The organism is Amnibacterium flavum, from assembly GCF_003097495.1.
In the GTDB taxonomy this organism is placed as follows: Bacteria; Actinomycetota; Actinomycetes; order Actinomycetales; family Microbacteriaceae; genus Naasia; species Naasia flava.
Genome location: NZ_QEOP01000001.1, coordinates 737,764 through 848,960 on the forward strand (window position 1 = coordinate 737,764; position 111,197 = coordinate 848,960).

A 111,197-nucleotide genomic window follows, 5' to 3' on the forward strand; every position below is an offset into this window, starting at 1 on the left:
TGAAGCCGATCGCGATGATCGTGAGCAGCATCGGGGTGACGAAGCGCTTGCCGTTCTTCACCACCGTGAGCTTGTCCGAGTTGTACTCGTCGCTCACCGGCAGCACCCGGCGCACGAATCGCATGAATCGACCGTCGGCGGGGTTCGAGTCGTGGCTTCCGAACGCCTGCCGGTAGGCCAGTACGAGCAGGAGGCCGCCGAAGATGTAGAAGATCCAGGAGTAGCTCTCGATGAGGCCGGCGCCGATGGCGATGAAACCGCCGCGCAGGATCAGGGCGATGATGATGCCGATCATCAGCACCTTCTGCTGGTAGATCTTCGGCACCGCGAAGCCCGCCATCACGATGAGGAAGACGAAGAGGTTGTCGATCGACAGCGCCTTCTCGGTCAGGTAGCCGGCGAAGTACTCCCCTCCGAATCTCCAGTCGGTGAAGACACCGATGCCGACGCCGAAGAGGAGAGCGAGTCCGATGTAGAACGCCGACCAACGAGCGGACTCGCCGATCGTCGGTTCGTGCGGTTTGCGCACGTGTGCGAAGAACTCGTAGGCGAAGAAGGCGATCGTGACGGCGATCGTGATGAGCCAGGTCAGGGTTGTTACCTGCACAGGGGTACTCCAAAGGGGATTGGCGTGGACTGATGACGCCAAGGTCTCCTCCGCTCCGTCAGAGCGACGGAACCGGCGGCCCGGGATGCTTCGATGCATCCGTATTGACGGGCCGACCGCAGACGGGAGTACTCCCCTTGATGTTTAGGAAACTAACGCACCGGCTTACGGGACCGCCAACTCACCAATGGAATTCATATGGTCCGTTCAGGCTTTCCGCACGCTCGGCACGCCATGGTGGGGGCCTGCAATCGTCCTGTACCCTCGGTCTCTTCCGGGCTCGTCCGATGTGACTCGCGTGCGGCCTGCGATCGATGCGTTCGCCCCGATCGCAGCCTTGCGAGATCGACCGCGTGCCCTGGCGGCGCCGTGGCCGCCATGACATAGCCTGAAATCGCCGTTCCGCGGAACAGCAGGCCGAAAACGACCGAGAACAGATGAGCGGAAGGATGCCGATGAGCGAGCCCACGCGGCGTTCGGCCCGAACCGCGGCGGTGCCCACCGTGGCGCGTCACGGCCGGCTCAAGCGGTCGAGCGTCACCCTCGCGATCCTCAAGATCATCGGTCTCGTCACCGCGGTCGCCGTCGCCAGCGTCGCCTCCATCACGGGCATCGTCGTCTGGGATTTGAGCCGTCAGGTGAAGACGGTCTCGCTCGGCGACCCCGATGCGCCCGCTGCCCCGATCCCCGAGATCGGCGCCATCCAGGGCGGTGTCAACATGCTGCTGGTGGGCAGCGACAGCCGCGCGAACTCGGTCTACTCCTACGGCGAGGACCCCGAAAGCGAGCTCAACGACGTCAACATCCTGCTGCACATCTCGCAGGACCACACGAGTGCGGTCGCAGTCAGCTTCCCCCGTGACACGTTCGTCCCGATACCCGAGTGCGACGACGGCGATGGCGGGACCAACGGCCCCGCGTCCGCGCAGAAGATCAACACGGCTCTCATGTACGGCGGAGGAGGCGCGAAAGCCGGTCTCGCCTGCGCGGTCAAGACCGTCGAGAACCTCACCGGCTTGACCATCCCCTTCGCCGCGATCATCACGTTCGACGGTGTGATCGAGATGTCCAATGCCGTGGGTGGTGTCTCGGTCTGCGTCGCGGAGCCGATCGAGGACGAGAACACCGAGCTGTATCTCGACGCCGGAACACACAACCTCCAGGGCGTCGACGCGCTCAAGTTCCTGCGCACCCGCTACGGGGTCGGCGACGGCAGCGACGTGACCCGCATCAGCTCGCAGCAGAACTTTCTCTCCTCGCTGATTCGTCAGGTGAAGAGCTCCGACACCCTCGGCGATGTGGGCAAGCTCTACGGCCTCGCCGGCGCGGCGGTGCGCAACATGGTCTTCTCCGACTCGCTGCGCAATATCGACACGCTCGTCCAGATCGCCCGCGCCCTGCAGCCGATCGACCTCGACAAGATCGCCTTCGTGCAGTACCCGACCTATGAGACCGACGGCGGACTGGAGCCGAACTACGATTCGGCCGAAGTGCTGTTCGCCGCGATCACCTCGGATCAGGCGGTCCAGGTTCAGGCGCCGCCCGAGGGGGAGCGCACCGGAACCGTCGCAGATCCGAATGCGCCGGCTCCCGACCCGAATGCTGCTCCGGCGCCTGAGAGCACCGATCCGGCGGCGCCCCCGGCGACGGAGGTGCCTGTCACGGTGCTGCCATCGGACGTGCTGGGCCAGTCGGCTGCCGAATCACGCTGCACGGTCGGACGCACACTCGAGGACCAGTAGGTCCACTCGAGGACCAGGAGGTCGCCGCCGACGACTCGCCTGGAGCTCGATCGGATGAGGCTCAGCGCGCGTCGTCCGCGAGGGTGGGCAGCTGCACATCGTCGATCGGATCGACAGTCGACGGCGTCGTGAGCCGAGCCTGGACCGGTGCCGCGTCGGCGTTGTGCGACTGAGTCGCGAGGAGGGCCCCTCCGAGCAGGGAGGCCGTCACTGCTGCGGCGGCGAGCAGGTGTGCCGAGAAGCGCACGAGCGGGCGGGGAGCGATGAGGCTGAACACGGTCTCGGTCTATTCGTTCGGCGGAGCGGGGCGATGGGGTTCATGTCATGTCCTCACTTCTGCGGACACGTCCTCACTATGGCGGACATCTTGTACCCCGAAAAGTCCCCCTTGTGCGTGACACCCGAACAAGGGGCGCGCGCGAGACGATGTCGCTGGGGCCGGTCGGCGGGTTTCGATTAGAGCTCATCACCTCTGGCGGCTATGCTGTCTGATGCGTCAGGAGACGTCGCATAGTCCGGTCGAGTGCACCACCCTGCTAAGGTGGAGAACCCGCAAGGGTTCCGAGGGTTCAAATCCCTCCGTCTCCGCAGGGCGTCTCGGGCTTAGTCTCGATGGCGTGTGATTTGCGCCCGTAGCTCAGCGGATAGAGCAATTGACTACGGATCAATAGGTCGGGGGTTCAAATCCCTCCGGGCGCACAAAAGGAGAAGGCCCCGCCGTTCACGGCGGGGCCTTCTCCTTTTCCGGGTCCGGAAGTACGCGAAGCCCTTCAGGGTGGGCCCCCGCTGGCGAGGGGCCCCGAGCGCGGCGAACCCGCTCGCGAGGTCAGCTCACGTGGACGTCGGGGCGGCGCGACCTGGACGCCTCGGCCCGTCGCAGCACCTCGCGGGTGACCGGCGCGACCTCACCGGTACCCGTGATCAGGTAGCGGAACATGTTCGAGATCGGGTTGCCCTCGGTCCACTCGAAGTAGATCTCGGGCACCACTCCGGTGACGTCCCGGATCTCGAGCAGGATCGTCGCCAGGGTGTTCGGGATATTCCCGCTCTTCACCTGGAGGATTCGGAAGCCGTGACGGATGACCCCGCCTACTTGGAGGTCCTCCTCGAAGTTCGAGGAGTCGGCCGGATAGACCTCGAGGAAGAGCACGGGTGCGCGCCCCGGGATGCCGCTGTCGCGACGCTCCTCGCTGAGCTTCTTCCGGTACTCATCGGCGCTCCCCGTGTTCGGCTCGTGCGAGATGATGCGGATCGCTCCGTAGTCGTCGGCGTCCGACTCGACGAAGTCGCGGGCCTGTGCGTCGAGCGTCACGGACGTCGCGCGGAGCTGGAACGATCGCTGCACACGCGAGATCAGCGAGACGACGATGATCCCGACGATGAACACCGCGGCGATGCGGACCCCGTCGGGGCGTTCGATCACGTTGACGATCGTCGTGTAAACGAAGACCGCCGCGATGGCAGCGAACCCCACGGTGCGCCGGCGCTGCTTCTTGTGCAGCGCCGAGAGCGTCACGGCGATCGAGGCCGAGGTGATGAGGACGAGAACGCCGGTGGCGTAGGCGCCGCCCTGCGCATCGACGTTCGCGTCGAACAGGATCGTGATCAGGAAGGCGATGGCCGTGAACACGAGAACGAGGGGACGGACCGCTGCCGCCCACTGCGGCGCCATGCCGTAGCGGGGCAGGTAGCGCGGGACGATGTTGAGCAGCCCCGCCATCGCCGACGCCCCGGCGAACCAGAGGATGCAGATCGTGCTGATGTCGTAGGCGGTGCCGAAGATGTCGCCGAGGAACTCGTGAGCCAGGTAGGCGAGGGCGCGTCCGTTCGCCTCGCCGCCCGCCTGGAACTGCTCCTGCGGGATGAGCAGGGTCGTCACGATGCTGGAGGTGATGAGGAACGTCGACATGATGAGCGCCGCGGTCAGCAGCAGCCGCTTCGCGCCGCGGATGCGTCCGACGGGGTTGGCGGCCGTGTCACCCGGTGCGCCGGTGATCTGCGGCATCACGGCGACACCCGTCTCGAAGCCGGAGAGGCCGAGGGCGAGCTTCGGGAACACGATGAGGGCGATTCCCACCATCACGAACGGATTGCCGTGCTGGGCGGTGAGCGCAGCCCACCAGTCGGTCACGACGACGGGGTTGTCGAAGACGTGCCCGATGGACACGACGATGACCACGGCGTTGAGTGCGAGGAACACGGCGACGAGGACGACCGCGATGTTGATCGCCTCCTTGAATCCCTTCAGGAACACGATGCCCAGCAGGGCGACGAGTCCGAGGGTGAGGGGGACCTCCGCGCCGTCGAACCAGGCGGGTGCGAACGGATTCTCGACCGCGTGGGCGGTCGCGTCGGCGGCGGACAGGGTGATCGTGATCATGAAGTCGGTCGCCGCGAATCCCAGCAGGACGAGCACGAACAGCTTTCCGCCCCACCAGGGCAGCAGGCGTTCGAGCATCGCGATCGACCCCTCTCCCCGGAAGCTCTCGCGTGCGACGCGACGGTAGACGGGGAGCGCGCCGAGCAGGGTGAGCAGCACGAGGACGATGGTCGCCATCGGGGAGAGCAGCCCTGCGGCCACCGCGGCGATCGCCGGCTGGTAGCCGAGTGTCGAGAAGTAGTCGACACCGGTGAGGCACATGACCCGCCACCAGGAGTGCGTCTTCTCGACGGTCTCGGCGTGCGGTCCGGGGTGGGAGCCGGAGTTGCTCTTCAGTCCGTACAGCAGCCAGGACCGGAGCCGATCGCTGCGCAGGTGCGGCAGCGGCGAGGGCTCGAGCGCGTCGGCGTCGGCGGGTTGGGCTCGAGTGGTCACCAGCCGTTTCTACACGGTGAGGGGGCGTCGATCCGGCCGCCCGAGCCGATCGCCCGTGAGGATTTCGTTAGGATTCCGCGCCGAGTGCGTGGACGGCGGCCGTGAAGGTCGTCCTCCGCGGCGAGGGCGGCTCCGCGCGGGGTGATGATGGAGCCATGCGATTCGGTATCCACTTCATGGACTTCAACATCCCCGGCGGTTCCGCCGCTCTGGCCCCCGCGCTCGGCGGCACGGCGGAAGCGGCTGAGGAGGTGGGGGCGTCCTGGCTCACCGTCATGGACCACTTCTTCCAGATGGAGCAGTTCCGGACGGCGCACGACCCGATGCTCGAGGGATACACGACGCTCGGCTACCTCGCGGCGAAGACGAGCACGGTGAAGCTCGGCACCGTGGTCACCGGTGTGACCTACCGTCATCCCGGTCTGCTCGCCAAGATCGCGACGACGCTCGACGTGCTCTCCGAGGGCCGCGCGTTCCTGGGCATCGGCGCCGCCTGGTACGAGCGCGAGCATCTCGCACTCGGTGTCCCGTACCCGCCGCTCGCCGAGCGCTTCGGGCGCCTCGAAGAGGCCATCCGGATCGCCCTGCAGATGTGGAGCGACGACGACGGTCCGTTCGCCGGCGAGTACTACCAGCTCGCCGAGACGATCAACGTTCCCGCTTCCGTGCAGAAGCCGCACCCGCCGATCGTGATCGGCGGCTCCGGCGAGCAGAAGACCCTCCGCCTCGTGGCCCGCTATGCCGACGCCACCAACCTCATCGTGCCCGACGCGGCGGCGGCGAAGCACAAGCTCGAGGTGCTCGCCCGTCACTGCGAGACGGAGGGACGCGATTACGCGAGCATCGAGAAGACGGCCATGGCGGGCATGGTCGACCCCGTCGCCGACCCGGATACCGCACTGCGCCAGGCGGAGGAGTTCGCCGCGGTCGGCATCGAGCACCTGCACTACCGTGCCGTCACGCCCGACCCTGCGGGCTGGGCCCGTCGCCTCGGCGACGACTTCGCACCGCGGATGGCGCAGATCGGCTGATCACACGCGGCGGGTGCGCCGCAGCCGTGGTTCCGCCGCCGCGCGCGTCATGATGAGCGCGTGGGTGACTTCTTGTATCAGTGGCCGATCTGGCTGTCGCTGCCGATCTTCGTCGCGGGCTTCCTGCTCGTGTCGTGGGGTGTGCTCCTCGTACTGCGCGGTCCCGTTCGTCGCGCGGCGGTCGACTCCCTCGAGTGGGACCGGGTGCTCGGGTATGCCATCACCGCGTACGGCGTCTTCTACGGCATCCTGCTCGCCCTGGTCGCGGTGTCGGTCTACGAGAACTTCATGCGGGTCGACGAGGCCGTCCTCGCGGAGACGTCGGCCATCGCGACCCTCTTCCGTGATGTCAGCGGATACCCCGACCCCATCGCCGGTCAGCTGATGGATGCGCTCCGCAGCTACACGGAAGGCGTGGTGACCATCGACTTCCCCGCCCAGGCACTCGGGCGGGTGCCGACCGAGGACGACATGCGGGTCCTCGGGCTGCAGGATCTGCTGCTGTCGTTCGAACCCACCACCCCGGGTATGCAGGTGCTCCACAACAACACCATCGCGGCGTTCAACGACCTGATCCTCGCGCGGCGGACGCGGGTCGATATGACCCACCTCGCGCTGCCGTCGCTGTTCTGGGTCGTCATCGGCATCGGCGCGCTGCTCAATGCGGTCCTCCTCGGGCTCATCGAGGTGAAGCGTGTCCGAGTGCACCTGTTCATGTCCGGCGTGATCGCGGTCTTCGTGGGGCTGCTGATCTTCGTGACGGCTGACATGGACCACCCCTACTCCGGAGAGGTGGCCGTCACGTCCGAGGACTACCAGGACCTGCTCGACGACCTGCTGGACTGACACCGCGAGTCGTATTGCACTATGAGACCCATAGTGCAATCATGCACTCTATGAGCGATAGTGCAGTTATGAGCGTGCGCGACCGGCGCATGGAGCAGACCCGTCGCTCGATCACGAACGTCACCCGCGCCATGACAGCGGAGCACGGCCTTCACGGCTTCACCGTCGATCAGGTCTGCGACGAGGTCGGCGTCTCGCGCCGCACCTTCTTCAACTACTTCCGCACCAAAGAGGACGCGATCGTCGGTGCCGACAATGCCGCGGTCGAGATCGAGGAGGCCGTCGCCTTCCTCGATGCCCGTGACGCGGAGCGGGGCGCGACGAGTCCCGTCGACTACCTCGCCGAACTGGCCATCCATCAGGTCTCGGCGATCGGCCTCACCCCTCAGCAGGCCGCCGGGTTCATCGCGGCGCTCGAGAAGGAGCCGCAGCTGCTCGAACGACTCATGAAGTCGGGGAGCGAGCGCGAGCGCGAACTCACCGGGCTGGTGGCCGCGCGCGAGGGGTTCGAGCCCGCCGACGTCCGGGCGCAGGCTGCCGTCGCGATAGCCAACTCGGTGATCCGCATCGCGATGGGCAGATTCGTCGCCCCCGGCAACACCCGATCCTTCGATTCACTCCTGGGCGACGCGCTGGTCGCCGCCCGGGCCGTCTTCCCGCCGGCCGCACCGTCGTCCGCGAACAACCCTGGAGCCTGAACCGTGTCTTCCACCGCACCGACCGCCCGCCCTGCGGACGCCCCGCTGCTTCTCACCAAGCGGCGGATCTGGATCATCTTCGCCGCGCTCATCGCCGGCATGCTGCTCTCCAGCCTCGACCAGACCATCGTCTCGACTGCCATGCCGACGATCGTCGGGCAGCTCGGCGGCGTCGAGCACCAGGTCTGGATCACCACCGCGTACCTGCTGGCCACGACCATCGTGATGCCGATCTACGGCAAGTTCGGTGACGTCCTCGGCCGCCGACGACTCTTCCTCATCGCGATCGCGCTGTTCACCCTGGCCTCCGTCGGGTGCGCCTTCGCGGGCGACTTCTGGTCCTTCGTGGTGTTCCGGGCGATCCAGGGCCTCGGCGGCGGCGGTCTGATGATCCTCTCGCAGGCGATCATCGCCGACATCGTCCCCGCCTCCGAGCGCGGCAAGTACCTCGGCCCCCTCGGCGGCATCTTCGGTCTCTCGGCCGTCGGCGGTCCGCTCCTCGGCGGCTACTTCGTCGACCACCTCACCTGGCAGTGGGCGTTCTACATCAACATCCCGGTCGGCATCGCCGCGTTCGCCATCGCCTGGTTCACGCTCACCCTGCCGAACAAGAAGGCGACTCAGAAGATCGACGTGCTCGGACTCGTCCTCCTCTCGGCGGCGACGACCCTGCTCATCTTCTTCACCGACTTGGGCGGGGACAAGGACTTCGGCTGGGCGGCGCCCGAGACCTGGATGCTCGGCGCCGGCATGGTCATCGCGGCGGCGCTGTTCATCTGGGTCGAATCCAAGGCTGCCGACCCGATCATCCCGCTCGCGCTCTTCCGCAACCCGATCTTCGTCAACGCGACCGCCATCGGCTTCACTCTGGGCCTCGGCATGTTCGCCGCGATCGGCTTCGTGCCCACCTTCCTCCAGATGTCGTCCGGCACGTCCGCCGCGGTCTCCGGGCTGCTGCTTCTGCCGATGATGGTCGGCCTCATCGGCACCTCGATCGTCTCGGGCATCGCGATCTCGAGGACCGGCCACTACCGGATCTTCCCGATCGTCGGCACTCTGCTCACGGGCGCCGCCATGGGTGCCATGACGACCCTGACCGCGGACACCCCGATCTGGCTGATCTGCGTCTACCTGTTCGTGTTCGGCGCCGGCCTGGGGCTCATCATGCAGGTCGTCGTCCTCGTCGTGCAGAACGCGGTCAGCCCCGGAATGATCGGAACCGCGACCTCGACGAACAACTACTTCCGCGAGGTTGGAGCGTCGCTGGGAGTCGCGATCTTCGGGGCGCTCTTCACGACGCGCCTCACCGAGAACCTGACGGGTGTCTTCACCGCCGCGGGTGCGACTCCCGAGGCGGCGGCGGGATCGACCGCGACGCTCGACCCGGCGACGCTGAGCCAGCTTCCCGACGCGGTCCGCGACGGGGTCGTCAACGCCTATGCCGACGCCCTCGCCCCGGTCTTCTGGTACCTCATCCCCTTCATCGGCATCGCGTTCATCCTGTCGCTGTTCCTCAAGGAGATCCCGCTCTCCGACGTGGCCGGTCTGGTCGCGCGCGGCGAGGCGATCGGAGGCGACGAGGCGGAGGCTCTCGAAGCCGCGCACCGGAACGGAGCTCCTGCGGGCTCGACGACCGCAGAGCCTGCTGCGGCCGCGGACTCGGCGTCGGACGACGTCGACGCGGGCGCACCGCCCCGCGCGCGGTGAGCCCGCGGGGCCACCGGATGTCAGGATCATGAGATGACCCAGACTCGCGGCCGCCCCGCGTTCCTGCCCGCCATCCTGTGCGCGACCGCCCTGATCGCCGGAATATTCGTGCTCGGCAGCGACGGCTACCTGATCGTCCGCTTCGCCGTCGCCATCCTGGCGCTCATCGTGGCGGTCATCGCCATGCAGAACACGGCCTGGCCGTGGGCGCTGCCGGCTGTCGCGGTGGCGATCATCTGGAACCCGATCTACCCCTTCGACTTCTCCGGCACGCTATGGGCTGGCGCTCATGTCCTGGCCGCCGCCGCGCTGCTGGCCATCGCCCTGCTGTTCCGGGCCCCCGTCGACAGTGCGCCGGCGGTGAGGCGTCGGCGCTGAGCCCTGCGCCGCGCCTGTCGGCCGTGCCGGCGGGAGCGTTCATCGCGTCGGCGAGCCGTTGTTCCGTTCGCTGTCGCTGAGGCGCGCGGTGACCTCTTCGCGGGCGAGGGTCAGCACCCACGCGAGTGGTTCGCCCGCCCGCGGGTCGTAGCGGCCGGCATTCCGCCAGACCTCGAGGAAGACCGCCTCGGCGATGGACTCGCAGTGCCGGTCGTCGGCGAGGGATCCCCGCACGAGCGCGAGCACTCGCGGTGCCGTTCGGTCGTAGAACTGCGAGAGGGCCGCCCGGTTGCCGTCCGCGATGAGAACGACCAGCTGGTCCAGCGGTTGATGGGGGAGGACCCGGCCGGGGACTGGGGCCACTCGCCTCAAGCTAACGCGGATCACTGCTTGCCGATGGGACTACTCGGAGAACTCGGGTGAAAACCCTCAGCATTCTCCCCGGGAAAGGCCGCAGCTCGAGTCGACCATTTGCGGTTATCAGCCCAGGGCCGGATCTGCCGATCCGTCCTATCACCCCCACTCCGGGGGACAAGACGGGGCTCCCATGAGGGGATCTCTTTTCAGCTGTCCTCAAGGAGGGGGACAATTCTGACCGGTGGTCCACCATTTGGGGGACATTTGCTGGCGAGGTGGTGACGCGCCCTATATGTTGAAGTCCGAGGTCGGAGCGCATTGCGAGGACTTCACCACCGTCGGACCGAAAGCTACCCGATGCATCGACATTCCCCCAATGTCGTGCAGGCAGTCGGTCGACCTCGTGGCCAACGTTGAGGCACGCGGGACTACCCACCCCGCACGGACCCGCTCACGCGGACGGATCTCAGTTGACTGTCGCCGGTGGCGGGCCAAGCCCGCCATCGGCAGAGTCGCGCCGCGAAGCCCTCGAGCCGTGACCGGCCTTCGTCAGGCGCCGTTCCTGAGCTTGATGCTCAGGCGTTCGAGTTCCGCGAGCTCCTGCGCGTCGAGCGACTCCGAGAGGCGCTGGCGGATCGACTTCGCGTGCTCGACCGCCACCTGCCGGTAGATCTCGAAGCCTTCGGGCGTCAGCTGCACGAACGTGCCGCGACCGTCGTTCTCATCCGGCGTCTTCTCGACGAGGCCTCGCGCCGCCAGTCGATCGACGAGTCGACTGATGCTCGGCTGGGTCAGGAGCACGAGCTGGGTCAGGTCGCGTAGGCGGCAGCGCTGTCCGGGTGCGCGCGAGAGATTGAACAGCACGTCGTACTCGTTGAGCGAGAGCGTCTTCGGGAATTCCGCCGCCAGTTGGCGCATAACGGCCACCTGTGCTCTGAAGAGCGCTTCCCACGCCGTCACTGCGGTCGACTTCGCCATGTTCCTCCTCGGCCGGTGGGCTCAAGAATAGGGCCGACCGGGGGGATGGCGGGAATGCGCTGACGCTGCGGCTCGTGGCATGATTGAGGGCCGGCCGCAGAGGCTGGCGGCCGGCCCTCTCCCTTGCACCAAGAGTGTCCTGCAATCACATTCCGCGTTAGCTGCCACAGCAAACAACTAACGCTCTTGAAAGATATAACGGTTTGGTAACGCGCGCCAGTCTTTGGGCGCGATTCTTCCCTGGGAATTCTCCGTGACCGATGCTCGTGGGGCAGCCCGGCCGCTGCGGCTCGCGACTGTCGCGCGTGCCGGGGCCTCGCTCGCGCTAGCCGTCGCCTGGGGAGGGCTCGTCGCGGGGTGCGCGCAGAGCTCCGCGGTGCTGCCTGGGGACCTACGGGTCGAGGTCCTGCAGAACCGCACCGACTATGCCGCTGGTCGCATGCAGGTACGTGTCATCAACGCATCCGACGAGGACGTCGTCGTGTCCGAGGTCGCTTACAACGATCCGCGCTTCGAGTCGGATGCTGTCTGGACCGGCGACAGCGAGGTCCGCGGCGGGATCACGCGCGACCTCCCGGTTCAGATCCCTGTCGCGATCTGCCCGCCCGGTGTCGGGTCCGGCACAGCACGGCTGACGTTCGCAGTGGCGGACCGGGACGGGGTCGCGACGGTCGAGGTGACCGATCCGCTCGAGATGGTGGGTCGGGTGACGGAGGAGCAGTGTTCCGCTGCGGCCGTCGCATCGGCGGCGGAGGTGGCCTTCGGCGCGAGCGTCGAATTCAGCGGCTCAGGGGCCGACGAGGTGGCGCTCGTGCCATTGACCGTTTCCACGATCAGCGATGTCGACGTCACGGTCGACAGTGTCGGGAGCACCGTGCTGCTGCAACCCGAGGGCGGAGCGGACTCCTGGCCGCTCGATCAGAGGATCCCGGGGGAGTCGACGTCGACGATCGTGCTGCCCGTCGTGCCGGCCCGGTGCGATCCGCACGCCGTCGCGGAGGACAAGGTGGGTACGCGCTTCCCGCTCACGATGACCGTGGGAGATCAGACGTCCGAGATCACGCTCGTCATGCCGTCCGAGGTGCGCGCCCTGGTCTTCGAGTACATCGGCCGTCGTTGCGGATCGGCGTGACGGCGACCGCGGGGATCAGAAGCGGTCGGGGCTCGGAGCTCCGTGCGAGTGGCGCACGATGACGTCGGCATGGCGGTCGAACCGGTAACCGGCTCCACGGACCGTGCGAACGATCGCCTGGTACGAACCCAGCTTCGAGCGCAGGCGGCGCACGTGCACGTCGATCGTGCGCGAATTCGGTGCCTCCTCGTCGCCGGCGCCCCAGAGCGCGGAGATAATCTCGGAGCGGTCGATGGTGCGCCCTTCGCGAAGCACCAGGTACTGGAGGAGTTCGAACTCCTTGAAGGTGAGAGGGGCCACCTCGCCGCCGAGTGTCACGTGCTTGCGCGAGATATCGATGACGACGCCCTCGGCCGAGCCGGCCAGAACCTCCTCTTCGGCGCCCCGCCGCCCGGCGAGAGCGGCGGGCTCCTGGAGCGCGAGCCGGACGACCTCGACATCCCGACCACCCGAGCGTGCGCGGGCGAGGGCGACGGCGGCATGCGTCTCGGCTGAGGGGACGAGTTCGGCGGTCAGTGCGCGGAGCGCGCGGACGAGGGTGGGGAGGTCGATGCCGGCAGCGGCCGCCTTCGCCTCGTCGACGCCGACGTAGAGAGCGAAGCCGCGGGCCTCGGTGCCCTCGGGAACCGCGTGCAGCTTGGCGGGAGCGTCCGCCGTCGTCACGGGACGGAGAGGGGCGACGGGCCGGTCGACCTGACGGTCGGCGAGGGTGGGACGGCGAGTGGTGGTGGCGAGATCGAGCTGGAGAAGCGACATTGTCGGAGAAGACCTTCGATGAGGGTGCTCAAAGATGAGCGGCACGGCCAGCCGTGCGAGAAGCGAATGCGGGAGCGCGTCGATCAGAGGATCGACGGGGAGTCCTGCCGACCAGTCGGCTTCGAGGGGTACGACCTCGGCGCTGGTGGAGCTGTGGACTCGGCGGGTAGAAGGCTCAGCGGCACATTCGACACGACATCGCGCAGCCGGCCATCATGCCGGCGGATCCGGAGGCCTCGAGGGAGGTCAGGATGCGCGAATAGTGAGACATGGGGTCGATTTTGTCCTACGAAAGTGAGACATGTCAACATTTCCGTTCGATCAGAACGGCGAGTCGCCCGATTCGGGCAGTGTTCGACCGCGAGAACTGCCCGAAACGGGCAGCTCGTGGATCAGGAGACGGTGCCGTAAAGGCGGTCGCCCGCGTCGCCCAGTCCCGGGACGATGTAGCCGTGCTCGTTGAGGCGCTCGTCGAGTGCTCCGAGCACGATCGACACGTTCCGGCCGTCGATGGCGCGCTCGATGGCGGCGACACCCTCGGGAGCGGCGAGCAGGCAGATGGCGGTCACGTCCACCGCGCCGCGATCGAACAGGTACTCGATCGCCGCGAGCAGGGATCCGCCCGTCGCCAGCATCGGGTCGAGTACGAAGCACTGCCGGTTCGACAGGTCGTCGGGCAGGCGTTCCGCGTAGACCGACGGTTCGAGTGTCGTCTCGTCGCGGACCATGCCCAGGAAGCCGACCTCTGCGCTCGGCAGGAGCTTGACCATTCCGTCGAGCATGCCGAGTCCGGCGCGGAGAATGGGCACCACCAGCGGTTTGGGATCGCTGATCGCGAGGCCGGTCGTCACCGCGACGGGGGTCTCTATCTCGACGGTGTTGGTGCGAACCCCCCGCGTGGCCTCGTAGGCGAGCAGCGTGACGAGCTCCTCCGTGAGGTTGCGGAACGTCGCCGAGGGCGTCGTCTTGTCACGCAGGACCGTGAGCTTGTGGGTGATCAGGGGATGGTCGGCCACATGCACTCGCATAGGGTCAATCTAATGGTCTCGAGCCGACGAGGAGCACCGAGGGCGTGAGCGAGCAGACGAACGTGCGGTCCTGGATGGCCGAGGCGCTGGCTGAGGCCCGCGCTGCGCTGGCGACCGGCGATGTCCCGGTCGGGGCGGTCGTCGTCGACGAGAGCGGCGTCGTGATCGCGCGAGGACGCAATGAGCGCGAGGCGACGGGAGATCCGACGGCTCATGCCGAGGTCGTGGCGCTCAGGGCGGCCGCGGCTCTGCGAGGCGATTGGAATCTCGCCTCCTGCATCCTCGTCGTCACCCTCGAACCGTGCGCGATGTGCGCGGGCGCGGCGCTCGCGTCACGCGTGGGTCGCGTCGTCTACGGGGCATGGGACGACAAGGCCGGCGCGGTCGGGTCGGTCTACGACCTGCTGCGGGATCGGCGGCTGCCGCACCGGGTCGAGGTGGTCGCCGGTGTCGACGCCGACCTGAGCTCGGCGATGCTGCGGCAGTTCTTCGACGACCGGAGGTAGCCCGACCGCCTGCCCGGGTCAGTCGAGGGCGCGGATGACGATGGTCTCGGTGGGGGTCGCCGAGTCCGCGGCGATGTCGGGCTCGACGAAGACCGCTTCGACACGGCTGTCGGCCTTGCGGACCGCGTGGTCCACTTCGCCGATGGTGAGGACGACCTCGGTGAGCCGCAGGAGCGGCGAGAGGCCGACGCGTGCGACGACGACGAGCCCGCCGTCCGCCCGCTCGAGTGCGTGGAGCGCCGACACCCCCTTCACGAGTCCGACCGCGTGGATTGCGGCGTCGATTGCGCTGAGATCTGGCGAGTGAGTGGACATCGAGGGAGCTCCGAACGACTGGTGGCCCAATCCTAAGATGGGCGCGTGCAAGATTCCCCGGACGTTTCGCTGCCCCACGTGGCCATTCTCGGAGCCGGCTCGATGGGGGGAGCGATCCTCGCAGGGCTCACCGCCCCCGGCGTCTCGGTGGATTCCGGCATCGCCGTCACGACTCGCTCGCGCTCATCAGCGGAGCGCGTCACGGCCGACGGCGTGACGGTTCTGACCACAGACGATGATGCCGACGCCAACCGCGCTGCGGTGCGTGGTGCGAAAGTCGTCGTGCTCGCCGTCAAGCCCGTCGGCATCGCAGCCCTGGCCTCCGAGATCGCAGACGCCCTCGACTCGGATGCGATCGTCGTGAGCGTCGCCGCCGGTATCCCCACCTCCCGCATCGAGGCCGAGCTCCCCGCCGGAACCGCTGTCGTTCGCGCGATGCCGAACACTCCGGCGACGATCGGTCTGGGAGTGACGGGCCTGAGCGCCGGCAGTGCGGTCGAACCCGGTGCGCTCGAGCTGGTGGAGCGCGTCTTCTCGACGATGGGTGCCGTCCACGTGATCGACGAGGACCGGCAGGACGCGCTCACCTCTGTGTCGGGTTCGGGCCCGGCCTACGTCTTCTACTTCATCGAGCAGCTGGCCGCGGCCGCTCGGGCGCGGGGGCTCGACCCCGAGCTGGCGGACGCGCTCGCCCGCGAGACCGTGCACGGGGCGGCGGCGCTCGCCGCGTCCTCGGATCTCGATGCCGCGGAGTTGCGGCGCAGGGTGACCAGCCCGAACGGCACGACCGAGCGCGGGGTCGCGGTCCTCGAGGCGCGGGATCTGGCGTCGACTCTCGACGCCGCGACGGCGGCCGCAGCGGCTCGCTCGGCGGAGATCACCGCCTCCCTGTCCTGACCCGCCGCGGTCCCGACCTGCCCAGCCCTGACCTGAGTCCGCGGGGCGCGGGTCAGATGAGGGAGGCGAAGCGTTCGATGTCCGCTGCGGCGCCCGAGACGATGATGAGGTCGTGGTTCGACACGACTGTGTCGGCCGTGGCGTAGGTGAACGGCTTGCCCGGGGACTTGACGCCGACGACGGTGATCTTGAACTTGCGGCGCACATCCGACTGGGTGAGCGACAGACCGCGGATCGGCTTCGGCGGATACATCTTGACGAGCGCGAAGTCGTCGTCGAACTGGATGTAGTCGAGCATGCGGCCGGACACGAGGTGGGCGACGCGCTCGCCCGCCTCTGCCTCGGGGTAGATCACGTGGTTGGCGCCGATGCGCTCGAGGATCTTGCCGTGCGACTGGGAGATCGCCTTCGCCCAGATCTGGGGGATCTTGAGGTCGACGAGATTGGCGGTGATCAGCACGCTGGCCTCGATAGAGGACCCCACGGCCACCACCGCGACCGAGAAGTCCTCAGCACCGAGCTGGCGAAGCGCATCGATGCTCCGCGCATCGGCCTGAACGGCATGCGTCACACGCTCCGACCACTTCTGCACGAGCAGAGCGCTTTCGTCGATGGCGAGAACCTCGCGGTCGAGGCGATCGAGCTGACCGGCAGTGGCTGCCCCGAACCGACCCAGACCGATGACGAGCACGGGCGCGTTGTGCGGAATCCGGTCAACCAACGATCGGCCTCTCCTCGGCGCGGGTGAACAGCTGTCTACGCTGGCTCGCTGCCAGGGCCGCGGCGAGTGTCACTGTACCAATGCGGCCCATGAACATGGTTCCGGAGAGCACGTACTTGCCGGGGTCCTCGAGCGTCGCGGTGAATCCGCTCGACAGGCCCGAGGTGCCGAAGGCCGAGATGACGTCGAAGAGGACGGCGTCGAGGTTCGCGTCCTTCTGCAGCTGCAGCAGGATGATGCAGCTCAGTGCGACCGTCGTCGCGCCCCACAGCACGACGCTGACCGCGAGTCGCAGCACGTCTCCCGGGATCTTCCGTTCGAACGCCTCCATCGACGCGTTGCCGCGCGCCTCCGCGAACGCCGCGATGAACAGGATGGCGATCGTCGTCACCTTGATGCCGCCGGCGGTCGACGCCGATCCGCCGCCGATGAACATGAGCATGTCCGTGACCAGCATGCTCGAATGGTTGAGATCCCCGGTGTCGAAGGTCGAGAAGCCGCCCGATCGTGTCATGACCGAGAGGAACAGCGACTGGAACGCAAGTTCGCCGACACCCTTGCCGCCGATCGAGCGCTCGTTGCCCGCCTCGAGCGCCATGTACGCCACGGCGCCGAGGATGAAAAGAATCGTCGTAGTCGTGAGGGTGAGCTTGACGTGCAACGACCATCGGCGCGGTCTCGCGAGATTCCGGCTCAGGGCGTAGATCACAGGAAAGCCCAGACCGCCGAGGACCACACCGATCATGAGCAGAGAGAGGAAGTAGACGTCGCCCGCATAAGGAGCGAGGCCCGCTTGCGAAAAGACGAATCCGGTGTTGGTGAATGCCATCGCCGAGTAATAAGCGGAGTCACGAAGCGCGACTCCGAACTCGACGCCCTCGACGAGGAATCGGGGGAGCATCAGGAGCGCGATCACCACTTCGATGACGAGCATGCTGACGGCAACCGTTGCCAGGAGACCGCCCACCTCGCCGAGGCGGGACGCCGGGCTATTGCCCTGACCGCCCCGCTGGAGCGCCATCGGGTTGACGTCGCCGGCCGCCAGGAGCCGCTGTCGCAGGCCGAGGCGACGCGAGACGACGAGTCCCATCACCGATGCGAGGGTGAGGACCCCCACCGCCCCCAATTGCGTCGCAAGGACGATGATCACCTGTCCCAGAGGCGACCAGTAGGTTGCCATGTCCACGGTGACCAGGCCCGTCACGCAGATGGCCGAGGTGGCGGTGAACAACGCGTCGGCGAGGTCGGCGACCCGGCCGGAGGTCGTCATGGCGGGCAGCGACAGCAATGAGGTGAACAGGGCTATCAGACCGACGAAGATGACGATCGCGAAGCGGGCGGGAGTGCGGGAGGCGAGGTAGCTGAAACCGTCGCGCAGGCGTTCGCCGAACGGTCGCGTTTCGACGCGCAGCGCCATGTCTCCTCCTCGCGCTTGACATGCTAGGCGGACGCTTCCCGAAATCGATGCTGTGCGGGGATGGTCCGGCGCCCTAACCTTGCACACATGGCGGACATCTTCGACGTCATTGCCGACGCGACCAGGCGCGATTTGCTGCGCGCGCTCCTCGAGCGCTATCTCGAGGGCCCCGACGCGCCCCACGGGGGTGAGATGAGCGTCGGCGAACTCGTCGTCGCCATGGGCCTCAGCCAGCCGACGGTCTCGAAGCACCTCAAGGTGCTGCGCGACATCCAGCTCGTGACGGTCAGGGATCAGGGGCAGCACCGGTTCTACCGGCTCGACTACTCCCCACTCGAGACGGTGGAGGACTGGCTGCTGCCGTTCCTCAGCGCCGATTACGACGGGATGGGGGCGGACGACGCGCCCCCCGCGGTGCTCGGAGCGGGTCCGCGGCTCGTGGCGTCGCGCATCGGTGCCGCATCCGGTGCCGTCGTCTACGCTGCAGCAGGCTTCGCGTCGCGACTCCGCTCGGGCCGCGGCAGCGACTGACGATCTTTACAGCTGTCACATCAGCACCTAGAGTGACCATGCTGCACAGGGGCGCGGCATCATTTGCCGAGCGCGCAGGATTCGAGATCGGGGAGGTCAGGCATGTCACTCGCAGACGCCCGATTCCTCACCGTCGCCGAGGTCGCCGACATGATGCGCGTGTCGCGCATGACGGTCTATCGTCTCGTTCACTCAGGTGAGCTCCCGGCGATCCGTTTCGGCCGGTCCTTCCGGGTGCCCGAGTCGGCTGTCGAAGCGGCCATCGAGAACCACGTCGCCGAACTCGGCTGACCCGCCGGCTGCGTCAGCTGAGCGCCCGCTCCACCGAACTCGCCAGTCACGGCTCGTGCCGGTAGACTGCGGGGGCACGTTTTCCGAGGTCTGTACTGACCCGGTTGTCCGTACAGATCATCAGTGAGGTTTCCCTATGGGTTCAGTCATCAAGAAGCGCCGCAAGCGCATGGCCAAGAAGAAGCACCGCAAGCTGCTCCGCAAGACGCGCCACCAGCGTCGCAACAAGAAGTAGACGAGCCAGCTCGAGTGCGAGACGCCGGACCATCTGGTCCGGCGTTTTCCATGTCCGCCGCAGTTCGCAGTGGGTGGTCGGGAGCGCGATCTAGGCTGAACGGCGTGACTGCTCTCACTCTGTACGGCAAGGCCGACTGCCACCTCTGCGAGGTCGCCAAGGAGATCGTCGAGACCGTTGTGGCCGACCTGCCCGAAGGGGCGGTCGACGTCACCGAGGTCGACATCCTGACCGATCCCCAGCTGATGGAGCAGTACGGCGAGAAGATCCCGGTCGTCCTGATCGACGGCAATCTGCATGCTTTCTGGCGAGTGGACTCGTCGCGACTGCGGTCAGCTCTCACGGCCGCCAGCGCCGTCTGACGGCTGAGACAGAAGGGCCCCGAGCGCTGCTCGGGGCCCTTCTTCCGTGCTGCGTCCTGCCTGTCAGGCGGTGCGCTTGCGGCGGCGAACCACGCTCACCGTGGTCAGCGCGGCTCCACCGACGAGCAGTGCCCCGGCGATCGCGAGGAATGGCGTCGTGTCGGCTCCCGTCGCCGCCAGGGCCGCGCCGGTGCCCTCGGGCCCGTCGAAGGACAGGTAGAGCAGCGTTCCATTGGCCGCCACAGTGATGTAAGCGACATCCGTGATCGGCGATCCATCGGGGCGGATTCCGGTCAGCGTGATGCTGTGCCGTCCGGGCTCGACGTTGGCGGGGAGCTGCGCGAGCTGGAAGAAGTTGCCGCCGGCGTCGGCGACACCCGTCGCCAGAGTGACGGGCTCGGAACGCATGACCGCGGTCCAGGCCGAGTTCGGCTGGAGCCCGCCACCGGTGAGCTGCACGGTTGCACCCCCGACCGGCTGACCGAGGTCGAGGTCCAGCGCGAGGTCGAGGCCCGTGCCGTTGATCGTCACGGTCGAGCGGATGTTGTCGATCAGGAGTTCAGCGCCCGCGGCCCCACCCCAGCTGTAGTCGTACGATCCCGCGACGAAGACGAACCGGTAGTCGCCCGGGGTCGTGAGATTCACCGAGGCCGTCGTCCAGGCCTGGGACTCGCCGGTCGAGTCGAGGACCTCGGTCTGCTCGCAGGTCGCCACGTTCAGGACGTAGCCGAGCACGTGGTAGTCGTCCGACACCGCTGCGGCCATCCAGTCCAGCGAGATCGTGCGCGCGTTGCTCACCGTGAAGACGTCGCTGTAGACAGCGGGGCCGTGGGCGACGTAGCCGTCCTCGTTGGAATCGAAGTCGCTCGACAGCTTGAGCGCCTTGTTCCCGTTCTCGAGGGGGAGGTACTCGTCAGTGGCGTAGTCGTAGTACTCGTCGGTGATGGTGGTCTCGAACCCAGGGGTGTCATCCCAGAAGTCGGCGTCGTCCGGCCCGGGGACGTTGTCCTGGCGAACGGAGGGGTCGGGCACCGTGGAGAAGAGGGGCTCGACCTCGTCCTCGATGAACTCCTCGATCGCCCACGTGCCGTTGTCGAGCTCGTCGGTCTCCCAGATGGCGTAGTCGCGGTTGCCGTCGTTGAGGTAGAAATCGATGTCGGTCTCGCCATCGCCGTCGGTGAACTCGCCGTAGTGCACGGCCCAGGCGCCGGCGGTGTTCGGGGCGACCATGTCTCCGTTCGCGTCGACCCAGATCTGCACGTTCGTGTCGGGGTGGAGGACCACCTCGTCGACATCGACGGTCACGGTCCCGAGAACTCCCTCCGCCTCCGACTCGTAGTCACGCAGGGTCGTGTAGTCGCTCGTGTCCTGCGCGACGCAACCGGCGATCGTGGTGGCGCCGAGGTCGATCAGCTGGTTCATGCTCGTCCACCCGGTGATCGTCGTCGAGTCGACGTCGTCGACCTGGAAGTCGCCGTTGGCGATCACGCTGGGAGCTGCCGCCGCGCTGAGCGCGGGCAGCAGGACGAGCGCGCCGGTGATGGCACCGACTGCGATGGCACGACGTTTGAACACATATCCCCCTGGTCTGAGCGGCGCGGGCTCTGCGCCGCCGGTCAACCTATTGAGGAGGAATGGTCATACTTTTCGGACACGCCGTGATCGCCCAGATCTACCTGACAGGTGTGCCACTGGGGGCGCGGACTACTACGGGAGAAGGCGGTTCGGTCCCCGGAACAGATATGTGGTCTCGCGGATACTCGGCAGGTGCAGCATCAGCATGAGCACGCGGCCCAGCCCCATTCCGAAGCCGCCGTGCGAGGGCACGCCGTAACGGAAGAAGTCGAGGTAGGTGGCCAGCTCTTCGGTGTCGAGACCTTTGTCGCGGGCCTGCGCCTCGAGCACCTCGACGCGATGTTCGCGCTGCGCTCCCGTCGAGATCTCGGTGCCGTTGTAGATGAGGTCGTAGCTGTTCGTGAGACCCGCGTCGTCGTCATGGCGGCGGTGGTAGAACGGCCGGATGCTCGTCGCGTAGTCGGTGAGGAAGACGAAGTCGGACCCGTAGGTCTCCTTGACGTAGGCCGAGATCTGACGCTCGCCCTCCGGGTCCATGTCGTCGTCCGCGCGAGGGACGACGTAACCGCGGTCGGCGACGATCTGCTTCGCCTCGGCGAGCGGGATGCGAGGGAAGGGGGTCGATGGCACTTCGATGTCGATGTCGAAGAGCGCCTTGATCTCATCCCCGTGCTTCTCCTTGACGGCCGTGAAGCCGGCGACGAGGAGCTCCTCGTGCATCCGCATGACGTCCTCGTGGCTGTCGACCCAGCTGATCTCGGCGTCGACGCTCGTGAACTCCGTCGCGTGACGCGCGGTGAACGACGGGTCGGCGCGGAAGGCGGGGCCGATCTCGAAGATCTTGCCGAAGCCCGAGGCCTGCGCCATCTGCTTGAAGTGCTGGGGACTCTGAGCCAGGTAGGCCGTCGTCTCGAAGTAGGGGACCTGGAACAGTTCGGCGCGCGACTCGGACGGCGAGGCCATGAGCTTGGGCGTGTGGATCTCGACGAAGTCGTGCTCGACCCACCAGGTGCGCAGCGCGTGCTCGAACGTGGTCTGCACCCGGAACACGAGGTTCAGCTCGGGGCGGCGGAGGTCGAGGAAGCGCCAATCGAGGCGCTTGTCGATGCTGCTGTCCTCGGCGATGGGGTTCTCGGGCAGTGCCTTGCCGACGACCTCGAACGTCTCGATCTTGACCTCGATGCCGCCGAGCTTGACGCGCTCGTCGTGCTTCAGCTCGCCGCTCACACGGACGAAGCTGCCGAGGGTCAGCTCGGAGATGGTCGACGAGATCTCGTCGTCGCCCTCCGGCCGCGGACGGACCAGCTGGACCGATCCCGATTCGTCGCGAAGGATGACGAACTGCACCTTCTTCTGATCGCGGATGGTCTCGACCCATCCGGCGACGGTGACCTGGCCGTCGGCCAGGTCGGGGAGCTGCTTGATCAGGGTGCGGGTCACGGCGAACAAGCTTACGCGGCTGGGAGATGAGCCCTTCTACAGTTCGTAGACTTGCCGGGTGTCCGCCAGCGCCATCCACCTCGTCCGCCACGGCGAGGTCTTCAATCCCACGGGTGTGCTCTACGGACGCATCGAGGGTTTCGGCCTGTCCGAGCTCGGCACCCGCATGGCGGCGAAGTCGGCTGAGTCGTTCGCCGGCCGGGATGTCCGCCGCATCGTCGCCTCCCCGCTGCAGCGCACACGCGAGTCGGCGGCGCCGTGGTCGACGGGCTTCGGGCTCGATGTCGACATCGACGAGCGGATCATCGAACCGTGGAACAGGTTCGAGGGCACCAAGGTGCGGTTCGGTCCCGGCGTCCTCGGCAAGCCCGAGGTGTGGCAGTGGGTCCGCAACCCGTTCCTCCCGAGCTGGGGCGAACCGTACGTGGAGATCGCGAACCGCATGATGGCGGCCATCGACGAGGCCTACGAGTCGGTGGACGGCGGCGAGGTCGTGCTCGTGTCGCACCAGCTGCCGATCTGGATGGTGCACCGCCACCTCGCAGCGGAGCGGCTCTACCACGACCCCCGTCGTCGTCGATGCTCGCTCTCGAGCATCACCTCGCTCACCAAGCGCGACGGCACCTTCGTCGAGACCGGCTACAGCAACCCGGCCGCCTCCCTCGCGATCGCCGCCACCGACACGGGTGCCGTATGAGACGTTCAGCCTCCGCCCGCATCGTCGCCGTCGCGGCCGCCCTCCTCCTTCTCGCGGGATGCTCCAGCGATCCGCTCGCCGACCAGTACCGCGAGGGGAGCGGCAAGGACTACATCGCGGGCGATGGCACCGTCGAGACGTACTCCGGGGCCTCGCGCGGCGAGCCCGTGTCCTTCGGCGGCGAGACCGACGACGGCTCGGAGTTCAGTTCCGACGACGCGCTCGGCGAGGTGGTCGTCGTGAACTTCTGGTACGCCCAGTGCCCGCCCTGCCGTGCCGAGGCGGCCGACCTCCAGTCGCTCAGCGACGAGTTCGAGCCCGACGGCGTCCAGTTCGTCGGGGTCAACACCCGCGATGAGGCCGGCACGGCGCAGGCCTTCGCGAAGCAGTTCGGGGTGACCTACCCGTCGGTCCTCGACTACAAGGAGGCCGGGGTGCAGCTCGCGTTCAGCAGCAGCATTCCGCCGAACGCCGTGCCGACGACCCTCGTCCTCGACCGTCAGGGCCGTGTCGCCGCCCGCATCCTCGGCCAGGTGACCGAGCCGACGACCCTCGAGACGATCATCCGCGAGACCGCCGCCGAGACCGACTGATGGGCGGCATCAACGACATCGTCAGCGGCCCGCTCCTCCTCGGCCTCCCCGTCGCACTCCTCGCGGGCCTCGTCTCGTTCGCGTCGCCCTGCGTCCTGCCCCTCGTCCCCGGCTACCTCGCCTACGTGAGCGGTTTCACCGACGGCGTCGCACCCGCCGATCGCCAGGCGCGCGATCGTCGCCGGGTCGTCATCGGCGCCGCCCTCTTCGTTCTGGGCTTCGCCGTCGTCTTCGTCATCTTCGGCATCGCCTTCGGGGCCGCGGGATTCTGGTTGGTCCGCTGGCGCGACCTGATCACCCGGGTCGCCGGCATCGTGGTCATCATCATGGGCATCGTCTTCGCGGGGCGGCTCGGCGTCTTCCAGCGGACGATCAAACCCGGATGGCGTCCGCTCACCGGCCTGATCGGCGCTCCCGTCCTGGGTGCGGTCTTCGCCGTGGGATGGACCCCGTGCATCGGCCCGACCCTCGCGACCATCCTCAGCCTCAGCTTCGGCGGCGGATCGCCGGTCCAGGGCGCCGCGCTCGGCCTCGCCTACGCCGTCGGGTTGGGCCTGCCGTTCGTCGTCGTCGCCCTCGGGCTGGCCTGGGCCGCCGGCGCCGTCGGCTGGCTCCGCCGCCACATGCGCGTCATCAATCTCATCGGGGGACTCCTGCTCATCGTCATCGGCGTTCTGATGGTCGCCGGCGTCTGGAACGCCTGGATGCTGCAGCTCGGGGCGGTGATGGGCTCCTATGTCACGGCGCTCTGACCGGGGGGACGCGACGGACGCCTCCGCCGATCCGCTGCGGCCCGCCGACGCCCTGCCGTCAGGGGCCGATCGCGGGGTCGCGGACTCCGACCTGCGACCAAGCGACCACATCGAGGGCGCCGACGCCGCCATCGGCGGTCCGAAGCTCGGCTTCGTCGGATCGCTGCGCTTCGCCTGGCGGCAGCTGACGAGCATGCGGACCGCGCTGTTCCTCCTCCTCCTGCTCGCGATCGCCGCGGTGCCCGGTTCTCTCGTCCCGCAGCGGTCCTCCGACCCGAACGGCGTCAGTCAGTACGCGCAGAGCAACCCCGACCTCTTCCCGATCATCGACTGGTTCCAGGGCTTCGATGTCTACACGTCGGTGTGGTTCTCGGCGATCTACCTCCTCCTCTTCGTCTCGCTCATCGGCTGCGTCCTGCCCCGCGCGAACCATCACTGGAAGGCGATGCGCGCCAAGCCGCCGCGCACCCCCGGGCGGCTGGAGCGCCTCGAGCACTTCGAGAGCCGCGACACCGACGGCGTCGACGTCGAGGCGACTCTCGCGAGTGCGCAGCGGCTCCTCCGATCGCGGCGCTACCGCACGGCCCGCTACGGCGACTCGATCTCCGCTGAGCGCGGCTATCTGCGCGAGACCGGCAACCTCGTCTTCCACATCTCGCTCGTCGGGATCCTCGCCGCCGTCGCCGTCGGCGGAAGCCTCGGCTACAGCGGCAACAAGGTCGTCGTCGAGGGCGAGCCGTTCGTCAACTACATCGGCGGATACGACTCCTTCAACCGTGGTCGGCTCGTGGGCGACGACTCGCTCGTGCCCTACCGGATCGGCCTCGACGAGCTCGACGTCACCTACGAGACGGAGAACCAGAACGCCGTCGGCGCGCCCCTCGACTACACCGCCGCGGTCACCGTGACCGAACCCGACGGGTCGAGTCGCGACGCGACGATCAAGGTCAACGAGCCGCTGCGCGAGGACGGAACGGACGTCTACCTGCTCGGCAACGGGTACGCCCCTCGCGTCACGGTGCGGGACCCGGACGGGAACACCGTCTTCTCGGGATCCGTGCCGTTCCTGCCGCAGGACTCCTTCCTCACCTCCCTCGGCATCATCAAGGTGCCCGACGGCCTCGCCGAACAGATCGGGATGATCGGGTTCTTCTACCCGACGCCGCGGCAGCTCGACAGCGGGGCGTTCGCGTCGTCGTTCCCCGATCTGAACGACCCGCTCCTCACCTTCAGCGTCTACACCGGGGACCTCGGTCTCGACGAGGGGGTACCGAAGTCGGTCTACGAGCTGAACACCGAGGGTCTCGACGAGGTCGCCGGACCGAACGCGGACGTCGCCGGACTCCAGCTCCGCGAGGGGGACACGGTCGACCTGCCGAACGGGCTCGGAACCGTCAGCTTCGACGGCGTGAGCCGATTCGGTTCGCTCGAGATCCACCACGATCCGGCCCGCACCTGGGTCCTGGTCTTCGCCATCCTCGTGCTCGCCGGTCTGCTGACCTCGCTCTTCATCCCGCGGCGACGACTCTGGGTCAAGGTCGTGCGCCGGGGCGACGGCTCGCTCGAACTGCAGTACGCCGGTCTCGCCAGAAGCGACGATCCACGACTCGGCGAGGCGGTGACCGACCTGGCCGACGCGCATGCCGGTCCCCGCGCGGATCCGGGTGCGGACGCCGGTCAGCACGGCTCGCGCGGCACGACGTAGGCTTACCGCGTGACGCAGGCCCTCGACCAACTCTCGGCAGTCCTTCTCTTCTCGGCGATGGGCGTCTACGCCCTCGCCTTCATCGCGTTCACTCTCGACCTCGCCCGTCGTTCCGCACGGGTCGGCGACACAGTGGTGTCCGGGGCCGAGCGCGTCGCCGCGGCCCGCTCGGGCGCCGCGAACGGCTACGTCACGACCAAAGAGCGCTCGACCGCGACGATCGGCCGCAGCGACGGCGCCACCCGCGAATCGGTGAGCCTGCGCATCGGCGTGGTCCTCGCGATCATCGGCTGGGTACTGCACCTCGTCGCCACCGTCCTCCGCGGTGTCGCCGGCGGCCGCGTGCCGTGGGCCAACATGTACGAGTTCTCGATGACCGGCACCCTGATCATCATGGGCGTCTTCCTCGTCGCTCTCGTCCGCCGCGACCTCCGCTTCCTCGGTGCCATCGTGACCGGGCTCGTCCTCATCATGCTCGGCATCACCACCGTCGGCTTCCGCGTCGACGTGGTGCCGCTGCCGCCCGCTCTCCAGTCCTACTGGCTCGTCATCCACGTGATGGTCGCGATCCTCGGAACCGCGTTCTTCACCCTCGGTGCCGCGATCTCGGTCGTGCAGCTGCTGCAGACCCGACGTGAGGCGGGAGCCGCTCCGGTGAAGTTCCGGCTCCCCGGTGCCATCCCCGGTCCCGTTGCGCTGGAGAACACCGCGTACCGCGTGATCGTCGTCGGCTTCGTCTTCTGGACGTTCACCCTCATCGCCGGTGCCATCTGGGCCGAGCACGCCTGGGGCCGCTACTGGGGCTGGGACACCAAAGAGGTCTGGACCTTCATCATCTGGGTCATCTTCGCCGGCTACATCCACGCTCGGGCGACCAAGGGCTGGCGGGGGTCGCGGTCCGCGTGGCTCGCGATCATCGGATTCGCGGCCGTGATGTTCAACTTCGGCGTCGTCAACGTCTTCTTCAAGGGTCTGCACGCGTACTCGGGCCTGTGATCCGCGGACTCCGAGACCCTGGAGCCAGGCCTCGGTGGAATCAGAGGGTGTAGTACCCCGCCTCGAGGTCCTCGAGCAGGGTCGGATGCGTCGGCGTCCAGCCCAGCAGCTCCCGTGTCGCCGCATTCGACGCGGGTAGGTCGGATCCGAAGAACCGGCCGAGCCAGCCGAAGTGCTCATCGGCCTGCTCCGGCGGAACGCTCACGGCGGGGATTCCCAGCTGACGGCCGATGGCCTCGGCGATCTCCCGCGTCGGAACACCCTCCTCCGCGGTCACATGCAGCACCGAGCCCGCCGGCGCGTTCTCGAAGCCGAGGCGTACCGCGCGGGCCGCGTCCAGTCGGTGGACGGCGGGCCAGCGCCCCGAGCCGTCACCGACGTATCCCGAGACGCCCCTCGAACGCGCGATACCTACCAGCTCGGCCACGAAGCCGTGGTCTCCCTCTCCGTGCACGGTCGGTGCGAACCGCGAGCTGATGGAGCGGACGCCCCGATCGGCGAAGGAGAGCGCAAGACCCTCGCTGCCGCCGCGCGGGCTGTCCGGACCCGATGCCTCGGGACGGTCGGTCTCGATCGCCGGCCGCCTGACGGCGAATCCCGCGAGCCCTGCGGCGATCAGCAGCGGACGATCCGACCCCCGCAAGACCTCGCCGAACGCATCGACGACCGCCCTCTCCGTGCGCCCCGCCCCGGCGTAGTCGGAGAAGTCGTGGTTGAAGCCGAGGTGCACCACGCCGTCGGATTCCTCCGCGCCCGCCCGCAGACCATCGAGGTCGTCGAGACTCCCGCGCCGCACGGACGCGCCGAGCGTGTCGATGATCGAGGCCGCCCTGTCGGATCGGGCGAGGCCGGTGACCGAATGTCCCCGGCCGATGAGTTCTGCGACGACGGCGGAGCCGATCCAACCTGATGCGCCGGTGACGAATACCTGCATTGCACTGCCTTCCGATTACCCGAACGAACGGGTCGCGATCGACGGCATGTCAGTCGCTGACATGCAAGCTAGCACACTCATGTCAGCGTCTGACATCACTACACTCGAGACATGAGCCGCTGGGAGCCCGATGCGCGCGGCCGTCTGACCCAGGCGGCCTTCACGCTGTACGCCGAACGCGGCTACGAGCAGACGACGGTGACCGAGATCGCCGAAAGCGCGGGGGTCACCGAGCGCACGTTCTTCCGCTACTTCGCTGACAAGCGCGAGGTGCTCTTCAACGGCTCGGCCGAGCTGATCGACATGGCCGTCCGGGCCGTCGAGTCCGCGCCGGCGGGCAGCGCGCCGATCGACCTCGTCGGAGCTGCGGTCGAAGCCGCCGCGGCGCTGCTGCAGCTGAGACGCGAGCATGCGCGTGCCCGGCAGGCCCTCATCGACGCCAACCCGAGTCTTCAGGAGCGCGAACTGTTCAAGATGGCCACGCTCAGCGCTGCGGTGGCCGACGCCGTTGCAGCTCGCGGTGTCCCGCCGGTCGCCGCGACGCTGGCGGCGGGAGCCGGGACCTCGGTGTTCAGCGCCGCGTTCGCGCGCTGGATCGCCGACGACGAGACCCGCGATTACCCCGCGGTCGTGCGGGACTCGATGCAGGAGCTCCGCCAGCTGATGGCCGCGAGCTGACTCGCCCGACCGTCAGTCGAGTAATTCGAGGCAGCGCCGAAGGCGTGCGATCCACCAGTCGGTCCGTTCCGGATTCGCCGTCCAGGTGGCGAGCAGCTCGGGGTCGACCTCGACTCGACGGACGTCGATGCCGCCGTCGTGAGGCAGCAGCGGTTCGCGGCTCACATCCGCCGCGAGGAGAGCACCGGTACCCAGCCCGCAGTCGTATGCCAGTTCTGGAATGGCAGCGGCCAGATGCGCTCCCATCGACAGTCCGACCGACGTGTCGAGGGCGCTCGAGACGACGGCGGGAAGGCCGATGCGCTCGATGAGCGACAGCGCATTCCGGATCCCCCCGAGCGGTGCGGCCTTCACGATCACGAGGTCGGCGGAGTCCAGCACCTCGACGGTGTCGAGATCGTCCGACTTGCGGAGCCCCTCGTCCGCCGCGACGGAGATGTCGAGGTAGGCGATCCGCCGACGCAGCTCGGTCAGCTCCTCGACGCTCTCGCACGGCTGCTCCAGATACTCGAGGTCGTACGGCGCGAAAGCGTGCACCGCGTGCTCGGCTTCGTCGAGGTTCCAGACCCCGTTGGCGTCGACGCGGATGCGACCCTCAGGGCCGAGCAGACGTCGAACCTCGGCGACGCGGGCCACATCGTCGTCGATCGAGGTGCCCCCGGCCCCCACCTTGACCTTGGCGGTTCGGACACCAGGGAAGCCCGCGAGGATGCTCTCGACCAGCTCAGCCGGGATCGCCGGGATCGTCGCATTGACCCGGATGAAGTCCCGTCGGATCGGCGGAGTCTCCTGCCAGCCGAACTCGACCGCGGCGCGCAGCCACCGGGACGACTCCTCGTCGTCGTACTCGACGAAGGGCGAGAACTCCGTCCAGCCGAAGGGACCGCGGAACAGCATCGCCTCGCGCGAGACGAGCCCGCGGAACGGCACTCGCAAGGGGAGGTCGACGACATGGGCGTCTTCGAGCACATCATCGATGTCAGGAGTCATGGGTCGATCATGGCCTGGTGGAGGTGACGACGGGCCACGAATCGGCCCGTCGGCCTCTCGGGACCAGCCCCGCGGCCTCACGGCGTCCGCCGGAGCACGGAAGAATAGGCTGACCCCATGGCCGTCTCTGAGCTCTTCGATCCCGCTGCCTGGCAGGAAAGCCCCGGATTCGCGGGCGAGGACATCACGTACCACCGCTCGCTCGACGGCACGATCGTGCGCATCGCGTTCAATCGGCCAGAGGTGCGCAACGCCTTCAGGCCGTCGACCGTCGATGAGCTCTACCGCGCTCTCGACGACGCACGGCAGGATCCGAAGGTCGGCGTCGTCCTGCTCACCGGCAACGGTCCGAGCCCGAAGGACGGAGGCTGGGCCTTCTGCAGCGGCGGCGACCAGCGCATCCGAGGGCGTGACGGCTACCAGTACGAGGGCGGCGGGGCCGCGACCGGGCGGCTGCACATCCTCGAGGTGCAGCGACTCATCCGCTTCATGCCCAAGATCGTGATCGCGGTCGTCCCCGGATGGGCCGCCGGCGGAGGGCACTCGCTCCACGTCGTGTGCGACCTGACGATCGCGAGCGCCGAGCATGCGAGGTTCAAGCAGACCGACGCCGACGTCGGATCGTTCGACGCGGGATACGGCAGCGCCTACTTCGCGCGTCAGGTCGGGCAGAAGTTCGCCCGCGAGGTCTTCTTCCTCGCCCGCGAGTACAGCGCCGAGCGCGCCCTCGAAACGGGAGCGATCAATGCCGTCGTCCCGCACGCCGAACTCGAGCGCGAAGCGATCGACTGGGCTCGCACCATCCTCAGCAAGTCGCCCACTGCGATCCGGATGCTCAAGTTCGCCTTCAACGCGGTGGACGACGGACTCGTCGGTCAGCAGGTCTTCGCCGGCGAGGCCACCCGGCTGGCCTACGGCACGGACGAGGCAGTCGAGGGCCGGGATGCGTTCCTCGAGAAGCGCGACCCCGACTGGTCGCCCTACCCCTGGCACTTCTGACCCGACGATGAGACCGCTCGTCGCGATCCCGGCCGACCCCGTCCGGCTGCTTCCCGCGCTCCGGGCGGCGCTGTCGGGCGACGGTCCCGCGCTGCTCCCGGTCGCGCTCGGCGCCGCTTCGCCGGTGATGCTCCCCTCAGAGGTGCCCAAGAGGGTCGCGGTCGTGGTCGAGACCTCCGGAAGCTCGGGCGCACCCAAGCGCGTCGCCCTGTCGGCCGACGCGCTGCTGGCGTCGGCGGGGATGACCGAGGGAGCCATCGGCGGACCCGGCCGATGGCTGCTCGCTCTGCCCGTGCACTACATCGCGGGGATACAGGTCCTCGTCCGCAGCATCGTCTCGGGTATCGATCCGGTGATGGTCGATCCCGGATCCGACCCCGCGGCCTTCGCGGAAGCGCTCGCCGGGTTCGGACGCGAGCGCCGGTACACCTCGCTCGTCCCGACCCAGCTCGAGCGGCTCGTCGCAGCCGCCGAGGCCGATCCGTCGCTCGTCCGCACGTGGGGGTCGCTCGACACCGTCCTCGTCGGCGGTCAGCGCACGCCCGCCACCCTGTTCGCTCGAGCGCAGTCCGTCGGACTCCCGGTCGTGCGCACCTACGGCTCATCGGAGACCTCCGGGGGATGCATCTACGACGGCGTCCCGCTCGGTTCGACCGAGGTCAGGATCGAGGAGGGCGAGGTCTGGCTCTCGACACCGTCGCTCGCGGAGGGCTACCTCGGGGATGAGGCCCGGACAGCCGAGGCGTTCGTCGTCGCCGACGGCCGCCGCTGGTACCGCACCGCCGATGCCGGGACGATCGACGACGGGCGTCTCGTCGTCACCGGACGACGCGACGACGTGGTGATCTCGGGCGGCGAGAAGATCTCGCTCGGTCTCGTCGAGCAGGTCGTCCGTGAACTGCGGGGCCACGAGGGCGCCGTGGTCGTCGGAGCCGCCGACGAGCGGTGGGGAGAGGTGCCGGTCGTCGTGACGACAGGGTCCGCCGATCTCGAATCGGTCAGGTCGAGTGTCGGAGAGCGTCTCGGTCGGGCCGCGGCACCCGCGCGCATCGTCACGGTGCCGGTGATGCCCCTGCTCTCGAGCGGGAAGCCGGATCGCGTGGCCGCCCGCCGCCTCGCGGCCCCGCAGGAGACGACCCGCTCGATCGTGCGGGTGGCCGCCGTGCTGGTGACCGATCCGGACGGCCGTACGCTCCTCGTCCGCAAACAGGGGAGCGGGGTCTTCATGCAGCCGGGTGGCAAGCCCGAGCCGGGCGAGGCGGCGGCCGCCGCTGCGGTGCGCGAGCTGGAGGAGGAGACGGGGATCGTCGTCGCGGAGAGCGATCTGGTCCCGCTCGGGGAGTTTCGGGCCGAGGCGGCCAATGAGCCGGGTCATGACGTCGTGGCCGACGCCTTCGCCATCGAGGTGCCGGCCGGTGCGATCGAACCCCGCGCCGAGATCGCCGACGCGGTGTGGGTGACGCGCGCCGACGCCGAGCTGCTTCCGCTCGCTCCCCTGACCGCCGTGCACCTGCTGCCGATCCTGACCGACCGGCATCCCGGATCCGCGGCGCGCGACGAATAGGATTCTGCGGTGCCCAAGAGCAAGAAACGACCCGCGAAGAAGCAGCAGCACCATCATCACGGCCCCGTCGCGGGCACGAGGAGCAAGTCGGGCGGCAGCCCGGTCCACGTGCGCAGAGCTCGGGCACGCGATTGGATCGCCGCCGCGCGTCCGCGCACGCTGACGCTCGCCATCGCCCCGGTCGCACTCGGCACCGGTGCCGCCTACGCGGCCGGTGGATTCGTCTTCCACGAGTACCGCATCCCGCTGGCGCTCGCGGTGGCGGTGCTCCTGCAGATCGGCGTGAACTACGCCAACGACTACTCCGACGGCATCCGCGGCACCGACCTGCATCGCGTCGGCCCCGCGCGCCTCACCGCGTCAGGCGCCGCGAAGCCGCGCACCGTCCTCACGGTCGCCCTCGTCTTCTTCGGCCTCGCCGCTCTCGCGGGGCTCGCACTCGTCATCATCAGTCAGATCTGGTGGCTGCTCGCCGTCGGGGCCGTTGCGATCGTCGCCGCCTGGTTCTACACCGGCGGCAAGAAGCCCTACGGCTACGCGGGCCTCGGCGAGATCGCCGTCTTCGTCTTCTTCGGCCTCGTCGCCACCGTCGGTACGACCTACGTGCAGATCGAGCAGGTGCCGACCGAATCGTGGCTGTCGGGCATCGCCATCGGATCGCTCGCCTGCGCCGTGCTGGTCGTCAACAACCTGCGCGACATCGAGCAGGACCGTCTCGCCGGCAAGAAAACGCTCAGCGTCCGGATCGGCGCGCGCTGGTCGAAGATCCTCTTCTGCGTGCTGCTCGCGATCCCGTTCGTGATCCTCGGCTTCTTCGCGATCTTCTACCCGCTGGCGCTGCTGGTCTTCTTCGGGCTGCTGCTCGCCATCCCGGCCGGACTGATCGCCGTCACAGCGAAGACAGCGCGCGAACTGGTGCTCGTCCTCACGTTGACGAGTCTGCTCGCACTTCTCTACGGTCTGGGTCTCGCGGCCGCGTTCATCTTCTGAGATCGTCGCCCGCGGCGGGCGCATCTCCGACTGCGGCGTCCTCGACGGCGTCGTCGGAGTCGGCCGACCGCGGGACCGCCCCGCTGCGGACCGTCGCGATCTGCTCGGAGATCACCGCACGCGGCTTGCTGAGGAAGATGTAGGAGACGCAGAACGCGATCACCGCAGCGATGATCGTCGAGATCCACGGTTCGATCGGCAGGACGATCAGGAGCACGGTCAGCACGACGGCGAAGATCCCGAGGCGGATCAGGGTGTACCAGACCAGAGTCCAGCGGCTGCGAGGTCGAGGTTCCACGCCGAACAGTGTAGGTCGCCACCGCGGGGCGTTCCCCCAGTCGGCCTCGTCTATCGTTGTCCCCATGGCGCGGTTCTGGGTCGTCGCTGCGGTCGTCGCGGTGGCCTTCATGGTGTACTCGCTGGTCGACTGCGCGATGACGGACAAGGCGCGAGTCCGCGGGCCGCGCAAGGGCGTCTGGCTGCTGCTCATCCTCGTCCTCCCCGTCATCGGTGCGGTCCTCTGGTTCGTCATCGGCCGCGGACGACCCACCAAGACCACGGGTCGTGCGCCGCTTCGTCCGGTCGCTCCCGACGACGATCCGGCCTTCCTCGCCCGGCTCGCGCGCGACGCCGATCAGGAGGAGCGGATCCGTCGACTCGAGGAGGAGCTCTCCGCGCTCGAGTCCGACCCCGACGCGGACCCCGACGGCAAAGACGGTACAGACGGCACTGGCGGCGCCGGTCGCCGCGATGGCTGAGGCCACCGGCCCGGCGAGCGAGTTCGCCAGCGCATTCATCCGCCGCCTGGCCGCACGAGGGGTCCGGCATATCGTCGTCAGTCCGGGCTCGCGCTCACAGGCACTCGCGCTCGCCGCGGCTCGCGCTCACGCCGACGGCCTCATCCGGATCCACGTGCGCATCGACGAGCGCTCGGCGGGCTTCCTCGCGCTGGGATTGAGCCGATCCGCGCGCACCCCGGTCGCCATCGTCACCACTTCGGGAACCGCGGTCGCCAACCTGCATCCGGCGATGCTCGAGGCCTGGCATTCCGGCGACCCGCTGATCGCGGTGACCGCTGATCGACCCGCCTCGTTGCGCGGGCGCGGTGCCAACCAGACCACCACCCAACCCGAGATATTCGGTCCTGCCGCGACCTGGCAGCTCGATGTCGTGCCCCCGACCGGCGCCGACGACGAACTCGAGATCGCGCGGCGGGTGGCCGACGATGCGGTCACCGCCGCCATGATCGGGGCGATCCGCCCGTCGCCGGTCCACGTGAACCTGCAGTTCACGGAGCCGCTGTCGGGGCCGGTGACCCCGCTGCCCGACGATGCCGCCCCGTTCGATATCAGCGCCTCCTTCGGGCCGCCCCTCCGGGTCGAGCGCGGCCTGCGAACCGTCGTGATCGCCGGCACGGGGGCGGGGCCCGTCGCGGAGCAGTTCGCGCGATCGGCGGGTTGGCCCCTGCTCGCCGAGGTCACCAGCAGTGCCCGCTTCGGGCCGAATCTGGTCCGCGCCTACCGTCAGGTGCTGTCCGGAAGCGGGCTCGCCGACGAGGTCGAGCGGGTGGTCGTCTTCGGCCGGCCGAACCTGAGTCGCGAGGTGCCCGCCCTGCTGGCACGGCCCGGGATTGAGACGATCCTGGTGCGTTCATCCGGTGCCGAGCAGTTCGATCCCACCGGCTCGGCGATCCAGGTCGACGCTGCAGAGGCCCCGGAGGCGCCCGATGACTCCGCCGTCGCCGCACGCGAGAAGGACTGGCTGGACGCCTGGTACTTCACCGGCCGACAGCTCGCCGAGGACGACGACGAACCGGCCTGGATCGGGGGCAGCGGGGTGTCCACCGCGGCCGAACGGAGCAGGCTGGTGCGGGCCGAGCTCAGCGCGGTGCGCTCAGCGGTTTCGCGGCGGGCCCTCGTCGACGCGGTGTGGCGGGCGACGTGGCCGCACGACCGGCTCTGGTTCGCCGCATCCCGGTTGGTCCGGGTCGCGGATGCTGCGGTGCCGGGTAAGAAGATCGCGGTGCAGGCCAGCCGCGGTCTCGCCGGCATCGACGGCACGATCTCGTCGGCCTTCGGTTTCGCGCTCGCGGCGGCGGACGACCCTCGCGGGGCGGCCGGCACGACGAGGGTGCTCCTCGGGGATCTGGCTTTCCTGCACGACGTCGGCGGGCTGCTGCTCCCGCCTGGCGAATCCCGCCCGCGGATCCAGCTCGTCGTCGGCAACGACGGGGGCGGGTCCATCTTCGACGGTCTCGAGGTGGCGGCGGATGCCGATCCAGACGCGTTCGACCGAGTGATGTACACGCCTCACTCCGTCGATATCGAGGGCATCGCCGGCGCGTACGGGTGGGAGTTCACGCGCGCGGCGACCCGCGGAGACCTCGACCGCGCGCTCACGGCGCCCGCGATGGGACCGAGCGTCGTGGAAGTCCCGCTCGACCGCTGACCCGGTGGGTCCATCCGGGGCGGGTGCGAGCGATGCGCGCCCGCGCGGCGGCGGTGTGTTGGATGACGAGGCTCCCGCTCCTGCAGCCGCAGTGAAGACCGACCTACAAGACGACGAGCAATCCGTCAAGCCCATGCGGGCGGAGGGGTCGCTGTACGTACGATCGGACCGTCGCCGGTGGAGGTGATCCGGTGCCGGCGATGCCGACCGAGCGAGGGAGAGCGAAGATGGCAACCCAGGTGCGCACGGCGCTTCTCGTTCGTCTGAAGTCGAAGAAGTCGATGTCGTCACCGAGCAGCAGCCGACTCAGGGGAGCTGCGGGATGACCGCGATGGAGCACCGCCCCTTCGGTCGCCTTCCTGTGGACGTCTCCGTCATCGGGCAGGGCACCTGGTACATCGACGCCGCGCACCGACCGACGGCCGTCGATTCTCTGCGCCACGGGATCGACAGCGGCATGATGCACATCGATACCGCCGAGATGTACGGCGACGCCGAGCTGGTGGTCGGCGAGGCCATCGCCGGACGGCGGGATGAGGTCTTCCTCGTTTCGAAGGTTCTACCGAGCAACGCCTCGCGTGCCGGAGTGGTGGCGGCGTGCGAGCGCACGCTGACGCGCTTGGGCACCGACAGGCTGGACTGCTACCTCTTGCATTGGCGCGGTTCCTACCCACTGGAGGAGACTTTCGCCGGCTTCGAGCAGCTGCGCGAGCAGGGCAAGATCCGGTCGTGGGGCGTGAGCAACTTCGACGTCGACGATCTGGAGGAAGCCTGGAGGTCGGGCGGGGAGGGGCGCCTCGCCTGCAATCAGGTGCTCTATCACCTGAAGGAGCGCGCGATCGAGCACGCCGTGCTCCCGTGGTGCGAGCGGCGTGGCGTCGCCGTCGTCGCGTACAGCCCCTTCGGGCACGACGACTTCCCCGGACCGCGGACGCCGGGTGGCCGAGTGCTGGAGGAGATCGCGGCGGATCACGGCGCGAGTGCCCGGCAGGTGGCCTTGCGCTTCCTCGTGCGCCGGCCGGGTGTCTTCGCCATCCCGAAGGCGTCGACCGCTGCGCATGCCGACGAGAATGCTGGCGCGGGCTCGCTGCGACTCAGTGCCGCGGAGTGCGACCGGATCAGTGCCGCGTTCCCTCGTGGCGCTCGCCCACGCCGGCTGCCCATGCTGTGATCTCGACCAGCGGCGACCTCGATCGTGCGCTCGCGGCGCCTGCGATGGGACCGAGTGTCGTGGAAGTCCCGCTCGACCGCTGAGCGGCTGTCCCGTCGAGCGAGGCGGGGCGGGGTCCGACCGAACAGGATCCGCAATTTCCCGTGACCCCGAGGATCCAGCCCCTCGCGGCCTGCGTTGGAAAGAACTCCTCCTGCTCTCTTTCGCCACCAGCGTCGACGCGCTCGCAGTCGGGATCTCCTTCGCCTTCCTCGAAGTGAACTTCTGGGGGGCGGTCGCACTGATCGGGCTGACCAGCCTCGTCCTCTCAGCGGCCGCGGTGGCGATCGGCCATCGGGTCGGTGCCAGTTTCCAGCGCCCAGCCGAACTGGCTGGCGGAGTCGTGCTGATCTTTATCGGTCTGCAGGTACTTCTCGAGCATCTCGGGGTCTGGTGATCGCAGCCGATCGGTGTGGCGGCGCCCCGATCGGGGCGCCGTCTGCCTAACCTGTGCTTTCACAGCCAGGGGGGCATCCATGCACGCGAACGACATCTTCGGGATCACCGTGATGGTCCTCGCCTCGGTCGGCGTCGTCGCGGGGCTCGTCCGCCAGTTCGGCGCACAGCTCGCTCGACGCCGCAGCCGTTGACAGGGCTTCCACTCGAAGGTCAGTGACCGGCGGCGCGCTGCGGGACCGATCCGCTCCCGTCCTCGGCTGCATCGTCAGACCCACCGACCTCGGTCTCGAGTCGCTGCAGCTCGGCCTGAGCGCGGGCGGCGAACGAGCGCAGATCTGCCACGTCCGTCGCCGACGGGTTCTTGGACAGCGGATGCATGAGGCAGAAGCTGCCGATCGTCTCTCCGCTCGATGAGAGCAGGGGAATTCCGGCGTAGAACTCCATGTGGGTGAGGTCGATGAGCGGATTCGCGTTGAAGCGGTCGTCGCGGGACGTCTTCGGAACGACGAGCGGTTCCGACGCATCGATGACCGTCGCGCAGTGCGTCAGCTCCAGGGGAACGGTCAGCGGCATCTCCCGTCCGCCGTGGCCGACGTAGCGGATCCGATCCCCGTCGGCCAGCGAGACGCTGGCGATGCGCACGCCGAAGCGCTCGCGTGCCTCCGCGGTGATGCGCTCGATCTCGGTGAGGCGGCGCGCCTCCTCGAGCTCGGCGGCGCGGAGCAGTCCGCGCCAGCCGTTCGGATCGACGTCGATCGCGACGGAGTGCAGGGCGGGGTCGATTTCCGGGTCCCCTTCGAGTACTCGGGAAACCGGTCCTCCCTCGAGCGCTGCGATCACGGAACCCGCCCACCTCCGGTACATCAGCGGGGACCCGTAGCGCCTCGCCGCGTCGATGACCGGTGCGCCGAGCTCGAAGAAGTCGACATCGTCGAATCGTTCGGCGATCGCCCGGGCCGATCCGCTCAGACGGCGTGCGTGCGTCTCGGCGATGGAGCCGAGCGGGCTGTCATAGGCCGGAACCGATCGAACGGGCTGGATCCCGGCGAGGGCGATCCGGACACCGGGTCGCGTCCCCGACCTGAGGTGCTCAACCAGCGCGAGCAGGTCCCGCTCCCAGCGGGGGAGCCTCGTCAACCGGACCGCGTCGTTCATGCCGACGACGACCGCGACGGAGTCGTACGTGCTGAGATCGGTGGCGCCGAGCCACGGGACGGCAGCGGCGATGTTCATGATCTCGTCCCCGACGTAGTCGACACGGGCGCCCCTCGAGTTGCGCCGGGCCAGCTCCCCGGCGAGCCCTCCTGCCAGCGCGAGGGTGTGGGATGCGACGCCCCAGCCGTGGCAGGGGCCGTTCCCCACCAGCAGAACACGGGCAGCCGATTCGTCGCCGATGGCGACGCTCGGGGGAGTGCGCGGCCGGGGCACGTCGCTGCCCTTGGACAGCTGATAAGCGTAGAAGAGCTTCATCAGCGGACGGAGGGCTTCGTATCTTGCCACGTCACCAGTCCTTCGCTCAGTGGTGGACCCGGTGGTCTACGCAGTGAACGTAAGTGATCGTTCTTCATTCGAAGGGATGACATGCCGGACCGCGGACCTGAGGATCTGCCCGACGAGCCGCCCGTCAGTCGAAGGCGTCGACGACCGGACGGAACTTCATGGCCGTCTCGGCGAGCTCCGAGGCGGGCACGGATCCGGCGACGATCCCCGCGCCCGCGTAGGCGGTCAGCGTCCCGACGTCGACCTGCGCGCAACGGAGCGCGACCGCCCACTCGCCGTTGCCCTCCTCGTCGATCCAGCCGACCGGACCGGCATAGCGTCCACGATCGAACGGTTCCAGCTCGTCGATGATCGAGATCGCGGCGGCGGTCGGACTGCCCGCGACGGCAGCCGTCGGATGCGCGGCGTCGATGAGGTCGATCGAGTTGGAACTGTCCGCCAGACAGCCTTCGACATCGCTTGCGAGGTGCCAGAGATTCGGCAGCTTGAGAGCGAACGGGATCTCGCTCGCCACGAGCGACGACGTGTGCGGGGCGAACGCGCGGAGAACGCTGCGGACCGCGAAGCCGTGCTCGTCACGATCCTTCTCGCTCGTCACCAGTGCGAGGGCGGCGGCGGTGTCCTCAGCAGCGGTCGCACCGCGCGCGGTGCTCCCCGCCAGGACCCGTGCCTGCAGAGTGCCCGAGGCGACACGGACCAGCATCTCGGGGCTCGACCCGATCAGTCCGTCGACGGCGAAGGTCCAGCAATCGGGGTAGCCCATGGCGAGCTTCGCGAGCGGACCGCGCAGGTCGGCCCCCGGTGAGATGGGTGAGACGAGATCGCGGGCGAGGACGACCTTCTCGACCTCACCCGCCTCGATGCGGCCGATGGCGTCGGCGACGGCGGATCGGTAGGCGTCGGCGCTCATCGCGCCGGGCGTGAAGCTCAGCGCCAGGTCGGAGTCATCGACGGGCGTCGCGGTCGCGGTCGCCTCGTCGGTCCCGTCGGCGGGGTCGATCGTCGTCACCCAGGTGCGGCCCCCACGGGAACCGACGACGATGCGAGGCACGATCAGTGTGCTGGTGCGGGAGGAGGACGGCGAGAAGGCGAAGGCGGCGAAGGCGACGAGACCGGTGCCGGGCAGGGAGACCGGGTCGGTCACCGTTGATGCGGCGACGGTCTCGCGCCACAGGGTCGCGGCCCGAGTGAAGCGATCCGGTCCGCTGAACTCCCAGCGCAGCGCTTCACCCCATCCGACGAAGCCCTCGCCGCGGCGGATCCAGACCAGCGGATGTGTCGATGACGTGTGCTGAAGCAGATGCTCCGCTACCGCGGGGGAGTCGACTTCGACGGTCACCGCTCTGAGCGCGAGGGCTGTGACCGTGTTCACGTTCCGAGCCTAAGCCCGCTTCCCGGGCGTTCCTCCCAGTCGCGCGCCAGCCCGCGTGCGGCCGCAGCCCAGTCGGCTCCAATGGTTGAGCCCTAGAATCGTGGGGTGAACACCGCGGATCTGGGCAAGCGCGCCTCCGAAGTGGCCGCGATGTTCGACCAGGTGTCGTCTCGCTACGACCGCACGAACGCCATCCTGTCCGTCGGCAACGACAGCCTGTGGCGAGCGGCCACGACCCGCGCGGTCGCCCCCAAGCCCGGCGAGCGCATCCTCGACCTCGCCGCCGGGACCGGCACCTCGAGCGCAGCGCTCGCAGCGTCAGGAGCCCACGTCGTCGCCGCCGACTTCTCCGACGGCATGCTCGAGGTCGGACGTCGTCGTCACGCGGGCAACCCGCTGCTCGAATTCGTGCACGCTGACGCGCTCGATCTGCCCTTCGCCGACGACGAGTTCGACGCCGTGACCATCTCATTCGGGCTCCGCAACGTCGAAGACCCGCACCGGGCACTCGCCGAACTGTTCAGGGTCACCGCTCCCGGTGGTCGCATCGTGGTCTGCGAATTCTCGACTCCGACGTCGGCATTCCTCCGCGCCGGGCACCGCGTCTACCTCCGCACCGCGATGCCTCTCCTCTCCAAGTTCTCGAGCTCGAACGCACCGGCCTACGACTACCTCGGCGATTCGATCCTGGAATGGGCCGATCAGCCGACTCTCGCCGAATGGATACGCGAGGCCGGCTACGAGCAGGTCGCCTACCGCAACCTCACGGCCGGGGTCGTCGCCCTCCACCGCGGTCACAAGGCAGCGAGAGTCGCATGAGCCCCGCGGTCACGCGCCGGAGCAAGGCGCTCTCATCCCAGCTCGGCCTCACCGAGCGCATCTTCTCGAGCGCCGCCGACAGAGCGATGGCGGCAGCTGTCGAGGACGGACTGACGCTCGTCGAGGACGGGCTCCTGCGCGAGCTGGAGTTCGCCGACACGATCGCCGATGCGACGTCCCGGTACCTGTTCGCCGCCGGCGGCAAGAGGGTGCGCCCCATGCTCACCCTCCTCACCGCTCAGCTCGGCGAGGGCGCCAACCCCGATGTGCTCGTCGCAGCTCAGGCGATCGAGATCACGCACCTGGCCTCGCTGTATCACGACGACGTCATGGACGAGGCGGAGCAGCGCCGCGGCGTTCCGAGCGCTCAGGCCGTCTGGGGCAACTCCGTCGCCATCCTCACCGGTGACCTCCTCTTCGCCCGTGCCAGCAAGCTCGTCGCCTCGCTGGGCGAACGCGCGATCCTGCTGCAGGCCGAGACCTTCGAGCGTCTGGTTCTCGGCCAGCTGCACGAGACGGCCGGCCCGCAGGAGGGCGAGGATCCGATCGCGCACTACATCAACGTGCTCGCGGGCAAGACCGGCTCCCTTATCGCGGCTGCAGCACAAATGGGCGTCGTCTTCAGCAACGCGCCCCAGCCCTACGAAGAGGCCGTCGTCCTCTTCGGAGAGCGGATCGGGATCGCCTTCCAGCTCGTCGACGATGTCATCGACCTCTCGCCGAGCGCCGACGAGACCGGCAAGATCGCCGGCACCGACCTCCGTGCCGGTGTGCCCACCCTCCCTCTGCTGTACCTTCGCCGTCGCGCCGTCGACGACCCCGCCGACGCCGAGCTGCTCGAACGTCTCGAGCGGGGGATCGCCGGTGGCGACCCCCTCGACCTCGAGAAGGCCATCGAGGACCTGCGTCGCAACGATGTGACCGCGACGACCATCGCCGAGGCTCACCGCTGGGCGGCATCCGCCGTCGCGGCGCTCGCTCCGCTGCCCGACGGCGGCGTGAAGAAGGCGCTCATCCGGTTCGCCGACGTCATGGTCGAGCGCTCCGCCTGACCACCCCGAAGTAAGGAACCTCTCGCATGACCAAGCTCCGGCTGGCCATCGTCGGCGCGGGCCCGGCGGGCATCTACGCCGCCGATCTCGCGATCAAGGCCGAGAAGGCCTTCGACGTCTCGATCGACCTGTTCGAACGCCTCCCCGCTCCCTACGGACTCGTCCGGTACGGAGTCGCCCCCGACCACCCGCGGATCAAGGGCATCATCTCCGCGCTCCGCGACGTGCTCGATCGCGGTGACATCCGGTTCTTCGGCAACGTGAACTACGGCACCGACATCACTCTTGACGACCTCAAGAAGCACTACAACGCGGTGATCTTCTCGACCGGATCGATCTCCGACGCACCTCTCGAGGTCGCCGGCATCGACCTCGAGGGCTCCTACGGCGCCGCCGACTTCGTCAGCTGGTACGACGGCCACCCCGACGTGCCCCGCACCTGGCCCCTCGAGGCCAAGGAGGTCGCGGTCATCGGCGTCGGCAACGTGGCTCTCGACGCGGCGCGGATGCTCATCAAGCACCCCGACGACCTGCTTCCGACCGAGATCCCCGAGAACGTCTACGAGGGGCTGAAGGCGTCGCCCATCACCGACGTGCACGTCTTCGGCCGTCGCGGGCCCGCCCAGGTGAAGTTCACGCCCCTCGAGCTGCGCGAGCTCGGTGAGATGAACGACGTCGACATGATCGTCCACGACGAGGACTTCGACTACGACGAGGCGTCGAAGACGGCCATCGCCACCAACAAGCAGGTCTTCGTCATCGACAAGGTGCTGAACCAGTGGCGTCAGCGCGAGACCGGCTCTGCGAGCCGCCGCCTGCATCTGCACTTCTACGCGAAGCCGCTCGAGTTCGTCGGGGACGGCAAGGTCGAGGCGATCCGTTGGGAGCGCACCGAGCCCGACGGCGAGGGCGGCGTGCGCGGCACCGGCGAGATCCGCGAGCAGGCGGTGCAGGCCGTCTACCGTGCCGTCGGCTACTTCGGCTCACCGCTCCCCGAGCTGCCCTTCGACGAGAAGCGGGGCGTGATCCCCAACCGCGAGGGTCAGGTCATCGACGACAACGACGAGCCCCTCAACGGCATCTACGCGACGGGCTGGATCAAGCGTGGTCCCGTCGGCCTGATCGGGCACACCAAGAGCGATGCCATGGAGACGATCGGTCACGTGCTGACCGACCAGGGCAACTGGTGGACCCCCTCCGAGCCCGACGAGGAGGCCATCGTCGCTCTGCTCGAGTCCCGCGGCGTCGAGTACACGACCGTCGACGGCTGGCACCGTCTCGACGCCCACGAGCTCGCGCTCGGCGAGCAGGTCGGCCGTACCCGCATCAAGGTCGTCCCGCGCGACGAGATGACGAGCATCTCCCGCTCCGCCTGACCGAGGTCTCATCCCTCGGGCGGCGGATGCCCCTTCCCCCGCTCGCAAGGGGCTTTCGGCAAGCGGGTCGCAGAAGATCGAAGCCGGACCGGCGGGGAGTCGAGCAGACCGCGCATTGGAGACCCGATTCCCACCACGGGCCTCGACGCGGGTGTACGTTGCGGAGATGGAGCCGATCCGAGTAGGGCTGGTGGCCGATCCGGCGTCGCCCACTCAGGTGGCGCGCCGGATGACCGACCTCGTTCCACCCAGCGGAGCTGACGCCGATGTCTGGGACGTCGAGCTGGTGAGCGAGCCGTTCACGCTCGGGTCCGAGGATGTCGACATCGCCTTAGCCCGGCTGCGGGTGCACGCCGATCGCAACAACTGGGACCTCGTCATCGGGGTGACCGAGCTCCCCCTCCGCAACGATGACGGCCGCTATCTGCTGGCCGCGATCGACCCCATGAGACAGGCGGCCGTTCTCTCCTTGCCCGCGCTCGGCGGGTTCAGGGTGCAGTCCCGCGCACGGCACGCAGTGCGAGGGCTCGTCGACGGCATGGCCGAGCCGAGTGCTCCCGAGGAACGGCGGCTGCCTCTCCCCGGTATCAGTGCGCGGGGTCGGGTACTCATGGGCATGGTGATCGCCAACCGTCCGTGGCTGCTGGCGGCGGGGCTGAAGTCCGCTCTGGTCGCGGCCCTGGCGACCGGTGCGGTGGCGACGATCGAGCCGACGGTGTGGCTGCTCGCCTACACCCTCTCGGGATGGCGCCTCGCGGCGGTGACCGTCGTCTCGATCGCGGTCGTCATCGCATGGATCGTGATCGACGGACGACTGTGGGACCACCCCGACGACGATTCCCCCCAGGCTCGCGAGAGATCGCGTCTCTACAACACCTCGACGCTGCTGACCCTGACCATCGGCGTCATGATCTGCTACGTCGCGCTCTATCTGGTGAATCTCGCCTGGGCGCTCTTCGTCCTCGATCCGGAGACGATGAGCGACTCCGTCGGTGCACCCCTCGGCTACGGCGGCCTCTTCGTGCTGGCCTGGTTCGTCGCATCGGCGGCGACGCTCGGCGGTGCACTCGGCACGGGCCTGGAGTCGGACGATGCAATCCGTGCAGCCGCCTATTCCAAGCGCGAAGAGGAGCGCCGAGCCCGTCTGGCGGCCGAGCCCGTGTAGGTGGCCGCGGCTCCGACGGGGTGTCGCCGGTGCGACCGGAGGAGCGGGTTCGACCCACTCGCCTGGTGCCGGATCGCGCCTCATGGCGCACGAACCGAGGTCGCGGCGTCGCTCAGCTCGTCGGGGGACGTGCGGACCGCATCGTGTCCGACGGGCGCTCGGCGTATTTGCGGCGATAGGCGGCCGCGAACCTTCCGAGATGCGCGAACCCCCATCGGGCTGCCACCTCGGTCACATTGACCGAGCCCGCGACCGCGGTCAGTTCCGCATGCACCCTCTCGAGCCGGAGCTCCCGCAGGTAGGTCATCGGCGTGGTGTCGAGAGAGCGTCGGAAGCTCTCCTGCAGGCTGCGCACGCTCACCGAGACCTCCGACGCCAGTTCCGTGGTGCTCCATGAGCGGCCCGGATCGCTCCGCAGGAGTTCGAGCGCGGCGGAGAGGGGCCGAGACCCTGCTGTCGGGGTGGGATAGGCCAGGGCGGCCGAGTGGTTGTGCGGTTGCGCGAAGAGGAGGCTGTGCAGCAGCACCTGCTCCAAGCGCTGCGCCGCGAGAGGGTGTGCGAGCAGTCCGGCTTCGAGATCGGAAGCCTCATCGATCATCTGCAGTGCCTGCATCATGGCCCGCGCGCCCGCCGTGGTGAGATCGATCTCCCCGTTGAACTCGAGCGGCCGTGAGAGCTCCCGGCCGAGCAGGTTCTGCAGTTCGAGCTGCAGCTGTTCGCGCGAGATCATGAGCGAGAGTTGCGCGAAGCCGTCTTCGGATTCGATCTGGACCGGGCGGCCGGGCATGAAGATCCCGGCCGTGTGACGGGTGCCCTGGATCGGAGAGCCGAGGCCCGCTCGCATGGTGGCGCGGCCTCCCGTCGGGATGTCGACGTGATAATTCTCGGCCTCGGCAGTCGCGATGCGGACTGCTGAACGGAACCTCATGTAACCGCAGGTGATGCGGCCCAGTACGAGGGCGTTGAGCTGCATCTCGAATGCGTCCGACGACGGCGCCGAGGGGAAGTCGACGGGGAGGAAGACGTCGCTGAGCGCCTGCCGAGCGTGATCGACGTCACGGCTGAACGCGACGGGATGCGTCGCGAACATCCCTCCTGTTTTCGTCCCCATTCGGTGATCTTAGGCGTCGCCGGGGGCTGCGGGCGCCCGTCATCCGCGCAGATCGGATGCAGCGCCGCGTCAAGTGGATATCGCGCGCCCCGGGCTCGCCCATACCGTTGGACCCCGCCGAGGCACCCCGCCGCAGGACTGACCTCGAACAAGCAGGGGCGTAGCTCTCGCCTCCGGCACTCACGGCCGTTTACGGCAACTATGGAAGGGCGACAGCGATGGTTCCGAGGAGCGTGAGGTGCACCACTTGGGGGCGCCCACCGCTGATCGCGGCGTCGACGGTCGGGCGGTCAAGGTCCCGAAGGTGAGGCCCGATCTCCGTCTCCTGTTCGCGCGTCCCGACGTCGTGCTGGGGCCGATTTTCTGGACTCTGTTCAGAGCGAGAACGCAGGACGAGCGCGAATGGTTCTACCCCAAGGGGCCGCCCGTCATCAGCACCGGCGGGGATGATCCGGTCCAGATCCTGGTCATCGGCGACGGGCCCGCTGCGGGGTGCGGTGTGTCGATCCACGAACTGGGCATCGCCGGCTTCCTGGCGCGGTACGTCGCAACCGACGAGCGGCGGGGTGTCGTCGTCACCGTCAGTGCCGAGCCCGCGGCGTCAGCCCGATCGACCCTCGGCGGCCTCCAGGACATCGACCTCGACCGATACGACGCGATCGTTCTCATGCTCGCCACGACGGACGCCTTCTGTCTGACCAGCCGGCGCAGCTGGCGGCGCAGCATGACGGGCCTGGTGCAGGCGTTGGCGTCGTCGAACGCCCCGTCGGTGTTCGTGACCGGCGCCGCCAGCATGCAGTTGACGAGATCGATCTCGCCGTTCGTCCGAGGTCTCACCGGTCGCCACGCGCGACTGCTCAACTTCGAGACCCGCCGGATCTGCACCCGGTTCGGCGTGCCGATGATCCCGCTGAGCGCGGTGAACGACCTCAACTCCCGCACCTACGCGCAGTGGGGTCGCCGGATCGCGTCGCACGTCTGTCGAGCGCTTGACGGTCAGGGGGCGGCAGGCCGGGTCCCGTGACCGAGAGGAGGTCTACTGCAGCGCGGAGGTGAGACGGGCGAGGTTGTCGAGCACCTCGCTGCGCAGCGGCTGCTTCTCCCACTCCTCGAGGGTGAGCTGGCGGCTGCGCTCCCGGTAGCCCTGCTCGACGGCGCGCATGTCGCGCACGAAGGAGCGTCCGCGAACCATCAGCGACACCTCCATGTTCAGCAGGAACGAGCGGATGTCCATGTTGCTCGACCCCATGACGGCGACGTCGTCGTCGATGGTGAAGTGCTTCGCGTGCAGGATGTACGGGGCCTCGTACATCCAGATGACGACTCCGGCCTTCAGCAGCTCCTCGTAATAGGAGCGCTGCGCGTGGTAGACGAGAGCCTGATCGCCGATCTCGGAGACGAACAGCTGCACCTCGATGCCGCGCTGGACGGCCGTGGTGATCGCCATCAGCATCGAGTCGTCGGGCACGAAGTACGGCGACGTGATGATGATGCGTTCCTGCGCGTAGTAGAGGAGCGCGTCGAACAGACGCAGGTTGTTCTCGCCGTCGAATCCGGGACCGCTCGGGACGATCTGGCAGTCGAGCAGGTTGTCGTCGGCATCGTCGGTGATCGGCTCGGTCTCGCGGACCAGCAGTTCACCCGTCTCGCTGTACCAGTCGGTGATGAAGATGGCGTTCAGACCTGCGACGATCGGCCCGGTGAGCCGTGTCATCAAGTCCTGCCACTTGAGCCCGCGCCGCAGGTTGCCCCGTTTGTTGTAACTGCGGTCCACCATGTTCTGCGACCCCATGAAGCCCACATTGCCGTCGACGACGAGCAGCTTGCGGTGATTGCGCAGGTCGGGGCGCTGGTACTTGCCCTTCAGCGGCTGCACCGGCAGGAGCAGGTTCCAGTTGATGTCGGCCTTGGTGAGGAACCGCTTGGTGCGGCCGTACCCGGGTGAGCGCAACGAGGCCACATGGTCGAGCAGGACGCGAACGACGACGCCGCGTTTGCGCGCCTCGGCCAGAGCCTCGAAGAAGGGCCGCGTCGTGTCGTCGAGCGACAGGATGTAGAACTGGGCGTGCACGTATCTCTTGGCCCGCGTCACCGCGGCGGTCATCTCCGCGATCGACAGCTCGTAGTCGCCCAGCAGCTTGGCTCGGTTGCCGCCGACGAGCGGCATGGCGCCCAGATTGCGGTTCAGCTCGACCACCGAAGCCAGCCACTGCGGCCAGGTGTGATCCTGCGAGACCCGCTCGATGCCCTCCGTCGTGTCGACGATGAACTCGTTGATCTCGCGCTGCTTCTCTCGTCGCGCCTTCGGAAGGCTGGGACTGCCGATCAGCAGGAACAGCAGCACCCCGAGGTAGGGGACGAAGAAGACGAACAGCAGCCAGGCCGTCGCGGAACTCGGCTTCCTGTTGCGCGGGATCACGATGATCGCGGTCACGCGGATCGCGAAGTCGAGGACCAGGAGGAAGATCCCGAACCACAGCGTGAAGGTGGCCCGATCCATAGCGGAATCCTAGCGAGCGGCCCGCCCGCGACCGCGGAGGCGACGCAGTGTCAGCGCGGCGTCGTCGCCTGCACCCGTCGCCGGGGGATCAGCGGAAGTTGACGAACTGCAGATCGACGTCGAGATCGGCGCCCTTCAGGAGCGCGATCGTCTCCTGCAGGTCGTCGCGGCTCTTCGACTGCACACGCAGTTCGTCGCCCTGGATCTGACTCTTCACACTCTTCGGGCCCTCGTCGCGGATGATCTTGCCGATCTTCTTGGCGTGCTCCTGATCGATCCCGTCCTTGATCGTGACGACCAGGCGGAACTCCTTGCCGCTCGGCTGCGCGTCGCCCGATTCGAGGCTCTTGAGCGAGATCCCGCGCTTGATCATCTTCGACTGGAACACATCGAGCACGGCCTTCGCGCGCTCATCCGAGTTCGCCTTGATCAGAACCGTCTCGCCGCTCCACTCGATCGAGGCGCCCGTGCCCTTGAAGTCGTATCGCTGCTCGACCTCTTTGCGCGCCTGGTTGAGTGCGTTGTCGGCCTCCTGGTGGTCGACCTTGCTCACGATGTCGAACGAAGAATCTGCCATGCCACCCATGGTAGTCAGGCCACGCGATCCCGATTTCGTGGAGGACCTGTGAGCCCTTATCCTTGACCTTGCGCCTCCGGACAGACGACTGCGCGTCTCTGGTCGGAGCAGCATGGCGAGTTACCCAAGCGGCCAAAGGGATCTGACTGTAAATCAGACTGCTCAGCATTCGGGGGTTCGAATCCCTCACTCGCCACAGCTCAGAAGGGCCGTCCGTCGGGCGGCCCTTCTGCGTTGCTGGTCCGATACCGCAGGCGAGTCAGCCGGCCGAGGGTCCTCGGTCGGCCGCTGACGACGGGTCGCGAAGCGGGTCGCCCACGGGCGATCTACGAGGCCTCGTACGCCGTGATCACGCGATCGAGCCACTCGGACAGCAGCCCACGCTCACTCGCGCTCAAGCCGGGTAGCGCGTGCGCGATCGCCCGGAAGGCGATGGTCGTCGTCGCCGGGCCGGTGTCGGTGATCTCCCGTTCATCCGTGATGATCTGCGCCAGGACGCCGTCGAGCGCCGCTTCTGCGAGGCCCGCGTCGCGCTGCCCGGCAGGTGCGGTCAGCAGAGTCGTGACGACGCCGACACCGGCGGCCTGGAAGAGCTCCACTGCGCGTCGCTCCGATACTTTGAGTCGCCCGGCGACGGCCACGCGGTGGATGCGGGCCTCCAGGACGGCCTTGCCCATGCCGGCCGCCGGTGAGTTCGCCACCCGTGCTGGGTCACTGAGCAGCCGGAAGAGGGCGGGATTGGTGAGGCCGAAGTCCACCTGCGTCCGCCAGCCGGCACGAAGATCCTCGACGGGGTCCGTGTTCGCCGCTTCGGCCTCGTCGACGACCGCGGCTTTCATTGCCACGTGAGTCGCCATCACGTGCTCGGCGACGGCTTCCAGCAGCCCGTCCTTGTCCTGGAACAGCCGGTAGATGGCGGGGGCTTGCACACCGGCCTCCTGCGCCACTCCGCGCGTGGTCACGGCGGCCGGTCCCTGCTCCCGGAGGAGGCGTGCCGCGACTTCGATGATGCGAGTGCGGTTGTCGGGCGGAACTCCGAGATCGGTCACGGATCAACGATAACTCTCGATTGTTATCACCGCGGTTCCAGTGTTACCGTTCAAGCGTTATCAGTGATATCCGTTGCTGGCACTCCTCCTCGAAAGGTCAATCATGATCATCGTCACCGGCGCCACGGGCGTCCTCAACGGCGCCACCGTCGACCACCTGCTGCGCTCCCTGCCGGCGTCCGAGCTGGCCGTCGTCGCCCGCGACGCGGCGAAGGCGGCGCGCTTCGCGGAGCAAGGAGTGGAGGTTCGAACGGGCGATTACGCCGATCCCGGGTCGCTTCCGGCTGCCTTCGCCGGCGCCGATCAGCTGCTCCTCGTCTCGTCCAGCGACCCGCGAGCCGATGCTGTCGCACTGCACCGGAACGCCGTCGACGCCGCAGCGATCGCGGGAGTCGGGCGAATCCTGTACACGAGTCACCAAGGTGCCGCCGCAGACACCCCCTTCGGCCCCGGCCGCGATCACTTCGCGACCGAAGGCATTCTCGCCGAATCGGGGGTTCCGTGGACGTCCCTGCGAAACGGCTTCTACGCCCACAGCCTGGGCTGGTTCCTCGGCGAGTGGCGGGAGACCGGCGTGATCCAAGTCCCCGTGGACGGGGCGGTGTCATGGACCGCTCGAGATGACGCGGCAGAGGCGGCAGCGCAGATCATCCTCGCGGACGGCGCATACGACGGCCCGACTACGCTCACCGCGCGGGGAGCTCCCACATTCGCCGACATCGCGACGACTGCTTCCGAACTCATCGGTCGCACGGTCGAGCTCCAGGTGCTGGGGGAGGACGAATGGATCGCCAGTCAGATCGCGGCGGGGCAGCCCGAGTTCATGGCGCGCTTCTCACTGGGCATGTATCAGGCTGCCGCGGCCGGATTCTTCGAGGGAACCGATCCGCTCCTGAGTGAACTGCTCGGACGCGAGCCGCGCACCGTTCAGGACCTGCTCGGCTCGCCCATCTCAGCTCCGGCCGCTCAAAGCTGAGCGCCGGCGGAGCGGGAGGCGAACCAGCGGCTCAGTTGATCCAGGGCGCCTCGAGTCCCCGGCTCGGCGTCTGCGTCCGAGAGATCCGCGAACGAGTCGCGGTACCCCGGGATGTCGGCGGCCGCGTGCTCCGACAGCTTCTCGAAGCCCATCGACCACGCCGGGAAGAGGCGACCGGGGATCTCCTCGTCGAGAAGGATCGTGAACGAGGTGTGGCGCGGATCGGCGGCGATGATGTCGATCCGTTGCCGGAGCACCTGCTCGGGGCCTTCGAGGTACTGCAGGAACCGGCCGTCGCGATGCAACAGGACCCCGGTGAGGCCGAGTCTCGAGTTGTTGCGCCGACTGACCGTGAGGAGCTCGAGCAGGTCGTCGTCGCTGAGGTCCTGCACGGCACGGCTCGAGTAGATCACCGAGCTCAGACCCTGTTGCGGCGTGACCGCGGGTGCCTCCGGGGAGCCGGGCAGGTGGAACGGCGACATGGCCGGCTCGGAGAAACCCGGCCTCTCGTAGGACTCGAACACGGAGACCGGAAGGCGGTCGGGAGCGATGAGCCGTGCGCTGAGCGCATGGGATGAGGTCAGCTGCGGACCGGACACGCGCTCCGCGCCCGCAGCCTCGAGACGCGCGACCGTCGTGACGGGGTCGGGTGAGCGGAAAGAAAGGCGCACTCGGGGGGCCGCGGGGTCCGATAGCTCGGTCGGCCCCACCGCCCCGCCCTCAGGTCCAGGGAGTTCGGGATGCACGAGCTCGATGAATGCGGTCCCGACCTCGAGCAGGAGCTGGCCCTGGTCCTCCGTCGCATACCCGGCGGCTACCTTCAGGCCGAGCGCGCGCTGGTAGAAGCGCACGGCGACGTCCCAGTCCTCGCACTCGATCACGATGCGCAGCTCGTCGACGACCGATGTCGGAGAGTCATCGTCGAGTTCCGCGTGACCGTGTGCGAGGTCGTCGGTGGAGGGGCCGGGTGCGTCGGGGGGAGTCATAGGTAAAATCCAACTCCAGACGCCTGGGACATTCCTCTACCCGGGCGGGTTCCGCTGGGGCCGTCGCTCACGACTGTCGGGCGAGGGGGGGGACGGCTCAGCTGCTCCGCGTGCGCCCCACCCGCTCGCGCCCGCCCCGCTCGTGGGTCGCGCTACGGATTGATGCGGTTGACTGTGCGCATGGTGTCTCCCACTGCCGGACTCGACGAACTGCTCATGATCGCGCGCGACACTGCGCTCGCCGCCGGTGCGCTGGCGCTCCAGCGACGTCACGAGGGCGTGGAGGTCGCGGACACCAAGTCCACGCCCATCGACATCGTCACCCGCGCGGACCGCGAGACCGAGCAGCTCATCCGGTCTCTGCTCGCCGACGCCCGCCCGAACGACGGGTTCCTCGGAGAAGAGTCGGGCGCGGAGCTCGGAACGAGCGGACTCACCTGGATCGTCGACCCCATCGACGGCACCGTGAACTACCTCTACGGCTTCCCCGCCTGGGCGGTCAGCATCGCCGTCGTCGAGGGCGACCCCGAACCCGAGACCTGGACAGCCCAAGCGGGCGCCGTCGTCAACCCGCCCACCTCCGAGATCTTCACCGCGGCACGGGGTGGCGGGGCCTGGCAGGGCGACCGGCGCATCCACGCCAACAGCGGCGTCGAACTCGACCGCGCACTCGTCGGAACGGGTTTCGGCTACAGCATCCCCGAGCGTGAGCCCCAGATCGCCCTCGTCGGCGAAGTCCTGCGCAGGGCACGCGACGTCCGGCGGATGGGCGCCGCCGCTCTCGACCTGTGCAGCGTCGCCAACGGACGCCTCGACGCCTACTACGAGCGGGGTCTCAAGCACTGGGATATGGCGGCGGGTGCCCTCATCGCGCAGGAGGCCGGAGCACTGGTCACAGGGCTCAACGGCACAGCCGGGGGCAACGACTATCTGGTGGCCGCGAACCCCGGACTCGCCCACGAACTGCTCGATCTGATCCGGACCACCGGCGCCCCCGACTCCTGAGAATCGTCGCCCGCGGCTGGCATTTGCTGTCGCAAGCACGTAACTTGGCTTGTCTGGTCGATACAACCGCATCGTCTCGACCCGCAGCAATCGCGTCGCGTGGAGTGCCACAAGCCCTTCCGGCGCACGATCCTGGAGCAACACGAGCACTTGGCGTTTCCTCACAATCCACACACCCCGCGCGGCTTCCAGCCCAGCGATGACGACGCGACAGCCGTCCCCCAGGCCCTGACCCGACGCGAGATGCGCGAGGGGCAGTCGCGCCGACGGCCCGGAGGAATCCCCAAGCGGCCGAGTCCGAGCGTGACGGGGATTCCCGCCTCCCGAGCAGCCCGACGCATCCAGGCCGAGGCTGTACGCCGACCGCTGCCACCGCGCCGCCGACGGTTCGTCGGCCCCATCGCCACGTTCGCCACCATGCTGACCGTCGCCGCGATGACCGTCGTGACCTCGGTCCCCGCCAACGCGCTCCTGACCGCCGACGACCTCCAGCAGGGCAACCTCGGAACCGTCCAGGCGCGCGGAAGCCAGACTCTGACGAGTGCCGGAGCCCAGGCGGCCGACGCCACCATCTCGCGCGACTCGTACGCGGTGACCGACGCCGAGGAGAACGCGCTCGCCAGCCGGTTCGGCAACGTCGGCACTTTCACCAACAACCCGGATGCCCCGATCCAGTGGCCGTTCGCCGTGGGTGTTCCCATCTCGTCCGGTTACGGGTACCGTCCCGATCAGCCGGCGGGTGCCAAGCCGTTCCACGAGGGAACCGACTTCAACCCGGGCGCAGGCGCGCCGATCCAGTCGATCGCCGCGGGAGTGGTCCGGCAGGTCGTCGAGTCCGATTCCGGCCTCGGCGTGCATGTCGTCATCGAGCATGAGATCGACGGCCAGACCATGACGAGCACGTACGCTCACATGCAGTTCGGATCCGTGGCCGTCTCAGAGGGCCAGACCATCGATGTCGGCGACCGGATCGGCCTGGTCGGCAGCACCGGGCAGGCGACCGGACCGCATCTGCACCTCGAGATCCACATGGCCGACGGCACCGCCGTCGACCCGTACCTCTGGCTGGTCGCGCACGCCGGGTGACCTCGCGCCTCGCCGTCGACCCGATGGGTGGCGCTGAGGGCGCGACCTATGCTGAACTCGCGAGAACGCGACCATGAATCAGCATCCAACTCCCGGCACCCGACGCGAGCTCATCGAGTCAGAGCGTCTCCGCAGCGGCGCCCGGATCCGGCCGTCCGCAGCGGCGGTGATGCGGGTTTCACCGTTGTCGCGAGCATCCCGGCCGCCTGCGCCTCCTGCGAAGCGGGCTCCCCGCCGGCGCATCCTCGCTCCGCTGACGATGCTGTTCGTGGCGGCGGTGACGATCGTCACCACGATTCCGGTCAACTCGCTCCTGACACCGGCCGACATCGCGACGGCGAACGCCCCCGAGTCGATCGTGTCGAGACTGCCCCCGCAGGAACTGGGCGAGATCAGCGGCGGTGCCGACATCCCCATCAGCCGGGATGACTACTCGGTGACCTCGCTGCGGCAGCAGCTCCTCGCGCAGAGCGCGGGCCGGCCCACCCAGTTCGTCAACAACTCCACCGCCCCCATCCAGTGGCCGTTCGCCGCGGGTGTGCCGATGTCCGATCAGTTCGGCCCCCGAGTGCTCTGCGACACCTGCGGGGTGACCATGCACCGCGGGGTCGACTTCCTCCCCGGCCGGGGCGCGCCGATCCAGATCATCGCCGATGGCGTCGTCCGCTACATCGAGGAGTCGGACGACGGCCTCGGCGTCCACGTCATCATCGACCATCAGATCGACGGGCAGCTCGTCTCCTCCGTGTACTGCCATATGGAGTTCGGATCGGTGGCTGTCTCGCAGGGCGAGACCGTCAAGGTAGGTCAGCTCGTGGGCACCGTAGGTGACACCGGCTTCGCGTTCGGGCCGCATCTGCATTTCGAGATCCGCCTGAACGGCACGGAGAACGTCGATCCCGTGGCGTGGCTCAACGAGCACGCCGGCTGAGACCGCGCCGCGCCGGTCAGGTCCGAGGCGTCACTCCGTGCGGAGCCACACGGTGGTGTCGGGCGGCAGGGTAGCCCCGTCGAGCGCCTCGCTGCTGAGGAGGACCTCGCCGATCGGCAGTTCCACCGGGATCTCGCCGACGTTGGCGATCACCGTGACGCCGGCGTTGACGAACGCGACGACCGAGTCGCCGAATCCGCCGAGCCAGCTCAGTGCTCCCGTTCCGAGACCGCTCGCGACGCGCTCCGCGAGTGCTGCCCGGTAGAGCTCGAGCGTCGAGCCAGGCACTCCCGCCTGGGCGTCGCGCGCGAGCTCGGACCATTCGCCGGGTTGTGGCAGCCAGCTGGCCCCGGTGGGGCTGAAGCCGTACGCGGGGGCGTCGGACTCCCACGGGATCGGGACGCGGCAGCCGTCGCGCCCGTACTTCTCGCCGCCGGTGCGTCGGAAGGTGGGGTCCTCGCGGGCCTCGTCGGGCAGGTCGACCACTTCGGGAAGGCCGAGCTCTTCGCCCTGGTAGAGGTAGGCGCTGCCGGGAAGCGCGAGCATGAGGGTGGTCGCCGCGCGAGCGCGGCGGAGGCCCAGCTCGGGGATCGGTTGCCCCGCGCTGCGGGGCCCGACACCGGCGCCCTGCGGGTTGGGGGCGGTGAGGGCGAGGCGCGATGCGTGGCGCACGACGTCGTGGTTGGAGAGCACCCAGGTGCTCGGTGCCCCGACGCTGGAGAAGGCGGCGATGGAGTCGTCGACGACCTTGCGGATCGCGGGAGCCGACCAGGGGGTCTCGAGGTAGGTGAAGTTGAACGCCTGGTCCATCTCATCGGACCGCACCCAGAGCGCCAGTTTGGCGAGGGGGTCGACCCACGCTTCCGCGCACAGCACGCGGTCGCCCTCGTATTCGTCGAGCACGCTGCGCCACTCGCGGAAGATCGCGTGCACGCCGTCCTGTGCCCAGTACGGCGGGGTGTCGGGCTGCGTGATCGCTTCGCTCTCGAGGCCGGGGGAGAGGCTCACTCCACCGGCGCCTCCCATAGATCCGGCGCCTTCGGCAGGCGTCCAGTCGGGGAGGCCTTCGGCTTTGACCATTCCGTGGGCGACGTCGACACGGAAGCCGTCGACGCCCCGGTCGAGCCAGAAGCGCAGGACGTCGATGAACTGCTCGTGCACCCACCGGTTGGACCAGTCGAGGTCGGGTTGGCTGCTGTCGAACAGGTGGAGGTACCACTGGCCGGGGGTGCCGTCCGCTTCGGTGACGCGGGTCCACGCGTCGCCGCCGAACACCGACTCCCAGTTGTTGGGCGGCAGATCGCCGCCGGGGCCTCGGCCGTCCCGGAAGATGTAGCGGGCGCGCTCGGCGCTGCCGGGTGCCGCGGCGAGGGCTTCTTTGAACCAGACGTGGTCGTCGGAGCTGTGGTTGGGGACCAGGTCGACGATGACGCGGAGTTCGAGCTCGTGCGCTTTGTGCAGCATCGTGTCGAAGTCGTCGAGCGTGCCGAAGAGCGGGTCGATGTCGCGGTAGTCGGCCACGTCGTATCCCGCATCGTTCTGCGGCGACCGATAGAACGGGGAGAGCCAGATCGCGTCGATCCCGAGATCGGCGAGGGAGTCCAGTCGTGCGGTGACGCCGGCGAGATCACCGATCCCGTCTCCGTCGGAGTCCGCGAAGGACCGAGGGTAGATCTGATAGATGACGGCGGACCGCCACCATTCGTCGGCGGGGCGCGTGGCGACGAGTTCGGTGTCGTCGTCGATCTCCGTCGGGCGGGAGTCTTCGGGGGCGCCGGGGTCGAGTGGTGCGCTGTCGATCGTCACCGTCACACCCTACTGACGGCAACCGGGACACTCCTGTCGCCATGTGACGGTGCCGCTTCGAGTCCGGGCGCGGTGAGGTGCTACTCTCTTCTGGTGCCGCAGGGGCCCGGGGATCCGGTGCCGTCTGCAGATCGCCCCGATAGCTCAGTGGTAGAGCACTTCCATGGTAAGGAAGGGGTCGTCAGTTCAATCCTGACTCGGGGCTCTGGTTCTCCCTCTTTCGACGGGATAGCCTCGCGGCGGGGTAGCTCAGGTGGTTAGAGCACACGGCTCATAATCGTGGTGTCGCGGGTTCGAGTCCCGCCCTCGCTACAACGCAAACAGGCCCCGTCAGGGGCCTTTTTGCGTTGTCCCGAGGACGGATCGAGAAGCCGCCCACGCGGATCGAGAAGCCGCCCGCGCGGTGGGCGGTTCGCGAAGGCCATCGTCGGGCTCGGTACCCGAGGGCTTCTCATGATGGTCGCTTCGCTGGCGTGTCGGCTGTCGTGAGCCATACGGTTCGGGCATTCCCCGTCACCGTCAGGAAGCAGGCATCCTCATGGCTCGTCCCCGCAGAATTCTCCTCACGGCTCTGGCCGCGATCGGGCTGCTGGTCGCCAGTGCATCGATCGCGGTCGTGACCTCGGCGCCGGCGGCCGAGGCCGCCACGATCAAGCCCGGCAACGGCTACTACGGCGGCTTCAATCCCGATAACCCGGGCGCGAGCCAGTGCGTCTACGGGGACCGGTACACGACGGAGGTGCTCGGGATCCTCGATTACGGCCTGCTGGGGACCCCGGCCTCGTTCCCGGGCTTGGACGGCTCGCTCACGCAGGTCTGCCACTTCCAGCTGCCGTACACCGCGAAGCCGATCACGAAGCCGGTCACCACGCCGACGGTCTGCTCGAAGTTCGACCACGACCCCACCAGGGAGGAGTGGGACAAGTGGCAGTTCACCCCGCCCCAGGCCGCGGTCGCGTCGGTCCAGTACGCCGACCGCACAGTCGTGCTCACCTGCTACTTCCCGGCCGGAACCTACTAGCCGCAGAGTGATCTGCTGCCGCTGGCAGGGCTGAACCCGGGCGGGTCGAGCCGCGGATGGGCCGCACGCGCTCTGTCGAGCGTGCGCGAAGGAGGCGCGTGCATGTAGGGCACACGTGGGTGTGAGACCGTTGCCGCATGCCTGCTGCGGCGCCGATCCCGTCCTGATCGACGGCGAGGCATCCCTCCCACCCTGGGGCCAACGAGGAGATGCTCGACATGACGGAGATCGACCCTTTCGCGGAGTCCCCGGGACTACAGCGCGTCACCGTGCGCGGGGCGCGGGAACACAATCTGCGATCGATCGACGTCGACATCCCGCGGGATGCACTCGTCGCGTTCACCGGGGTGTCCGGGTCGGGGAAGAGCTCGCTCGCCTTCGGCACCATCTACGGCGAGGCGCAGCGCCGGTTCTTCGAGTCGGTCGCCCCGTATGCGCGCCGGCTGATCGATCAGGTGGGCGTCCCCGACGTCGACTCGATCGACGGTCTCCCGCCCGCCGTCGCCCTGCCGCAGCGTCGATCGGGCGGCACCGCCCGTTCGAGCGTGGGGAGCGCGACGACGGTCGCCAACGTGCTGCGCATGCTGTACTCCCGCATCGGGACGTACCCGCCCGGCGCGCCCATGCTGTTCGCCGAGGACTTCTCCACGAACACCGTGCAGGGCGCATGCCCGACCTGCCACGGTCTCGGTCGCGTCTACGACGTGCCGCTGGAGCTGATGGTGCCCGACGACTCGCTCTCGATCCGCGAGCGGGCCCTCGCGGCCTGGCCGACGGCCTGGCACGGAAAGCAGCTGCAGGACAGCCTCATCTCCCTGGGCTACGACATCGACGTGCCGTGGCGCGATCTGCCCGCCGACAAGCGGGACTGGGTGCTGTACACGCAGGAGTCGCCGCAGGTGCCGATCTTCACCGATCGCTCGCCGAAAGAGGTGCGCAAGGCCGTCGCCGCCGGTGTGGAACCGCGGTACATGAGCACGTTCCTGGGCGTCAAGAGATATGTCATGGACACGTTCGCGGGCTCGAAGAGCGCACGCATGCGCGAGAAGGCCGCGGGTTTCATGGTGAGCGTGCGATGCCCCTCATGCGGCGGCAAGCGATTGAAGCCCGAAGCTCTCGCCGTGACGTTCGAGGGCGCCGACATCACCGAGGTATCGGCGATGCCGCTCGACGATGTCGTCCGACTGATGGAGAAGGTCCTCGCGCCCGGGTGGGGCGCATCGGCGCCGCACGAACTCCCTCCCGAGAAGCGTCTGGCCGCGCAGCGTCTCGTGACCGAGCTGCTCGGACGACTGGCGCCGATCACCGACCTCGGCCTCGGCTATCTCAGCCTCGACCGGACGACGTCGACCCTGTCGTCCGGCGAGCTGCAGCGCATGCGACTGGCGACGCAGGTGCTCTCGCGTCTCTTCGGTGTCGTGTTCGTGCTGGACGAACCGTCCGCAGGGCTCCACCCCGCCGATACCGAAGCCCTGCTGCGGATCCTCCGGAGCCTCAGAGACTCCGGCAACACCGTCTACTACGTCGAGCACTCCCTCGACGTGATCCGCGCAGCTGACTGGATCGTCGACATCGGTCCCGGCGCGGGCGCCGACGGTGGCACCGTCGTCTACTCGGGCGAGATCGACGGCCTGCGCGATGTCGAGAAGTCGGCTACACGGCGCTACCTCTTCGACGGCTCAGGCGGGGAACCCAGGGAGAAGCGCGCGCGTCGCTCCGGCGATGCCCGGTTGACGCTCGAGGACGTCAGGCGCAACAACCTGGCGGACGTCTCGGTGTCCTTCCCTCTCGGCGCCTTCACCGCCATCACGGGGGTGTCCGGATCCGGCAAGTCGACGCTCATCAACCACGGCATCCCCGACCTCCTGCGGGCCGACCTCGCCAGCCGCACCGATGAGGTCGACGACGAATCCGAGCCGCTCGCGCAGGACCCCCTCGACGCCGAGGCGCCGGTTGCGACGACGGGTCGGGCGTCAGGACCCGCGGATCGGGTTCGTCGGGTCGTGCAGGTGACGCAGAAGCCGATCGGACGGACGCCCCGATCGAACGTGGCGACCTACACCGGTGTGTTCGATCGAATCCGCAGCCGGTTCGCTGCGACTCCGGAGGCGCGGCGGCGCCGATACGGCGCGAGCCGGTTCTCCTTCAACGTCGCCAGTGGCCGGTGCCCCGTCTGCAAGGGCGAGGGCATGATCGAGGTCGAGCTGCTGTTCCTGCCGACGGTCCACGCCCCCTGCACCGCCTGCGGGGGAACCCGGTACAACCAGGAGACGCTCGAGATCCGGTTGAACGGCAAGACCATCGCCGACGTGCTCGCGCTGAGTGTTACCAGCGCGCGAGCATTCTTCGAGGAGGACGCCGAGATCGTGCAGCACCTCGATGCGCTGCTCGACGTCGGGCTCGGCTACATCTCGCTGGGCCAGTCGGCGACGGAGCTCTCCGGCGGAGAGGCGCAGCGCGTGAAACTGGCGTCGGAGCTGCGCCGCGCCCCGCGAGGTGACACGCTCTACCTCCTCGACGAGCCCACCTCCGGCCTGCACCCCGCCGACTCCGATCGTCTGATCGGTCACCTGCAGCGTCTCGTCGATGGCGGCAACACCGTGATCGTCGTCGAGCACGACATGCGCGTCGTCGCCGAAGTCGACTGGGTGATCGACCTCGGACCCGGAGCGGGAGACGCGGGAGGACAGGTCGTCGCCGCTGGAACACCGGAGGAGGTCGCCGGCCGCGCAGAGAGTCGAACGGCTCCGTTCCTCCAGGCTGCGCTGGCGCGACGATAGCCCCGGCGGTAGCACCTGTGGAGGCCCCGTCGGTGTGCCCGCAGAGTCGAGGCGCACCTCGCGAGGTCCGAGGATAAGGGGGCTGAGCGAGCGCGCGGACGATCCGATGGCTGACGCCGGTCGCATCACCGGGTCTGCTGCCAGCCCTCCTCAGCACGTATCGCGTGGGTGATCCGACGGGTGATCTCGCGCAGCTGTCGGGTTTGAGCCCGGGTGAGGACTCCCAGGACCAACCGCTGGACGGTGTCGACGTGACCCGGGGTCGCCTCCCCGTATTTCACGGCGCCGAGCTCGGTGAGGATCGCCAGGGTCGAACGGCCGTCTGCTGGATCGGGGGTTCGGCGGAGCCATCCCCGACTCTCGAGCCGCGACGCGGCGCGCGAAAGCCGCGAGAGCGAGCTGTTGGCGTAGTCGGCGAGCACGCTCATGCGCAGGGCGCGCTCGGGGGCGGCGGCAAGAGCGAACAGGATCCCGTATTCGAAGTGCGTGAGTCCGGAGTCGCGCAGGAGCTGGGCGTCGAGTGCGGGCGGCAGCCATTCCAGAAGGGTGGCGAGGCCCGCCCAGGTCTCGAGGTCTTCGCCCTCGAGAGCAGAGGTCCGATCGCGGTCCGGCATGGGGGAAGGGTATCCGACGGTCGGCCTGAGTTCGTGCCCATTTGACTTGACCAGGAAAGTAACCAACGATGGATTCACTTGACTGAGCAAGTAAAAAAGCGGCGGAAAGGCACAAGATGGATCTGCGTTTGACAGGCAAGAAGGCGTTCGTGAGCGGTTCGACGCAGGGCATCGGCTACGCGATCGCCAGGGCGCTCCTCCGAGAGGGGGTCTCGGTCGTGATCAACGGACGCGATGCGGATCGCCTTGAGATCGCCGTCCGCAAGCTGGAGGCGGAGGTGCCTGGCACGGCGGTCTCGGGGCTCGCAGCCGACTTCGGCGACCCCACACAGGTGGAGGCGCTCCTGAGTTCACTGGGTCGGGTCGACATCCTCGTCAACAACGTCGGCCTGTTCGAGGTGGCCCCGTTCGGGAGCATCGACGATGACGATTGGCGACGATACTTCGACGTCAACGTCATGAGCGGGGTCCGACTGGCGCGCCATGCCCTCCCCGCGATGATCGACGCCGGATGGGGGCGGATCATCTTCATCGGCAGCGAGTCGGGTGTCAACGTCCCCGCCGAGATGACCCACTACGGGGTGACCAAGGCGGGAATGCTCGCCCTCGGCAACGGACTGGCCAAGCTGACCCGGGGCACCGGGGTCACGGTCAATTCGATCCTCGGCGGCCCCACCTATTCGGATGGCGTGGAGCGCGCGGTGACGCAGATGGCGCGAGGCCAAGGAGTTGACGCGTCGGAGCTGAAGGCGGCCATCATCGGAAGCAATAGGACCTCCCTTCTCGAGAGGTTCATCGAGCCCCACGAGATCGCCAGCCTCGCCGTGTACCTCGCCAGCCCCGTCTCGTCCGCGACCAACGGGGCGGCGTTGCGAGCCGACGGGGGAGTGTTGACGTCGGTCCTCTAACGGGTAGCGAGCCCAGGGGCAGCTATTGCGAAACGAAGCATCAGGTGACGCATCCGCTTCCGATTGATTGCCTGCTGGGTTGATCGGATGTCGTCGATCCGATCATGGGTGCGAGAAATCGGGGATGAAGCCGTTAATCGGCTGAGTGAGGCACGTCATCAGCAACAGAACGGAGATAGTTAGACTGCCTAGTGAAGTCCGAAGGAGAAGTGATGACCGCGACCGAAGCCGTTCCTCCCGCCCCCGCTCCTCTGAGGGCTCAGTACAAGGTCGATTCCGTCAGCGGATGGCTCACGATGACCTCCGGATTGCGCCGCCGCGGACCGCGTCGAACGCGCAAGGGCTCCCCGGTGTCGGCTGTACAGATCGACCCCAAGACCGGACGGGTCGCCGACTTCGACTGACGGCGGGGCTCATCCCCGGCCTCTCGGAAGCGGGAGCCCTCTGCGGCTCAGCTCTCGACGCTGAACGGTGTCCGGACCGTTTTGGCTCCGACGGTGCTCTCGAGGTGTGCGGCGATCCGGGTTCCGACGAGAAGCTCGGATGCGTCGGACGGGAGCGGTGCTCGCACCCGCCAGACCCCGTGGCGCAGGGTACGCCGAACCGCCCCGATGATCCGCAGCTCGACGGGCGCATCGACACCGTGGATCGCGATGGCCGCGCTGACCTCGGCTGGTGAGACATCCACCCCGCGCAGCCGGAGGTCGACTTCGACTTCGCGACCACGCCGCACAGTGGCCCCGACGATCTCGACCTTGTGCTTCTTGCCCGCGGGAGGGACGCGGTCGCGCGCCCGCTCGAAGACCCCGGCCCAGAGCCCGACGATCGACTCGTCGCTGAAGGCGGCAGCCGCCCGGGCGGCCGCCTCCCTCATCGGGGCGAGCTCTTCCGCCGACGCGGCGGCGATCGACCGCATCCGATCCGACAGACCGGCGACGTCGCCAGGAGCGAGCAGGAACCCCGTCTCGCCGTCCGCGACGATGTCGGCCGGACCGTACGGGATGTCGTAGGCGAGGGGAATGCAGCCGCGCGCCATTCCCTCCGCCAGAACAAGGGGGAATCCCTCGGTCGTGCTCGTGAGGGTGAAGAAGGAGGCCTCGGCGAAGTGCTCGGCTGCCCCGGCATCGAAACCGTGGATCGTCACGGCCGACTGAAGGCCGTTCGATCCGATGGCGTCGACGAGTCGGGGCACCGAGGGGCCGTCCCCGTAGACGTCGAGCACCGCCTCGCTGCCGACCGCCCGGGCCCGGCCCAGGGCTTCGACGGCGTGATCGACGCGCTTGCGCTCATCGACGCTGCCCACAACGACCCCGGCGCGTGGGTCGCGATCGAGGCGGGGAGCCGCGGAAGGCAGCCCGGTCGAGTTCGGGACCACCTCGAGCCGATCGCCGAGGGAGAACATCGTGTCGAGATCGTCGCGCTGACGCTCCGACAGGGCGACGATCGCATCGAAGCCGGCGATCTGGGCGAGGGCCTCCCGTCGCGACGCCTTGACGACGTCCCATGGCCGGTGCTCCCCGGCGAGGTGCGAGCTGTGCAAAAGGTGGATGCGCGCGACCCGCGGGTTCGAGTACCCGGCGACGATCGGCGCTGCCGTCTTGCTGTCGACGATGAAGAAGGAGTCGTGATCGCCGACGACGAGATCCAGCCACGCCCGGTAGGCGGCGCGCGCCCCGGTGAAGCCCACGACAGGCTGCCCGTCCGCGTTGCAGAGGACGAGGGAACGTCCGCCCGCCCTGCCCGGCTGGTCGACGTCCCGTCGGTCGCTGAGCGCGAGCGACCCATCGGCACGGTGCCGGTCGATCTGCAGAACGGCGCCCGCCGAGTCGGTGCGACGCAGCGTGCGCCCGTCGCCCGGCAGCGGGGAGAACCCCTCGAGCGCTTTCTTCTTCGCTCCTCGCAGAGACGGGAGTTCGGTGGTCTCGGTCAGCTCGTCCCAGAAGTTGCGGAGGCGCACTCCGTCGATGAGCCGACCGTCGCCGCGCAGGACCGCGTTGACGGTCGCGTAGTCATCGCGGACGTCGAAGGTCAGAACGTCGACCGGGGAGGAGGCGAGGGTCGCGAACGCTCGCGAGCGACGCAGCATCGCGCTGGTCATACCGCCGAACTCGGTGCTCACGCCCCAGGTGAGGGCGAACTGCCGACCGTGGGGGAGGAGCGCCTCGTGATCTCCCGTCACGGTTCGCCTCCCCGGGGCAGCCTGAGCGGCGCCCGATCGAGGAGCGTCGACGCGAAATGCTAGGCGCCCCCGCCTGAACGCGGGATGTGCCTCCGCGCCTCTGCGGAGCAGGGATGGGGTGGCGCGTCCGAGCCCTCACCCACCGTCCGTAGACTGGACGTGTGGCAGTGAATCCGGCGATCCAAGGGCGGGTCTACCCGCCGAGTGCGCCCTACCTCGTCGGCCGCGAGAAGGTGCGCGAGTTCGCTCGCGCCGTCTTCGCGACCGACCCCATCTCATTCGACCCCGATGTCGCCGTCGCGGCGGGCTACCGAGACGTCGTCGCTCCGCCCACCTTCGGCGTCCTCCTCCAGGAACACGCCCTCAAGCAGGTGATCAACGACGAAGAGGCCGGCATCGATTTCACCCGCGTGGTCCACGGCGACCAGCGCTTCCGCTTCACCCGTCCGATCGTCGCGGGCGACGAGCTCACGGCGATCCTCACGGTCACGAGCGTCAAGAGCATCGGTGGACACTCGATGGTCACCGCCGACACGGCGATCAGCGACGGCGCCGGTGATCACGTGGTCACCGCGACCTCCACCATCGTCGTCAGGGGCGACGAATGAGCCCGCGCATCTCCGAGTTGAGCGTCGGCGACGTCGTCTCCGAGCGCACGGTCGAGGTCAGCCGCGACTCCCTGGTCCGCTACGCAGGGGCCTCGGGCGACTTCAACCCCATCCACTATCGCGATGACGTCGCGGGCTCGGTCGGGCTCCCCGGTGTCCTCGCCCACGGGATGCTCACCATGGGCATCGCCGCCGAGGCCGCGATCGACTGGGCGGGTGGCGCCCACCGGGTGCGCGACTACCAGGTGCGGTTCACGCGCCCCGTCGTCGTCGACCCCGAAACCGGGGCGACCCTCGAAGTCATCGGCAAGATCGGTGCGCTCGACACCGAAGCAGGCACCGCGCGGATCGACCTCACCGTCCGTTTCGGCGGCGAGACCGTTCTCGGCAGGGCGCAAGCCGTCGTCTCGGTGGACTGACCTCATGTCCGAGCGGCTCCTCTCCGAGCTGACCACGCTCCGCGTCGGCGGTCCGGCGGAGGTGGTCGACCTCTCGACCGAGGCTGACATCATCGCCGCAGCGCTCGAGGTGTGGGGGTCCGGCGACGACTGGATGGTTCTCGGCGGCGGATCGAACGTCGTCGTCTCCGACGACGGTTTCGAGGGGACAGTGCTCCGGACCGTGTCCCGCGGCATCGAGGTGCTGCCCCCCGCGGTGCGCACATCGAGCATCCCGTTGGTCGCTCACCGGGAGACGGCCCGTGTCGACCGCGAGGTGTCGCCCGCCGAATCGACCGTTCGCATCCGGGTGCAGGCGGGGCACCCCTGGGACGACCTCGTCGCGGAGACGGTCGAGCGCGGCTGGTCGGGTCTCGAGGCGCTCTCGGGGATCCCCGGCAGCACCGGCGCATCCCCCGTCCAGAACATCGGCGCCTACGGCCAGGAGCTCGCGGCCACGCTGCACGCCGTCGACTTCCTGGATTACCTGACGGGCGAGGTCGTTCGTCTGCCCGCCTCCCAGCTCGGCCTCGGCTACCGCACGTCGACAATCAAGCAAGGCCGCCAGGGCATCGTGACCGCCGTCGAGTTCACTCTGGGGGCGCACGAGGGAACCGCCCTCAGTCACCCGCTCGGCTACGCGCAGTTGGCGCAGGCGCTCGGCGCCAAACTCGGCGACCGGGTGCCGATCGGCGTGCTGCGCGACGCGGTCCTCGAACTGCGCCGCAGCAAAGGCATGGTGCTGAGCGCCGACGACCCCGACTCTGTCAGTGCCGGATCCTTCTTCACCAACCCGGTCGTCTCGGAGCGCTTCGCGCGGACCATGCCCGCCGACGCGCCCCGCTGGCCGACGGGCGAGAGGCAGCCCGACGTCGTCGCGCCCCTCGGTGTGGAACTGCCCGCACCGGCCCCCGGGGAGCGCGATTACCGGGTCAAGCTGAGTGCCGCGTGGCTCATCGAGCACGCGGGCATCTCGCGCGGATTCCGCCTCACGGGCTCCCGGGCGGCGATCTCGTCGAAGCACAGCCTCGCCATCGTCAATACGGGAGGCGCCAGCGCGACTGAGATCCTCGAGCTCGCTCGATACGTGCGGGCGCTCGTCCAGGTCGAGTTCGGGGTGCTCCTGCAGCCCGAACCGGTGCTGGTCGGCTCGACGATCTGAACGGAGCCGGTCCGCGTCAGGTGACGCGGATCAGCGTCCGCTGGAGACCGCTCGACCCGTTCGGCGCGATCGAGGCGCGCTCCTCGGTCTGGACCGTCCCGTTCACGTCGGTTGCGCGAACGGCTACGTAGTGCGTGCCCGTCTCGGCCTGCCAGTCGATGACCCACTGGACCCAGGTCGCCCCGTTCACGGGCGTCGACATGGTGGCGGGCTGCCAGTCGCCGTCGTCGATCTGCACCTCGACGGCGCCGACTCCGACGGGCTGCGCCCACGCCATGCCGGCGATCTTCGCTGGGCCGGCGGCGAGCGCCTTGTCGATGCGAGGGGTGTCGATGCGGGAGGAGAGCTTGATCGGTGCCTCGGCGCTGTAGCCGCGGGGAGTCCAGTACGCCTCGTCCTTCGCGAACGTCGTCACGGTCAGGCCGGAGAGCCATTTGGTCGCCGACACGTAGCCGTAGAGGCCGGGGACGAGCATGCGGACGGGGAAGCCGTGCTCGAGCGGGAGCGGCTCGCCGTTCATGGCGACAGCGAGGATCGCGTCGAGATCGGGGTCGGTCAGCGCCGAGATCGGCGTGCTGGCGGTGAAGCCGTCGACGCTGCGGGACAGCACCATGTCGGCACTCGAATCCGGAGAGGCGAGAGCGAGCACATCCCGGATGGGGATGCCCTGCCAGACCGCGTTGCCGAGCAGGCTTCCGCCGACCTCGTTCGACACGCAGGTGAGGGTGATCATGTACTCGTCGAGTCCCATGGCGACCAGGTCGTCGAACGTGAGTGTGACGGTCTCGCCGACCATCCCGTCGATGGTGAGGGTCCAGGTCTCGGGGTCCACCGAGGGCACGGTGAGAGCCGTGTCCACGCGGTAGAAGTCCTTGTTGGCGGTCACGAGCGAGCTGAGCCCCTCGACGTCGAGCTCGGCGCCGTCCGGAAGCGTCACCCGGCTCGCGGGTTCCGGCAGTTTGAGAGCGTCTCGCACCTTGCCGATCGATGAGGTGGCGACGCTCACGAGGCGTGCGCCGACGCCGACGACCAGCGATGCGGCGCCGGCGATCACGGTGAGTCGCAGGAATCCGCGGCGGCCGACGGCTTTCGCGGGAGCAGCCGACCCTGCTCCGGTCGCTACGGCAGGCGCCGTGCTGTCGCGCCAGGTCCGCAACCGGGGGATGAGGAGGGACAGCAGCACGATTCCGACGACGGCACCGAGCACCGAGGGGATCGCGACGAGCGGACTGGCTCCGGCACGGGTCACGGTCGCTGCGATCGCGACGACGCCGGCGAGACCGATGATCACGGCACCGAATGGGCGGCGGATGTACTCGACGACGCCGGCGACGGCGGCGGCGATGACGACCGCGATGGCGAGGCTGAGAAGCAGGAAGAGCTTGTCGTTCGCGCCGAAGACCTCGATCGCGAATTCCTTCGCCCAGCGGGGCACGATGTCGATCACGAACGAGCCGACCGCGAGGATGGGGCTGGCTCCGGATCCGACCAGCAGCGCGACGAGCTCGGCGACCGCGAGGAAGGCACCGGCGCTCACGACCCCCGCGAGTGCGGCCCAAGGCCAGAACCTCCGGGTCTTGCGCTTCGTGCCCTTTGCCTCAGCCACCGGTACTCCTCTGTGATCGCTCGACGCACGGGTTCGCGCTGGAGCTGTAGAAGGTGTTCGTCAGCGATGGTGTGCGCGGATTGGGCGCGAGGGGGCAGGGCGCGCCGCGCGGGGGCGCAGATTGGCGGGGGATCGGTAGCTCAGGCGTCCTTGCGGTTCCAGCGGAAGGTCAGGAGGCTCACGATGGTCCCCCCGATCAGCCACGCCACGAGGACGAGGACGGTGGTACCGACATCCCACGTGCCTCCGGGCTCGGCGGCGGCGAAGTTCTCGGGGAGCAGTGCCGAGCGCATTCCCTGCGCGATCCACTTGAGCGGGAAGACCGATGCGAACGTCTGCAGCCAGTCGGGGAGGACGGAGAACTGGATGTAGACGCCGGAGACGAACTGGAGGACCAGGAGGATCGGCACGATGACCGCGGATGCGCTCTTCCCGGTACGGGGAACGCGCGACAGGGCGATGCCCAACGCTGCGGACGTGGCGATTCCCAGCAGGTACACCCAGCCGAATCGGGCCCAGTGCTCGGCGTCGCCGGGCAGCTCCACCCCGAAGACGAGCCTCGCGACGAGGAAGAGAAGCAGGAGCTGCAGGATCGAGGTGACGAGCACCTGGCCGAACTTGCCGAGGAAGTAGGAGAGGACAGGGAGAGGGGATCCCGCCAGTCGCTTCAGCGTCCCGTCCGACCGCTCGGTCGCGATATCGACGGCGAGGTTCTGGATCCCGCTCAAGAGCACACCCGCCGCCGCCATGCCCGGAAGGTAGTAGGCGGCCATGCTGATCCCGCCGGTGCCGTCGGGTCCTGCACCGACGTCACCGCTCGATCCGAACGCCACCGCGAAGATCACGAAGATCACGGTGGGGAAGAGGAAGGTGAAGAAGAGCGAGTCACCCTGCCGGAAGTAGCTTCGCGTCTCGTACACGGCGCGACCCGCGCCGAGCCGGAGGATCCTGCCGGGGCCGCCGAGCGTGCGGGTCGTGGTCGTCGTCGATCGGATGGCGGTCACAGGGAGTTCCGTTCCTTCTCGTCGGCCTGGACGAGTTCGAGGTAGATGTCCTCCAGGCTCGGCCGGACGATCTCGAGGTCGCGCGGCTCCCCGCCGGAGGCGGCGACGAGGTCGGCGACGAACGCGGCGGGAGTCTCCGTCCGCTGCTCGTGAGGTCCGTCGACGTCCCGCCACCGCACGAGCGGGATCCTGGCCTCATCGCCCCCGAGCCCGTCGATCCGTCCCAGCGCCACCATCCGGCCGCCCGCGATGACCGCGGCCCGATCGCTCAGCTGCGCCGCCTCGTCGAGATAGTGGGTCGTCAGGAGGATCGTCGTCCCCTCCCGCTGGAGCGACCGGATCAGATCCCAGAACTGGTGGCGGGCCTCGGGATCGAATCCGGTGGTCGGTTCGTCGAGGAACAGCAGTTCCGGGCGCCCGATCACACCCAGTGCGACGTCGACGCGTCGGCGCTGACCACCGGACAGCGAGCGGATGAGGGTCTTGGCCTTCTCCTCGAGTCCGACCGCGCGGATCACCTCGTCGACGTTGCGGGGGTCGGGGTAGAAGCTCGCGAAGTGGCTGAGCTGCTCGTGGACGGTCACGTTGCCGGGCTCGCCGGTGCTCTGCAGCACGATGCCGAGTCGCGCCTTCCAGTCGATCCCGCCGTGGGTGGGATCGGTGCCCAGCACGGTCGCGTCGCCGGCGGTCCGATCGCGGAAGCCCTCGAGGATCTCGATGGTCGTCGACTTGCCGGCCCCGTTGGGTCCGAGCAGCGCGAAGGTCTCTCCGGGTGCGATGTCGAACGTGACCCCGCGGAGCGCTTCCACCTCGCCGTAGTGCTTGGTGAGTCCCGCGACGGAGACGACGGGCGCGCTGGCGGATTCGGTCATCGACCCATCGTGCCGTCCCCGGCCGTCCGCCGACAGTGTCGGCGCCGCGAAATCTCGACATCGGGCCCATCCGATGGGTTGATCGTGGCGACTCGCCGGATGCGGCTCTCCTGACATCCCGGAGATGTTGACACTGTGAACCGGCGCACAGACAATGGCACCCTGTGGCCCGTCGCGGCCCGCTGGGAGGACTTAGTGGCGATCATCGAGGCTCGTGCACTGGCGCGCACGTTCACCGGCAGGAAAGGGCGTGAGAAGACCGAGGTCGTCGCGGTCGCGGGCGTCGACCTCTCGGTCGACGAGGGCGAGATCGTCGGATTCCTCGGACCCAATGGTGCGGGCAAGACGACGACGCTCCGCATGCTGACCACCCTCCTACGTCCCACCTCGGGCACCGCGACGGTCGCGGGATTCGACGTCGCCCGCGACCCGGTGGAGGTCCGCCAGCGCATCGGCTACGTGTCGCAGAGCGGTTCCACCTCGCCCGAGGCACGCGCGGGCGAAGAGGTCGTCGACCACGGCCTGCTCTACGGCATCAGCAAAGCGCAGGCCGAAGCCCGCGGACGCGAGCTGTTCGAGCAGCTCGACCTCGACGGGCTGTGGGAACGTCAGCCTAAGGCCATGTCGGGCGGCCAGCGGCGGCGCCTCGACATCGCGATGGGGCTCGTCCACGACCCATCCCTGGTCTTCCTCGACGAGCCGACGACCGGACTAGACCCCCAGGCCCGCGCCAATCTCTGGGAGCACATCGCGGACCTCCGCGACAAGCGCGGTCGGACCGTGTTCCTCACGACCCACTACCTCGACGAAGCGGACGCGCTCTGCGACAGGATCCTCGTCATCGACCAGGGGATGATCGTCGCGAGCAACACCCCGGACGCGCTGAAGAGGGAGGTGTCGGGGGATCTGATCATGCTCGAGCTCGTCGACCCGTCCCGCGCGGGCGACGCGGCGGAACGGCTCAAGGCCGCCGGTTCGACCGAGCCCGAGATCGACGGGGCATCGGTCCAGGCGCGAGTGCCGGGGGCCGGATCGGTGCTCGCCGGCCTGCTGCGCAGCCTCGACTCGGTCGGCGTCGAGCTCGCCTCCATCGACGTGCGTCGGCCCACACTTGACGACGTCTTCCTCACCGTGACCGGCCGATCGCTCCGGGAGGGCGCATGACCACGACCCCCACCGCCTCCGCGGTGACGACAGCGACCGGCAAGCGGCGCTCGAGCTTCTGGCACGACACCTTCGTCATCTTCCGTCGGCAGTTCCGCCTGGCGGTGCGCAATCCCGCGTGGGTGATCATCGGGCTCCTGCAGCCCGTCCTTTACCTCGTGCTGTTCGGACCGCTGCTGGAGCCGCTCGCGGGAGCGATCGGTGCGGAGAACGCGTACACGTTCTTCGTGCCCGGTCTGCTGGTTCAGCTCGGCATCTTCGGTGCGTTCTTCGCAGGATTCAGTCTGATCTCGGAGTGGCGGTCCGGGGTCGTCGAGGCAGAACGTGTGACCCCCGCCAGCCGCACCGCGCTCCTGGTCGGCAGGGTGCTCCGCGATGTCGTGCAGCTGTTCGTCCAGGGCGTGGTGCTCATCGTCCTGTCCTTCGCCTTCGGGCTGCGCGCGTCGCCGGGGGGACTGCTTCTCGGGCTGCTCATCGTCGTGCTGCTCGGTGTCGCCTGCGCGTCCGCGTCGAACGCGCTCGCGCTCACGACGAAGAGCGAGGACGTCATGGCCCCGCTCATCAACAGCATCGCGCTCCCCGTGCTTCTGCTGTCGGGCATCCTGCTGCCGATCAGCGCGCGCAGCGGTGCCCCCGACTGGCTGGTCACGCTGAGCGACTTCATGCCGACGAAGTACATCGTCAACGCGGTCCGCGACGCCTTCGCGTCGGACTTCACCACGGCGAACGTGCTCTGGGGAGTGCTTTGGACCATCGGGCTCACGGCGCTCGCCGTCTGGGCGGGCACCCGCACGTTCCGCCGCGAGAACTCCTGATCCTGCACAGATCGAGGAGATCTGCGCCGGTGTTCATCGACTGTCGATGACATCCGGCCCGAAACCGGTCTGGTCTCTTTGATCGGTGCGGGGCGGGGTCAGGGGGTCGCGGTGACGGAGGAGAGGAAGTCGAGCGTCTGCTGGAGCGCGGTCTTCGCCCCGTCGAAGTCGAGGTGGAACTGGTACTCGTGCGGTAGCGAGGGGGTGTGGTCATCGGGCCAGAAGAGCTCTGTCACCGGCACCCCGAGCTCGGTCAGTCGGGCGGCGAAGGGTTTGGACTGCCCCGCGGTCAGACCGTCGCCGTTCCCGCCCGAGATGTACGTCGCGGGGAAGTCCGCTGTCACGAAGTCGATCGTGGACATCTGCGCGCCCGCTCTGGTGTCCGACCAGTCGCGCTCCCCGGTGTAGGCCCACAGCGCAGTCTTGAAACCCCACCCGGTGATGCCGGTGGCCGTCGCCGACAGCTCGTCCAGGTCGTACACGCCGCAGTTGAGGATCACCGCCCGCAGCTGAGTGGGTGAGAGCGCCGGCTCGATGCCGGCTTCCTGCGCGAACGCCGGGTTGGTGGTCATCGCGGCGACCTGGCTGGCCAGCTGCGATCCGGCCGAATCCCCCGCGAGCACGATCCGATTCGGATCGATCCGCAGCGTCGCCGCGTTCTCGAGAAGGTAGGCGAGCGCGGAGTTGATCTGGGTGATCGCCGTCGGGTAGTCGGCTTCCGGCGCGATCGTGTAGTTGACCCCGACCGTCGTGTAGCCGTCAGCCGCGAGGATCTGGAGGTAGGGCGCCACATTGCTCTTGTCGCCCGAGATCCAGGCTCCGCCGTGGATCCACACCACGGTCGGCAGAGCGTCCCCGCCCACCTCGGAGGAGAACACGTCGAGCGTGGTGTCCGGCCCCGACGGTCCGTAGGGGATGTTCAGCTGCGAGGTGAAGCCCGCAGCCGGCACGTAGGGCGTCATCTCCCGAACCGTGCCGTCGGCCCCGTTGGTGAACACGGCGCGGATGAGAAGTGAGGAGAGCCAGGGGCTGACCAGCGAGTAGGCGACGGTCGCCACGAGCGCCGCAAGGGCGACCGCGGGGATGGCGCGGGAAGGTCGTCGGTACCACGGTCGTGTCCGGTGAACGCTCACGTGGTCAAGTTAGGGGACCGCCCACTCGGCGCGGGGTGTACGCGCCGGTCGGTCAGGCGAAGAGACGCTGGAGGCGCTGCACGCCCTCGAGAAGAGCGTCGTCGCCGAGCGCGTAGCTGAAGCGCAGGTAGCCGCCCGGGCCGAACGCCTCGCCGGGAACCGCCGCGACCTCGGCCTGGTCGAGGATCAGGTCCGCCAGTTCGAGCGAGGTGCGAGGTGTCACGCCGCCCCACTCGCGACCGAGCAGCCCGCGCACATCGGGGTAGACGTAGAACGCCCCCTGCGGTGTCGGCGTGATGAACCCGTCGATCTTGTTGAGCTCGCGGACCATCGTGTGACGGCGCCGGTCGAAGGCCTGGCGCATGGCCTCGACCTCGTCCTGCGGGCCGGTCAGTGCGGCGATCGCGGCGCGCTGCGACACGTTGGAGACATTCGAGGTGAGGTGCGACTGCAGGTTCGCGGCGGCCTTGATCGCATCGGCGGGACCGATCATCCAGCCGAGTCGCCAGCCCGTCATCGCGTAGGACTTGGCGACGCCGTTGACGAGGATGGTGCGGTCGGCGAGCGACGGGACGGCCTCGACGATCGAAATGGCGGCCTTGGGCGTCTCGCCCGGGGCGAGACCGTCGGGGTAGACGAGGTTCTGGTAGATCTCGTCGGTGATGACCCACAGGTCGTTCGCATCGGCCCATTCGCCGATGGCCTTCGTCTGCTCGGCCGAGTAGACGGCACCGGTCGGGTTCGAGGGGGAGACGAACAGCAGCACCTTGGTGCGGTCGGTGCGCGCGGCCTCGAGCTGCTCGACCGTGACGAGGTAGTCCTGGTCGGCCCCGGCGAACACCTCGACCGGGACGCCGCCCGCGAGCTTCACGACCTCGGGGTAGGTGGTCCAGTAGGGCGCGGGCAGGATCGCCTCGTCGCCGTCTCCGAGGACGGCCTGGAAGGCCTGGTACACACCCTGCTTGCCGCCGTTGGTCACGATGATCTGCGACGGGTCGACGGCCAGGCCGCTGTCGCGGAGCGTCTTCGCTGCGATCGCTTCGCGGAGCTCGGGCAGACCGGCGGCCGCGGTGTAGCGGTGGTTGCGCGGATCGCGCACAGCGGCCACGGCGGCCTCGACGATGAAGTCGGGGGTCGGGAAATCGGGCTCGCCCGCGGCGTAGCTGATGACGGGGCGTCCCTCCGCCTGGAGCGCTTTGGCCTTGGAGTCGACCTTCAGCGTCGCAGAGGGTGCGATCGCTGCGAGTCGAGGAGAGATGCGGGGACGTTCGCCGGTCATGCTTCCCAGCCTACGGGCCGGGGCGGACCCTACGATGAAGCCGTCGCGCACTCGTGCCCACGGGCTCCCCGAACGGGGATCGCCGACGGCCTAGCGGCACGTCGGAGTCGCGGTGTTAGACTTGGCGGCACTGGTTGAAAGATGCCATGCTTCGCCGCGCCTGTCGTCGGCCCTGGGTGAGAGCCCATCCTCGAGTGTCGTGGCGAAGCTGTGCGTCTTTCAGTCGCTTTAGGGCGGTGGCTCAATTGGTAGAGCAGCGGTCTCCAAAACCGCAGGTTGCAGGTTCGAGTCCTGTCCGCCCTGCTCGTCTCCTCAGGCAAGCCTGCCGGGAGATGCGGTCGCTGGACGGCCGGAGAAACGACAGAAGATGGAAGGTCCCACGTGGCGCGTAAGGTCGTCGACGAGCCCAGCGAGGACGTCGTAGCCATTGCCCGGGCAGAGCGGCAGGCGAGGCGCTCGCCGTTCGCTCGCATCGCGCTGTTCGTGCGCCAGGTGATCGCCGAACTGCGGAAGGTCGTCACGCCCACGCGGCGCGAGCTCCTCGGGTTCACGACGGTCGTTCTGGTCTTCGTGATCATCATGATGGCGATCGTCGGGGTCCTCGACTACGCCTTCAGTGCTCTCGTCGTGTTCATCTTCGGAGATCCGTCCGCCGTCCTGTGACGTGCCCGGCGCTACCCGGCGTCGAACTTACGAAAAGAGAGTTAGCAACAGTGTCGAACACCGACCGCGATCCCCGCGACGACATCGACCTGGGTCCCGCTGCAGAGCAGGGCTCAGAGGTCGATGAGAACCAAACGGGCGACGTCTACGAGTCCGACGAGCGTCAGAGCGAATCGGCCGAGCACACCGCTCTGTCCGTCGTCTCCGACGATTGGACCAACATCGACGAGGTCCTCGAGGCCATTGAGGAGACGGCGGATCCCGCCGCCGACGCCGTTGTCGACGAGGCCCTCGAAGTCCACGATCTCGACCAGGCCGTTGCCGCCGAAGAGGCGACCGAGGACGAGGCCGAGGAGAACTTGGCTGAGAACCCGGTCTCCGTCGTCGAATCGCTCGAGGGCGACCTCGCCGACGAGGCGAGCGCCGAAGACGACGACGCAGAGGTCGACCCGTACGACGAGTTCCGCAAGGAGCTCCGCGCCAAGTTCGGCAAGTGGTACGTCATCCACTCGTACGCCGGCTTCGAGAAGCGCGTGAAGCAGAACATCGAGCAGCGCAAGGGCAGCCTCGGCCAGGAAGACTCCGTCTTCGAGGTCCAGGTCCCGATGGAAGACGTCGTCGAGATCAAGAACGGGCAGCGCAAGCTGGTCAACCGCGTCCGCATCCCCGGATACGTGCTGGTCCGCATGGACCTGAATGAGGAGTCGTGGTCGGTCGTCCGTCACACCCCGGGCGTCACAGGCTTCGTCGGCAACTCGCACAACCCGACGCCGCTGCGCTTCGAAGAGGCCTTCAACATGCTGAAGAGCACGGTCCAGATCGCCGAGGCCCCCGTCAAGGCCGGCACCGGCACGAAGGGCTCGCCCACGCAGGCCCGTTCGATCCCCGCCGAGGTCGACTTCGAAATCGGCGAGACCATCACCATCAAGGAAGGCTCGTTCGCGGGTCTCCCCGGAACCATCAGCGAGATCAAGCCCGAGAGCGGCAAGCTCACGGTCCTCGTCTCGCTGTTCGAGCGCGAGACGCCGGTCGAGCTCAGCTTCGACCAGGTCACGAAGCTGTAGCTCGCGACACGGTCGAGCAGGCCCGCGAAGCGGCCATGGCGCGACCCGGATAAAAGACCACCGCGCCCCGGAATCGCCGGGGAGGCGGGAGAGCAGCCAAGAGGCTGCTCGAGAAAGGAAAGAAAATGGCAGCGAAGAAGAAGGTCACGGGGCTCATCAAGCTCCAGATCAACGCTGGCGCCGCGAACCCCGCACCGCCCATCGGGCCTGCGCTCGGTCAGCACGGCGTCAACATCATGGAGTTCTGCAAGGCGTACAACGCGGCGACCGAATCGCAGCGCGGCAACGTCATCCCCGTCGAGATCACCGTGTACGAGGACCGCTCGTTCACGTTCGTGCTCAAGACCCCGCCGGCAGCCGAGCTGATCAAGAAGGCAGCGGGCGTCGGCAAGGGATCCGCAACTCCTCACACGGTCAAGGTCGCCAAGCTCACCCGTGAGCAGGTCCGCGAGATCGCCGTGCAGAAGCAGCCCGACCTCAACGCGAACGACATCGATGCAGCGGCGAAGATCATCGCCGGCACCGCCCGTTCCATGGGCATCACGGTCGAAGGCTGAGGACAGGGAACATGGCACAGAAGAGCAAGGCATACCGCGCAGCAGCGGAGAAGATCGAAGAAGGCAAGTTCTACACGCCCAGCGAGGCTGTCGACCTGGCCAAGGTCACCGGTTCGTCCAAGTTCGACTCGACCGTCGAGGTCGCGCTGAAGCTGGGCGTCGACCCCCGTAAGGCGGACCAGATGGTGCGCGGCACCGTCCTCCTGCCCCACGGCACCGGCAAGACCGCCCGCGTCATCGTGTTCGCGACCGGCCCCGCAGCTGAGGCGGCTCTCGCCGCCGGTGCTGACGAGGTCGGCGGCGACGAGCTGATCGAGAAGGTGGCGAACGGCTACACGTCGTTCGACGCCGCCGTGTCGACCCCCGAGCTCATGGGCAAGGTCGGTCGTCTCGGAAAGGTCCTCGGCCCCCGTGGCCTCATGCCCAACCCCAAGACCGGTACCGTCACGCCCAACGCGGCGCAGGCTGTCACCGACATCAAGGGCGGCAAGATCGAGTTCCGCACCGACAAGCACGCCAACGTGCACTTCGTCGTCGGCAAGGCCGGCTTCAGCGAAGAGCAGCTGAACGAGAACCTGAAGGCAGCGCTCGACGAGGTCCAGCGCCTCAAGCCGTCGTCCTCGAAGGGCCGTTACATCCAGAAGGGGTCGGTCTCGACCACGTTCGGCCCGGGCATCCCGCTCGACGTCAACGCCCTCTGAGTTCGTACCGACGCTGAGTCAGCCCCGCAGCTGATCGCATCCGCGTGACTGAGATGCCCGGCACCACGAACCGCCTACCCGGCGGGGAGAAGGTGCCGGGCATCTCTGCGTCCGGCGAGCGCGTCTTCAGTGTCCGCCCCGCTGTCGCCTCCGACGCGGCGGGCCTCGCTGCAGTCGCCGCGTTAACCTTCCCGCTCGCGTGCCCGCCGACGACGACCGATGCGGCCAAGGCCGAGTTCATCCGCGTGCATCTCACGGAGGAGCGCTTCGACAGCTACCTCGCGGATCCGTCGCGACGGCTCGTGATCGCCGAGGTCGATGGCGAGATGGTCGGCTACACGATGCTCGTCTTCGCGGAACCGTACGACGCCGACGTCGCGGCGGCGGTTCAGCTGCGCCCGACCGCGGAGTTGAGCAAGTGCTACGTACTCCCCGGGCATCACGGCAATGGAATAGCCCGGGCTCTCATCGAGTCGAGCGTCGACATCGCCCGGCGGAACGGCGCCGTCTCCGTCTGGCTCGGCGTCAACCATCTCAACGCCCGCGCGAACCGGTTCTACGAGAAGAACGGTTTCGAACGGGTCGGCACCAAGAAGTTCCTGGTCGGCGACGTCTGGGAGGACGACTTCGTCCGCGAGATCCGGCTCTGAGACGTCTCCGCGGATAGCGGCGGCGGGGTCAGTAGTCGCTGATCTTGAGCACGACTTTGCCGCGCACGTGACCGCTCTCGACGAGGCGGTGAGCATCGGCCGCCTGCTCGAGGTCGAATACGTGATCGGCCGCGATCTTGACGTCTCCCGAGGTGATGAGGCGGGCGATGACGGAGAGCGTGCTCGCGTCGGGGATCACCCAGTACCCGGTCGCGCGCCGACCGGCCGCCTCGGCCGTCGCGACGATCGCGTCGATCCCGTCACCGGGCAAGGACACCAGCAGGCCACCCTGCCGGAGCACCGGGATGGATCGCGTCGCGGTGCTGGACTTGGCCTCGCCGACGCAGTCGATCACGACGTCGAAATCGTCGAGGATGTCGTCGAACCGGGTGGTGGTGTAGTCGATCACTTCGCGCGCGCCGAGTGACAGCAGCCAGTCGGCGTTCGCGGCGGAGGCGGTGGTGGTGACGTCGGCTCCGAAGTAGGCGGCGAACTGCACTGCGAGGTGGCCGACACCCCCGGCGCCCGCGTGAACGAGGACGCGCTGGCCCTCGTGCGCTTTGGCGACATCGACGGTCGCGCCCCACGCGGTCAGCGCCGCGAGGGGAACCGCTGCCGCTTCGGTATGCGAGAGCACACTCGGCTTGCGGGCGACATTGAGGGCGGGGACCGACACGTACTCGGCGTAGCTGCCACCCTGATGCGGGAATGCGGTCATGCCGAAGACCTCGTCGCCCGGCTGGAGACCGAAGGACCTGTAGGGGGATTCCACGACGACACCGCTGAAGTCGTAGCCGAGGATGGTCGGCCACCCGGGCAGACCTGCGGCGACGCCGACACCAGCGCGCGTCTTGGCGTCGACCGGATTGACCCCCGCCGCCAGCACGCGGACGAGAACCTCGCTGCCGACGCGGGTGGGGGAGGTGACGAGTTCGGTGCCGAGCACTTCGGGGCCACCGGCCTTCTGGGCGAGGACGGCTCTCATCGTGGTGGGGAGGGCCGTCCGTTCGATGGGTGGCGACACGATGCCACTCATCCTCTCGGTGGTCACAGAGTTGCCCTTCGATCGCCGCCTCGTCGGATGTCGGGCGTGTGGACACAGTCAACTTCCCCAATGCTTCGGCGGTGTTACGGGGGTGTTCCCGGTGGGCAACATTCTCGAAGCGGCGCGAGAGCGCTCATTCCGCGGAAGTCGATGCGGTCGTATCGAGCTCGGCGAGGGCGGTCGGATCAGCGATCGTGGTGGTTGGCCTGCGTAGGCTTTGCGGAATGCGCCTCATCCTGATTCGGCACGGTCAGACGGTCGACAACGTGAACGGGGCGCTCGGCACCGAGGTCCCGGGGCCGGGTCTCACAGCGCTCGGGCAGTCGCAGGCGTCGGCCGTTCCCGCCGCGCTGTCGGAGGAGCGCATCGATGCGATCGCCGTGTCCACGATGAGGCGCACCCATGCGACGGCGGCGCCCCTCGCCTCAGCGCGGGACCTCGAGCCCAAGGAGCTGGACGGACTGCAGGAGATCTCCGCCGGCGATCTCGAGGGCCGATCCGACTGGGACGCGGTGCACACCTATCTCCGCACCATGCTGGAGTGGTGGAACGACTTCAGTGCCCGCATCCCGGGTGGCGAGAGCGGAACGGAGTTCTTCGCGCGCTACGACGCGGCGGTCCGCGCGGTGGTCGAGCGCCATCCCGAGGGAACGGTGGCCCTGTTCAGCCACGGCGCCGCGATCCGCACGTGGGCGTCGTGGGTCTCGGCGAACATCGATGCGGACTTCAGTCGTGTCAACGGCCTCGAGAACACCGGCATCGTGATCCTCGAAGGCTCACCCGACACCGGATGGACCTGCGTGCGGTGGCAGGACACCCCGCTCGGCGGGTCGGCGCTCGAGGACGACTCCGCCCCCGACCCCCTGGGTGACCCCGACTAACTCCGCTGACACTGTTCCCGGACGACAGGTGCCGGGCTCGTGGCATGGGGCGCACCGGGAGGGGTAGCGTCTGAGGATGCGCGAATTGCAGGCCACGATCATCGCCGACCTCAACGTGGAGCCCACCATCGACGCCGCCGAGCAGGTGCGTCGACGCGTCGACTTCCTCAAGGACTACCTCCGAAAGACGGGAGCCGCCGGATTCCTGCTCGCGATCAGCGGCGGGCAGGACTCGTCACTGGCCGGGAAGCTCGCCCAACAGGCCGTCGAGGAGCTGCGTGCCGACGGCACCGACGCGGTGTTCTTCGCCGTGCGGATGCCCCATAAGGTGCAGGCCGACGAGGAGGATGCGCAGCTCGCGCTCGAGTTCATCCAGCCCGACCGCCGTCTCGTCTTCAACATCGAGCGGCCCGTGGCCGGCTTCGACGCCGAGTTCGGCGACTCGACGGGGGAACCGATCCGCGACTTCACCCGCGGCAACGTCAAGGCCCGTTCGCGCATGGTCGGCCAGTACGCCATCGCCGGTCAGCACAACCTCCTCGTCATCGGAACGGACCACGCGGCCGAGGCGGTCATGGGGTTCTTCACCAAGTTCGGCGACGGCGGTGCCGACCTCCTCCCGCTCACCGGACTGAGCAAGCGGCAGGGGCGAGCGCTGCTCGAACACCTCGACTCCCCGGAGCGGCTGTGGCTCAAGGCTCCCACCGCCGACCTGCTCGACGACGACCCCGGCCAGACCGACGAGGCCAACCTCGGCATCACCTACCGCGAGATCGACGACTTCCTCGAAGGCAAGGACATCGATCCGGAGATCGCCGAGAAGATCGAACAGCGCTACCTGTCGACCGAGCACAAGCGGCGCCCGCCGGTCTCGATGTTCGACGACTGGTGGCGCTGACCCCTCCACCACGCCGAATTGCCCAGTTCGGGCAGTGCGAGCGAAGAAACACTGCCTGAACTGGGCAACTCGGCCGCCGGCTAGCGCTCCGAGACGGTCCCGTTCTTGATCCGGAGGCGGCGCGGCGCCCGCTTCGCGACGGCCGAATCGTGCGTGACGACGATGAACGTGAACCCGCGCTCACGCCACTCGGCTTCGAGCAGGTCCATGATCTCGTCACGGGTCTGCTCGTCGAGGTTGCCCGTCGGTTCGTCGGCGAGCAGCACCCGAGGCTGCTTCACCAGGGCCCGAGCGATGGCGACCCGCTGCTGTTGTCCACCGGACAGCTCACTCGGGAGGTGGTGGATCCGGTCTCCCAGCCCCACCTTCTCGAGCGCCTCGACCGAGCGGTCGCGCCGGTCGGTCGTTCCGAAGCCGAGCGGTGCGAGCGCGGTCTCGACGTTCTCGAGGGCGGTCAACGTCGGGATGAGGTTGAAGCCCTGGAAGACGAAGCCGATCTCCTGAGCACGGATCGTCGCCAGCTTCCCGTCACCGAGTGAGGAGAGGTCGGCGTCGTCGAGCTTGACGGAGCCCGAGGAGGAGCGGTCGAGTGCGCCGAGCAACTGCAGCAGAGTCGACTTGCCGCCACCCGTCGGTCCCTGGATGGCGACGAGCTCGCCGTTCTCGATGACGAGGTCGACTCCGCTCAGTGCGGTGACCTTGCGCTTGGACTGGTCGTACGTCTTGGTGACTCCGGAGAGCGTGTACATGGTGAACCTTTCGTTGCGTCGGAGGTCAGTTGACCGAGCGGAATGCGGCAGCGGGACGCAGGCGGGAGGCCCGCCACCCGCCGAATGCACCGGCGATGAGTCCGCCGAGGATCGCGATCCCCACCGCGATGCCGATGACCGCGAACGTGACCGGCAGCTGGAGGGTGATATCCGTGGTCGATGCGATGGCCTGCTGGCCGAAGCCCGCCGCACCGGGGCCGCCGGGCATGCCGCCGGGGCCGGCGGCCTCGGTGGTCGTCGCCGTTCCCGAACCGAGGGTCGGGGCGATCAGGTTGACGATCAGGATCCCGACGAGGCCGAGTGCGATGCCCACGACGCCGCCGATGGCGCCCTGTACGAGCGACTCGCCCGCGACCTGACCGACGATGCGCTTGTTGCTCCAGCCGATCGCCTTCAGGGTGCCGAACTCGCGGGTGCGGCGGGTGACGCCCGAGATGGTGAAGAGGATCGCGACGAGGAACGCGGCGATCAGCACGATGATCGACAGCCAGGTGCCCAGGCTCGTGATGAGGCCGGTCGCGCTGGACAGCGAACCCGAGACGCTGGACGCGAGATCCTCCTGCGTGTTGACGGTCGCGTCGGGGAGGGCGGTCTCGAGGTCCGCCTTCACGGCGTCGATCGAGTCCGCCGAGTCGGCCTGCACGTAGACGCTCGAGATCTGGTCGTCGAGTCCCGCGAGGGTCTGCGCGGTGACGAGCGGGATGTACACGTTCGAGGCGCTGGTGCCGTCGGCGGAGGTCGAGGTGACGATGCCGACGATCTCGAACGAGGTACCGCCGATGTCGATGGTGTCGCCGACCGCCAGGTCGGACTCGGTGGCGTAGGTGCTGTCGATGATCGCGACATCGGCACCGGCGTCGGACGCCTCGAGCACGCGCCCGTCGGAGAGCGTCGCCGCGGTCAGGGGCCCGACGGCCGCCGCTGCCGGGTCGTACCCGAGAACGGTGAACGAGTCGATGTCGAAGGAGCTTCCGCCCGCGCCGTCGGGGCCTCCGGAGGGGGGCTGCGCGCCGGAACCGGGTGCGCCGTCTGTTCCGCCCTGCTGCATCTGCGAGAAGTCGGGCAGTTCGCCGTCGAAGGTGGTGTTCGTCAGCGACAGCACACCGACGGCTGCCGCGACGCCGTCGGTGCCGGCCGCGGTGTCGATCGCGGAGGCGTCGAAGGTGCTGCTCCCCCGCGCGGCCTCCAGGCGGGACTGGCTGACGGCGGTGGTTCCATCGGTGGTCGTTCCGTCGCCCGACCCGAAGTCGAACTGCTGCCCCGGGCCCTGGCCCTCGGTGGGTGCTTCGGGTTCCTGGGTGATTGTGATGTCGGTGCCGACGCCGTAGACCGATTCAAGTACGGCCGCCTGCGCGTTCTTCACGCCGCCGGACACGGAGTTGACGATGATGACGAGGGCGATCGCGAGGGCCATGCCGATCGCGATGATGATCGTCTGTCGCCGTCGGTTCAGCAGCTCTCGCCGCAGGTAGATTCCGAACACTGGATGCCTTCTCCTCTTGGGTGGGCCGCGTTTCTCTCACGGCGGACAGGGGAGAAGGTAGGAACGCCGTCTATGGGCGCCCTATGGCACGGTTATGGCTCTCGCATCACTGCCGACGAGCCGCCGATGCGTGATGGATAAGGGGAAGTCGCACCTGTGCGGCACCTATGAACTCTCATGCTCAGGACATAGTTTTGGCTCAGACGACTCATAGAAATCTGCGGATACTTGGAGTCATGCCTGCTTTCGACTCGACTCGCACCCAGCCCGCGCCCATCACTCGCGCTGACGGCTCGCCCATCCGCGTGCTCGTCGTCGACGACGAGCCCACCCTGACCGATCTGCTCTCGATGGCCCTGCGCTACGAGGGCTGGGAGGTCAAGACGGCATCCGATGGCAAGGCGGCACTGAACGTCGCCCGGGACTTCAAGCCCGATGCCGTCGTGCTCGACATCATGCTCCCCGACATCGACGGGCTGCAGGTCCTGTCGCGTCTCCGCGCCGACGGCAGCGACACCGCCGTCCTCTTCCTCACCGCGAAGGACTCCCTCGACGACCGCATCACCGGTCTGACCGCGGGCGGCGACGACTACGTCACCAAGCCGTTCAGCCTCGAGGAGCTGGTCGCACGCCTCCGCGGCCTCATCCGCCGTTCCATCGCGTCGGTGACGGCCGAGAACGACCCGGTCATCCGCATCGGCGACCTCTCCCTCGACGAGGACAGCCACGAGGTCTTCCGCGACGGCGAACTCATCGAGCTCACCGCCACCGAGTTCGAGCTGCTCCGCTTCCTCATGCGCAATCCCCGCCGCGTGCTCAGCAAGGCGCAGATCCTCGACCGGGTCTGGAGCTACGACTTCGGCGGCAAGTCGAGCGTCGTGGAGATCTACATCTCCTACCTGCGCCGCAAGATCGATGCCGGCCGCACCCCGATGATCCACACCGTGCGAGGAGCCGGGTACCTCATCAAGCCGGCGCCGTGAGAGGCACCCGTACGCTCCGATCCCGGCTCGTCCTGATCGTCGTCGCCCTGACGGCCGTAGTCAGCGTGATCGTCGGCGTCGCGAGCGTCACACTGCTCAACGGATACCTCGTCGAGCAGCTCGACGCGTCGCTGACCCAGTCGGCAGGACGCGCGCAGGGGGCCTTGGGCCCACTCGGTCCACCCCTGCAGGAATCGCACGACGAGATGCCCGACGGGTCCGGCGACGGCTTCCTGGACGCTCCCGGCCAGGCGTCCGGCACGATCTCGGGCATCATCGTCAACAACGTGCTGCTCCTCGCCGGCTACCCCGACGCCGAGGGCGTCTCCCAATTCCTCGACAACCAGGAGCTGCGCAGTCTCGCGCAGGTGCCGCTCGACGGCAGTCCGCACACCGTGGACCTCGGTGAGGACCTCGGCGAGTACCGCGTCGTCAGCCACACCACGTCGGCGGGCTACGTCATCCTGACCGGTCTCCCGCTTGCGTCGGTGAATGCCGTCGTCGGTCAGCTCGCCCTGGTGATCGCGCTCGTCGCCCTCGTCGGTCTGGGCCTCGCCGCGCTCGGCGCGCGCGCCATCGTCGGCGTCGCCCTCCGGCCCCTCAATCGTGTGGCCGCGACCGCGGCGAGCGTCGCCAGGCTGCCGCTCGACCGCGGCGACGTCGACATCTCGATCCGCGTACCCGAACGGGACACCGACCCCACGACCGAGGTCGGTCAGGTCGGCACGGCCCTCAACAGCCTGCTCGGCCATGTCGGCTCAGCGCTCGCCGCCCGCCAGCGCAGCGAGGACAAGGTGCGCCACTTCGTCGCCGATGCGAGCCACGAGCTCCGGACGCCTCTCGCGAGCATCCGCGGCTACTCGGAGCTGACCACCCGCACGCAGCCCGACCTCCCGCCCGAGGTCAGCCGCAACCTCGGCCGCATCGAGAGCGAAGCGATGCGGATGACCTCGCTCGTCGAGGACCTCCTCCTGCTCGCGCGACTCGACTCGCAGCCCGAACTCCGGCAGGACGAGGTCGACATGTCGATACTCGTACTCGAGACCGTCGGCGACGCGCATGCGGCAGGTCCCGATCACAACTGGGTCATCGACCTGCCGGAGGAGCCCGTCGTCGTCATCGGCGACGATCCCCGACTGCGGCAGATCGTGGTCAACCTGCTCGCCAACGCCCGCACGCACACGCCGCCCGGGACGACGGTGACCACCAGCCTCGAGCGTTCGGGTGACGACGTCAGACTGCGAGTAGCGGACGACGGGCCCGGTATCGATCCGGAACTCGTCGGCACACTCTTCGAACGATTCGTCCGAGGCGACGAGTCGCGCAACCGGTCCACCGGGAGCACCGGCCTCGGCCTCTCGATCGTCAAAGCGGTCGTCGAGGCGCACGGCGGCACGGTGGAGGTCGAGAGCGAACCCGGGGACACCGTGTTCACCGTCACGCTCCCGGCCGCCACGGGCGCGACCTACGATGCGGCACCCGAGATCGAGGCTGACGAAGAGCTCGACCTCGACATCGATTCGGAGGACTCGCGCTTCGACGAGCTCAGCGAGCAGAACGACGCGCCGCCCGCCCGCTGAGCCCGCATCCCGCTGAGCCCGCATCCCGCCCGCTGAGCCCGTCGAAGCGCAGGTCGAACCTGCCGGGCGTCGCGCGCTCCGACGAGCTCAGCCAGCAGGGGGCCGCCCCCTGAGCGCAGCGAAGCGCAGGCCTTCCCATCGACTCCGCTTTCAGCCCGTCTCCAGTGATCCCTCAGCACATCGCAAGTCGCGCGCCCCCGCCGCGGGTTTAGCGTGACGGAGGATCGAAAGGCGGAGCACTGTGGCTCATGACACCGGCAGGGCAGCGACGGGCACCCGCCCGACAGTGACGACGAGCGTCCCGCAACGGATGGACCGACTCCCGTGGTCGAGGTTCCACTGGCTGGTCATCCTCGGTCTCGGCACGGTCTGGATCCTCGACGGTCTCGAGGTCACGATCGTCGGGGCTCTCGGAAGTCGTCTGACCGAGCCCGACGCCGGCCTCGGGCTGACAACCGCCGATGTCGGTCTCGCCGCCGCCATCTACGTCGCCGGCGCGTGCCTCGGGGCACTGGGCTTCGGCTACCTCACCGACCGGTTCGGTCGGAAGAAGCTCTTCATCGCGACCCTCGGCCTCTACCTCCTCGCGACTGTGGCAACCGCGTTCGCACCGAACCCGCTGTTCTTCTTCGTCTGCCGGTTCCTGACGGGGGCCGGCATCGGCGGCGAGTACGCGGCGATCAACTCGGCCATCGACGAGCTCATCCCGGCGCGCCGCCGCGGGGTGGTCGACCTCGCGATCAACGGCTCCTACTGGTTGGGCACGGCCGCGGGCGCCCTGCTCACCGTCGTACTGCTCGACACCAACCTCTTCCCGGCCGATCTCGGCTGGCGTCTCGCCTTCGGACTGGGCGCGGTGCTCGGCCTGTTGATCTTCATCGTCCGCCGCACCGTTCCCGAGTCGCCGCGCTGGTCCGTCATCCACGGTCGCGATGAGGATGCGGAGAAGACGGTCAGCGACATCGAGGGGCGCATCGAGAAGGAACGCGGAGAGGCGCTACCGCCCGCCGAGGGCGAGATGAAGATCCACCAGCGGAAGTCGACCGGCTTCGGCGAGATCATCTCGGTCCTGGTCCGCAAGTACCCGAAGAGGCTCGTCCTCGGGCTCTCCCTGTTCATCGGCCAGGCGTTCCTCTACAACGCGGTCTTCTTCACCTACGCCCTGGTCCTGACCAAGCTCCTCGACGTCCCCGACAACATCGCGCCGTACTCGCTGGTCCCGATCGCGGTCGGCAACTTCCTCGGACCCCTGCTGCTCGGTCACCTCTTCGACGTGGTCGGCCGCAAGATCATGATCAGCACCTGCTACATCGGCTCCGGCGTCCTCCTCGTCGGCACCGGGATCCTGTTCGACAACGGGGCTCTCGACGCCGTCACGCTCACGATCTGCTGGGTGACCGTGTTCTTCTTCGCCTCGGCCGGCACCAGCGCCGCCTACCTGACGGTTAGCGAGATCTTCCCCATGGAGACGCGCGCGATGGCCATCGCCTTCTTCTACGCCGTCGGAACAGGGCTCGGCGGCATCATCGGCCCCATCCTCTTCGGCCGGTTCATCGAGGAAGGCGTCCACTCGGTCGTCATCGGCTACTACATCGGGGCAGGATTGATGATTGCCGCGGGCCTCGTCGAGGTCTTCCTCGGAGTCGCCGCCGAGCGCAAGTCGCTCGAGGAGATCGCGGAACCCCTGAGCACAGCGGCGTGACTCATGCCGCACGGAAGGAAACCATGCGCATCGCGCTCACCGGCGGAAGCGGAAAACTCGGGCGACACGTCCTGAAGTACCTGCGCGACGCGGGGCACTCGGTCACCAACCTCGACAGGGTGGGTTCTCGCGGCGAGGACTTCATCCCCGTCGACCTCAGCGACTACGGGCAGGTCGTCGACGCCCTCATGGGAACGGATGGTCACGACGGCCCGTACGACTCGGTCGTCCACCTCGCCGCGATCCCGGCGCCTGGTTTCGCCACCAATGCGGCCCTGTTCGCCAACAACATGGTGTCGACGTTCAACGTGCTCAACGCGGCCATCAAGGTCGGCATCCGCAACATCGTCTACGCATCGAGCGAGACCGTGCTCGGGCTGCCGTTCGAGATCGCCCCTCCCTACCTTCCCGTCGACGAGAGGTATCCGGCGCGCCCCGAGAGCACCTATTCGCTGGTGAAGACCCTCGAGGAGCACATGGCCGGGCAGTTCACCCGCTGGCACCCCGACCTCAAGATCTTCGCGCTGCGCTTCTCGAACGTGCAGGAGCCGCAGGACTACGCGGAGTTCCCCACCTGGCAGGGCGACCCCGAGGCGCGCAAGTGGAACCTCTGGGGCTACATCGATGCCCGCGACGGCGGCCAGGCCGTGCTGCGTGCCCTGCAGTCCGACCGGATGGGGTTCGACACGTTCATCATCGCGGCCGCCGACACCGTGATGGACATCCCCAGCGCGGAGCTCGCCGCGACGGTGTTCCCCGAGGTCGAACTGCCCCGACCGCTCGAGGGGTACGAGACGTTGCTCGGCATCGACCACGCCCGCGAGGTGCTCGGCTTCGAACCCGAGCACTACTGGCGCACCGAACCCGGGCTGTCCTGAGGCGAGTCGCCCACTTCAGGCAGTGTTTCGTGCCCAGCACTGCCTGAAGTGGGCAACTCGGCTAGCCGGGCTCAGAGGGTGGCCTTCTTCTCGTGCCACGGGGCGCCGAGATGACCCAGCACCGCGACGGCGACCGTGATCGCCGCAGCGAGCGCGATGCCCGAGATCAGGCCCACCTGCAGCAGGAGCGCGCCGCAGAGGGCGCCGAGCGCGATGAGTACGATCGCGAACAGTCGGCGCATCCACTGCTGACCGACGCGGCGGCCGAGCCATGAGTCGAAAGCCAACCCGACGAGGGTCGAGGTGACGACGACGGTGGTGACATCGGCGACGGCGAGGTGCCGGGCCACGCCCGCCTGCATCCCCATCGCCGCGCCCAGCATGGTCGTGACGGTGAACAGCGCGGCTTCGGGGTACGGGTGCGAGGTCACGAGCAGCGGGATCATGCTCGCGACGATGATCGCCGCGACGACGCCGAGCAGCCAGGTCGCCCGTCGGCGCCAGCCCTTCTCCGCCCCGCGGAGAACACGGCCCGCGACCATCGCGCCGAGGACGAAGCCGACGAGTGCGAGGACCGGACCGACGATCGGCAGGTCGTCCGCACCCGTGAGCGCCATGCCGAGGATGACGACGTTGCCGGTCATGTTGCCGGTGAAGACCCTGTCGAGGCCGAGGTAGCCGACGGCATCCACGACCCCCGTCGAGAACGTCAACGCGAGCATCAGGGAGAGATGCAGCCCGCCTTGATTGCTGCGGAGTCGTCGGAGCACGAGACCTTCCTGCACGCCGCGCTCGCGGCGATGCTCCGCCATTGAAGCGCACGCGTGTTTCCCCGCCGTAACGCAGGCTGGCTATCGTGAACGTGTCGCGACGAGTGTCGGGCCGGAAGGAACAGATGACCCAGCTACCCGTCCTGCAACCGGGCCCCAGCGAGGTCACCGGCGACCACTACCTCCCCGCCCGTGTCGACGAGGTGTACTGGGGGCGACTGCCGTGCGAGGCGGACTCGCCCGTCCTCACCATCGAGTCGGGCGAGACCGTCACGATCGACACCCTCAGCCACGAGGGCGTCCTCGAGGACCAGGGCCGCGACCCGGTCGCGTTCTTCGCCGGTCACGGCATCGCGCGAGACGGGGTCCTGGACGACGCCGTCGCGCTCGCCGCATCCGATCACTCCCGCGTCGTCGGTGTCGACGGACCGCATGTCGTCACGGGTCCCATCGCCGTCCGCGGTGCCCGCCCCGGTGACCTCCTCGTGATGGAAGTCGTCGAACTGCTGCCCCGAGTGCCGTACGGAGTGGTGTCGAATCGACACGGGCGCGGCGCCCTGCCGGGGGAGTTCCCGCTCCAGGGTGAGGCGTTCAGCGTGTTCGCGAGCGTCGTCGAACGCGCCGACGGCCGCCTCGCGGGCAGCCTGCCCGTCGCCCCGGCATCGCAGAAGCGCGCGGTGTTCGACCTCGCCCCGTTCCTCGGTGTCATGGGGGTCGCCGTCGCGGGTGACAGTCGGCCGCACTCGGTACCGCCGGGAGCCTTCGGGGGGAACATCGACATCAAGCTCCTCGTCGAGGGGGCCAAGCTCTACCTGCCCGTCCAGGTCGACGGAGCCCTCGCATACGTGGGCGACCCGCACTTCGCCCAGGGCGACGGCGAGGTCGCACTGACCGCCATGGAGGCATCCCTCCGCGCGACCGTGCGGTTCACGGTCCTGCGGGAGGACGAGGCGATCGCGCAGTTCGGCCGGCTGACCGGTCCCATGGTCGAGACCGAGGAGTTCCTCGTCCCGACTGGCATGGACGAGGACCTCGACGAAGCGGTGAAGAACTGCGTCCGCGCGGCCATCGATCTCCTCGAGGCCCGCTGGGGCTTCGACCGCTCGCACGCGCTCGCCTACCTCTCGGCCGCGACCGACTTCGACATCTCGCAGGTCGTCGACATCGTCAAGGGCGTGCACGCGAAGATCCGGGTCGCTGATCTCGATGGCTGAGTTCACGGTCGACACGAGCGCGCCCGTCGAGGGCAACGCTCCGCTTCCCGCCGGCCTCATCGAGGCGTTCTGGCGCTACGAGCGCGCACTCATGGCCGACGACGTGCCTGCTCTCGATGCCCTCTTCGTCGACGATCCGTCGACGCTCCGAGGCGACGGATCGGGTCTTCTCGTCGGACATGAGCGCATCGCCGCGTTCCGGCGCGGACGAGGGGGCGCACCGAAGCGACGCATCCTCGAGGTGCACGCGCAGGTGATCGATGATGACGATGCGCTGCTCGTCGCGGTGCTCGGCCCGCTCGCCGGTGGCCGTGGGCAGCAGACGCAACTGTGGCGGCGCTCGGACGAGAACGGCTGGCAGGTGTCCGCCGCGCATGTCAGCGCGCCAGCACCGGCCATCGACCCGCGGATCTGGCGCATCGTCGGCACCCCGCTGGTCGGGTCGACCGAGACCGGACCGCTCGACGGCGAGACCGTGGCGGTCAAGGACCTGTTCTCGATCGCCGGGCATCGCGTCGGGGCCGGTGTGCCCCGGTACCTGGCCCGAGCCACCCCCGGCCGCGTGACCGCCCCTGCGGTGAGCGCGCTGCTCGGCGCCGGTGCGACCGTTCGCGGCATCGCACGCACCGACGAGTTCGCCTACAGCATCGCCGGCGTCAATCCGCATTACGGGACCCCGCCCAACGCGGCGGTGCCCGGTGCGATACCGGGCGGATCGTCGAGCGGACCCGCCAGCGCCGTCGCCTCGGGGCAGGCGAGCATCGGTCTCGCGACCGACACCGCCGGATCCATCCGGGTCCCGGCCTCGTATCAGGGCCTCTGGGGACTGCGGACGACGCACGGCGCGATCTCGGCCGACGGACTGCTCCCGCTCGCCCCGTCGTTCGACACCGTGGGTTGGCTGACCCGCTCCGGCGAGCTGCTGGCGCGCATCACCCGCCTGCTGCTGCCATCGCCTGTCGGGCTGCCGGCGCGCGTCGCCATCGCTCCCGGGGTGCTGGACACCCTCGAACCCGACATCGCCGGCACCTTCCGGGCTGGCATCGACACCCTCGTCGCGGAGGGGCTCATCCCCAAGCCGTCCGAGGTGGAACTGCCCGACGCCGCGGCGGCGCTCGCGACCTTCCGCACTGTTCAAGCCGCTGAAGCATGGCGGGCCCACGGCGCCTGGATCACCGAGAACCCCGGAGCCGTGAGCGGCGCCGTCGCCGAACGGTTCCGGATCGCGCAGGCCGTCACCGCGGAGCAGGAGTCCGAGGCGCGCGAGCAGCTCGGCCGTCTCCGCGGGGAGCTGCGGGAGATCCTCGACGATCGTGTGCTGCTCGTCCCGGCCGCCGCATCGACGGCGCCGCAGACGACCGCGTCACCCGACGAGATCGATGCCGTCCGCACCGCGACCCTCCAGATCACCTGCTTCGCCGGAATCGCGGGAGCACCGAGCGTCTCGGCGCCCCTGCTGTCGACCTCGGCCGGGCCTCTCGGCTTGGCGCTCGTGGGCCCTCCGGGAAGCGACACGGCCCTGGTGGACTTCGCCACACGCCTGACCCCGCTCGCCCGCTGACCCGACGAAGCACGATGGGCCCGCCCATTGAGCCCGTCGAAACGAAGGGCCGGCTGGTGCCCCCGCCCGCTGAGCGCAGCGAAGCGAAGGGTGCGCCCTCGAAACCTGCCCGCAATGGGCACTGCCTAAGCTCAAGGGGTAGATTCCGCCCGCAGTGAGGAGGCCTCCGTGCCCGCGCTTCAGATCGACCCGCCCGCACGGCTGCTCATGGGCCCCGGCCCCATCAACGCCGACCCCCGCGTGCTGCGCGCGATGTCAGCCCAGCTGGTCGGCCAGTACGACCCGTCGATGACCGCCTACATGGCCGAGACGCAGGAGCTCTACCGCGGCGTGTTCCGCACTCGGAACGACGCCACCCTTCTGGTCGATGGCACCAGCCGAGCCGGCATCGAGGCGGCACTCGTCTCGCTCATCACCCCCGGCGATCGAGTCCTCGTCCCCGTCTTCGGGCGCTTCGGGCACCTCCTGGTCGAGATCGCGGAGCGCTGCGGAGCCGAGGTCCACACCATCGAAACCGACTGGGGCACCGTCTTCCGGCCCGAGCAGATCGAGGAGGCCATCGTCCGGGTGCAGCCGAAGCTGCTCGCGGTCGTCCACGGCGACACCTCGACGACGGTCGCGCAGCCGCTCGACGAACTCGGCGCGATCTGCCGGGCCAACGGGGTCCTCTTCTACACCGACGTCACCGCCACGATCGGAGGCAACGAGTTCGAGGCCGACGAGTGGGGCCTCGACGCTGTGACCGGCGGACTGCAGAAATGCCTCGGCGGCCCGTCGGGCAGCGCGCCGATCACTCTCTCGGCGAAGGCGGTCGAGGTGATCAGCGCCCGCAAGAGCATCGAGGCAGGCATCCGCGAGCCGGGGGAGACCAGTCGTCCCGACCGGATCCGCAGCAACTACTTCGATCTCGCCCAGATCCTCGACTACTGGGGTCCGCGCCGCCTCAACCACCACACCGAGGCGACGACGATGCTCTACGGCTCGCGCGAGTGCGCCCGCATCCTCCTGGAGGAGGGCGTCGACGCGGCCGTCGCCCGTCATCGCCTGCACGGCACGGCGATGCTCGAGGGGCTCCGTGCGCTCGGCCTCAGCATCTTCGGCGATCAGGAGCATCGCATGACGAACGTCGTCGGCGTCGCAATCCCCGACGGGGTCAACGGCGACGCGGTCCGCGGCGAGCTGCTGAGCGACTACGGTATCGAGATCGGCACCTCGTTCGGCCCCCTCCACGGCAAGATCTGGCGGGTGGGCACCATGGGATACAACGCTCGCAAGGATGCCGTGCTCGTCACCCTCGCCTCTCTCGAGCAGGTCCTCCGCCGCGCGGGCGCACCGGTCACCGGGGGTGCCGGGGCCGCGGCCGCCTACGACGTCTACGACTCCGAGTCGGCTGTATGACCGGTCACACCGCGCACCCCCGCGTCCCCGCCGGCGCTGAGCGAGCGCTCGCGCACTGCCACGAACTGGCCCGGATCAGCTCTCTCGAGGGCGGGATCGAGCGCGTCCACTTCACGCCAGAGCACAAGGTCGCCAACGCTCTCGCGGCGGCATGGATGCAGGAGGTCGGCCTCGAGACCTGGCAGGACGAGGCGGGCAACCAGTGCGGCCGCATGGAGGGGCGCGAGCCGGGCCTGCCGGCACTCGTCCTCGGCAGCCACCTCGACACCGTCACCGACGCGGGTGAGTACGACGGGATGCTCGGCGTCATGCTCGCGATCGAGGTCGCCGACAGGCTCAGGGCGCGCGCATCCGAACTGCCGTTCGCGCTCGAACTCGTCGCGTTCAGCGACGAGGAGGGCACCCGCTTCGGCAACGCGCTCACCGGAAGCCGCGCGTTCGCGGGCAGCTGGGACGACGCGTGGCTCGACATCGAGGACCGCAAAGGCGTCACCCTGCGACAGGCGGCCCGCACCTTCGGGATCGACCCCGACGAGATCGGTTCCGCGGCGCGTTCGCCGGAGGACCTCGTCGGCTACCTCGAGGTCCACATCGAACAGGGCCCTTACCTGCTCGACGCCGGTCGCGCGCTGGGCGTCGTCTCGGCGATCGCGGGCGCCCGCCGTTTCGCGCTGACCGTGACCGGTCGGGCGGGGCACGCCGGCGGAACCCCGTACGCACGTCGCCGTGACGCTCTCGTCGGGGCGAGCGAGATCATCGTCGAGATCGAGCGCATCGCCAAGCGCACCGGCACGGTCGCGACAGTCGGACGCGTCCGCGCGTTCCCGGGTGGGGTGAACGTCGTCCCGGGTGTCGCCCGCTTCTCGCTGGACCTCCGCGCCGAGTCCGACGCCGACCGGGATGCCGCGTTCGACGAGATCGAGGAGTTCGCTCGCTCGGTCGTGGCGGAACGCGGGCTGCAGTGGGCGGTCGACGAGTTCTATCGGGCCGACGCCGTCACCTGCGACCCGGTTCTCCGGGCTGCGGTGGAGCAGGGGGTTCGCTCGACAGGCGATGACGACCCGATGGTGTTGTGGAGTCGCGCCGGTCATGACGGCATGGCCGTCGAAGCGGTGACGGGTGTCGCGATGCTGTTCCTCCGCTGCGGCAATGACGGCATCAGCCACCATCCCGACGAGATCGTCGAACAGGGCGATGTCGCCCTCGCGCTCGAGGCGTTGGAGGGCGCGGTCCTCGCGCTCGCCGAACAGCATCGGAACCGCTGACGCCCATGGGTTCCGTCCGCGAGCTGCGGAGATCGCTGCTCGAAGACCATGCGCGGCGACGCGACGGATACGGTGCGCCCGGGGGCGACCTGATCGGTCACCTACGATCCGACACCTGCGGGGACGAGGTCACCGTGCGGGTCGCCGTGTCCGATGACGCGATCTCCGCACTCGGCTGGGAGGGGATCGGCTGCCAGATCTGCACGGCCTCCGCCGCCATACTCAGTGGATTCGCGCCGGGGCTGCGGGTCGCAGACCTCCCCGCCGCCGTCGCGGTGATCGAGCGGGTGCTGGCATCGGACGGCGAGGCCGACCTGACGGATGAGATCGCGGAGCTCGGTTTCCTCGGCGGCGACGCCGAGGATCTCGAGTCGTTGGCGGGAATCGCCCGCTACCCCCTGCGGGCGAAATGCGCCCTCCTCCCGTGGCGCGCACTCACGGTCGCGGTCGAGGCTTCGTAGCCACGGGGCCCGGCACGGAGGTCGAGCGGCGCGCAGCGCGTAACGAGACCATGTCCGGTATCAGCGCGTGTCCGTGTCCTGACCGTCGAACAGGTCGCCGCACTCCACGGTCTCCGCACCGTGAGCTCGCAGGTACCGGCCCGCCCCCGTGTCGCCGCCCAGCGAAGCGATCAGTGCCGGCCAGTGCTCGCGGCCGATGAGCACCGGATGCCCGGGACGCCCGTCGTAGACCGCTCGTCGCAGCACCGAAGCGCCATGAGCCGAGCCGACCACGCGTCGGACGGCCTCGACGGGGAGCAGAGGCAGATCGACCGTCGTGATGACGACCGCACGCGTCCGGTCATCGAGCCGCTGGATCCCGGCCCGCAACGAATCGCTGAGACCCGTCGACTCCACGGGTGCATCGACCACCCGGACCCCGGCGGGCGCGAGAGCACGCGCCTCCGACAGGCCCGCGGGAATGACCGCGATGACGTCGTCGACCACCTCGGCGAGAGTCCCGCACACCCGGGTCAGCCACGGCAGCCCGTCGTCCGAGACCGCGAGCGCCTTGGGTCCGCCGAACCGCTCGCCGCGACCGCCTGCGAGCACGAGTCCGCTGAGGTGCCCCATGGCTACAGTTAATCCCATGCCCGACCTGAGCGATGCCGAACTCCGCGACCGACTGACGGCCGCCCTCGGCATCGTGCGCTGGGTCGATGCGGTGGCTGCGCACGCGCCCTATGCCTCTGTCGAGCAGTTGCAGAGGATCGGTCGCGACGAAGCCACGCCCCTCAGCGCCGCAGAACTCGACGAGGCGGTATCGCACCACCCGCGCATCGGCGAGAAGGCCCAGCAGACCGGAACCTCCGCCACCCTCTCCGCCGGTGAGCAGGGCGGCCTCGGCGACGCCGACGCGCGGATCGACGCGGACATCGCCGCCGGCAATGCCGCGTACGAAGAGCGGTTCGGACGTGTGTTCCTCATCCGGGCCGCAGGACGGTCGCGCGCGGAGGTGCTCGCCGAACTCACTCGGAGGCTCGAATCGAGCCCCCAAGCGGAATCGGACGAGGCCGCGGAACAGCTGCGTCAGATCATGGAACTGCGACTCGCGACCCTGTTCGCCGATGGAAAGGGCATCTCATGAGCCAGGTCACCACCCACGTCCTCGACTCCGCGCTCGGCATTCCCGCCGAAGGAGTCGGTGTCCTGCTCGAGACGGTGCTGCCCGACGGGTGGAGCCCCATCGGCGAAGGCGAGACCGATGCCGACGGACGCATCGGCGAGCTCGGGCCCAGCAGCCTTCCCGAGGGCTGGTACCGCTTGACCTTCGCGACGGACGGCTACTTCACGCGGTCAGGACGCGAGACGTTCTATCCCGAGGTGTCCATCACCTTCGCGGTGACGACTTCCGATCACTACCACGTGCCGCTTCTGCTGAGCCCGTTCGGCTACACCACCTACCGAGGCAGCTGAACGCTCGAGCGAGAGCACTCAGTAGTCGGTGCGAGCCTCGTGCTTGAGCCAGGCGTCGAACGGTGCGGCTGCGTTGGCCGGGCGGACCTCATCGATCGGCACGTGCCATTCGGAGCGGGGCTTCTCGAACAGGTCGTAGAACGCGCTGTCGTCGAAACCGCCGCGGGCTGCGTCGTCCCGGTCGGCCGCGAACACGACCCGGTCGACCCGAGCCCACAGCGAGGCGGAAAGACAGAGCGGGCACGGCTCGCACGAGGTGTAGAGAACGGCGCCCGCGAGGGAGAAGCTCCCCGCGGCCTGGCATGCGGCCCGGATCGCCTGCACCTCGGCGTGCGCGGTGGGGTCCAGGTCGCGCGTGACGCGGTTCTTGCCCTCGGCGAGCAGGACCCCGTCGCGCACGATGACGGCGCCGAACGGGCCACCGCCCTCCGACACGTTCTCGACCGCGAGCTGCACGGCTCGTTCGAGCCAGACGGCGTCGGCCGTGCTGTCGGCCTCGATGCTGTCGGCCATCAGGCGAGTCCCGCCGAGATGCGCCAGGCGTCGCCGGCCGGCGGAGCGTCGTCGCGCTCGACCGTGGTCTGGATGAGCCCGTAGGGGCGGTCGTCGGCGTGGAAGACCTCGCCGTTGTTCTCGACGTCGAAGTGGCTGAAGTCGACGAGGAAGTGATGCTTGTTGGGTGCGGACAGTCGGATCTCGGCGATCTGCGGGTAGAGCTCGAGCGCGGCCCGGCCCATCTCCCACAGCGTCTGCTGCAGCGCGAGCGAATGCAGGTTGGCAAAGCGCTCGACCATCGCCGACTTCACGCCCGCGTACATCCCGTTCCAGTCGATGCCGTCGAGATCGCCGCTGACCCGCCACTGCGCGACAAGCGAGGTCGCCATGACCCGATCGGTCGTCGGCTGCAGGGTGGTGTACTCGTCGATGAGGAAGTCCTTGAACTCGGATCCCGTCGACTTGAGGATGACGAAGTCCTTCAGGCCCTGCACGACGTGGCTCTCACCGCTCTTCTCGACGGTGATCGCAGCGGTCCTGATCTCCTCGCCGGAGCGGATCCAGGTGTGGTCGTGCTCGGTGCCGTCGATGGCGACGCGCTTCCAGCCGAAGCGCTCGATCTCGATGCGGGCGGCCACGATCGGCTCGACCTCGACGAAGTGCCGGGCGAGGCTCAGGCCGTACTCCTCGATGGGGTCGGGGTCGTGGGTCTTCGACCAGACGTACGCCGTGTTCTTCTGAGTGTCCGTCGGCAGAACGCGGCGCTGGTCGCCCGACACGAACGCCTCGGAGAAGTCGCCGCGCATCGCGGTGGTCACGTTGAGGTCGACGATCTCGTGGCGAGGGGTGTCGCGCGTGATGCGCACGAGGTGCGTCTCCGCCTTGCCGTACTGGTTGGGTCCGAGAACGATGGCCATGCCTGGGATGATCGCAGACCCGTGTGTCGGCGGTGTTTCGAGGACGGCACCATCCAGTAGGAGTCAGAGCCCTGTTGGATACAGTGATTCTGTGACGTCAGCCGATTCTCCCGCCGCGCACGGGACCGTCGGTGCTCTCTTCGCCCGGCGTCCTTGGCGATGGGGCCTGAGGGGCGATGTCTACCTCTGGCAGGAGATGGAGCAGAACCTCGCCGACGTGTCGCTGCCGTCCAGCCTCTGGGATCTCCGCAATCTGCTCGAGTCGTCGTGGAGGGAGGCTGTGGGCGTCCCGCTCAGCGATTCCGCGGAGCCGATCTACATTCAGCGTTTCGACCCCGGCTCCGGAATGTCGGCGGGCGCGGTGCTCCCCGCCTGGTGGAACGCGACCGGCTTGCCGATCCTGCTCGACCGCTTCGACGCTTCGAACCCGGCGGGCTGAGCCGCTCCACTGCATTCCGCTTCTGATCAGCGGGTGCTGACATGATGACCCGGTGTCGCCGACCCCTGTACCCGCGCAGGTCGATCCCCGCACCCTCCACTTCGGCGTCTTCTACCGTGTGCGGGAGCCGGTGACCGATGCGCCCGTTCTGCTCGTGCACGGCAACTGTCAGGCCGAGTCGGTGCGGATCCTCCTCGATGCGGGCGATGTCGAAGCGGTCCGGATGCCGCCCGTGCACGAACTCACCTCGGACGACATTCCGCACCTCGCGCACTGGGTGGCTCGGGCCGACTACCTGGTGAGCCAGCCGGTCGCCGACGACTACCACGGGCTCCCGGTGGGAACGCGTCAGCTGGTCGCCGGCCTGCGCGCGGGCGCCCGGGTCGCCCGGTTCCCGGTCATCCGGTTCGCCGGCCTGTACCCCACGCAGGCGATCATCAGGCCGCCCGCCGATCCGGGCACGGCGCCCCCTGTCGTTCCGTACCACGACCTCATCACCCTCGCCCGGGCCGCCGGACTCGACGTCGCCCGGGATCACACGCCGACCCCGGCAATGGTGCGGACGATCGCGGAGGAGTCGATCGCGCAGCTCACGCGTCGCGAGGAGGCGCATTCCACGGTGCTGGTCTCCGACCTCTTCACGTCTCCCCGCTTCGCGCTCATGCGGACCATCAACCACCCGGGCAACGCCCTGCTGGCACCGATCGCCGAGCGGGTGCGGGACTCCCTCGGCATCCCGGCCGCCGCTGTCGACCCCGGGCGGCAGCTGCTCTCGGGTGTGCAGGCTCCGCGGATTCCGGCCGTCATCGAGGCGTTCGGACTCGACGAGCCGGCCGAGCCCGACTGGATCGTCGACGGCACGCATGTCCCACCTGAGGTGGTGGAGGCCGCCCAGCTCGACTGGTACCGCTCGCGCCCCGACGTCGTCGAAGCCGGCCTCACCCGCCACGCGGGTGCCCTGCGCGCCCTGGGGCTGCTGTGAAGCCCCCGCTCCACGTCACGATCGGCGCCGACACCCACGGTGTGACGCGCTACGCCCTGGCCGTCGCCGCGGGGGTCGGCGCGCCCGTGGTACGGCTGACCGACATCGCCGAACTGCACGGAGCCGCGGGCGTGACAGGCGATCCCATCCACCTGCACTTCACCGACCGTCTCTTCGGCGCCAGCCCCGAGGATGCTGCGGCGACCGTGGTGGCGCTCGCCGCATCCCGTCCGACCACGGTCACGTTGCACGATCTTCCCCAGCCCTCGGACGGGCCGCGCAACGAACCGCGCAGGTCCGCCGCCTACCGGGCCGTGGCGCAAGCGGCACGCGGCGTCGTCGTGAGCAGTCGGCACGAGGCCGCACTGCTCGAGTCCATCGGGGTTACGGGTGCCCAGGTGATCGAGCTCCCCGTCGAAAGACCCGCATCCGGTACGCCGACGATCGGTCCGCGCCCCGCCGCAGTCGGAGTCCTGGGCTTCATCTACCCGGGCAAGGGCCACCGGGAGGTGATCGAGGCGGTGGCAGGTCTCGACGTGGTGTCGAGTGTGACCGCTCTCGGCGCTGCATCTCCCGGCCACGACCGGGATGTCGACGCTCTGCGCCGCCTCGCCGACGCGAACGGTGTCGAGTTCGAGGTCACCGGGTACCTCGACGACGACGAGCTGATGTCGCGGGCGAGCTCGGTCGCCGTCCCCGTCGCCGCGCATCGGCACGTGTCGGCGTCCGGATCGATGGTGTCCTGGCTCGAAGCCGGACGGCGCCCGATCGTCCTCGCGGGCCGCTACACCCGGGAGATGGCGCAACTCCGGCCCGGCACGCTGTCGCTCGTGGACCCCGACGGACTCGCCCGCGCGATCGGAGCAGCCGTCGAGGACCCGTCGCTGACCCGCCTCGCGGCGGGCATCGACCTGCGCCCGCACCTTCCGGACACCGCGGAGCGCTACCTCCGCTGGTGGCACGACGCGGTTCACGCATGACCGCTCGCCGCGCCGTTCCGGGCAACCGGTGGGATCTGCTCGACGGGATCGATCCTGTCGAGGCGCCGAAGGTCTCGGTCGTCGTCGTGCATTTCGAGCAGCACGACCAGCTCCGCCGGACCCTTGCGGCTCTCGCGCGACAGACTCTCGTCCCGCACCAGGTGATCGTCGTCGACGACGGGTCAGCCGAGCCTCCCGTCGTTCCCTCCGGCGTCGAGCTGATCGTTCAGGAGGACCTCGGCTTCCGACTCGCCGCGGCCCGCAACGCAGGCGTGCGCGCGGCGACGGGGGAGGTCGTGGTCTTCCTCGACGCCGACACCGCCCCCGAGCCCGCCTACCTGGAACGGATGTCGCGGCTTCCCGCGCTCACCGGCGACACGGTCGCGGTCGGCCGTCGACGCCATGCCGATCTCAGCGGCCTCGGCCCCGACGAACCCATCGAGCTCGCCGAGCGCGCGGAACTCGACGAGCCCGAGTGGCTGCGCTCCGCGTACCGCCGGTCGCGGAACCTGCTCGACGCGGACGACCGGTCCTACCGATATCTGATCGGCGCGGTGCTCGCCTGCTCCCGTGACTTCGTCGACGAGGTCGGAGGGTTCGACGAGAGTCTGATCGGCTACGGCGGCGAGGACTGGGATTGGGCCTACCGCGCCTGGCTGGCCGGAGCCGTGTTCGCGCACGTGCCCGACGCCGTCGCCTGGCACGACGGACCCGACTTCGCAGGGCGCGAGAGCAGCGATGCCGGCGATCAGAAGACTCGCGAGACCCTCCGACTGGCCGAACGGATCCCGGTGCCGGGGTCTCGTGCCCGCGGACTGCGCTCGGTAGCAGCGGATATCGTGGCCGTCGTCGGCTCGGGCATGTCGCGTGCTCAGGCGGCGATCACCGCGGACTCGCTGCTCGCCGCGGTTCCCGGACTCGACGTGGTCGTCAATTCGGAGTTCGCGGAGATCGCGGCCCTCGATTCCCGCATCCGCGCCGCCGACGACCTCGCTGACGCTATCCGGGAGGGGTGGCTGCCCCTCGCCGCACCCCTCGACCGAGTTCGCAAGATCATCGTGGTCGAGGCCCCGCTGCTGATCACCGACGACCGCGCGCTGCGTGAGATCCTCGCGCCGGAGCGCCCGTCGCCCCCGCGCGAGGTGCGGGTGAGCGGCGCCGGGGGCGCCGCCGCGCTGAGGGTCCTCGACGTCCGCTCGCTCCGACGCCAGCTGCGCTGGCATCGGAACGACCTGTCCGAGGTCGAGGCCGTGACCGTTCCGTGGATCGTGTCGGCGGGCGACAACCTGGAGGCGCACCTCGGCGGCTGGGCGACCTAGTCGGAAGGGTGAGCGGCTCGCCATTCCCGGTCGAGGATCGCGTAGACGGCCGTGTCCGACCATTCCCCGTCGGCGAAGAAGTCCTCGACGAAGTCGGCTTCGCGTCTCATCCCGAGTCGCTCGAGCACCCGAGCCGAGGCGGTGTTGCGCGGATCGAGCCGGCCGATCACCCGGTGGAGCCCGAGGGAGTCGAAGGCGACTGCCAGCATCGCGACGGCCGCCTCCGTCGCGTAGCCGCGCCCTGTCGCCTCGGGGGAGAGCACGTAGCCGATCTCGCCCTGCCGTTCGGCTCCGGCCGACCAGAACAGGACGACGTCGCCGACCAGTCGCCCACTGGAGGTTTCGACGATCGCGAGCGTGCGGGCGTCGCCGGGGGCGGCGAGCACCGTCGTCGACCACTGCTCGGTGATGCGCCGGTCGACCTCGGCCGCGTCCATCGGCGGGAAGGGCAGATAGCGGCACACTTCGGGCAGCGAACGGTAAGCCAGGAGCGCGGCACGGTCGGTGGTCTCGACCGGCCTCAGCGTGAGCCGTTCGGTGACTACGGTGACCGGATCGCTCACGGCCGGGTGAGCAGACGTCCGCGCCGGTCGGGGGACTCGATGTCGACGCGCACCCCGCCGAGGATGGTCTCGCGGACGACGCCGCTGAGGTTCTCGCCGTCGTAGGCGCTGACCTTGTTCTTGTGCTGCAATGCGGCCGCGTCGACGGTGAGACCGGCGTCGGGTGCGAAGACGACGAGGTCGGCCCGGGTGCCCTCGCGGATCGCTCCGCGGTCGCTGAACCCGGCGAACCGGGCGGTCGCGCCCGCCATCCACTCGACGACCTCCGCGAGCGGAACTCCTCGCGATCGTGCGGCGGTCCACATTGCCGCGAGTCCGAGCTGCAGGCCGGCGATGCCGCCCCAGGCGACCTGGAAGTCGCCGTCGCCCGCGAACTTCATCTCCACGGTGCTGGGGGAGTGGTCGGAGACGACGATGTCGAGGGTCCCGTCGCGGAGACCGGCCCAGAGCGCGTCCTGGTTGCGGCGATCGCGGATGGGCGGGCAGCACTTGAACTGCGTCGCCCCGTCGGGGATCTGCTCGGCGTCGATGGTCAGATAGTGGGGGCAGGTCTCCGCCGTGATCCGGAGCCCTTCGGCCTTGGCCGCGGCGATGAGCGGGAGCGCCGCCGCGGAGGCCAAGTGCAGGATGTGGGCGCGCGCGCCCGTCTCGCGGACCCCGTCGATCACGGCCGCAATGGCCTCGAGTTCGGCCTCGGGGGGTCGCGAGCGGACGAAGCGTGCATAGCTCGGCCCGCCGTCGCCCTCGGACGCCTCGAGCACACCCGGGTCCTCGGCGTGGACGATCAGGAGGCCGTCGAACGAGGCGATCTCGTCGAGCGCCGCCCGCAGCTGAGCCCGGTCGAGGTGGGGGAACTCGTCGACCCCGCTGGGCGCGAGGAAGGCCTTGAAGCCGAAGACGCCCGCATCCTGCAGCTCTCGCAGCGAGCCGAGCGACGACGGGACCGCGCCACCCCAGAACCCCACGTCGACGGCGACGGATCCGCGCGCCGCCGCCTGTTTGATCCGCAGCGACGGCACATCGATGGTCGGCGGGATCGAGTTGAGCGGCATGTCGATGACCGTCGTCACGCCTCCGGCGGCTGCGGCACGGGTGGCGGAGTCGAAGCCCTCCCATTCGGTGCGGCCGGGCTCGTTGATGTGCACGTGGGTGTCGACGAGACCGGGGATGAGCACCTCGTCGTCGTCGACCTCGATGAGGGACGCGCTCTCGAGACCGGCTCCCGCGGCGGCGACACGGGTGATGACGCCGTCGGTGATGCCGATCTCCGCGGCCACGAACTCGCCGTCGACGAGCACTCGTCGTCCGGTGACGACGACATCGAACGCCTCGACCATGGTGCAGTCCTCTCCTCGCCCTGGAACCTCGCCGTAACACGGGGCATCTACAGTGTGTGCGACGCAGTGTTCACTACTGAGTGAACCAGTGGAATGGGTCGAGCGTGTTACGCAGCTCCCCGTCGTCGACCGAAGAGGAGGCCGTGATGTTCGAGATCGCCGACCGTCTCCTCGCCGCACTCGATACCGGCGCGGACACCGCGATCGCCACCGTGACGCGTGTGCTCGGCAGCGCGCCGCGCACCGTCGGCACCTCCATGGCTCTCGCCGACGGGCGCGTGCTCGGCAGCATCTCCGGCGGATGCGTGGAGGGTGCCGCGGTCGAGGCCTGCGAGCGGGTGCTCGGCTCGGGGCGCGCCGAGACCTCGCGCTTCGGCTTCTCCGACGACGACGCGTTCGCGGTCGGGCTCTCCTGCGGTGGGGAGCTCGACATCGTCGTCTCCCGACTGGATTCGCCCGCGGTCCGGGCCGAACTCGAGGCAGCGAGCGCCGGGCGTCCCGCCGGTCTCGCAACCGTCGTCGGCGGGCCTGCCGCACTCCTGGGTGCGACGGTCGCCGCGGGTGAGGGCAGAGGCCTCGGCGGAGATCTCGACGAGGCCGCGCTGCGGGACGCCGGCGTCGACGACGTCTCACTCGACCGCATCCGCGCTGAGGTCGAGGCCTGGTTCGCCGCGGGTCGAACCGGCGAGCTGATCGTCGAGTGCGAATCCCGACTCTCGCTGCTCGTGGAGACGCAGCGTCCGGCACCGCTGCTCGTCCTCGTCGGCGCCGTCGAGTTCGCTTCGGCGCTCGCCGCAGCGGCCCGTCCTCTCGGTTACCGGGTCGTCGTCTGCGATGCCAGGCCCGCCTTCGCCACCTCCGCGCGCTTCCCGGCGGCCCACGAGGTGGTGGTCGAGTGGCCGCACCTCTATCTCGCGGCCTGCGACATCGATGAGCGCACCGTCGTCTGCGTGCTCAGCCATGACGATCGGTTCGACATTCCCGTCCTGCGCGAGGCTCTCGAGTCCTCCGCCGGGTACGTCGGCGCGATGGGTTCGCGCCGCACCCACGAGCGCCGTGTCGCCGCCCTTCGCGAGGCGGGTGCGACCGCCGAGGCGATCGAACGCCTGCATTCGCCGATCGGGCTCGACCTCGGTGCCAGCACACCCGAGGAGACGGCGATCTCGATCCTCGCCGAGGTGCTCGCCACCCGCACGGGCACGACAGGGCGTTCGCTGCGCGAGATCGACGGACCCATCCATTCCCGCCGCGAGGAGCCCGCACGGTGACGACCACCATCATCGAGGGCGCCTACATCGCCACCGTCGACGCATCCGGTGCCGAGTACGACGGCGGTCACGTGGTCATCGTCGACGGACGGATCTCCGCCGTCGGCGCGGGACCGGCGGCCGAGGAGCTGCGTTCAGGCGCCCAGATCGTCGACGGCCGCGGCTGTCTGGTCACACCCGGTCTCGTCAACACCCACCATCACCTGTATCAGTGGCTGACCCGCGGCTGGGCGCAGGACGCGATCCTGTTCGACTGGCTGACCGCGCTGTACCCGACCTGGGCGCGCATCGACGCGGAGGTCGTGCAGGCGGGAGCCGCCGCCGCGATGGCCGTCCTCGCGCGGTCGGGCTGCACGCTGGTCGGCGACCACCACTACGTCTTCCCCCAGGGCGGCGGCGACATCCTCGGAGGCATCGTCGAGGCGGCCGGCGAGATCGGGGTACGCCTGCATGCGACCCGCGGATCGATGGATCTCGGTCGTTCGCAGGGCGGCCTGCCTCCCGACTTCGCGGTCGAGACGACCGACGCGATCCTCGCGGCGAGCGTCGACGCGGTCGCCCGGTTCCACGATCCGTCCGCCGATGCGCGCATCCAGGTGGCGCTCGCCCCGTGCTCGCCGTTCTCGGTGACCGCCGACCTGCTCCGCGAATCGGCGGTGCTCGCCCGCGAGCTCGGTGTCCGCCTGCACACTCACGGTGCCGAGACCGTCGAGGAGGAGGCGTTCTGCCGGGAGCGCTTCGGCATGGGCCCGACCGACTACCTCGAGGGGCTCGGCTGGCTCGGTGACGACGTGTGGATGGCGCACTGCGTGCACCTCGGGGAGACGGACATCGCGAAGTTCGCGGCGACCGGCACCGGGGTCGCGCACTGCCCGTCGTCGAACGCGCGGCTCGCCGCCGGCATCGCCCCCATCCCGCAGCTGCTGGCCGCCGGGGTGCCCGTCGGGCTCGGCGTCGATGGCGCAGCCTCGAACGAGTCGGGTCAGCTCGCGAGCGAGATCCGACAGGCCGTGCTCATGAACCGCCTGCGTTCCGGCGCCGATTCGATCAGCGGCCGCGATGCGCTGCGGGTCGCCACGATCGGTGGTGCCAGGGTGCTCGGTCGGGACCGCGATCTGGGGTCGCTCGAGGTCGGCAAGCTCGCCGATATCGCGGTCTGGCGCATCGACGGGGTCGAGCACGCCGGTATCGTCGATCCGGTTGCCGCGCTCACCCTCGCCGCTCCGCCTCCGTTAGCCCTGCTGCTGGTCGGCGGCGAGCCGATCGTGCGCGACGGCGACCTGACAACGACAGACACCATGGCGGTGGCGCGCCGAGGGGCGCGCGCCGCCGCGACACTCGCGGAGCGCCGATGACCGACCTGATCCCCGTCTACTTCGACTGCGACACGGGGATCGATGACACCCTCGCGCTCATCTATCTGCTGGGTCGCCCCAACGTCGAGGTCGTCGGAATCGGAACCGTCAGCGGAAACGTCGATGCCGCCACAGCAGCGCGCAACACCCTCGACCTGCTCGCGCTCGCCGGCAGGCAGGAGGTCCCGGTCGCAGTCGGCGCTCACGATTACCTCACCGAGGCGTACGCCGGCGGTGTCCCGCACATCCACGGCCGCAACGGGGTCGGCGATGTCGTCCTCGCACGCGGTGGCGAGCCCGTCGACGGCGACGCCGCCGATCTGCTCATCGCCCTGTCGAAACAGTACGAGGGCGCGCTGCAGATCATCGCCGTCGGACCGATGACGAACCTCGCCGTCGCGCTCGACCGCGACCCCGAGCTGGCGGGGCGCATCGCCCGCGTCACGATCATGGGCGGTGCCGCGCTCGCGCCGGGCAACCTGTCACCCGCCGCCGAGGCCAACATCGGGCACGACCCCGAGGCTTCCGCCGCCGTCTTCGACGCGGCCTGGCCCGTGACGATGGTTGGGCTCGACGTGACGATGCACCACCGTCTGACCGACGAGCAGCGCGAACAGCTCGCGGCGTCGGACGGCGAGCTGCAGCGCACGATCGCGGCGATCCTCGACACCTACTTCAACTTCTACGACGGGATCCTCGGGGTGCGCGAGTGCACCCTGCACGACCCGCTCGCCGTGGCGGTCGCGACGGGCGACGCGATCCCGTCGCTCGCGCCGGTGGTGAAGGTGCAGGTCGAGACGGGGTCGGGCCCGGCGCGCGGCGCCACGGTCGCGGATCTGCGAGGCATGTACCGCGGCCACCCTCCCGTCGACGGCGCGCGGCACACGGTCGTGCTCACCATCGACGACCAGTTCGGCCCGCAGCTCCTCGACTCGCTCCTCGCCTACCCCGCGCCCTGACGCGGCCCGCCGGGTGTCGGCCCGGCGCGGGCGTTCGACGGGTGACGCACGGTATGCCGCCGGTGCGGCGATGTGGTTCCGGGTTAGGTTCCTCCGTTGGAGTCGAGATAGGCAGGATGGATGATCGAGTGAAGAACCGTGGGCTGTTCGGTGTCGTCGTCGGGGTGGTGGTCGCACTGCTCGGAGCCGGCCCGGTGGCGGCGATGACGATCTACGTCGATCCGCCCTCGGGGTCTCGTCTCGCCCTCGACGCGGAGCCGTCGGACTCGATCGAGAACATCCGGGCGAAGATCCAGGACGACATCGGCGTTGTTCCGGAGGAGCAGGTTCTGTCCTTCCAGGGGCGCACGCTGGAGGACGGGCGCACCCTGTCCGACTACAACATCCAGCGGAACAGCGTTCTCCAGCGGGAGTTCGTTTCGGGAAGCGGGGTGATGCCCCTGTACGTGCAGATCCCGTCGGGTGCGATTCTGACCCTGAGTGTCGCCGCCTCGGACAGTGTCGAGACGGTCCGTGCCCTCATCCAGTCTCAGATCGGCGTCCCCGGCGAGGCTCAGACCCTGAACTTCGCCGGTGGCACTCTCGAAAACGGGTTCGCTCTCGCCGACTACAACGTGCAGGCGGGGGACACCGTCGTGCTGACCCTGCCGGCGCCCCAGTGGCCCGATGCGACCATCGGGGCAGGACGAGTGGGGGTGCCGTACCTCGCGACACTGTCCGTGACCGGATTCAGCCCCTCCTATTCGGTGATCGATGGCACGCTGCCGTCCGGACTGACGCTCGACCCGGCGACCGGAGCGATCAGCGGCACACCGACGATCCCCGCGAGCGTTCGGTTCACTGTGCAAGTAGTTACGTTGTCGGGAACACTGACTCGAACCCTGACGCTCGACGTCGCGGCGTCCTGCTCGGAAGCGGACAGCCCGGCTGCCGCGGACAGGCTCGCAGCGACCGGCGGGACAGCCGATCAGCTTCTTCCCCTCCTTGTGAGCCTGCTGCTCACCGGATCGGCCATGGTCACCGTCGACGCCGCGACCCGACACAGGGGTCGCCGCCGGGAGTCCTGAGAGGCGAACTGCCGGGCCTGCCGCGCAGCTGGGCCGCGAACATCGGCGCTAGTCCCGACTTCGTGTTCCACCTCGACAACGGGGAGAGGGCGGATCTACCTGCGGTGGGCACGGTGGGTCCAAGACTCGTTCAGCGCCGCTTGCCTGTGGTCTGACCACAGGCTACTCTGTGGTCAGACCACAGGAGGTGTCGATGGCGACCGAACGCGCTTGGGAGCTCGTGCTCGCGCGAATCGAGTCCGATCTCCTCAATGGAACGTTGAAGATCGGCGATCATCTGCCCCCTGAGCGCACCCTCGCGGCCGAGCTCGATGTCGGGCGGTCGTCGGTGCGCGAGGCGGTCCGCGTGCTCGAAGTGCTCGGGCTCGTACGAATCGGCACCGGATCGGGGCCGACAGCCGGCGCGGTCGTCGTCTCCCGCCCGGGTGGAGGCATGTCGGCTCTGATGCGACTGCAGGTTGCGGGCCGCGGCTTCGCGGTCGACGACGTGGTGCGCACCCGTGTGCTGCTCGAATCGTCCGTCGCGGCCGAGCTCGCGTCCGCCGTCCAGGACCTCACCGACGCCCACAGCCTGCTCGAAGTGATGGACCGCGCCTCGCCGCCCGAGGAGTTCCTCGCGCTCGACGCCCAGTTCCACTACCTCCTCGCTGAGATGTCGGGCAACACCGTCGTCGCGGCCGTGATGGCGGGCCTTCGCGGGTCGATCGAGGGCTATGTCGTCGACGGGGCGCGCGGCTTCGCTGACTGGCCCGCCGTCGCCTCACGACTGCAGGGAGAACACCGCGGCCTGCTCGCCGCCATCGAGGCGGGCGACGCCGCTGGAGCCTCCGCGCTCGTGGCCGAGCACATCCGCTCCTACTACCGCGACAGCAACCTTTCGGTCGGTTCACTCGACCAGTCGTCTGCGCGGAGTCGTGCCGACGTCAGCCGCTCGCACCCCAACCAGCACCAGCGATAAGAAGAGAACAGAAACCGTGGTCCAACGCCAGCTCCCCAAGCCGCTCGAGCTTCTCGAGCTCATGCAGTTCAAACGCCCCGACCTCAACGCCCGACGGCGACGCCTCAACTCCGCGCTGACGATCGAGGACCTCCGGCGGATCGCGAAGCGGCGCACCCCGAAGGCGGCTTTCGACTACACCGACGGGGCCGCGGAGGGGGAGCTGTCGATCTGCCGCGCTCGGACCGCCTTCCGGGACATCGAGTTCCACCCCCAAGTGCTCCGCGATGTGGAGCACGTGGACACGCATCGAGAGGTCCTCGGCGGACCGATGGCGCTCCCGTTCGCCATCGCCCCGACCGGGTTCACACGTCTCATGCAGACCGAGGGCGAGAGCGCCGGTGCGGGTGCGGCGGCTGCCGCGGGCATCCCCTTCACCCTCTCCACTCTCGGCACGACCTCCATCGAAGATGTCGCCGCTGCCAACCCCCATGGACGCAGCTGGTTCCAGCTGTACGTCATGAAGCAGCGCGACATCTCCTACGGTCTGGTCGAGCGAGCCGCGAAGGCCGGTTTCGACACCCTCTTCTTCACGGTCGACACCCCCGTCGCCGGAGCGCGTCTGCGCGACAAGCGCAACGGCTTCTCGATCCCGCCGCAGCTGACGCTCGGCACGATCATCAACGCGATCCCACGCCCCTGGTGGTGGTACGACTTCCTCACCACTCCCAAACTCGAGTTCGCATCGCTCTCCACGACCGGCGGAACCGTAGGGGAACTCCTCAACTCGGCGATGGATCCGACGATCAGCTTCGACGACCTCGACATCATCCGCGGCATGTGGCCGGGCAGGATCGTGATCAAGGGCGTGCAGACCATCGAGGACGCCAAAGCCTTCGCCGACCGAGGAGTCGACGGCATCGTGCTGTCCAACCACGGCGGCCGCCAGCTGGATCGCGCCCCAATCCCATTCCATCTCCTGCCCGACGTCGCCAGAGAAGTCGGCAAGGACCTCGAGGTCGGGATCGACACCGGCATCATGAACGGGGCCGACATCGTGGCATCGATCGCTCTCGGCGCCCGGTTCACTCTGATCGGCCGCGCCTACCTCTACGGCCTGATGGCAGGCGGGCGTCAGGGCGTCGACCGGGCCATCGAGATCCTCGCCACCGAGGTGACGCGGACGATGCGGCTTCTCGGCGCGCACACCCTCGACGAGCTCACTCCGCAGCACGTCACCCAACTCGAACGAATGGTGCCGAGGGCCCGTCAGTAGAGGGCCTCCGGGGGCGATCCGCTGTGTTCGCCTTGCTCGGGGGTCGACGGCACGCGCGCCGGGGTCACCCGACGAGATCTCCGATCGATCCATCGGGCAGGGCGACCCACCCTTCGCGACGGGCGACCGCCTCGAGTTCCGGGGGTGGTCCTTCGAAGAGCCCGAGAACTGCTGCCCGGGCAGCGAGAGCCGCGATCACCGCGTCGAACGCATCCGCCGACCTCACCATCAGCGGTGCGTGTCCCTCGACACGCAGCCACGGCGCCTCGTCGAGGAGTGCCGCGAGCAGACGCTCCCTCGCCGCCGGATCCGCTCGATAGCCGTCGGGGAGAAATCCCCAGAGCCGGATGGATGCTCCGGGGTACACCTCGGCCACCTTGCCCGTGCCGGAGCGGTCGACGTCGAACCCGCTCTCCCGCAGCCTCGCCAACAGGCCGGCGCATCGCATCGCCGTCAGGCCCAGTCGGTCCGTCGAGACGCTCAGCGGCCAGCGTCCGACGCGCGCCCTCACTCGACGATCGGTTTCACGGTAGGCGAGGGTGCGCCGCCACTCCATCCCGCCGTCGACGGCAGCGGGCTCGGGTGCGAGCGTGGCGTGGGCTGCGACGAATGCGACGAAATCGTCCGGCCAGCCGAAGGCGCAATCGATGCCCAGCTTCTCGACCGAGTGAGCGGTGGCGACGATCTGCGGGTCATGCACGTCCAGGTGCAGTTCCCGGACCGTCGCGTCTCGCTCTCTCCACTCGATGACCGCGAGCGCCGTCCCTCTGCTCTCAGCGGCGAGGTCCACTCCGGCCGTCAACATCCGGCCACCATAAGCGGGTTGCGCGATCGTGGCGAGCTCGGGAAGACGGGCGTCGGGCTGGGTCCGGTTCTGGTGAGGGCACGCCGACCGCGTCACGGGCTGTTGCATCCGCTTGCGCCGTAAAGCTAGGCTTGACGTATGCCAGATAGCTTGACGGAAGCGATGCGAGATCTCCGACGGCATTCCGACGCCTTGCTCGCTTCGCGCGTTCTCACCGACGATGACGACGACTTCGTCGGAGCGATCGGATACGCACTGCGGATCCAGGCGTCCGCCGACGAGGTCGTCCGAGCCGTCGTCCAGCAG

At 68.7% G+C, this 111,197-nt stretch carries 113 protein-coding genes and 6 tRNA genes (2 of these 119 only partly in view); 79 read left to right on the forward strand and 40 right to left on the reverse strand.

Features of this window, described 5'->3' with window-relative positions; translation table 11 throughout:
- Positions 1-607, reverse strand: partial view of a TerC family protein gene (locus DDQ50_RS03465; RefSeq protein WP_116755307.1) — the 5' portion only. It extends 473 nt beyond the left edge of the window; only the first 607 of its 1,080 coding nucleotides appear in the window; it begins with the start codon at positions 605-607; its stop codon lies off the left edge, out of view.
- A 455-nt stretch (positions 608-1,062) separates the two neighbouring features.
- Here DDQ50_RS03465 and DDQ50_RS03470 point away from each other — a divergent pair, with 455 nt between their 5' ends.
- Complete coding sequence (locus DDQ50_RS03470; protein ID WP_116755308.1) at positions 1,063-2,349, forward strand: LCP family protein; 1,287 nt, start codon at positions 1,063-1,065, stop codon at positions 2,347-2,349.
- A 61-nt stretch (positions 2,350-2,410) separates the two neighbouring features.
- Here DDQ50_RS03470 and DDQ50_RS03475 read toward each other — a convergent pair whose 3' ends face one another.
- Positions 2,411-2,626, reverse strand: coding sequence for a hypothetical protein (locus tag DDQ50_RS03475; RefSeq protein WP_116755309.1), 216 nt, complete (start codon positions 2,624-2,626; stop codon positions 2,411-2,413).
- Between the two features lie 222 nt (positions 2,627-2,848).
- Here DDQ50_RS03475 and DDQ50_RS03480 point away from each other — a divergent pair.
- Positions 2,849-2,937: transfer RNA gene (locus DDQ50_RS03480), tRNA-Ser, on the forward strand.
- A 38-nt stretch (positions 2,938-2,975) separates the two neighbouring features.
- A tRNA-Arg gene (locus DDQ50_RS03485) sits at positions 2,976-3,048 on the forward strand.
- A 127-nt stretch (positions 3,049-3,175) separates the two neighbouring features.
- Here the strand turns inward: DDQ50_RS03485 and DDQ50_RS03490 are convergent.
- Positions 3,176-5,167: an APC family permease gene (locus DDQ50_RS03490; RefSeq protein ID WP_377940311.1), complete on the reverse strand. Its 1,992-nt coding sequence runs from the start codon at positions 5,165-5,167 to the stop codon at positions 3,176-3,178.
- A gap of 152 nt (positions 5,168-5,319) precedes the next feature.
- On the opposite strand from DDQ50_RS03490, the gene DDQ50_RS03495 reads away from it, so the two are divergent.
- From DDQ50_RS03495 to DDQ50_RS03515, 5 genes are all read left to right on the forward strand, one after another.
- The gene (locus DDQ50_RS03495; protein ID WP_116756069.1) at positions 5,320-6,195 is read left to right on the forward strand and encodes an LLM class F420-dependent oxidoreductase; all 876 of its coding nucleotides are present in this window, start codon (positions 5,320-5,322) and stop codon (positions 6,193-6,195) included.
- A 60-nt stretch (positions 6,196-6,255) separates the two neighbouring features.
- Positions 6,256-7,041 (forward strand): bestrophin-like domain, encoded by a 786-nt coding sequence (locus DDQ50_RS03500; protein ID WP_116755310.1) that lies wholly within the window; start codon positions 6,256-6,258, stop codon positions 7,039-7,041.
- 68 nt (positions 7,042-7,109) lie between these two features.
- A complete protein-coding gene (locus DDQ50_RS03505) occupies positions 7,110-7,739 on the forward strand; it encodes a TetR/AcrR family transcriptional regulator (protein ID WP_165829676.1) in 630 nt (209 codons plus the stop codon).
- A gap of 3 nt (positions 7,740-7,742) precedes the next feature.
- A complete protein-coding gene (locus DDQ50_RS03510; RefSeq protein WP_116755312.1) occupies positions 7,743-9,446 on the forward strand; it encodes an MDR family MFS transporter in 1,704 nt (567 codons plus the stop codon).
- A 33-nt stretch (positions 9,447-9,479) separates the two neighbouring features.
- Entirely contained in the window at positions 9,480-9,824 is a 345-nt protein-coding gene (locus DDQ50_RS03515) for a DUF6804 family protein (RefSeq protein ID WP_116755313.1), read from the forward strand.
- Between the two features lie 39 nt (positions 9,825-9,863).
- On the opposite strand, the gene DDQ50_RS03520 is transcribed toward DDQ50_RS03515, so the two are convergent.
- Both DDQ50_RS03520 and DDQ50_RS03525 read right to left on the reverse strand, forming a co-directional pair.
- Entirely contained in the window at positions 9,864-10,187 is a 324-nt protein-coding gene (locus DDQ50_RS03520) for a sigma factor (RefSeq protein ID WP_165829677.1), read from the reverse strand.
- 543 nt (positions 10,188-10,730) lie between these two features.
- The gene (locus tag DDQ50_RS03525; RefSeq protein WP_116755315.1) at positions 10,731-11,159 is read right to left on the reverse strand and encodes a MarR family winged helix-turn-helix transcriptional regulator; all 429 of its coding nucleotides are present in this window, start codon (positions 11,157-11,159) and stop codon (positions 10,731-10,733) included.
- A 253-nt stretch (positions 11,160-11,412) separates the two neighbouring features.
- Between DDQ50_RS03525 and DDQ50_RS03530 the strand changes: the two genes are divergently transcribed.
- Positions 11,413-12,291: a hypothetical protein gene (locus tag DDQ50_RS03530; protein ID WP_116755316.1), complete on the forward strand. Its 879-nt coding sequence runs from the start codon at positions 11,413-11,415 to the stop codon at positions 12,289-12,291.
- 15 nt (positions 12,292-12,306) lie between these two features.
- On the opposite strand, the gene DDQ50_RS03535 is transcribed toward DDQ50_RS03530, so the two are convergent.
- Together DDQ50_RS03535 and upp are read right to left on the reverse strand one after the other, a co-directional pair.
- A complete protein-coding gene (locus tag DDQ50_RS03535; protein ID WP_116755317.1) occupies positions 12,307-13,047 on the reverse strand; it encodes a winged helix-turn-helix domain-containing protein in 741 nt (246 codons plus the stop codon).
- A gap of 392 nt (positions 13,048-13,439) precedes the next feature.
- Positions 13,440-14,075 (reverse strand): uracil phosphoribosyltransferase, encoded by a 636-nt coding sequence (upp, locus tag DDQ50_RS03540; protein ID WP_116755318.1) that lies wholly within the window; start codon positions 14,073-14,075, stop codon positions 13,440-13,442.
- 44 nt (positions 14,076-14,119) lie between these two features.
- Here upp and DDQ50_RS03545 point away from each other — a divergent pair, with 44 nt between their 5' ends.
- Positions 14,120-14,581 (forward strand): nucleoside deaminase, encoded by a 462-nt coding sequence (locus tag DDQ50_RS03545; protein WP_465252663.1) that lies wholly within the window; start codon positions 14,120-14,122, stop codon positions 14,579-14,581.
- Between the two features lie 18 nt (positions 14,582-14,599).
- Here DDQ50_RS03545 and DDQ50_RS03550 read toward each other — a convergent pair whose 3' ends face one another.
- Positions 14,600-14,896, reverse strand: a complete 297-nt coding sequence (locus tag DDQ50_RS03550) for a hypothetical protein (RefSeq protein WP_116755319.1) — start codon at positions 14,894-14,896, stop codon at positions 14,600-14,602.
- 78 nt (positions 14,897-14,974) lie between these two features.
- Between DDQ50_RS03550 and proC the strand changes: the two genes are divergently transcribed.
- Positions 14,975-15,793, forward strand: a complete 819-nt coding sequence (proC, locus tag DDQ50_RS03555) for a pyrroline-5-carboxylate reductase (protein WP_338065111.1) — start codon at positions 14,975-14,977, stop codon at positions 15,791-15,793.
- A gap of 52 nt (positions 15,794-15,845) precedes the next feature.
- Here the strand turns inward: proC and DDQ50_RS03560 are convergent, their stop codons facing one another.
- The gene (locus tag DDQ50_RS03560; protein WP_116755321.1) at positions 15,846-16,514 is read right to left on the reverse strand and encodes a potassium channel family protein; all 669 of its coding nucleotides are present in this window, start codon (positions 16,512-16,514) and stop codon (positions 15,846-15,848) included.
- Positions 16,507-17,931, reverse strand: a complete 1,425-nt coding sequence (locus tag DDQ50_RS03565) for a TrkH family potassium uptake protein (protein ID WP_116755322.1) — start codon at positions 17,929-17,931, stop codon at positions 16,507-16,509. Before DDQ50_RS03565 ends, DDQ50_RS03560 begins: the two co-directional genes overlap by 8 nt.
- An 87-nt stretch (positions 17,932-18,018) precedes the next feature.
- Here DDQ50_RS03565 and DDQ50_RS03570 point away from each other — a divergent pair, with 87 nt between their 5' ends.
- The 4 genes from DDQ50_RS03570 (at position 18,019) to DDQ50_RS03585 (ending at position 19,350) form a co-directional block, all read left to right on the forward strand.
- Complete coding sequence (locus DDQ50_RS03570) at positions 18,019-18,462, forward strand: ArsR/SmtB family transcription factor (RefSeq protein WP_116755323.1); 444 nt, start codon at positions 18,019-18,021, stop codon at positions 18,460-18,462.
- A gap of 102 nt (positions 18,463-18,564) precedes the next feature.
- Positions 18,565-18,753, forward strand: coding sequence for a helix-turn-helix transcriptional regulator (locus DDQ50_RS03575; protein ID WP_116755324.1), 189 nt, complete (start codon positions 18,565-18,567; stop codon positions 18,751-18,753).
- Positions 18,754-18,889: 136 nt separating this feature from the next.
- Positions 18,890-18,988: a 30S ribosomal protein bS22 gene (locus tag DDQ50_RS03580; protein WP_003792170.1), complete on the forward strand. Its 99-nt coding sequence runs from the start codon at positions 18,890-18,892 to the stop codon at positions 18,986-18,988.
- A 104-nt stretch (positions 18,989-19,092) separates the two neighbouring features.
- A complete protein-coding gene (locus DDQ50_RS03585; protein WP_116755325.1) occupies positions 19,093-19,350 on the forward strand; it encodes a glutaredoxin family protein in 258 nt (85 codons plus the stop codon).
- Positions 19,351-19,413: 63 nt separating this feature from the next.
- On the opposite strand, the gene DDQ50_RS03590 is transcribed toward DDQ50_RS03585, so the two are convergent.
- Together DDQ50_RS03590 and aspS are read right to left on the reverse strand one after the other, a co-directional pair.
- Positions 19,414-20,925, reverse strand: coding sequence for a hypothetical protein (locus tag DDQ50_RS03590; protein ID WP_116755326.1), 1,512 nt, complete (start codon positions 20,923-20,925; stop codon positions 19,414-19,416).
- Positions 20,926-21,057: 132 nt separating this feature from the next.
- A complete protein-coding gene (aspS, locus tag DDQ50_RS03595; protein WP_116756071.1) occupies positions 21,058-22,353 on the reverse strand; it encodes an aspartate--tRNA(Asn) ligase in 1,296 nt (431 codons plus the stop codon).
- A gap of 70 nt (positions 22,354-22,423) precedes the next feature.
- Between aspS and DDQ50_RS03600 the strand changes: the two genes are divergently transcribed.
- The 5 genes from DDQ50_RS03600 to ccsB are packed head-to-tail and all read left to right on the forward strand — an operon-like array spanning position 22,424 to position 27,108.
- Positions 22,424-23,062 (forward strand): histidine phosphatase family protein, encoded by a 639-nt coding sequence (locus DDQ50_RS03600; RefSeq protein WP_116755327.1) that lies wholly within the window; start codon positions 22,424-22,426, stop codon positions 23,060-23,062.
- Positions 23,059-23,655 carry a TlpA family protein disulfide reductase gene (locus DDQ50_RS03605; RefSeq protein WP_116755328.1) on the forward strand — a complete coding sequence of 199 codons (597 nt, stop codon included), beginning with the start codon at positions 23,059-23,061 and terminating at the stop codon, positions 23,653-23,655. Before DDQ50_RS03600 ends, DDQ50_RS03605 begins: the two co-directional genes overlap by 4 nt.
- Positions 23,655-24,407: a cytochrome c biogenesis CcdA family protein gene (locus DDQ50_RS03610; RefSeq protein ID WP_116755329.1), complete on the forward strand. Its 753-nt coding sequence runs from the start codon at positions 23,655-23,657 to the stop codon at positions 24,405-24,407. Before DDQ50_RS03605 ends, DDQ50_RS03610 begins: the two co-directional genes overlap by 1 nt.
- Positions 24,391-26,112 (forward strand): cytochrome c biogenesis protein ResB, encoded by a 1,722-nt coding sequence (gene resB / locus DDQ50_RS03615; RefSeq protein WP_116755330.1) that lies wholly within the window; start codon positions 24,391-24,393, stop codon positions 26,110-26,112. The genes DDQ50_RS03610 and resB overlap by 17 nt, the downstream gene beginning before the upstream one ends.
- A 9-nt stretch (positions 26,113-26,121) precedes the next feature.
- Positions 26,122-27,108, forward strand: a complete 987-nt coding sequence (ccsB, locus tag DDQ50_RS03620) for a c-type cytochrome biogenesis protein CcsB (RefSeq protein ID WP_240614219.1) — start codon at positions 26,122-26,124, stop codon at positions 27,106-27,108.
- Between the two features lie 40 nt (positions 27,109-27,148).
- Here the strand turns inward: ccsB and DDQ50_RS03625 are convergent, their stop codons facing one another.
- The gene (locus tag DDQ50_RS03625) at positions 27,149-28,042 is read right to left on the reverse strand and encodes an SDR family oxidoreductase (RefSeq protein ID WP_116755331.1); all 894 of its coding nucleotides are present in this window, start codon (positions 28,040-28,042) and stop codon (positions 27,149-27,151) included.
- Between the two features lie 111 nt (positions 28,043-28,153).
- Here DDQ50_RS03625 and DDQ50_RS03630 point away from each other — a divergent pair, with 111 nt between their 5' ends.
- Entirely contained in the window at positions 28,154-28,720 is a 567-nt protein-coding gene (locus DDQ50_RS03630; RefSeq protein WP_116755332.1) for a TetR family transcriptional regulator, read from the forward strand.
- Between the two features lie 12 nt (positions 28,721-28,732).
- Here DDQ50_RS03630 and DDQ50_RS03635 read toward each other — a convergent pair whose 3' ends face one another.
- Entirely contained in the window at positions 28,733-29,710 is a 978-nt protein-coding gene (locus DDQ50_RS03635) for an o-succinylbenzoate synthase (RefSeq protein ID WP_116755333.1), read from the reverse strand.
- Positions 29,711-29,827: 117 nt separating this feature from the next.
- On the opposite strand from DDQ50_RS03635, the gene DDQ50_RS03640 reads away from it, so the two are divergent.
- The 3 genes from DDQ50_RS03640 to DDQ50_RS03650 are packed head-to-tail and all read left to right on the forward strand — an operon-like array spanning position 29,828 to position 33,263.
- Positions 29,828-30,709, forward strand: coding sequence for a 1,4-dihydroxy-2-naphthoyl-CoA synthase (locus tag DDQ50_RS03640; protein ID WP_116755334.1), 882 nt, complete (start codon positions 29,828-29,830; stop codon positions 30,707-30,709).
- A 7-nt stretch (positions 30,710-30,716) separates the two neighbouring features.
- Positions 30,717-32,273: an AMP-binding protein gene (locus tag DDQ50_RS03645; RefSeq protein ID WP_205663560.1), complete on the forward strand. Its 1,557-nt coding sequence runs from the start codon at positions 30,717-30,719 to the stop codon at positions 32,271-32,273.
- A 9-nt stretch (positions 32,274-32,282) separates the two neighbouring features.
- On the forward strand, positions 32,283-33,263 hold the full coding sequence (locus tag DDQ50_RS03650) for a 1,4-dihydroxy-2-naphthoate polyprenyltransferase (RefSeq protein WP_116755335.1): 981 nt from the start codon (positions 32,283-32,285) through the stop codon (positions 33,261-33,263).
- On the opposite strand, the gene DDQ50_RS03655 is transcribed toward DDQ50_RS03650, so the two are convergent.
- Positions 33,253-33,561, reverse strand: a complete 309-nt coding sequence (locus DDQ50_RS03655) for a DUF4229 domain-containing protein (RefSeq protein ID WP_165829678.1) — start codon at positions 33,559-33,561, stop codon at positions 33,253-33,255. The genes DDQ50_RS03650 and DDQ50_RS03655 overlap by 11 nt on opposite strands.
- Before the next feature lie 64 nt (positions 33,562-33,625).
- Here DDQ50_RS03655 and DDQ50_RS03660 point away from each other — a divergent pair, with 64 nt between their 5' ends.
- The 4 genes from DDQ50_RS03660 to DDQ50_RS03680 all read left to right on the forward strand — a co-directional run bounded on the left by DDQ50_RS03660 (position 33,626) and on the right by DDQ50_RS03680 (position 37,318).
- Positions 33,626-34,021, forward strand: a complete 396-nt coding sequence (locus DDQ50_RS03660; protein WP_116755337.1) for a PLDc N-terminal domain-containing protein — start codon at positions 33,626-33,628, stop codon at positions 34,019-34,021.
- Entirely contained in the window at positions 34,014-35,711 is a 1,698-nt protein-coding gene (gene menD / locus DDQ50_RS03665) for a 2-succinyl-5-enolpyruvyl-6-hydroxy-3-cyclohexene-1-carboxylic-acid synthase (RefSeq protein WP_116755338.1), read from the forward strand. Before DDQ50_RS03660 ends, menD begins: the two co-directional genes overlap by 8 nt.
- A 322-nt stretch (positions 35,712-36,033) precedes the next feature.
- On the forward strand, positions 36,034-36,882 hold the full coding sequence (locus DDQ50_RS03675; protein ID WP_240614220.1) for an aldo/keto reductase: 849 nt from the start codon (positions 36,034-36,036) through the stop codon (positions 36,880-36,882).
- Positions 36,782-37,318, forward strand: a complete 537-nt coding sequence (locus tag DDQ50_RS03680; RefSeq protein ID WP_240614285.1) for a manganese efflux pump MntP — start codon at positions 36,782-36,784, stop codon at positions 37,316-37,318. Before DDQ50_RS03675 ends, DDQ50_RS03680 begins: the two co-directional genes overlap by 101 nt.
- A 212-nt stretch (positions 37,319-37,530) precedes the next feature.
- Here DDQ50_RS03680 and DDQ50_RS03685 read toward each other — a convergent pair whose 3' ends face one another.
- On the reverse strand, positions 37,531-38,820 hold the full coding sequence (locus DDQ50_RS03685) for a GAF domain-containing protein (RefSeq protein WP_133245894.1): 1,290 nt from the start codon (positions 38,818-38,820) through the stop codon (positions 37,531-37,533).
- 124 nt (positions 38,821-38,944) lie between these two features.
- Entirely contained in the window at positions 38,945-40,192 is a 1,248-nt protein-coding gene (locus tag DDQ50_RS03690; RefSeq protein WP_240614221.1) for an isochorismate synthase, read from the reverse strand.
- A 150-nt stretch (positions 40,193-40,342) separates the two neighbouring features.
- Here DDQ50_RS03690 and DDQ50_RS03695 point away from each other — a divergent pair, with 150 nt between their 5' ends.
- The 4 genes from DDQ50_RS03695 (at position 40,343) to DDQ50_RS03710 (ending at position 44,604) form a co-directional block, all read left to right on the forward strand.
- Entirely contained in the window at positions 40,343-41,011 is a 669-nt protein-coding gene (locus DDQ50_RS03695; protein ID WP_116756075.1) for a class I SAM-dependent methyltransferase, read from the forward strand.
- Positions 41,008-42,063, forward strand: coding sequence for a polyprenyl synthetase family protein (locus DDQ50_RS03700; RefSeq protein WP_116755342.1), 1,056 nt, complete (start codon positions 41,008-41,010; stop codon positions 42,061-42,063). Before DDQ50_RS03695 ends, DDQ50_RS03700 begins: the two co-directional genes overlap by 4 nt.
- 26 nt (positions 42,064-42,089) lie before the next feature.
- Entirely contained in the window at positions 42,090-43,439 is a 1,350-nt protein-coding gene (locus DDQ50_RS03705) for a ferredoxin--NADP reductase domain-containing protein (protein WP_116755343.1), read from the forward strand.
- Between the two features lie 166 nt (positions 43,440-43,605).
- The gene (locus DDQ50_RS03710; RefSeq protein WP_116755344.1) at positions 43,606-44,604 is read left to right on the forward strand and encodes a hypothetical protein; all 999 of its coding nucleotides are present in this window, start codon (positions 43,606-43,608) and stop codon (positions 44,602-44,604) included.
- Between the two features lie 112 nt (positions 44,605-44,716).
- On the opposite strand, the gene DDQ50_RS03715 is transcribed toward DDQ50_RS03710, so the two are convergent.
- On the reverse strand, positions 44,717-45,715 hold the full coding sequence (locus DDQ50_RS03715; protein ID WP_116755345.1) for an AraC family transcriptional regulator: 999 nt from the start codon (positions 45,713-45,715) through the stop codon (positions 44,717-44,719).
- Positions 45,716-45,953: 238 nt separating this feature from the next.
- Here DDQ50_RS03715 and DDQ50_RS03720 point away from each other — a divergent pair, with 238 nt between their 5' ends.
- On the forward strand, positions 45,954-46,739 hold the full coding sequence (locus tag DDQ50_RS03720; RefSeq protein ID WP_133245895.1) for an SGNH/GDSL hydrolase family protein: 786 nt from the start codon (positions 45,954-45,956) through the stop codon (positions 46,737-46,739).
- A 12-nt stretch (positions 46,740-46,751) separates the two neighbouring features.
- Here the strand turns inward: DDQ50_RS03720 and cls are convergent, their stop codons facing one another.
- Both cls and DDQ50_RS03730 read right to left on the reverse strand, forming a co-directional pair.
- Complete coding sequence (gene cls / locus DDQ50_RS03725; protein ID WP_116755347.1) at positions 46,752-48,215, reverse strand: cardiolipin synthase; 1,464 nt, start codon at positions 48,213-48,215, stop codon at positions 46,752-46,754.
- A gap of 88 nt (positions 48,216-48,303) precedes the next feature.
- Positions 48,304-48,792: a YajQ family cyclic di-GMP-binding protein gene (locus tag DDQ50_RS03730; protein ID WP_116755348.1), complete on the reverse strand. Its 489-nt coding sequence runs from the start codon at positions 48,790-48,792 to the stop codon at positions 48,304-48,306.
- 114 nt (positions 48,793-48,906) lie between these two features.
- On the opposite strand from DDQ50_RS03730, the gene DDQ50_RS03735 reads away from it, so the two are divergent.
- A tRNA-Tyr gene (locus DDQ50_RS03735) sits at positions 48,907-48,988 on the forward strand.
- Between the two features lie 130 nt (positions 48,989-49,118).
- Here DDQ50_RS03735 and DDQ50_RS03740 read toward each other — a convergent pair.
- Positions 49,119-49,841: a TetR/AcrR family transcriptional regulator gene (locus DDQ50_RS03740; RefSeq protein ID WP_116755349.1), complete on the reverse strand. Its 723-nt coding sequence runs from the start codon at positions 49,839-49,841 to the stop codon at positions 49,119-49,121.
- Between the two features lie 103 nt (positions 49,842-49,944).
- Here DDQ50_RS03740 and DDQ50_RS03745 point away from each other — a divergent pair, with 103 nt between their 5' ends.
- Complete coding sequence (locus tag DDQ50_RS03745) at positions 49,945-50,817, forward strand: NmrA family NAD(P)-binding protein (protein WP_116755350.1); 873 nt, start codon at positions 49,945-49,947, stop codon at positions 50,815-50,817.
- Here the strand turns inward: DDQ50_RS03745 and DDQ50_RS17180 are convergent.
- Entirely contained in the window at positions 50,808-51,803 is a 996-nt protein-coding gene (locus DDQ50_RS17180) for a BLUF domain-containing protein (RefSeq protein ID WP_165829679.1), read from the reverse strand. The two genes, DDQ50_RS03745 and DDQ50_RS17180, sit on opposite strands and share 10 nt — an antisense overlap.
- Before the next feature lie 180 nt (positions 51,804-51,983).
- On the opposite strand from DDQ50_RS17180, the gene DDQ50_RS03755 reads away from it, so the two are divergent.
- The 3 genes from DDQ50_RS03755 to DDQ50_RS03765 all read left to right on the forward strand — a co-directional run bounded on the left by DDQ50_RS03755 (position 51,984) and on the right by DDQ50_RS03765 (position 54,825).
- Positions 51,984-52,808, forward strand: coding sequence for an inositol monophosphatase family protein (locus DDQ50_RS03755; protein WP_116755351.1), 825 nt, complete (start codon positions 51,984-51,986; stop codon positions 52,806-52,808).
- Positions 52,809-53,111: 303 nt separating this feature from the next.
- A complete protein-coding gene (locus DDQ50_RS03760) occupies positions 53,112-53,894 on the forward strand; it encodes a M23 family metallopeptidase (RefSeq protein WP_116755352.1) in 783 nt (260 codons plus the stop codon).
- A gap of 268 nt (positions 53,895-54,162) precedes the next feature.
- Positions 54,163-54,825 (forward strand): M23 family metallopeptidase, encoded by a 663-nt coding sequence (locus DDQ50_RS03765; RefSeq protein WP_165829680.1) that lies wholly within the window; start codon positions 54,163-54,165, stop codon positions 54,823-54,825.
- A 30-nt stretch (positions 54,826-54,855) separates the two neighbouring features.
- Here the strand turns inward: DDQ50_RS03765 and DDQ50_RS03770 are convergent, their stop codons facing one another.
- Positions 54,856-56,571: a glycoside hydrolase family 13 protein gene (locus tag DDQ50_RS03770; RefSeq protein ID WP_116756077.1), complete on the reverse strand. Its 1,716-nt coding sequence runs from the start codon at positions 56,569-56,571 to the stop codon at positions 54,856-54,858.
- Between the two features lie 193 nt (positions 56,572-56,764).
- Between DDQ50_RS03770 and DDQ50_RS03775 the strand changes: the two genes are divergently transcribed.
- The 4 genes from DDQ50_RS03775 to DDQ50_RS03790 all read left to right on the forward strand — a co-directional run bounded on the left by DDQ50_RS03775 (position 56,765) and on the right by DDQ50_RS03790 (position 60,432).
- Positions 56,765-56,836 (forward strand) — tRNA-Thr (locus tag DDQ50_RS03775).
- Between the two features lie 33 nt (positions 56,837-56,869).
- Positions 56,870-56,943 (forward strand) — tRNA-Met (locus DDQ50_RS03780).
- A 226-nt stretch (positions 56,944-57,169) separates the two neighbouring features.
- Positions 57,170-57,652 (forward strand): hypothetical protein, encoded by a 483-nt coding sequence (locus tag DDQ50_RS03785; RefSeq protein ID WP_116755354.1) that lies wholly within the window; start codon positions 57,170-57,172, stop codon positions 57,650-57,652.
- A gap of 218 nt (positions 57,653-57,870) precedes the next feature.
- Positions 57,871-60,432 carry an excinuclease ABC subunit UvrA gene (locus DDQ50_RS03790; RefSeq protein ID WP_116756078.1) on the forward strand — a complete coding sequence of 854 codons (2,562 nt, stop codon included), beginning with the start codon at positions 57,871-57,873 and terminating at the stop codon, positions 60,430-60,432.
- 125 nt (positions 60,433-60,557) lie between these two features.
- Here DDQ50_RS03790 and DDQ50_RS03795 read toward each other — a convergent pair whose 3' ends face one another.
- On the reverse strand, positions 60,558-61,046 hold the full coding sequence (locus tag DDQ50_RS03795) for a MarR family winged helix-turn-helix transcriptional regulator (RefSeq protein WP_116755355.1): 489 nt from the start codon (positions 61,044-61,046) through the stop codon (positions 60,558-60,560).
- Between the two features lie 149 nt (positions 61,047-61,195).
- On the opposite strand from DDQ50_RS03795, the gene DDQ50_RS03800 reads away from it, so the two are divergent.
- Both DDQ50_RS03800 and DDQ50_RS03805 read left to right on the forward strand, forming a co-directional pair.
- Positions 61,196-61,954, forward strand: a complete 759-nt coding sequence (locus DDQ50_RS03800) for an SDR family NAD(P)-dependent oxidoreductase (protein WP_240614223.1) — start codon at positions 61,196-61,198, stop codon at positions 61,952-61,954.
- 212 nt (positions 61,955-62,166) lie between these two features.
- Positions 62,167-62,358 (forward strand): hypothetical protein, encoded by a 192-nt coding sequence (locus tag DDQ50_RS03805; protein ID WP_116755357.1) that lies wholly within the window; start codon positions 62,167-62,169, stop codon positions 62,356-62,358.
- A 47-nt stretch (positions 62,359-62,405) separates the two neighbouring features.
- Here DDQ50_RS03805 and DDQ50_RS03810 read toward each other — a convergent pair whose 3' ends face one another.
- Positions 62,406-64,133 (reverse strand): glycosyltransferase, encoded by a 1,728-nt coding sequence (locus tag DDQ50_RS03810; RefSeq protein WP_116755358.1) that lies wholly within the window; start codon positions 64,131-64,133, stop codon positions 62,406-62,408.
- A 161-nt stretch (positions 64,134-64,294) separates the two neighbouring features.
- Between DDQ50_RS03810 and DDQ50_RS03815 the strand changes: the two genes are divergently transcribed.
- From DDQ50_RS03815 to DDQ50_RS03825, 3 genes are read left to right on the forward strand one after another with little or no spacing between them, the layout of a single operon-like run.
- Complete coding sequence (locus DDQ50_RS03815; protein ID WP_116755359.1) at positions 64,295-64,741, forward strand: FAS1-like dehydratase domain-containing protein; 447 nt, start codon at positions 64,295-64,297, stop codon at positions 64,739-64,741.
- Positions 64,738-65,160, forward strand: a complete 423-nt coding sequence (locus tag DDQ50_RS03820; protein ID WP_116755360.1) for a MaoC family dehydratase — start codon at positions 64,738-64,740, stop codon at positions 65,158-65,160. Before DDQ50_RS03815 ends, DDQ50_RS03820 begins: the two co-directional genes overlap by 4 nt.
- Before the next feature lie 4 nt (positions 65,161-65,164).
- Complete coding sequence (locus tag DDQ50_RS03825) at positions 65,165-66,340, forward strand: UDP-N-acetylmuramate dehydrogenase (RefSeq protein WP_116755361.1); 1,176 nt, start codon at positions 65,165-65,167, stop codon at positions 66,338-66,340.
- 16 nt (positions 66,341-66,356) lie between these two features.
- Here the strand turns inward: DDQ50_RS03825 and DDQ50_RS03830 are convergent, their stop codons facing one another.
- The 3 genes from DDQ50_RS03830 to DDQ50_RS03840 all read right to left on the reverse strand — a co-directional run bounded on the left by DDQ50_RS03830 (position 66,357) and on the right by DDQ50_RS03840 (position 69,822).
- The gene (locus DDQ50_RS03830; protein ID WP_116755362.1) at positions 66,357-67,946 is read right to left on the reverse strand and encodes a molybdopterin-dependent oxidoreductase; all 1,590 of its coding nucleotides are present in this window, start codon (positions 67,944-67,946) and stop codon (positions 66,357-66,359) included.
- A gap of 140 nt (positions 67,947-68,086) precedes the next feature.
- Complete coding sequence (locus tag DDQ50_RS03835; protein WP_116755363.1) at positions 68,087-68,950, reverse strand: ABC transporter permease; 864 nt, start codon at positions 68,948-68,950, stop codon at positions 68,087-68,089.
- Positions 68,947-69,822: an ABC transporter ATP-binding protein gene (locus DDQ50_RS03840; RefSeq protein WP_116755364.1), complete on the reverse strand. Its 876-nt coding sequence runs from the start codon at positions 69,820-69,822 to the stop codon at positions 68,947-68,949. The genes DDQ50_RS03835 and DDQ50_RS03840 overlap by 4 nt, the downstream gene beginning before the upstream one ends.
- 135 nt (positions 69,823-69,957) lie before the next feature.
- On the opposite strand from DDQ50_RS03840, the gene DDQ50_RS03845 reads away from it, so the two are divergent.
- Both DDQ50_RS03845 and DDQ50_RS03850 read left to right on the forward strand, forming a co-directional pair.
- Positions 69,958-70,986 carry an ATP-binding cassette domain-containing protein gene (locus tag DDQ50_RS03845; RefSeq protein ID WP_240614224.1) on the forward strand — a complete coding sequence of 343 codons (1,029 nt, stop codon included), beginning with the start codon at positions 69,958-69,960 and terminating at the stop codon, positions 70,984-70,986.
- Positions 70,983-71,801 (forward strand): ABC transporter permease, encoded by an 819-nt coding sequence (locus DDQ50_RS03850; RefSeq protein ID WP_116755365.1) that lies wholly within the window; start codon positions 70,983-70,985, stop codon positions 71,799-71,801. Before DDQ50_RS03845 ends, DDQ50_RS03850 begins: the two co-directional genes overlap by 4 nt.
- Before the next feature lie 98 nt (positions 71,802-71,899).
- Here DDQ50_RS03850 and DDQ50_RS03855 read toward each other — a convergent pair whose 3' ends face one another.
- Entirely contained in the window at positions 71,900-72,934 is a 1,035-nt protein-coding gene (locus DDQ50_RS03855; protein WP_205663562.1) for an alpha/beta hydrolase, read from the reverse strand.
- A 52-nt stretch (positions 72,935-72,986) separates the two neighbouring features.
- Positions 72,987-74,213, reverse strand: coding sequence for a pyridoxal phosphate-dependent aminotransferase (locus DDQ50_RS03860; protein WP_116755366.1), 1,227 nt, complete (start codon positions 74,211-74,213; stop codon positions 72,987-72,989).
- Between the two features lie 230 nt (positions 74,214-74,443).
- Between DDQ50_RS03860 and DDQ50_RS03865 the strand changes: the two genes are divergently transcribed.
- The 6 genes from DDQ50_RS03865 to DDQ50_RS03890 all read left to right on the forward strand — a co-directional run bounded on the left by DDQ50_RS03865 (position 74,444) and on the right by DDQ50_RS03890 (position 77,848).
- Positions 74,444-74,516 (forward strand) — tRNA-Trp (locus DDQ50_RS03865).
- Positions 74,517-74,594: 78 nt separating this feature from the next.
- The gene (secE, locus tag DDQ50_RS03870) at positions 74,595-74,876 is read left to right on the forward strand and encodes a preprotein translocase subunit SecE (protein WP_116755367.1); all 282 of its coding nucleotides are present in this window, start codon (positions 74,595-74,597) and stop codon (positions 74,874-74,876) included.
- A 50-nt stretch (positions 74,877-74,926) separates the two neighbouring features.
- On the forward strand, positions 74,927-75,940 hold the full coding sequence (nusG, locus tag DDQ50_RS03875) for a transcription termination/antitermination protein NusG (RefSeq protein WP_116755368.1): 1,014 nt from the start codon (positions 74,927-74,929) through the stop codon (positions 75,938-75,940).
- Positions 75,941-76,065: 125 nt separating this feature from the next.
- Positions 76,066-76,497: a 50S ribosomal protein L11 gene (rplK, locus tag DDQ50_RS03880; RefSeq protein WP_116755369.1), complete on the forward strand. Its 432-nt coding sequence runs from the start codon at positions 76,066-76,068 to the stop codon at positions 76,495-76,497.
- Between the two features lie 11 nt (positions 76,498-76,508).
- A complete protein-coding gene (rplA, locus tag DDQ50_RS03885) occupies positions 76,509-77,198 on the forward strand; it encodes a 50S ribosomal protein L1 (RefSeq protein WP_116755370.1) in 690 nt (229 codons plus the stop codon).
- A 53-nt stretch (positions 77,199-77,251) separates the two neighbouring features.
- Positions 77,252-77,848, forward strand: coding sequence for a GNAT family N-acetyltransferase (locus DDQ50_RS03890; protein WP_116755371.1), 597 nt, complete (start codon positions 77,252-77,254; stop codon positions 77,846-77,848).
- A 28-nt stretch (positions 77,849-77,876) separates the two neighbouring features.
- Here DDQ50_RS03890 and DDQ50_RS03895 read toward each other — a convergent pair whose 3' ends face one another.
- Complete coding sequence (locus DDQ50_RS03895) at positions 77,877-78,872, reverse strand: NADP-dependent oxidoreductase (RefSeq protein ID WP_338065112.1); 996 nt, start codon at positions 78,870-78,872, stop codon at positions 77,877-77,879.
- A 245-nt stretch (positions 78,873-79,117) separates the two neighbouring features.
- On the opposite strand from DDQ50_RS03895, the gene DDQ50_RS03900 reads away from it, so the two are divergent.
- Both DDQ50_RS03900 and nadE read left to right on the forward strand, forming a co-directional pair.
- Positions 79,118-79,774 carry a histidine phosphatase family protein gene (locus tag DDQ50_RS03900; protein WP_116755372.1) on the forward strand — a complete coding sequence of 219 codons (657 nt, stop codon included), beginning with the start codon at positions 79,118-79,120 and terminating at the stop codon, positions 79,772-79,774.
- Positions 79,775-79,850: 76 nt separating this feature from the next.
- Positions 79,851-80,672 (forward strand): ammonia-dependent NAD(+) synthetase, encoded by an 822-nt coding sequence (gene nadE / locus DDQ50_RS03905; RefSeq protein WP_116755373.1) that lies wholly within the window; start codon positions 79,851-79,853, stop codon positions 80,670-80,672.
- A gap of 80 nt (positions 80,673-80,752) precedes the next feature.
- Here the strand turns inward: nadE and DDQ50_RS03910 are convergent, their stop codons facing one another.
- Both DDQ50_RS03910 and DDQ50_RS03915 read right to left on the reverse strand, forming a co-directional pair.
- The gene (locus DDQ50_RS03910) at positions 80,753-81,421 is read right to left on the reverse strand and encodes an ABC transporter ATP-binding protein (RefSeq protein ID WP_116755374.1); all 669 of its coding nucleotides are present in this window, start codon (positions 81,419-81,421) and stop codon (positions 80,753-80,755) included.
- A 25-nt stretch (positions 81,422-81,446) separates the two neighbouring features.
- Entirely contained in the window at positions 81,447-82,925 is a 1,479-nt protein-coding gene (locus DDQ50_RS03915) for an ABC transporter permease (protein ID WP_116755375.1), read from the reverse strand.
- A 236-nt stretch (positions 82,926-83,161) separates the two neighbouring features.
- Here DDQ50_RS03915 and DDQ50_RS03920 point away from each other — a divergent pair, with 236 nt between their 5' ends.
- From DDQ50_RS03920 to DDQ50_RS03935, 4 genes are all read left to right on the forward strand, one after another.
- A complete protein-coding gene (locus DDQ50_RS03920) occupies positions 83,162-83,908 on the forward strand; it encodes a response regulator transcription factor (protein WP_116755376.1) in 747 nt (248 codons plus the stop codon).
- Positions 83,905-85,488 carry a sensor histidine kinase gene (locus DDQ50_RS03925; protein ID WP_116755377.1) on the forward strand — a complete coding sequence of 528 codons (1,584 nt, stop codon included), beginning with the start codon at positions 83,905-83,907 and terminating at the stop codon, positions 85,486-85,488. The genes DDQ50_RS03920 and DDQ50_RS03925 overlap by 4 nt, the downstream gene beginning before the upstream one ends.
- A gap of 310 nt (positions 85,489-85,798) precedes the next feature.
- A complete protein-coding gene (locus DDQ50_RS03930; protein WP_116755378.1) occupies positions 85,799-87,190 on the forward strand; it encodes an MFS transporter in 1,392 nt (463 codons plus the stop codon).
- Positions 87,191-87,213: 23 nt separating this feature from the next.
- Positions 87,214-88,068, forward strand: coding sequence for an NAD-dependent epimerase/dehydratase family protein (locus tag DDQ50_RS03935; protein ID WP_116755379.1), 855 nt, complete (start codon positions 87,214-87,216; stop codon positions 88,066-88,068).
- A gap of 71 nt (positions 88,069-88,139) precedes the next feature.
- Here the strand turns inward: DDQ50_RS03935 and DDQ50_RS03940 are convergent, their stop codons facing one another.
- Entirely contained in the window at positions 88,140-88,880 is a 741-nt protein-coding gene (locus DDQ50_RS03940) for a YoaK family protein (RefSeq protein WP_116755380.1), read from the reverse strand.
- Positions 88,881-88,963: 83 nt separating this feature from the next.
- Between DDQ50_RS03940 and DDQ50_RS03945 the strand changes: the two genes are divergently transcribed.
- The 5 genes from DDQ50_RS03945 (at position 88,964) to DDQ50_RS03965 (ending at position 94,737) form a co-directional block, all read left to right on the forward strand.
- Positions 88,964-90,052 (forward strand): acetamidase/formamidase family protein, encoded by a 1,089-nt coding sequence (locus DDQ50_RS03945; protein ID WP_116755381.1) that lies wholly within the window; start codon positions 88,964-88,966, stop codon positions 90,050-90,052.
- Positions 90,045-91,613, forward strand: a complete 1,569-nt coding sequence (locus tag DDQ50_RS03950) for an AtzH-like domain-containing protein (RefSeq protein ID WP_116755382.1) — start codon at positions 90,045-90,047, stop codon at positions 91,611-91,613. Before DDQ50_RS03945 ends, DDQ50_RS03950 begins: the two co-directional genes overlap by 8 nt.
- Before the next feature lie 207 nt (positions 91,614-91,820).
- On the forward strand, positions 91,821-93,011 hold the full coding sequence (locus DDQ50_RS03955) for a pyridoxal-phosphate-dependent aminotransferase family protein (protein ID WP_116756082.1): 1,191 nt from the start codon (positions 91,821-91,823) through the stop codon (positions 93,009-93,011).
- Positions 93,008-94,276: an allantoate amidohydrolase gene (locus tag DDQ50_RS03960; protein ID WP_116755383.1), complete on the forward strand. Its 1,269-nt coding sequence runs from the start codon at positions 93,008-93,010 to the stop codon at positions 94,274-94,276. Before DDQ50_RS03955 ends, DDQ50_RS03960 begins: the two co-directional genes overlap by 4 nt.
- 5 nt (positions 94,277-94,281) lie before the next feature.
- Complete coding sequence (locus tag DDQ50_RS03965) at positions 94,282-94,737, forward strand: iron-sulfur cluster assembly scaffold protein (RefSeq protein WP_116755384.1); 456 nt, start codon at positions 94,282-94,284, stop codon at positions 94,735-94,737.
- A gap of 60 nt (positions 94,738-94,797) precedes the next feature.
- Here the strand turns inward: DDQ50_RS03965 and DDQ50_RS03970 are convergent, their stop codons facing one another.
- Positions 94,798-95,349 (reverse strand): nucleotidyltransferase family protein, encoded by a 552-nt coding sequence (locus DDQ50_RS03970; RefSeq protein ID WP_116755385.1) that lies wholly within the window; start codon positions 95,347-95,349, stop codon positions 94,798-94,800.
- Between the two features lie 16 nt (positions 95,350-95,365).
- On the opposite strand from DDQ50_RS03970, the gene uraD reads away from it, so the two are divergent.
- Positions 95,366-95,863, forward strand: a complete 498-nt coding sequence (gene uraD, locus DDQ50_RS03975) for a 2-oxo-4-hydroxy-4-carboxy-5-ureidoimidazoline decarboxylase (protein ID WP_116755386.1) — start codon at positions 95,366-95,368, stop codon at positions 95,861-95,863.
- On the forward strand, positions 95,860-96,192 hold the full coding sequence (uraH, locus tag DDQ50_RS03980) for a hydroxyisourate hydrolase (RefSeq protein WP_116755387.1): 333 nt from the start codon (positions 95,860-95,862) through the stop codon (positions 96,190-96,192). The genes uraD and uraH overlap by 4 nt, the downstream gene beginning before the upstream one ends.
- A gap of 18 nt (positions 96,193-96,210) precedes the next feature.
- Here uraH and DDQ50_RS03985 read toward each other — a convergent pair whose 3' ends face one another.
- Positions 96,211-96,705, reverse strand: coding sequence for a nucleoside deaminase (locus tag DDQ50_RS03985; RefSeq protein ID WP_116755388.1), 495 nt, complete (start codon positions 96,703-96,705; stop codon positions 96,211-96,213).
- Positions 96,705-97,604, reverse strand: a complete 900-nt coding sequence (gene pucL, locus DDQ50_RS03990; RefSeq protein ID WP_116755389.1) for a factor-independent urate hydroxylase — start codon at positions 97,602-97,604, stop codon at positions 96,705-96,707. The genes DDQ50_RS03985 and pucL overlap by 1 nt, the downstream gene beginning before the upstream one ends.
- A 91-nt stretch (positions 97,605-97,695) precedes the next feature.
- On the opposite strand from pucL, the gene DDQ50_RS03995 reads away from it, so the two are divergent.
- Genes DDQ50_RS03995 through DDQ50_RS04010 form a run of 4 tightly spaced genes read left to right on the forward strand, consistent with a single transcriptional unit; the run spans position 97,696 to position 101,324 of the window.
- Positions 97,696-98,043, forward strand: a complete 348-nt coding sequence (locus DDQ50_RS03995) for a hypothetical protein (RefSeq protein WP_116755390.1) — start codon at positions 97,696-97,698, stop codon at positions 98,041-98,043.
- A gap of 52 nt (positions 98,044-98,095) precedes the next feature.
- Positions 98,096-99,025 carry a WcbI family polysaccharide biosynthesis putative acetyltransferase gene (locus tag DDQ50_RS04000; RefSeq protein ID WP_240614226.1) on the forward strand — a complete coding sequence of 310 codons (930 nt, stop codon included), beginning with the start codon at positions 98,096-98,098 and terminating at the stop codon, positions 99,023-99,025.
- Positions 99,022-100,005 carry a glycosyltransferase family protein gene (locus tag DDQ50_RS04005; RefSeq protein ID WP_116755391.1) on the forward strand — a complete coding sequence of 328 codons (984 nt, stop codon included), beginning with the start codon at positions 99,022-99,024 and terminating at the stop codon, positions 100,003-100,005. Before DDQ50_RS04000 ends, DDQ50_RS04005 begins: the two co-directional genes overlap by 4 nt.
- Entirely contained in the window at positions 100,002-101,324 is a 1,323-nt protein-coding gene (locus DDQ50_RS04010; RefSeq protein WP_116755392.1) for a glycosyltransferase family 2 protein, read from the forward strand. Before DDQ50_RS04005 ends, DDQ50_RS04010 begins: the two co-directional genes overlap by 4 nt.
- Here DDQ50_RS04010 and DDQ50_RS04015 read toward each other — a convergent pair.
- Positions 101,321-101,887, reverse strand: a complete 567-nt coding sequence (locus DDQ50_RS04015; RefSeq protein ID WP_116755393.1) for a GNAT family N-acetyltransferase — start codon at positions 101,885-101,887, stop codon at positions 101,321-101,323. The genes DDQ50_RS04010 and DDQ50_RS04015 overlap by 4 nt on opposite strands.
- Entirely contained in the window at positions 101,884-103,224 is a 1,341-nt protein-coding gene (gene allB, locus DDQ50_RS04020) for an allantoinase AllB (RefSeq protein WP_116755394.1), read from the reverse strand. The genes DDQ50_RS04015 and allB overlap by 4 nt, the downstream gene beginning before the upstream one ends.
- Before the next feature lie 104 nt (positions 103,225-103,328).
- Between allB and DDQ50_RS04025 the strand changes: the two genes are divergently transcribed.
- The 6 genes from DDQ50_RS04025 to DDQ50_RS04055 all read left to right on the forward strand — a co-directional run bounded on the left by DDQ50_RS04025 (position 103,329) and on the right by DDQ50_RS04055 (position 110,086).
- On the forward strand, positions 103,329-104,492 hold the full coding sequence (locus DDQ50_RS04025) for an XdhC family protein (RefSeq protein ID WP_240614227.1): 1,164 nt from the start codon (positions 103,329-103,331) through the stop codon (positions 104,490-104,492).
- A complete protein-coding gene (locus DDQ50_RS04030; protein WP_116755396.1) occupies positions 104,489-105,847 on the forward strand; it encodes an 8-oxoguanine deaminase in 1,359 nt (452 codons plus the stop codon). The genes DDQ50_RS04025 and DDQ50_RS04030 overlap by 4 nt, the downstream gene beginning before the upstream one ends.
- Positions 105,844-106,806, forward strand: coding sequence for a nucleoside hydrolase (locus tag DDQ50_RS04035; RefSeq protein ID WP_116755397.1), 963 nt, complete (start codon positions 105,844-105,846; stop codon positions 106,804-106,806). The genes DDQ50_RS04030 and DDQ50_RS04035 overlap by 4 nt, the downstream gene beginning before the upstream one ends.
- A 128-nt stretch (positions 106,807-106,934) precedes the next feature.
- Positions 106,935-107,873 carry a ubiquitin-like protein gene (locus DDQ50_RS04040; RefSeq protein ID WP_205663563.1) on the forward strand — a complete coding sequence of 313 codons (939 nt, stop codon included), beginning with the start codon at positions 106,935-106,937 and terminating at the stop codon, positions 107,871-107,873.
- Between the two features lie 193 nt (positions 107,874-108,066).
- A complete protein-coding gene (locus DDQ50_RS04050) occupies positions 108,067-108,831 on the forward strand; it encodes a FadR/GntR family transcriptional regulator (RefSeq protein WP_165829681.1) in 765 nt (254 codons plus the stop codon).
- Between the two features lie 16 nt (positions 108,832-108,847).
- Positions 108,848-110,086, forward strand: a complete 1,239-nt coding sequence (locus tag DDQ50_RS04055) for an alpha-hydroxy acid oxidase (RefSeq protein ID WP_116755400.1) — start codon at positions 108,848-108,850, stop codon at positions 110,084-110,086.
- A 64-nt stretch (positions 110,087-110,150) separates the two neighbouring features.
- Here the strand turns inward: DDQ50_RS04055 and DDQ50_RS04060 are convergent, their stop codons facing one another.
- A complete protein-coding gene (locus tag DDQ50_RS04060; RefSeq protein WP_116755401.1) occupies positions 110,151-110,891 on the reverse strand; it encodes a DUF429 domain-containing protein in 741 nt (246 codons plus the stop codon).
- A gap of 138 nt (positions 110,892-111,029) precedes the next feature.
- Between DDQ50_RS04060 and DDQ50_RS04065 the strand changes: the two genes are divergently transcribed.
- Positions 111,030-111,197, forward strand: the start of a protein-coding gene (locus DDQ50_RS04065) for a DUF3887 domain-containing protein (protein ID WP_116755402.1). The gene runs 444 nt beyond the window's last position; the window shows 168 of its 612 coding nt (coding positions 1-168); the start codon lies at positions 111,030-111,032; the stop codon falls past the right edge of the window.

Coding starts and splice junctions, on each gene's coding strand:
- DDQ50_RS03470 (WP_116755308.1), top strand. CDS start 1,063: ATGAGCGAGCCCACGCGGCGTTCGGCCCGAACCGCGGCGGTGCCCACC.
- DDQ50_RS03495 (WP_116756069.1), top strand. CDS start 5,320: ATGCGATTCGGTATCCACTTCATGGACTTCAACATCCCCGGCGGTTCC.
- DDQ50_RS03505 (WP_165829676.1), top strand. CDS start 7,110: ATGAGCGTGCGCGACCGGCGCATGGAGCAGACCCGTCGCTCGATCACG.
- DDQ50_RS03515 (WP_116755313.1), top strand. CDS start 9,480: ATGACCCAGACTCGCGGCCGCCCCGCGTTCCTGCCCGCCATCCTGTGC.
- DDQ50_RS03525 (WP_116755315.1), bottom strand. CDS start 11,159: ATGGCGAAGTCGACCGCAGTGACGGCGTGGGAAGCGCTCTTCAGAGCA.
- DDQ50_RS03535 (WP_116755317.1), bottom strand. CDS start 13,047: ATGTCGCTTCTCCAGCTCGATCTCGCCACCACCACTCGCCGTCCCACC.
- upp (WP_116755318.1), bottom strand. CDS start 14,075: ATGCGAGTGCATGTGGCCGACCATCCCCTGATCACCCACAAGCTCACG.
- DDQ50_RS03550 (WP_116755319.1), bottom strand. CDS start 14,896: ATGTCCACTCACTCGCCAGATCTCAGCGCAATCGACGCCGCAATCCAC.
- DDQ50_RS03565 (WP_116755322.1), bottom strand. CDS start 17,931: ATGGCGCTGCGCGTCGAAACGCGACCGTTCGGCGAACGCCTGCGCGAC.
- DDQ50_RS03570 (WP_116755323.1), top strand. CDS start 18,019: ATGGCGGACATCTTCGACGTCATTGCCGACGCGACCAGGCGCGATTTG.
- DDQ50_RS03575 (WP_116755324.1), top strand. CDS start 18,565: ATGTCACTCGCAGACGCCCGATTCCTCACCGTCGCCGAGGTCGCCGAC.
- DDQ50_RS03580 (WP_003792170.1), top strand. CDS start 18,890: ATGGGTTCAGTCATCAAGAAGCGCCGCAAGCGCATGGCCAAGAAGAAG.
- DDQ50_RS03605 (WP_116755328.1), top strand. CDS start 23,059: ATGAGACGTTCAGCCTCCGCCCGCATCGTCGCCGTCGCGGCCGCCCTC.
- DDQ50_RS03610 (WP_116755329.1), top strand. CDS start 23,655: ATGGGCGGCATCAACGACATCGTCAGCGGCCCGCTCCTCCTCGGCCTC.
- resB (WP_116755330.1), top strand. CDS start 24,391: ATGTCACGGCGCTCTGACCGGGGGGACGCGACGGACGCCTCCGCCGAT.
- DDQ50_RS03625 (WP_116755331.1), bottom strand. CDS start 28,042: ATGCAGGTATTCGTCACCGGCGCATCAGGTTGGATCGGCTCCGCCGTC.
- DDQ50_RS03630 (WP_116755332.1), top strand. CDS start 28,154: ATGAGCCGCTGGGAGCCCGATGCGCGCGGCCGTCTGACCCAGGCGGCC.
- DDQ50_RS03635 (WP_116755333.1), bottom strand. CDS start 29,710: ATGACTCCTGACATCGATGATGTGCTCGAAGACGCCCATGTCGTCGAC.
- DDQ50_RS03640 (WP_116755334.1), top strand. CDS start 29,828: ATGGCCGTCTCTGAGCTCTTCGATCCCGCTGCCTGGCAGGAAAGCCCC.
- DDQ50_RS03645 (WP_205663560.1), top strand. CDS start 30,717: ATGAGACCGCTCGTCGCGATCCCGGCCGACCCCGTCCGGCTGCTTCCC.
- DDQ50_RS03660 (WP_116755337.1), top strand. CDS start 33,626: ATGGCGCGGTTCTGGGTCGTCGCTGCGGTCGTCGCGGTGGCCTTCATG.
- menD (WP_116755338.1), top strand. CDS start 34,014: ATGGCTGAGGCCACCGGCCCGGCGAGCGAGTTCGCCAGCGCATTCATC.
- DDQ50_RS03675 (WP_240614220.1), top strand. CDS start 36,034: ATGACCGCGATGGAGCACCGCCCCTTCGGTCGCCTTCCTGTGGACGTC.
- DDQ50_RS03680 (WP_240614285.1), top strand. CDS start 36,782: ATGCTGGCGCGGGCTCGCTGCGACTCAGTGCCGCGGAGTGCGACCGGA.
- DDQ50_RS03695 (WP_116756075.1), top strand. CDS start 40,343: ATGTTCGACCAGGTGTCGTCTCGCTACGACCGCACGAACGCCATCCTG.
- DDQ50_RS03700 (WP_116755342.1), top strand. CDS start 41,008: ATGAGCCCCGCGGTCACGCGCCGGAGCAAGGCGCTCTCATCCCAGCTC.
- DDQ50_RS03705 (WP_116755343.1), top strand. CDS start 42,090: ATGACCAAGCTCCGGCTGGCCATCGTCGGCGCGGGCCCGGCGGGCATC.
- DDQ50_RS03710 (WP_116755344.1), top strand. CDS start 43,606: ATGGAGCCGATCCGAGTAGGGCTGGTGGCCGATCCGGCGTCGCCCACT.
- DDQ50_RS03715 (WP_116755345.1), bottom strand. CDS start 45,715: ATGGGGACGAAAACAGGAGGGATGTTCGCGACGCATCCCGTCGCGTTC.
- cls (WP_116755347.1), bottom strand. CDS start 48,215: ATGGATCGGGCCACCTTCACGCTGTGGTTCGGGATCTTCCTCCTGGTC.
- DDQ50_RS03730 (WP_116755348.1), bottom strand. CDS start 48,792: ATGGCAGATTCTTCGTTCGACATCGTGAGCAAGGTCGACCACCAGGAG.
- DDQ50_RS03745 (WP_116755350.1), top strand. CDS start 49,945: ATGATCATCGTCACCGGCGCCACGGGCGTCCTCAACGGCGCCACCGTC.
- DDQ50_RS17180 (WP_165829679.1), bottom strand. CDS start 51,803: ATGACTCCCCCCGACGCACCCGGCCCCTCCACCGACGACCTCGCACAC.
- DDQ50_RS03755 (WP_116755351.1), top strand. CDS start 51,984: ATGGTGTCTCCCACTGCCGGACTCGACGAACTGCTCATGATCGCGCGC.
- DDQ50_RS03785 (WP_116755354.1), top strand. CDS start 57,170: ATGGCTCGTCCCCGCAGAATTCTCCTCACGGCTCTGGCCGCGATCGGG.
- DDQ50_RS03790 (WP_116756078.1), top strand. CDS start 57,871: ATGACGGAGATCGACCCTTTCGCGGAGTCCCCGGGACTACAGCGCGTC.
- DDQ50_RS03795 (WP_116755355.1), bottom strand. CDS start 61,046: ATGCCGGACCGCGATCGGACCTCTGCTCTCGAGGGCGAAGACCTCGAG.
- DDQ50_RS03805 (WP_116755357.1), top strand. CDS start 62,167: ATGACCGCGACCGAAGCCGTTCCTCCCGCCCCCGCTCCTCTGAGGGCT.
- DDQ50_RS03820 (WP_116755360.1), top strand. CDS start 64,738: ATGAGCCCGCGCATCTCCGAGTTGAGCGTCGGCGACGTCGTCTCCGAG.
- DDQ50_RS03825 (WP_116755361.1), top strand. CDS start 65,165: ATGTCCGAGCGGCTCCTCTCCGAGCTGACCACGCTCCGCGTCGGCGGT.
- DDQ50_RS03840 (WP_116755364.1), bottom strand. CDS start 69,822: ATGACCGAATCCGCCAGCGCGCCCGTCGTCTCCGTCGCGGGACTCACC.
- DDQ50_RS03850 (WP_116755365.1), top strand. CDS start 70,983: ATGACCACGACCCCCACCGCCTCCGCGGTGACGACAGCGACCGGCAAG.
- DDQ50_RS03860 (WP_116755366.1), bottom strand. CDS start 74,213: ATGACCGGCGAACGTCCCCGCATCTCTCCTCGACTCGCAGCGATCGCA.
- rplK (WP_116755369.1), top strand. CDS start 76,066: ATGGCAGCGAAGAAGAAGGTCACGGGGCTCATCAAGCTCCAGATCAAC.
- rplA (WP_116755370.1), top strand. CDS start 76,509: ATGGCACAGAAGAGCAAGGCATACCGCGCAGCAGCGGAGAAGATCGAA.
- DDQ50_RS03890 (WP_116755371.1), top strand. CDS start 77,252: ATGCCCGGCACCACGAACCGCCTACCCGGCGGGGAGAAGGTGCCGGGC.
- DDQ50_RS03900 (WP_116755372.1), top strand. CDS start 79,118: ATGCGCCTCATCCTGATTCGGCACGGTCAGACGGTCGACAACGTGAAC.
- nadE (WP_116755373.1), top strand. CDS start 79,851: ATGCGCGAATTGCAGGCCACGATCATCGCCGACCTCAACGTGGAGCCC.
- DDQ50_RS03910 (WP_116755374.1), bottom strand. CDS start 81,421: ATGTACACGCTCTCCGGAGTCACCAAGACGTACGACCAGTCCAAGCGC.
- DDQ50_RS03920 (WP_116755376.1), top strand. CDS start 83,162: ATGCCTGCTTTCGACTCGACTCGCACCCAGCCCGCGCCCATCACTCGC.
- DDQ50_RS03930 (WP_116755378.1), top strand. CDS start 85,799: ATGGACCGACTCCCGTGGTCGAGGTTCCACTGGCTGGTCATCCTCGGT.
- DDQ50_RS03935 (WP_116755379.1), top strand. CDS start 87,214: ATGCGCATCGCGCTCACCGGCGGAAGCGGAAAACTCGGGCGACACGTC.
- DDQ50_RS03940 (WP_116755380.1), bottom strand. CDS start 88,880: ATGGCGGAGCATCGCCGCGAGCGCGGCGTGCAGGAAGGTCTCGTGCTC.
- DDQ50_RS03945 (WP_116755381.1), top strand. CDS start 88,964: ATGACCCAGCTACCCGTCCTGCAACCGGGCCCCAGCGAGGTCACCGGC.
- DDQ50_RS03950 (WP_116755382.1), top strand. CDS start 90,045: ATGGCTGAGTTCACGGTCGACACGAGCGCGCCCGTCGAGGGCAACGCT.
- DDQ50_RS03955 (WP_116756082.1), top strand. CDS start 91,821: ATGGGCCCCGGCCCCATCAACGCCGACCCCCGCGTGCTGCGCGCGATG.
- DDQ50_RS03960 (WP_116755383.1), top strand. CDS start 93,008: ATGACCGGTCACACCGCGCACCCCCGCGTCCCCGCCGGCGCTGAGCGA.
- DDQ50_RS03965 (WP_116755384.1), top strand. CDS start 94,282: ATGGGTTCCGTCCGCGAGCTGCGGAGATCGCTGCTCGAAGACCATGCG.
- DDQ50_RS03970 (WP_116755385.1), bottom strand. CDS start 95,349: ATGGGGCACCTCAGCGGACTCGTGCTCGCAGGCGGTCGCGGCGAGCGG.
- uraD (WP_116755386.1), top strand. CDS start 95,366: ATGCCCGACCTGAGCGATGCCGAACTCCGCGACCGACTGACGGCCGCC.
- uraH (WP_116755387.1), top strand. CDS start 95,860: ATGAGCCAGGTCACCACCCACGTCCTCGACTCCGCGCTCGGCATTCCC.
- DDQ50_RS03985 (WP_116755388.1), bottom strand. CDS start 96,705: ATGGCCGACAGCATCGAGGCCGACAGCACGGCCGACGCCGTCTGGCTC.
- pucL (WP_116755389.1), bottom strand. CDS start 97,604: ATGGCCATCGTTCTCGGACCCAACCAGTACGGCAAGGCGGAGACGCAC.
- DDQ50_RS04010 (WP_116755392.1), top strand. CDS start 100,002: ATGACCGCTCGCCGCGCCGTTCCGGGCAACCGGTGGGATCTGCTCGAC.
- allB (WP_116755394.1), bottom strand. CDS start 103,224: ATGGTCGAGGCGTTCGATGTCGTCGTCACCGGACGACGAGTGCTCGTC.
- DDQ50_RS04035 (WP_116755397.1), top strand. CDS start 105,844: ATGACCGACCTGATCCCCGTCTACTTCGACTGCGACACGGGGATCGAT.
- DDQ50_RS04050 (WP_165829681.1), top strand. CDS start 108,067: ATGGCGACCGAACGCGCTTGGGAGCTCGTGCTCGCGCGAATCGAGTCC.
- DDQ50_RS04060 (WP_116755401.1), bottom strand. CDS start 110,891: ATGTTGACGGCCGGAGTGGACCTCGCCGCTGAGAGCAGAGGGACGGCG.